The sequence below is a fragment of the Xanthomonas sp. Leaf148 genome (genome assembly GCF_001423585.1).
GTDB lineage: Bacteria > Pseudomonadota > Gammaproteobacteria > Xanthomonadales > Xanthomonadaceae > Xanthomonas.
In genome coordinates, this window is record NZ_LMOP01000012.1 from 115,344 (window position 1) to 230,686 (window position 115,343).

The window sequence follows — 115,343 nt, forward strand, 5'->3', positions numbered from 1 at the left end:
ACATGCTGCAGACCGCCACCGGCAGCTCGCTGCAGCTGCTGCGCATCGTCGACGACATCCTCGACTACTCCAAGCTCGAAGCGAACAAGCTCGAACTGGAGATCACCACCTTCAACCTGCGCGAGTTGCTCGACGGTGTGGTGCAGCTGCTGCAACGCACCGCCGAAAGCCGCCAGCTGCGCCTGGGCCTGGACATCGAACCGTCGGTACGCCTGCTGGTGCGCGGCGACCCGATCCGCCTGCGTCAGGTGCTGGGCAACCTGATCGGCAATGCGATCAAGTTCACCGAGCGCGGCAGCATCGATATCCAGCTGCGCCGCCTGGGCGAAACCCGCGCGCAGCACCTGCTGCGTTTCCAGGTGCGCGACACCGGCATCGGCATCGCACCGGATCAGCAGGCCCGCCTGTTCCGCTCCTTCGCCCAGGCCGACGCCTCCACCACCCGCCTGTACGGCGGCACCGGGCTGGGCCTGGCGATCTGCAAGCGCATCATCGACCTGATGGGCGGGCGCATCGGCGTGGAATCCGAACCCGGCCGCGGTGCCACGTTCTGGTTCGAGATCCCGCTGCTCAAGGTGATCGGCGACCTGCAGCAGAGCACCGGCGCCGATGCGGCACGCGTCATGGTGATCAGCTCCGACGCACGCCTGACGCAACGGCTCAAGCGCCTGCTCGACGGCTGGGGCGTGTCGCACGTGCTGATGGAAACCACCCAGGAAGCGCTGGAACGCGTGCGCCGCCACAGCGATGGGGAAGGCTTCCGCTGCGTCATCGCCGACCACGACACGCTGCGCTACAGCGCGCGCGCCGTCCATCGCGCACTGGCTCGCCCGGAAGACATCAGCGGCTCGAAGCTGATCTGGCTCTACGGCGACGAGCCGGTGCCGGTCGAACTGCAGGACAACGCCACCCTGGTGCCGCGCCAGAGCCCGGACGAGATCCTGCGGACGCTGGTGCTGCCGCAGGACGCCAAGCCCGTGCATGCGCTGGCCTCGTCGATGATCCCCGAGCCGCTGCCGCCACCGATGGCCAACGCGCGCGAAGTGCGCATCCTGCTGGTCGAGGACAACCCGGTGAACCTGCTGGTCGCGCAGAAGCTGCTGGGGGTGCTGGGCTTCGAAGCCGACACCGCCACCGACGGCGAGGCCGCGCTGAGCAGCATGGAATCCACGCGCTACGACATGGTCTTCATGGATTGCCAGATGCCGGTGCTGGACGGCTACGCCGCCACCCGCCGCTGGCGCGCGATGGAAACCGAAAGCGGTGGCCGCCCGATCCCGATCGTGGCGATGACGGCCAACGCCATGGCTGGCGATCGCGAACGCTGCCTGGCCGCCGGCATGGACGACTACCTTTCCAAGCCGGTCGCCCGCGAACAACTCGATGCCTGCCTGCAGCGCTGGCTGCCGCGTCAACCGGTGTTACCCAGCCAGACCAACGGCGCAGCCCCGGCCGATCCGGAAAGCGCAAGCGCGGGCGCCCAGGCACGTGCGCTGCCGATCCTGGATAGCAGCGTGATCGACGAGCTGTACGAAGTGGCCGGCGCGGACACCATCACCATCCTGCAGCTGTTCCTGGACGATGCCCCAGGCATCATCGAACAGCTGGAAGCAGCTGCCGCCAACCGCGACAGCATGCAGCTGCGCGACCTGGCCCACACGCTTAAATCGTCCAGCGCCAACGTCGGCGCCCAGGCCGTGTCCAACGCCGCACGGCGCATCGAACTGGCCGCCCGCACCGGCACCATCGAACGCCCCTCGGTGATGGTCGCCCTGGTGATCGCCGAGTACGCCCGCGCCCGCCTGGCCCTGCTAGGCCAGGTCGCCCGCCTGCAAGCCGCAACCCGCGCAGCCGGCTAAGCCGCGCAGCTCGTGAGCCGGTGACAAGAACCGGCCAGGCACTGCAGTCGAAGCAATCCCGCAGCGAAAGAACGGTCGCGTCCCTCTCCCCTCGCGAGAGGAGTTGGGGTGTGGGTACGGATCACCCGATCCAAGACGCCCGATCGCGTGCCAGGGCGGCATAGCCATACCTGCATCTCAACCGCAAGGCTGACCGGTCATCGGCGTCGAGCGTTGCGCTCCATCTGCAGCGGTACTTGAGCAGCGCTGGAGCATTACCTGAGCAGCACTGGACAGGCTGAAGTTCCGCAGAGGCGCTGATCCACTCACAACGCAGCGGCGGCAAACCTTCGCTCGACGCACACTCACGCGATGCGCGAGGGAATCAAATAAAGCCCCTCGCCCGCCGGGGCGAGCAGGCACGGGTCGCGCGCGACTGGCGCGTGTGCCTTGGAGCGCCCGCGTCGCAAACGCGGGCTGGGGCGCGGAGCGCGGGGTTGGAGTGAGCGTGCGCGCGATGCCACAGGCAGCCAAGCAGCTACAGCACAACACACACGCATCGCCCGCAGCGCTTGCATGCTCCCCAGCATTGCACGCGCTCACTAGCCACCATCTGCGCTGCTCTCAACACAACGCAGACCAGCACCGCCCTGAGCGCGCGCTCAGTCGTCCAACTTGGTCAGCAGGTAATTCGGCTCGCCGATTCGCGCCACCAGGTCCAGCTGGGTTTCCAGCCAGTCGATGTGCTCTTCTTCCGACTCCAGGATGTCCACCAGCAACTGGCGGCTCACGTAGTCGTTGACGGTTTCCGCATACGCCACTGCTTCGCGCAACACCGCGACCGCTTCGCGCTCCAGCGTCAGGTCGCAGCGGAACATTTCGGTCGGGTTTTCGCCGATGCGTAACTTGCCGAGCGCCTGAAAATTAGGCAGCCCTTCGAGAAACAGAATGCGGTCGGACAACTTGTCCGCATGCTTCATCTCGTCGATGGATTCTTTGTACTCATGCTCGGCCAGTTCTTTCAGGCCCCAGTTTTTCAGCATCTTGGCGTGCAGAAAGTACTGGTTGATCGCAGTGAGTTCGTTGTAGAGCACCTTATTGAGGTACTCGATGACTTTGGTATCGCCCTTCATGCGATGTCTCCGAGACAGTGAGCCGGCCGCACTTTAACGCGTTGGCGCGGCGCATGAAGGAACGCGAATCGTGATCAGTTGCGTGATGCCGACCGGGCGGCTACAGCCCCACGCAAGCCGCATGGAAAGCGACTGGGGGACGCGGGAGAGCCTTTCGACTAAGCGTGCACCGCGTGGGACAGGATTTGCATACCAACCGCTGATCGAGGCGCCAACCCAGCCAGATCCGCGTCACATGCTGGAAGCAGACCAAGCGCGCCCCACACCACTCAGGCAGCGCTTGCCAGACCCAGCAACGGAAGCGGCAGCGCGCGGGTCGCGTGCGCCTGCCTCAACAGGTCGGCCGCCATGTCCAGGCACGAGCCGCAATTGGATCCGCAACCGGTGCGCATGGTCAGCTCGGCAAGGCTGGCGCAGCCGTTCTCGGCCGCTTCACGGATCTGGTGGTCGGTGACCCCATTACAGATGCAGATGTACACGGTATCGGTCGGGTGCTGGCGATCCGGAGAGGACCGGTAGTGATTGCACCGCAAACGAGAATAGGTGTCAATTCCAAACGTTAATCATTATTAATCCGCACCTGCCGAGGCCCGCCACGCTTGCGTGGACGCTTGCGCGGACTGTCGTGGCCGGCCGCGCTGCTACCGGGCAACCAGGCTTCCAGCGCACGCTCGGGCATCACACCGACCGCCGCAGGGCCTGCCAGCGTCTGTGCAAGCGGCGCCAAATGTCGCAGCGCACGCGCATAGACGCCACGCTTGAAGATCACCACGTGCTCGACCGGGTACCAGAAGTCCACCCAGCGCCAATGGTCGAACTCGGGGGTATCGGTGTGGTCGAGCTTGAGATGGGATTCGTCGCCAGTGAACTGCAGCAGGAACCACACCTGCTTCTGGCCGATACACACCTGTCGCTCATTGCGGCGCACCGCCCGGCTCGGCAGGCGATAGCGTAGCCAGCCAGGCGTGGCGCCGAGCAATTCCACATGCTCGGGCAACAACCCGGTTTCTTCGCGCAACTCGCGGTACATGGCTTCAACGGGCGTCTCATCGGTGTTCATGCCACCTTGCGGGAACTGCCAGCCGTCCCTGCGCACACGTCGTGCCCAGAACACCTGACCGTCCTTCCGCATCAGCACGATACCAACGTTTGGCCGGAAGCCGTCCGGATCGATCACGATGCGGACTCCTGAAAATCTACTGTGACCGACTCTGCCACGGCGACGCCCGGCTCACAAGCTGAAAACGAAATACTTGACAACACCCAGGCGCATCGCGAGAATTGCCGGCTCCCTAGGCTATGTAGCTCAGCCGGTTAGAGCACAGCACTCATAATGCTGGGGTCGGTGGTTCGAGTCCACCCATAGCCACCACGGTATTCAAGCCTGCACAGGCATGCGATACTCTGGGACAACATGTTTTTATTGCCCCGTCGCCAAGCGGTAAGGCACCTGACTCTGACTCAGGCATCGGTGGTTCGAATCCATCCGGGGCAGCCAAACACAGAAGGTCCGATCGAAAGATCGGGCCTTTTTTGTTGCCTGCGCCTCATGCAGATGATCCTAATCTCTACACAGCCTTTGACCCACCTGCGGATGCAGCGCCCTGCATCCGGCCACTGCCTACCCCGGAACTACGCAACTCCCCAAACCTTCGACATCTCAGCGAAATAGAGCAACTGCCGCGCACTGGAATCCACGAGTAGCGCAGCCTAGTCGCGCGAGACCGTCACCGACCGTTCTCCGTGCGCGCGCACGGACGTGGACATACACCAGGTGACAGGTACCAACTCACGATCCCGCCACACCAAAACACAGATCCCGCGCCAGCCACTGACCTCGGCGCGCCGGGAGCCGCCATCAGAGCCGTCGTCTTGCCGCGCACACCAACAAGGATTCCGGCCAGCACCACTGCAAAACGACAAAAGCCCGGCAATGCCGGGCTTTTGAAGCAGTCGTCCCAGCAAGCCGGGACGCAGCAAACGCGATGGATCAGCGCTTGGAGAACTGGGTCGCGCGACGGGCCTTGTGCAGACCGACCTTCTTACGCTCGACTTCACGGGCGTCGCGGGTCATGAAGCCAGCCTTGCGCAGCTCGGACTTCAGGGTTTCGTCGTACTCGACCAGCGCACGGGAGATGCCCAGACGGATCGCACCGGCCTGACCGGTGGTGCCGCCGCCGGAGGCGGTGACCAGGATGTCGAAGCTTTCCGTGTTCTTGGTCAGCTCAAGCGGCTGACGCACGATCATGCGCGCCGTCTCACGGCCGAAGAACTCATCCAGCGGACGGTCGTTGACGGTGATCTTGCCGGTACCCTTGCGCAGGAACACGCGAGCGGTGGAGGACTTGCGGCGGCCAGTGCCGTAGTTTTGCGTGATAGCCATGATTAGATATCCAGAACTTGCGGCTGCTGGGCGGCGTGCGGATGCTCGGCACCCGAATACACCTTGAGCTTGCGGTACATGGTGCGGCCCAGGGGGCCCTTCGGCAACATGCCCTTGACGGCGATTTCGATCACGCGCTCCGGGTGGCGCTGCAGCGCCTGCTCCAGGCTCTCGGTCTTCAAGTTACCGATGTAGCCGGTGAAGCGGTGATACTTCTTGTCTTTCAGCTTGTTGCCCGTGACCACGATCTTTTCGGCATTGATCACCACAAGGTAATCGCCAGTATCGACGTGAGGGGTATAGATCGGCTTGTGCTTACCGCGCAGGCGGCTAGCCAGTTCGGTGCAGAGACGGCCAAGCGTCTTGCCGGCGGCGTCAACGAGATACCAGTCGCGCTGGACGGTCTCGGACTTGGCGGTGAACGTAGTCATGAGGAAGCTCTTGAGTAGTCGGGCGGATTGCAGCGGCGATGACCGCTGGAACTTTGCCACGCGTTGTGAAGGCGAAACAGAAGAGGCGGGATTGTACGCGGCAGCCCGCAGCGGCGCAAGTCGCGCGTCCGTCAGGGTCAAGGCGGTTGGCAGCGGATCGGCCGGGCGCCAGAATCGACGCATGACCCAGACCTCCCCCAACCGACTGCAAAGCCCGCTCGATCGGCTGCTGGTCGAAGCCCAGCGCGCGCTGGAGACCGTCTTCGGCAACCCGCCCGCCGAGCGCCCCAACCCCGCTGCCGACACCCCCGATGTCGCGCTGCAACCAGACCAGCGTCGCCATGCTGCCGGGCTGATGCGCATCAACCATGTCGGCGAAGTGTGCGCGCAAGGCCTGTACTTCGGCCAGGCTGCGGTCGCCCGCGACGCGCACACCCAGCACCATCTGCTGGAAGCCGCGCAGGAAGAAACCGACCATCTGTCCTGGTGCGCGGATCGCCTGCACGAACTGGACAGCCGCCCCAGCCTGCTCAACCCGGTCTGGTATGCCGGCAGCTACGCGCTGGGCGCCCTGGCCGGGCTGCGCGGCGACGACTGGAGCCTGGGCTTCGTGGTCGAGACCGAGCGCCAGGTAGAAGCTCACCTGGACGAACATCTCGAAACCCTGCCGGAGATCGACCAACGCAGCCGCGCGATCCTGCGCGTGATGAAGATCGACGAAGCCCGCCACGCCGACCAGGCCGAACAAGCCGGCGCCCGCATCCTCCCGCCCCCCATCCCCACCGCCATGGCTTTGGCCTCCAAGCTGATGAAGACCGTCGCTTACCGCTTCTAGGATGGGTGACTAGTGATTGGGATTTCCGGTTGCCGGTTGCCGGTTGCCGGTTGGCAGTTGGCAGTTGGCAGTTGGCGGGCAGGTTCCGGCCCGCAGTGACGTACACACTGCAGAGTAAGAAACACCGCTGCAATGCTGGCCGAAAGTGACTGCGAAAACGCAGCCTGCCGTCAACACAACCACTTCGAAAGCAGTGCCCACTCAGCACAACATGGCTGCGCCCAACCAGCAGCAAGAAGCAGCGACGCATTCGAAATCCCCAGCAGCAATCGCAGGGAAAGCAGGCCATAAAGCGCAACGCACAACTCGTCTCCGGCTCAAATAGCGCATCACGCCCCGCGATACCCAATCTGGAGCAGAGCCCCCTTTGTTAATGGGGCGCGCTGAGAAGCGCGGGGATAGGTAGCCACGAAGTCGGGGCCCAAGATTTGCGAAGCAAACCTTGGGGGGTCAGGCCCGCGTAGCGGGGCTGACTAACCGACCAACTTCAAGCCGATCACACCGGCAACGATCAGCCCAATGCAGGCCAGACGCGACCACGATGCGCTGTCGCCAAACAAGGCGATGCCGGCAATGGTTACGCCCAATGCGCCGATACCTGTCCAGATCGCGTAGCCGGTGCCGACCGGAATGGTCTTCAGTGCCTGGGTCAAAAACCACAGGCTGATGCCGGCCAAGCTGATCGTCAGCACGGTTGGCCACAGTCGCGTAAAGCCGTCGCTGTATTTCAGGCCCAGGGCGAAGCCGATTTCGAACAGGCCGGCCAGTACGAGATAAATCCAGGGCATTGCAGTACTCCTCAACAGAAAAAAACGGACAAAAAAAAAGCGACCCAGTGTCTGCACACTGGGCCGCCGTCGGCTGTGGAACGCGAGGTCATCGCGTGGCGGGCCGTCCCGCCTTGAGTCGTTGTCGCAGCTGCACACAGGCGCGCAAGCGGTCGTTCTTTACGATTACTCGCTCAGGTTGCGCCCGTGGAACAGCTCTTCGATCTCGCGCTTGAGCAGCGTTTCGATCTTCATGCGCTCCTTGAACGACAGGTTCTTGGCACGCTCTTCGAACAGGTACTGATCGAGATCGAAATCCTTCAGGTGCATCTTCGTGTGGAAGATATTTTCCTGATAGACGTTGACGTCGAACATCTCGTAACGCGACTTCACATTCTTGGCAAGAAAGTGCTGGATCGAGTTGATCTTGTGATCGATGTAGTGCTTTTTACCCTTCACGTCACGCGTAAAGCCGCGCACGCGGTAATCCATGATCACGATGTCCGATTCCAGACTCTCGATCAGGTAGTTCAGCGCCTTCAGCGGCGAGATGACGCCACAGGTGGCAACGTCGATGTCGGCGCGGAACGTGGCGATGCCTTCCTGCGGATGCGTCTCCGGGTATGTGTGCACAGTGATATGGCTCTTGTCCATATGAGCAACCACAGCGTCGGAGATGAGCTCCTTGCCGGCCTGCTTCTTGTCGATCACCGGCTCTTCGGAAATCAGGATCGTCACCGATGCGCCCTGCGGATCGTAGTCCTGACGTGCGATATTGAGGATGTTGGCGCCAATGATCTCGGCCACATCGGTCAGGATCTGCGTCAGACGATCGGCGTCGTACTGCTCATCGATGTACTCGATGTAGCGCTGACGCTCCTCTTCAGTACGCGCGTAACAGACGTCGTAGATGTTGAAGCTCAACGCCTTGGTGAGGTTGTTGAACCCCTGTAGCCTCAGGCGAGGCAACGGCTTGACCACGTCGGTCTGTCCTTATGGAAGGCGGGAAAGGAAACAATTATGAGCCAAAGATCCCAGCAACGAAATGCCGATGTTAAGAATGGTTTACCTTGCATGACTCATGCCGTTAAGCTTCAGGAATTACACGCGGAACTACCATGAGCCCAGGAAACACGACGGTTGTCACTACGACGGTACGTAACGCTTCCCCTTCGCTGGCGCTGGACGCAGGCACCATTGAGCGTTTTCTTGCGCACAGCCACCGCAGGCGCTATCCGACCCGGACCGATGTGTTCCGGCCAGGAGACCCGGCCGGCACCCTCTACTACGTCATCAGCGGCTCGGTAAGCATCATTGCCGAGGAAGATGACGATCGTGAGTTGGTGCTGGGCTACTTCGGTAACGGCGAGTTCGTTGGCGAGATGGGATTGTTCATCGAATCCGATACGCGCGAGGTGATCCTGCGCACCCGCACCCAGTGCGAGTTGGCGGAGATCAGCTACGAGCGCCTGCAGCAGCTGTTTCAGACCAGTTTGTCGCCGGATGCCCCCCGCATCCTCTACGCGCTGGGCGTTCAGCTTTCAAAACGACTGCTCGACACCACAAGGAAAGCCAGCCGCCTGGCGTTCCTGGATGTGACCGACCGCATCGTGCGCACCTTGCACGATCTGTCCAAGGAGCCGGAAGCGATGAGCCATCCGCAGGGCACGCAGCTGCGTGTCTCGCGACAGGAGCTGGCACGCCTGGTCGGTTGCTCGCGCGAGATGGCCGGACGTGTGCTCAAGAAGCTGCAGGCCGATGGCCTGCTGCATGCACGCGGCAAGACTGTCGTGCTGTACGGCACGCGCTAAGCGCACGATGCAGCCAGTGCCCAGTGCACTGGCTGCATGCCGAGACGGCAGAATCTAGGCAATGTTCCTGTGTTCTTGGGCTCGCTTGGCGCGCCGCAACACTGCAGTTTTGCGCGATACCTCTTATACGAGTGTTTTCAACCGATCAGACCGCACGGTCTGCATCGCGACTGCATCACAGTCCTGACGATCCGTTGATTGCAGCGACCTCATGTACGTGCGGCCTAAGTACCCGCGATGCGGGCGGCCGATAGCCGGACTGGGCGATGTCTTTGTCAGTTGCACACAGTCCGCCACATAGAGGCTTGCGCCTGTCTCAGAGCGCCTTGCCACCACGGTCGCGGCAACCCCAATTGAGGATCGGCGTGCCGGCAGGCAGCACCTGACGGAACAGGTCTTCGCGATTGGCCTTGGGATTGACCACCACCGGCGCGCGTGCAGCCTTCAACAGCGGCAAGTCTGCGGTGCTGTCCGAATACGCGATGGCGATGTCTGCGTAGCCGCGTTCGCGCAGCATGCGCATCTTTTCTTCGTTGTGGCAGTGACGCCGCGCAGTGACCGCGCCCAGCCGTGGCCCGACCAGGCTGCCGATCACCGGCACGTCCTGATGGGCGACGAACCCGAGAATCGCGCGCGCAAGCTCGGGCGGCGCGCCGGTGGCGACCACCACGCGATCGCCGGCGGCCCGGTGGTCGGTGAAGACTTTCAATGCATGCGGAAGCAGACGCTGCCGGATCTGCGCTTCATGCTTGAGCACGTAAGCATCGATGAAGCGATTGAACTCGCGCGTACGGTGCAGGCCGAACGTGGCGATCCAGACGTAGCCGGACACCCCGCGGCGGCGGGTGGGCAGCATCGCCACCATGGGGCCGAGAATCGGCGAGGCCAATACCGCGACCAGCAGACGCAACGGATTGCGCTTGATCAACCAGGCAAACAGATGGCTGCCGGAATCGCCGTCGTACAAGGTGTGGTCGAAGTCGAAGACCACCAACGGCGCATCGTCGCGCGGTGCGGGAAACGACTCAGTCATGCGCAAAGAATAGCTGACGCAGCGACTCGCCGGGTTCGGGCGCGCGCATGAAGGTCTCGCCGACCAGAAACGCGTTCACACCATGGCCGCGCATCAGCTGGACATCGGCATGGGTGACGATGCCGCTTTCGGTGACCAGGATGCGGTCGCGCGGCACCGCGGCGCGCATATCCAGCGTGACCTGCAGCGACACCTCGAAGGTGCGCAGATTGCGATTGTTGATGCCGATCAGCGGCACCGGCACCTGCACCGCGCGCTCGAGCTCGTCGATGTCGTGCACTTCCACCAGCACGTCCAGACCCAGCTGCATCGCCAATCCGGACAGATCGACCAGCTGCGCGTCTTCCAGCGCCGAGACGATCAACAGAATGCAGTCGGCACCCAACACGCGCGCTTCGTAGACCTGATAAGGGTCGACGGTGAAATCCTTGCGTAAGACCGGCAGCGTGCAGGCGTCGCGCGCTTGGCGCAGGTAGGCATCGGCGCCCTGGAAGAAATCCACGTCGGTCAGCACCGACAGGCAACTGGCGCCGCCGAATTCGTAGCTGACCGCGATGTCGGCGGGGTGGAAATCGGGGCGAATCACGCCCTTGGATGGGCTGGCCTTCTTCACTTCGGCGATCACGGCCGGGTCGCCGGCAGAGATGCTGGCCTGCATGGCCGCGGCGAAACCGCGCGTGAGCGGCAGGTCTGCGCTGCGCGCGATCAGCTCGGCCAGCGGCACGCGCGCACTGCGCTCGGCGACTTCGTCGGCCTTGCGGGCAAGGATGGTGTTGAGGATATCGCTCATCGTATCGGGTCCTGGCGGGCGGGCATTATCGGTCAAGACGGCCGCAATGGGCCGCGGCTGCACGCCAACCTGCGCAGCATGCCTGGGGAAGGGTGAAGATGCCGCCGCATGATTGCCGAAGCGTTGCAGCGCCAGGCATGGTCAGGGCGATGCGCCGACCTGGCGCGTAAAGGCGACATACGCGTCCAATTTGGCGCGCGCCGAGCCATCGGCCAGCACGGCGCGGGCGCACACGATGCCTTCAGCGATGCTGTCGGCAACGCCGGCGACGTACAGCGCAGCGCCAGCGTTGAGCGCAACGATATCCAGCGCCGGGCCGGGCACGTTCTCCAGCACCTGCAGCAGCATCGCGCGCGACTCGGCGGCGTCTGCCACCTTGAGGTTGCGGCTGGCCGACATGGCAATACCGAAATCTTCCGGATGCACTTCGTATTCGCGCACCTGACCGTCGCGCAGTTCGCCAACCAGGGTGCCGGCACCGAGCGAGAGTTCGTCCATGCCGTCGCGCCCCCACACCACCAAGGCGCGTTCGGCGCCCAGCTCTTGCAACACGCGCGCCTGGATGCCGACCAGATCCGGATGGAACACGCCCATCAGGATGTTGGGCGAACCGGCCGGATTGGTCAGCGGGCCCAGGATGTTGAAGATGGTGCGCACGCCCATTTCGCGACGCACCGGCGCCACCACCTTCATGGCCGGGTGATGCACCGGCGCATACATGAAACCGATGCCGGTCTGCGCCAGCGATGCAGCGACCTGCTCGGGCTGCAATTCGATCACCGCGCCGAGGGCTTCCAGTGCATCGGCGCTGCCGGATTTGGATGAGACGCTGCGGTTGCCGTGCTTGGCCACCCTGGCACCGCCGGCGGCGGCCACAAACATTGCGCAGGTAGAGATGTTGAACGTATGCGACCCATCGCCGCCGGTGCCGACGATGTCGACCATGTGCTGGCGATCGCTCACCTCTACGCGGCGCGAGAACTCGCGCATGACGGTAGCGGCGCCGGCAATCTCGCCGATGGTTTCCTTCTTGACCCGCAGCCCGGTGAGGATGGCGGCGACCATCATGTCGGAGACTTCGCCGCGCATGATCTGCCGCATCAATTCGACCATTTCGTCATGGAAGATTTCGCGATGTTCGATGGTGCGCTGCAGGGCTTCTTGGGGCGTGATGGGCATGGGAGCGGCCATAGACAGAAGGAAAACGGCTGCAAGCGAGGGCCTGCAGTGTGTCGCGCAGGGATCACCGCGCAGTGCTGCTACAGGCAGCCAGGTGCGCAGGACCGAATCGATGTGGTCAGTCGGTCATTGGCCGGGCCGACGCATCTGGAAGCGCGCCTGCGGCTGCACTTCGAAATAATCAGCCGGGCCACCGGCACGCAAAATGGTCTGCACCTTGGCCGGATCGTAGACGCCGTTATCGAGCGCGGCGTGCGCAAGATGCACGCCCACCACTTCGCCAAGCACCAGCCAGGTTTCTACGGCCTGACCGCTTGCACTGTGCAGCTGCACCAGTTGACTCAACCGACATTCGAAACTGACCGGGCTTGCCGCCACACGCGGCGCATCGATCAAACGCGACGGCGCCATCTGCAAGCCGGCAAGCGCGAACTCGTCGACCTCCGACGGCACCATCGCCGCGCTGGCGTTCATTGCTTCAGCGAGCGGACGCGTGGCCAGATTCCAGGTGAACTGACCGGTCGCTTCGATATTGCGCAAGCTGTCCTTGCGCCCGATGCTGGCAAACCCGACGATCGGCGGGGTGTAGTTGAAGGCGTTGAAGAAGCTATACGGCGCCAGATTGGCGATGCCCTCGGCGCTGCGCGAGCCGATCCAGCCGATCGGACGCGGGCCGACGATGGCATTGAACGGGTCGTGTGGCAGCCCGTGGCCGTGCGCCGGTTCGTAGAAATGCATGCTGTCGTTGGACGTGTTCATCGTGATGTGACCCTGGCGAATTGCGCAGCGTGCAGGCCTTGCTCGGCACCGGCTTCGCTATCTGTGTGCTGCAGACAAACCGTCAGCAACCCACTGCGTATTGCGCCGTAGGCAAGCATGCCGGCGCGGGAGTGCCACGCGGATGTCTCGCGGCCCAGACAAGCTGCACCGCCAGCGGCAACATGTGTAGCGCCCATCGCGATCACCGCTCCAGAAAGTTTTTCAGCAGGGCATGCCCGTGCTGGGTCAGGATCGACTCGGGATGGAATTGCACGCCTTCCACCGGGAACTGACGGTGGCGCAGGCCCATGATCTCTTCCACCGAGCCATCCGGATTCTCGGTCCAGGCGGTGACTTCCAGCGCATCCGGCAGGGTGGTCTTGTCCACCACCAGCGAGTGATAGCGCGTGGCCTGGTAACTGTCCGGCAGGCCGGCGAACACCCCCTTGCCCTCATGGCGGATCGGCGAGGTCTTGCCATGCATGATGTTGCCGGCGCGGATCACATCGCCGCCATACACCTGGCCGATGCTCTGGTGACCCAGGCACACGCCAAGGATGGGCGTGGTCTGGCCGAGCTGCTCGATCAATTGCAGTGAGATACCCGCTTCGTTGGGCGTACATGGGCCGGGCGAGATCACGATGCGCTCGGGCTTGAGCGCAGCGATCTGATCGACGCTCATCGCATCGTTGCGCACCACCGTGACCTCGGCGCCCAGTGCCTGCAGGTACTGCACGAGGTTGTAGGTGAAGCTGTCGTAGTTATCGAGCATCAGCAGCATGGCAAGGGACTCATTGCGCGATCAGGAAGACCGCATAGATGTTTTCGGAAATCGTGAGCGAACCCGCCTCCAGCGAATCAACGGTAGCTCCAGCGTCGGCAGCTGGTGCTGGAGGCAACGGCGGCCCGGACACTAGCGATACCTGGACCGGCCAATCGCCAGCTTCGACTCCATAGGAAAATTTCGGCGCGACATCGGAAATCGTATAAAGGCCACGAAGACTGACTCCATACGCCTTCGCGAGTTCGGCGGCAGAAGCACGCGATTGTTCGGCAGCTTGGCGCTTGAGTTGCGCTCGCAGCTGATCCTCCTTGCTGTAAGAGGTCTTGATACCAGACAGTTCCATCTCGCTACTGGTTTTTATTTCGCTCAGGAATTGGCGAACATCCTCCAGCGACTGAAAGCTGCCACCGATACCGCGCTTGACCTCAGTTCCCTCGAAATCACGTCCGCCTTGCTGCGAGTATTTATAGGTAGGCTGGATCTGCAGCGATGAGGCTTCGATGCTGTCCTTAAGCACGTGATGCCTCTTCAGCGCGGTCAAGATGTGCTCTGCAGATGCCTGGACACGCTTTCTGGCAGCTTCCGGCTGCAAATCGACCGCGCGCAGGTTGACGCTCAGCGAGAACCGATCGGGCATCACCTCGCGCTTGGCCTCTCCCTTCACCAGTAGGTGTGGTTGCGACGGTAGCGTATTGATCTGGGCGGCTGCCACGAACGGCAGGGCGAGAAGGCTTGCGAAAATCCAACTGGTCACTCGCTTCATCGTTCTCATCGTTTCATCCTTGAGAGTGGTAAGGCAGTTGCACCGGGAGTGGCAGAAGCGCAGCAACATCCGCACACAACCGATCGACTGCATCGGCCGTGGTCGCCCATGAGGTCACGAATCGAATGACCAGCCGTCCATCGCCGCGCGTTTCCCAGCGTTCGAAGTCGTAGCGCTGCGCGAGTTGCTCGGCCTGCTGCGCGGTGACGGCGATGAATTGCTGATTGGTTGGCGAGTCGCTGGTGAATTCCGCGCCCGCTGCCAGCAGGCCGGCGCGTAGACGCTGCGCCATGGCGTTGGCATGCGCGGCCAGTGCGAAGAACAAGCCATCTTCGAACAAGGTGGCGAACTGCGCACCGAGCACCATGCCCTTGGCCAGCAATGCGCCGCGTTGCTTGATCAGATAGCGCAGATCGGCCTGCAAGGCAGGGTTGATCACGACCAAGGCTTCGCCGAGCAGCGCACCGTTCTTGGTGCCGCCGATATAGAACGCATCGGTGAGCGCGGCAATCGTCGGCAGATCCAGATCGTTGCCGTTGGCGGTGAGTGCTGCACCTAGCCGCGCGCCGTCGAGGTACAGCAGCAGATCGTGTGCGCGACAGAAGCGCGATAGCGCGTCGAGTTCGGCGCGCGTATAGATGGTGCCGCTTTCGGTGCTGTTGGAGAGATAGACCAGCCGCGGCTGCACCATGTGCTCGTTACTGTGCACCTCTAGCACTGGCGCGATCAATGCCGGCGTCAGCTTGTCGTGCAGCGCCGGCACCGTGAGTACCTTATGCCCGGTCGCTTCGATGGCGCCGGTTTCGTGCGTGGCGATATGCGCTGCTTCGACCGCAATCACCGCCTGATGCGGGCGCAAGAACGCACTGATCGCAATCAGGTTGGTCTGCGTGCCGCCCACCAGCAACTGCACGGCAGCCTGCGGTTGCGCGATGGCAGTGCGAATCAATGCCGCAGCACGTTCGCTATGCCGATCGGTGCCATAGCCGCCGTTCTGCTCGGCACTGGTTTGCACCAACGCCTGCAAGACGCGTGGATGCGCACCTTCGCTGTAATCGTTGCGGAAGCTGATGCGCACGGCGCTGCCCTGCCCGTCCATCACAGCCCCTTTGCGGCCTGGGCGACGGCGCGAAACAGCGCGCGCCCCTTGTTCATCGTCTCCTGCCATTCCAGGTCGGGGTCGGAGTCGTAGACCACGCCGCCGCCGGCCTGCACATACAAATAGCCGTCCTGGATGACCGCGGTGCGGATGGCGATGGCGGTGTCGGCATCGCCGTGCCAGCCGATGTAGCCGACTGCACCGGAGTAGACGTTGCGCTTGACAGGCTCCAGCTCGCGAATGATTTCCAGCGCACGAATTTTCGGCGCGCCGCTGACGGTACCTGCGGGGAACGTGGCGCGCAGCACGTCGCTGTAATTGAGGCCGGCCTTGAGCGTGCCGGTAACCTCGCTGACGATGTGCATGACATGGCTATAGCGTTCGATGACGAACTGCTCACCCACCTTGACCGTGCCCGGTTCGGCAACGCGGCCGACATCATTGCGACCCAGATCGATCAGCATCACGTGCTCGGCGCGCTCTTTCGGGTCGGCCAGCAATTCTTCTTCCAGCGCCTTGTCCAACTCCGGCGTTGCGCCACGCGGGCGGGTGCCGGCGATCGGGCGCACGGTGACCACGCCATCGCGCAGCCGCGCCAGGATTTCTGGCGACGAGCCGACGACTTGGGTGCCGCCGACATCCAGAAAATACATGTACGGCGAGGGATTGAGCGCACGCAGCGCGCGATACACATCCACCGGGCGCGCACGGAACGGTACACGCAACCGCTGCGATGGCACCACCTGGAAGATATCGCCGGCGCGCACGTATTCCTGCGCCTTGCGCACCACTGCGTGGTACTCCTCGCGGGTGAACGAGGAATGGAAATCCGATTCGTCGATGGCATCGGAAATCTGCGCCTGCGGATACCCGGCGCCGCCCTGACGCAGGCGATGCGCCAGCTCGTCCAGTCGGCGGTTTGCGCGCACATACGCCTGCGGCTGACGCGGGTCGGCATGCACGATCAAATACAGCCGGCCCTTGAGATTGTCGAACACCGCCAGCTCTTCGGAGAGCATCAGCAGGATGTCGGGCGTGCCCAGTTCGTCGGGCTTGTCGCCACTGCCCAGACGCGGCTCGATATACTGGATGCATTCGAAGCCGAACCAGCCCACCAGCCCGCCGGTGAAGCCGGGCAAGCCATCGAGTTGCGGCACCGAATGCTCGGCGCGCAGCGCGTCGACTTCGGCCAACGGGTCGGCGACGTCGCGGGTATCGATGACTTCGCCGTGTTCGCTGACTTCCAGCGTGTGGCCGCGGAAGCTGTACACGCGCCGCGCCGGCAGGCCGATGATGGAATAGCGACCGAAGCGCTCACCGCCTTCGACCGATTCGAACAGATAGGTGTAAGCGCCGTCGGCGAGCTTCAGATAGACCGAGAGTGGCGTGTCCAGGTCGGACAGCACTTCGCGGACAACGGGGATACGGGTGTGACCTTCAGCGGCTTGGCGCTGGAACTGCTCTGCAGTGATCAAGACGACTTTCCTTCCGGGACTCTGTGGCGGGGCGGACGACGGCAACGGGCCACCATCGCCACCAGCGGCGAGCGGAAGAGAAGGAGCGTGGGGTCGTCAGGCGGGACACGTGGCTACTGTAGCGCAAGTGCCGCTTCAGGGCAGCAGGTGCGCGGGCGAATGCGGTGCGAATTGCGAAGGCGCGTTGGGTAGTGTTGGGTGGGGGTTGGATGTTGTAGTCAGCGCATCTCGACGCGGATGGGTATCAAGTCCGGGCAACGCGAGCCTGTCGTTGCGCGCCTGTTGCACTGTTGGCAGCCACTGCCCTGGGCAGTCGAAGGGCGAGGTATCTCTAGTGTCGGCATCGGTGTCGGCGCAGGGACCCTCACCCCAACCCCTCTCCCGGGGGGGAGAGGGGCTCTGAGCGGCGCGCACTGCAGGTCGTTGTGCGCCTGTTGCGCTGTTGGCAGCCACTGCCCTGAGCCGTCGCAGGGCGAGGTGCCTCTAGTAGTGTCGGCATCGGTGTCGGCGCAGGGACCCTCACCCCAACCCCTCTCCCGGGGGGAGAGGGGCTCTGAGCGGCGCGCACTGCAGGATCAGGTTTTCCAAATCCCACATTCGACTTCCCAATCCCCAATCCCGACTCCCGACTCCCCAATCACCGCGCTCACGCACTCAGCAACGGGCAATCCACCGGCAAATGCATCCTCAGCCGCGCCGGGACGCAGTCGATATGGAAATGCAGCGAGGTTTCCGGTTCGCCATCCAGGTTCAACGTGAGCGGTTGATGCGAGACGATTTCCAGCCATGGCAGGCGCGCGCGCACGGCGACGCGTTCCAACGCCGCCTGCTTGCCGCTGGTGACCAGGGTCCCGAGCGTGGCGGCCACCTCGCCATTGAGCGCGGGCACGATGGTGACGTCGAGCAGGCCATCGTCGATCACCGCTTCCGGGCACAGCGCCTGGCCGCCGCCGGCCTGGCGGCCGTTGCCCAGACCGAGTGCGATGAACTCGCCTTCCCAACTGAAATCCGGACCTGAAAAGCGGGCACTGATTGGGTCGATCCGGCCCAGCCGCGACATGCCGGTAATCAGGTAGGCCAGGCCACCGAGCATTTTTTTGAGACCGTCGTCGGTTTCCACGGTGACCTGGGTGCCGAAGCCGCCGCTGGCAACATTTGCGCACCAGTGCGGGCCGTGTGGGGTGTCCAGGCGCAGCAGATCGATCGCTTGGGCGGGGCGCTCGGCAATCAGGCTCAGCGCATCGAGCGGCTCGATCGGGATGTTGGCGGCCGTGGCGAAATCATTGGCGGTGCCCAACGGGACCAAGCCCAGCGATGGCAGGCTGGCGGCATCGCCGTCGTGGTGCGCGAGCGCGGCGGCCACCTCGCTCAAGGTGCCATCGCCGCCGGCCGCCACCACCGTGTGCACGCCATCGGCGACCGCTTCGGCGACATAGCGCTCGGCGTCGCCCTCTTCCCAGGTAACGCGTACCTCGAGCCGGACGCCGCGTTTGCGCAACTCCCCCACCGCCTCACGCAGGTCCAGATTATCGGTGGACTTGCCGTTGAGGATCAGACGCCAGTGGGACGGGGCCATGCGCGCTGCCGATGCTGTGAGAGTGGTGCATGCAGGCTAGCAGCGCGCCAATGGGTGGATCGTGAATACGTAATGCCACCGGGCTGTCATTGGCATGTCATCGATGACCCGGAGAGTAGAAGTCCATAGCAGGGACGACGGGCGGAGGCAGGATCAGCCTCCAATTTTCTTGAAGGCCGCTCCGGGTGGAGCGGCCTTCCTTTTGTGTGCGATGCCGGGCCTGGAGCGGCCAAGCAAGACGACTGCGCTCAGCGTCAGGCGGACGTGGCATTGCGCGGAACGGCACCGACCACGCGCACATTCCGGCTCTGAATGCGCCGTCCACCTCCAGCTGTCGACTGCTCGCGACAATCTGTCAGCCGCTCTTAACCGCCTGCGGCAAATGCGGCCAGGCGCTCGCCATCGAGCCGGTATACCGTCCAGCCGTCCATCGGGCGGGCGCCGACGGCTTGGTAGAAGTCGATGGCCGGTTGATTCCAGTCCAGCACCGACCATTCGAAGCGCCCGCAGCCGCGCTGCACCGCCAGCTGCGCCAGATGCCGCAGCAGCGCCAGACCGGCGCCCTTGCCGCGCGCTTCCGGGCGCACGAACAGGTCTTCCAGATACAGGCCGTTGCGGCCCAGCCAGGTCGAGTAATTGAAGAAATACACCGCAAATCCCAGTGCCTGGCCATCGTGCTCGCAGATCAGCGCATGTGCGGTGGCGCCCTCGGCGAACAGGCTGGCACGCAGATCGTCGGGGCTGGCCTTGACCGCATCGGGCTCGCGCTCATAGACCGCAAGTGCGGTGATCAACGCATGCAGCAGCGGTACGTCATCGGGCGTGGCGCTGCGAATCTGCAGCGTGGTCGCACTCATCGCACCGCATCCACCGCTGCGCGCATCTGCGCGATCACATCGGCATAGTCGGGCGCGTTGAAGATCGCCGAGCCGGCCACGAAGGTATCGGCGCCGGCGGCGGCAATCGCGCCGATATTGTCGGCCTTGACCCCGCCATCGATTTCCAGGCGGATCGGCTTGCCCAGCGCGTCGATCTTGCTGCGGATGGCGCGCAATTTATCCAGTGCCGACGGAATGAATGCCTGCCCGCCGAAGCCGGGGTTGACCGACATCACCAGCACCAAGTCCAGCTCCGGCAGCACCCAATCGAGAATATCCACCGGGGTGGCCGGATTGAGCACCAGCCCGGCCCGGCAGCCGTGCGATTTGATCAGCTGGATGGTGCGGTGCACGTGGCGGCTGGCTTCGGGATGGAAGCTGATGGTGGTGGCGCCGGCCTCGGCGAAGTCCGGCACGATGCGATCCACCGGCTCGACCATCAGGTGCACGTCGATCGGCGCGGTGATGCCGTGCTTGCGCAGCGCCTGGCACACCATCGGGCCGATGGTCAGATTGGGCACGTAATGGTTGTCCATCACGTCGAAGTGCACCCAGTCGGCGCCAGCCTTGAGGACGTTGTTCACTTCTTCGCCAAGACGGGCGAAATCGGCGGACAGGATGGACGGGGCGATCGCCGTCGATTGCATGGGCAGCTCGTAGGAAGACGGAAACCCCATTGTCGCAACCCCTGCCCGACGAGGAAAGGCGTGCATCCGTGGCGGGCCCAGCTGCGTATGCACTTGACCGGCGCAATGCGCCCGATTTGAGGAGACTCCATGAAAACCACCCCGCTCGCCTCCGCCGCCATCGTGTTGCTGGCCCTCGCTCCGTCCGCCTGGGCGCAAACCGGCCCGGCCGACTGGTCCGGCTTCTCCATTGGCGCCAATGTGGGCGGTGCCGATCCTGCCGGCGTGTCCGGCGGCCGTTTCGGCTTCGATACCAACCTGGATGGCCGCGACGGCGACCAGGTCAGCACCGCCACCGGCGCCGATGCGTTCTCGCCGGGCTTCTGCGGCGGCGCGGCGGCCGGGCGCACGCCGGCCAGCGGCTGCAGCAAGGACAAGGGCGGCGCCGAATACGGTGCGCGGCTGGGCTACGACTGGCAGGCCGGCAACTGGGTCTACGGCGTGGTGGCCGAGTACACCCGCAACGACATCCGCGACAGCGTCAGCGCCTTCAGCACCACGCCTGCGCTGTACACCTTCACCCGCCAGCTCAACCGCACCGCCGCGCTGCGCGGCCGGATCGGCTATGCATTCGGCGCGCAGGGCGATTACCTGGCGTACTTCACCGCCGGCGTGGCGCGCGGCGAGTTCGACCACAGCTTTGCCAGCAGCAACACCGCCAACAGCTTCACCGGCAGCGGCGGCGATAGCGCCGATGGCTACCAGGCTGGCGTGGGCCTGCAGCGTCGTTTGAGCGACTATGTCTCGGTGGGCGTGGAATATCTGTTCACCCGCCTGCAGGACGAAGACACCCGCGTGCGCGTCGGGCCAGGCACCGCGCCTGCCACCAACCCGTTCCTGCGGGTCAATCCGGCCGGTACCGACCTGCGTCGCACCGACACCGACTTTTCGACCAATGCAGTGCGGCTAACGGCGACATATCGCTTCTGATACAGGGCTGACGGCAGCGCCACCTGGGCTCGGCCTGGGTGGCGCTGTTTCTATTTGGGATGGGCAGCGGCCCTGCTTGCTACGACCTGTTGAACGCGCAATGCGTTCACCTCTGCCACTCAGCGCTTGCGCAGCCGCTGGATCCGGTCGTACGCGGCGTTGATCTGACTGGCTTTTTTCTCTGCCTGGCGGCGCGCCTCCGGCTCGGCGTTGATGACCTTGTCCGGGTGATAGCGCGACATCAGCCGGCGATAGGCCAGATCGATCTCGGCCGTGGTCGCGTCCGGCTCCAGTCCCAGGGCTTCATACGGGTTTTCCGCGCGCCGCTTGAACCAGCCGGCATCCACCGCGTGCCCGATGGCCAGGCCGATCATCAGCCCCACGAATGGCGCGCCGCGGAACAGCAAGGCGCCGGCCAATGCGCCGAGCAATTTTCCGTACCAGGACATGAGCAATCGGGGGTGGCAAGGCGGGCTGGCGATCTTACCCGAACGCCCGCCCGGCCTGGCTGACGGGCCGTCCACAACCGGTGCACGGCAGCCGCCAATAAATCCAGCGGGGCGCGCCGAAGCGCCGTACACTACGCGGCCCGCTGCCCACCCGCGGGCCCGCCGGGTCCCGGGGACAGCGTCATAGCGACGTCCTTAGGAGTGCCTGTGTCGACCACGCTGTTGCAATCCGATCTGCCCGGCCTGCCGTTGCGTCATCGTGGCAAGGTCCGCGATGTCTTCGATATTCCCCGCGACCGCCTGCCCGCCAACGCGCCGCCCGGCGACTATCTGTTGATGGTGGCCACCGACCGCCTGTCCGCGTTCGATGTGGTGTTGCCGGACCCGATTCCCGGCAAGGGCGAGATGCTGTGCCAGGTCTCCAATTTCTGGTTCCACAAGACCGAACACCTGATGCCCAACCACCTGGTCAACATCGCGGTGGAGCAGGTGCTGCCCGAGGGCGTGGACCCGGCGCTGTACGCCAAACGTGCGGTGGTCACGCGCAAGCTCAAGCCGGTGCCGGTGGAAGCGATCGCCCGCGGCTATCTGATCGGTAGCGGCTGGAAGGACTATCAGCGCACCGGCAAGGTCAGCGGCATCGAATTGCCCGACGGCCTGCGCCAGGCCGAGAAACTGCCCGAGCCGATCTTTACCCCGTCGACCAAGGCCGCCGTGGGCGACCATGACGAAAACATCGACTTCGATGCGATGGTCAAGACCGTCGGCGCCGAACTGGCCGAACGCGTCCGCGATGCCACCTTGCGCATCTACCGCTTTGCCGCGGATTTTGCCGCCGAACGCGGTATTTTGCTGGCCGACACCAAGTTCGAATTCGGCACCGACGCCGATGGCCGCCTGTACATCATGGACGAGATGCTGACCCCGGATTCGTCGCGCTACTGGCCGGCCGATCAGTACGAAGTGGGCACCAGCCCGCCAAGCTACGACAAGCAGTTCGTGCGCGATTATCTGGAGACGCTGGACTGGGGTAAGACCGCACCGGGCCCGAGCCTGCCGGCCGACGTCATCGACCGCACACGCGCCAAATACGCCGAAGCGCTGCAGCGGCTGGCCAATATTTCGGTTGATTGATGAGTTAAAGCCCCAAGTGCGGGGCTTTAGTCTTTGCGGTCGCCGATCATCGGTGTCGGCACTGGAGATACCGGTAACGCGTCGATCGATAATGCGCGCATGAAACAGGGCAATGCGCGCATTTGATGATGTGCGAGACTTCTCCCAGCGAACTGTTTCAGCCGTGTTCAAACCCAGCAGCCAGGTTTTGACGATGTCGCGTTCTTCAACTAATCGCCTCACGCCATTGTCTCGAGTCATGCTGCCTGCGCTGTTGTTCGCAGCGATGGCATGCAGCGCTGGCGAGCCGATTGCTACGCAGGCCGCAGAACGCGCCTTTCCTGCAGCACCTGCAGCGGTTACTGCTGTCGGTCAGCCATTCGCAGCGATGATCAAGGCAAGCGGCGTAACGTGTGCCAATCCACTCTCAGGCACAGGCTGTACGGCAGGCAATATCGATGCAGGCGATTTTTACGATGTGGAGCTGCTACCGGAGTGCGGTGACACAGGATTCTTCGCAGGCGTCGCGCGTGCAACGGGCGCCGACATACTTGATGCCGTGCCAGCCACGGGCAGCACTGCAACCACCACTGCTCGCCTGGCACAAGGTCAACTCGTCTGCGTGCAAGGCATCGCCCGCACCGGGCAGAATCCGCGCTATTACTACGTGATCGCAATCCCGGCGAGCAGTGTCGCTGCGTGCAAGAACGCGACGCTGTGTGAAACGTATGGCGACAGGCCGATCAAACGTTTGAAGCCAACGGGCGGCGCGGCCTGTCGGCCCGCTGCGCAGGGCCGCTATGTCGGCGACTGTGCACAGGGCTGGGTGGATGCAGATGCGCTGGACGTTTTCTCGAACGGGATTTAGGGCGGTTTATAAAACGTAGCGAGTCGTCGTCAGGCGGGTGTGGACGGCGCGCTCAAAACCGGAATATGCGCGTGGTACACGCTGCACTGAGCACCGGCCACGCTCGCCTGGCGATAAGCGCAGGAGTTTTGTCAGCCGCTCTAAGTTACGTTCCGCACATCGGGGATGCTAAGAGGAGCGCAATGCGCATGTGCGCCGACAGATATGTCCCGGGGACACACTGATTCGATCAGCGGAGCCTGCGTGCCGTATCGGAACGGCCGCATTCCTCGAAACCACGGCTGCGTGCTCGCGGCGTTGCGCAGCCTCTTCACTAGCGCCGACGCTCCGACTGCAGGATCTTCACACACTACAACCGGGCCGCCGATAGAATCTCGCCGCGCGCATGCTGCCCCGACACGATCAGGAGGATCCCATTGGCTAGTTACCGTACTACCCTGACCGTCCTGGTATTGAGCTTGGCGCTTGCGGCCTGCTCCGCACAGGCGCCACCGGCAGCCTCAGGCTCGCCGACAGCCGCCACGCCCGCGACCACCGTCTCAGCCACCGCGCCGGCACCGGCAGCGAGTTGCCCGGATACCGACTTCTCCGCGTTCTTGAAGCGCTTCAGTGCAGAGATCGCTGTGCAGGAGAAGGCTACCGCCGATCCGCTCACCATGGTCCAGCTAGACCCGGAGGCGCAGCCCGAGCCGGCACCGGTGACGCGCGAGGTCCCGCTTGCCAAGGTCGAGTGGCCGGTCATCCCCAACCTGGACGCTGTCCGCAACGGCGGCCGCGAAGTCGCCGTCTCCGAGGACGCTGGCGGTCGCCAGGTACTGGTCCGCACACCGAACACCGGCGACCAGCAGGTCTACCATTTCGCTCAGCGTCCGTGCTGGACGTTGGTCAAGGTGGACGACCAGTCGCTGTAACTCGGCAGCCGGTAGAGCCCACGCGGCGGACGTTACAGACGGACGCGTTAATGCAGCTTTCGACGCTACGTAAGCCGCCGGCAGGCGTTCCGATGGATCGGGCACAGGGGCGAGATACTTTGATGAGACCTCCAAGGAGGCCAACCAATGCGACGTGACACGTTTCTGTTACCTGTGCTCGCTGCGACGCTGTGCTTGTCCGCCTGCGGCGACAAACCGATGTCCGCAACGAGTGCCCCAAGCGCGCCGGCGGCGGCGGCGGCGCCCACTCCCCAACCTGCTGTTTCAGCGGAAGCGGTCCGACCAGGACAAAACGACATGATCAAGGAATGCCGCGGCATGCGTCTGCAATTGAGCGCACTGCCTTCACAAGACGCAACTTCCACCAGGACGCGGGTGGACATGGAGCGCGAGGGCCAACGCCAGACCTTGCCGGCACCTGCCGAGATGGCGGAGTACACGCCCGTCGGGATTGGCTGTGCGGAAGATGGCAAGGGGACCGCCTACGCTGTCGTCCAGTATGGCGAGCTGCCCTATGGTTGCGAATTCTGCGAGTGGTTCTTCCTCTACGACCCCACAGGGAAACTGCTCAATCACGCGACCCCGCCGCTTCTCGAGCAGGACGGCCAGCAGAGCCCGAACAACGACGACTACGAACACATGCTTGAACAGCTGGGGTTGAAGCACCCCGAGCTATTGCCGTTCCAGTCTTGACTGGAACAAGAGATGCGCATGCACCGTCACGGATTTGGTGCATGGCGAATGAAGTACGCAGTACGCAGTACATGGAGCAACACCCCCGACACGGAAGAATCTGTCTCATAGAAAGGAACGCACATCATGACCGACGATACGATCTACACCGACATGGTCCAGCCCCGCGGCGCTGGATACAGCAGCGACAGAATCAAAGCCTGGAGCCATTATCGCGAGCCCATCGACAGCACCGATGGCCGGCTGCACGGCGAGTCCCGGCGCTGGGGCGATGCCAGTCCACAGACCCAATCCAGAGTGATCGACAGCCTGATCGATTCCTCGCGGGATGCCGGGCTTTCCGCGCGCGAGACCGCTTACGTTCTTGCCATCGCCCGCGTTGAATCAGGCTTCAATCCCGATGCCGCTGCGGGCACGACGTCTGCCTCGGGCCTGGGTCAGTTCATTGACCGCACTGGCGCGCATTACGGGGTCAACGCGTCCAACCGCTTCGACTTGCAAACGCAGTCGCAGGCGTTGGTGCAACATTTTGTCGATAACCGTGACCTTGCGCGCAGCCGCGGCCAGGGTGAGGATTACATCTACAAGTATCACCACGATGGCCCTAGCAAGGATTATGGTGGCCTTGCGCTGTCGCGGCGCGAGATTGCCCCTCATTTGGACAACTACACCCAGTTTGTCGAACAGCGTCTTGCCCAGACCCAGGGCAATACCGTGGACCGGCCGGCACCGGCACCAGCGATGCACCAGGCCGAACCCAGCCATGACGCTCGCAGCAATTTTCAGCAAACGATGGAACGCATGCTGCCTGGTCAAGGCCGTACCGATCCGCATATCACTGGTCATTATGGAGAGCACCGCGGTAGCCACGGGCCGCACGGCGGCACCGACTTCAACTACCAGGGTGGCCAAACAGGCCGCAATTTGCAGCATCCGACCGTGCATGCGCCGATCTCCGGGACCGTCACCTTCGCAGGCGGCAACTACGGCACCGTCAAGATTCGCGATGCGCAGGGTAACTCGCACGAGATCCTGCACCTGGACGCACTTAAGGTGAAAGAAGGTCAGACGCTGTCCGCGGGCGATGCCATCGGCACGATGGGTGGACGCGGCCCTGACGGTAAGAGCCAGTACGCGCAGCATGTGCATTACCAACTGCGCGATGCCAACGGCAAGCTGACCAGTCCTGAGACGTTCTGGAATCAGGGCCATCAGCAGGAGTCCGGCGCTCGCCAATCACAGCCCGCCACACCGGCCGGCAATGGCACGCTGCGTCACGGCGAGCAGAGCGGCGATGTCGGCAAGCTGCAGCAGGACCTCAACCGCCTCGGCGTGCGCGATGCGCAGGGCAATCGGCTTGCCGAGGATGGACGCTTTGGCGACAACACGCGTGAGGCGGTGATGGCGTTCCAGAAGCAGCATGGGCTGCAGCAGGACGGTGTCGTCGGTCGCGATACGCGGACGGCGTTGTCGGCGCCTGCGGCGCAGATTGCGGCCAAAGCGGCCGACGCCCCGGTTGCGGCGCCGAAGGGTCCGTCGCTCAACGATGCATCGCATCCGGACCATGCGTTGCACACCGCGATTCGCACCAAGCTGCCGAGCATGATCTCCAACGAGACCGCGGCCAACGTCACTTTGCAGGCCAAGCAGAACGGCATCGACAGCGCAGACAAACTGCAAAGCGTGACGGTGCAGGACGGCAAGGCGTTCGTGATGGGGACCACGCCGGGCTTCCGTGCGGCGGTGGATCTGAACCAGCCTGCCCCGCCGTTGGAGCAGACCAGCGCACAGTTGCTGGCCGGCCAGTCGCAGCAGCAACAGGCGCACGAAGAGCAGCAAAAGGTCGCCATCGGCGGCCGCTGAGTTCTCGATACACGAAAAAGCCGGCCGGCCTGTATGGCCGGCTTTTTTGTATCTGCCTTTTCCCTGCACAGCGGTTTATGCACTCGGGTAGAAGTGAGATCTCACGCCTTTGACTGCTGACTTCATGCAGCCGCGTCATTCACCGTGATCGTCTGCTGCACGACCCGCATGTCGGCGCATCAATCCACGCAATCTGCCGAGCACGATAGAGAGGTTGCGCGGACGCAAGGTTGCGGGAGCTCTGCGCGCAATGGGACAGGTACATCTCTGCGATGCGGTCCGCAGCGCAAAGTGGCCGGGCGCACAGAACGCGATACATCCGTAATTTTTACTACTGTCCAGTTCGGGACTGTGCAAGCGTAGCTGCCGGCACCCGAGGTGCCATCGGCGACCGGCTGTCGGGGGGTACCGCCGGTCTTTGCATTGCACGTTTTCTGGAGAGAGTCGTCATGCAATTCCATGTACTGGGCGCGGCAATCTGCTGCGCGCTATCGTTTTCTGCTGTCGCTACGGCTGCTGATTTATCCACCACTGCGGCGGTATCGCGTGCGCAGTCCCTGCTGGGGAACAACGCTGCAGCGCTGGCCAATCGTGCGCCGGCCGATACCTTTATCGCACGCGACAGCATCGTCGATGCCGATGGCACCGAGCATGTGCGCTTCGATCGTACCTATCAGGGCTTGCCGGTCATCGGCGGCGATGTGGTGGTGCATTCGCGGCGCGGGGTGATGCGGCAGTTGAGTCAAACCATGGACACCAATTTACGTCCCAGCCTTCTGCCGGGCATCGATGCAGCCACCGCATTGCGCGTAGCTGGCGCGCAGTTCGATGTGCCGCAGGCTGCCGCGCCACGCGCCAGCCTTGCGCTGTACGCGCGCCAAGGCGCACCGCGATTGGTGTATGAGGTGATCTATAGCGGTATCAAACCCGATCAGACGCCGACCGAAATGCATTACATCGTCGATGCGGCCGATCAACGCATCCTCGAATCCTGGGACACGGTGCATACCGCATGCGCAGGCGGTACCAGTGCGGCCGGTACCGGGCGCTCGCTGTATGCGGGCAGCGTGGCGCTGTCGACCACGCGATGCAGCAGCGGATATGAGCTGACCGATCTGAGCCGCGGTGGCGGCGCCACTTACAACCTGCGCAATGCCACCTCCGGCAACGGTACCTTGATCACCGATGCCGACAACACCTGGGGCAACGGTGCCACCAGCGATGCAGTGACGGTGGCTGCCGACGCACACTTCGGCGTGGCGCTGACCTGGGATTACTTCAAGAACACCCACGCGCGCACCGGGATCGCCAACGACGGCAAAGGCGCGCGCAGCCGCGTGCATTATGGAAGCCGCTACAACAATGCATTCTGGTCGGACGACTGCTTCTGCATGACTTTCGGCGATGGCGACGGCAGCAGCCTGACGCCGCTGGTGTCGGTGGATGTGGCAGGCCACGAGATGACACACGGCGTGACCAGCCGCTCGGCACGGCTGGTGTATTCCGGCGAATCGGGCGGATTGAACGAGGCCACCTCCGACATCATGGGCAGCATGGTGGAGTACTACGCCAACAATCCGGCCGAGCCGGGGAATTACCTGATCGGCGAAAAAATCATCCCCGGCAACAGCAGCGGGACGCTGGCGTTGCGCTACATGTTCAAGCCGAGCCTGGATGGCGATTCGCCGGACTGCTACCGCAGCGGCATCGGCTCGCTCAACGTGCATTACAGCTCCGGTGTGGCCAACCACTTCTACTACTTGTTGGCCGAAGGCGCGGTAGTGCCGAGTGGTTTCGGTGCGGGCACCAGCTACAACGTGACCCCGGCCGGGCTGGTCTGCAACGGTAATACCGCATTGACGGCGATCGGCCGGGCCGCGGCCAGCCGTATCTGGTATCGCGCACTCACCGTCTACATGACGTCCTCCACCAATTACGCGGCAGCCCGTCGAGCGACGTTGAGCGCGGCCACCGATCTGTATGGCGGCACCTCCACGCAGTACCGCGCGGTTGCAGCCGCCTGGAGTGCGGTGTCGGTCAACTGATGCTGTCCGGGCCTCCCCACGCCATTGAGGCGTGGTGGGGCCCGGTTGCCGGCAGAGCGCCACTGCGGCCGTTCGCACGCGTATGCTTGGAGTCATTCCTGGGAGGGAACATGACCGAACGCACCGCGACCGCGCGACCGATCGAACGCTATTTCGCCAGCTATTCCAATGATCACCGCAACGACACCAATCAACTGATCCATGTGGTGGCCGTGCCGGCAATCCTGTGGTCGGTGGTGGGGCTGCTGTGGTGCATTCCGGTGGGCGGCACCTGGTTCAGCAGCGGCGTGTGGGCGGCGTTGTCGATGTTTGCAGCGTGGTCGTACTACAACCGGCTGTCGCGCCCGCTCGGGCTGGGCATGCTGGGCATCTTCTTTTTCTTCGGCTGCCTGTGCCGGTTGATCGAAGGCCGGATCGGGCTGACTGGATTGTTCGCCACCGCGCTATCGGTGTTCGTGCTGGCGTGGATTGCGCAATTTGTCGGCCACAAGATCGAAGGCCGCAAGCCGAGCTTTTTGACCGATCTGACCTATCTGCTGATCGGGCCGATCTGGGTGCTGGCCAAGGTGTATCGGCAGTTGGGTTGGCGCTACTGAGTCCGGCGCAGGCCCGACAGATGCAAGGCCACGCAGCTGTCATCCCGTTTAAAGCGGCTAACAAAACGACTGAGCTCCCCGCCAGGCGGGTGCGGCCGGTGTTCGATGCTCGATGCAGCATATGCCACGCGCACCTTCCGGTTCTGAGTGCGCCGTCCGTACCCACCTGACGACTGTTCGCTACGGTTTATTAGCCGCTTTTAGTCGCGCGTGAGCACTGCGACTGTCGGCGCGTCGAACCCGTTATGCGCTGCTCAACACTGCGACCGGACGCGCGCAATCGCTTACTCGCCAATACCGAGCTCTTCGGGCAGCGGGCGGAACGCGCGCGGGGCATAGCCGAAATCGCGACGTGCCGGCTCCAGGTCGAACACCAGATCGTCGCGCATGCGTTGCAGCGCCGCCGCGTTCATGCCACGCAGGCGGCCCAGGCGTTGCGCTGCAGTCAGCGCCAACCCGAACAGGCTTGGTGGCACCTGATAGAGCCGCGCCGGCCGCGGCAGCGCCTCCAGCACCCGCTCCACCATCTGCGTGTAGGCCAGCACTTCGCCGCCGCCCACCGCGTAGCTGCGTTGCTGGGTCGCCGCTTGTCCGATCACCGCCAGCGCCGCGCTGGCCAGATCGTCCACATGCACTGGCTGACGCAAACCGGTGGCATTGGCGGGCAGCACGAAGGCGCCGGTGCGCTGCGCCAGACCGGCAATCTGGGTGAGCGTCTTGTCGCGTCCGGCACCGTAGACCAGGGTCGGGCGCAGTACGGTGGCGGTGGCGCCGCGCGCCATGGCCGCAGAAAACAACGCCTGTTCGGCATGCGCCAACCGTTGCGCCACGTCGCGCTCGGCCGCATCGATCGAATGCTCCTTGACCTCCACGCTGGTCGAACCGAACGCCACGATGCGCGGCGCGGCGACCGGGTTTTCGGCATACCAGCGGGCGAAGTGGTCCAGCGGTCCGCAGCTGAAGATCACCTCGAACGCCTCGCCCGCGGCGGCCGGCACGGCCAGATCGCCTTGCCGCCAGATCAACCCGGAGCGTGCTGCGCGCGGCTGCCGCGACCATGCCGTTACCTGCCAGCCGCGGCTCAACAGCCGGGTCAACAGGCGCTCACCAATCTGCCCGCTGCCGCCGAACACCAGGGCGCGCGGCGCAGACACAGCGGTGGATGGAGCGGGATGGGCAGCGGTCACTGGAAAACTACGCGGTGTTGAATGACAGCAGCATACCGAGTCCCTCACGCCGATGCGCCTGCCGTTTGGCGGGTAAGTCCTCGTATGCACGCCACCGGCGTTGACACGGGCGTCAGTCAACGTTTTGTTAAACTCTCTGGCCTGCTCGCGAATCTTGTGTTCCCTGCATGCCTTTTCCGCTGGAAATTCTGCTGGCGCTGCCCTTCGTGATGGCCGCCGCCGCTGCGCTGTTCGCGCGCGCGCCACGTTCGCTCACTGCGTGGTTAGCCGCGGCCGCGCCGTTGGCCGGCTTGCTGGTGCTTGCCAGCTTGACCCCGGCAGTGCTGCGCGGCGAGGTGATCCGCAGCGAGCATGCGTGGTTGCCGCAGATCGGGTTGATGTTCTCGCTGCGGCTCGATGGGCTGGCCTGGATGTTCGCGTTGCTGGTGCTGGGCATCGGCGCGCTGGTGGTGATGTATGCGCACTACTACCTGAGCGCACGCGATAGCGCGTCGCGCTTCTTCGCCTATCTATTGCTGTTTATGGGCGCGATGCTCGGCATGGTGCTGTCGGGCAATCTGCTGTTGCTGATGGTGTTCTGGGAACTCACCAGCATCAGTTCGTTCCTGCTGATCGGGTTCTGGTCGCACCGCAAGGATGCGCGCGAGGGCGCGCGCATGGCGTTCGTGCTGACCGCCGGCGGTGGGCTCGCACTGCTGGGCGGTGTACTGATGCTCGGCCGCATCGTCGGCAGTTTTCAGCTGGATGCGGTGCTGGCCGCAGGCGACGTGATCCGCGCCAGCCCGCTGTATCCGTATGCGTTGGGATTGGTACTGCTGGGCATCTTTACCAAGAGCGCGCAGTTTCCGTTCCACTTCTGGTTGCCGCATGCGATGGCCGCGCCCACCCCGGTGTCGGCGTATCTGCATTCGGCCACGATGGTGAAGGCCGGGGTATTTTTGCTGGCGCGCCTACACCCTGCGCTGGCCGGCACCGATCTGTTTTTTTACACCGTCACCAGCATCGGCGCGATCACGCTCTTGCTGGGTGCGTGGTACGCGATTTTCCAGCACGACCTCAAAGGCGTGCTGGCGTACTCCACCATCTCGCATCTTGGTCTGATCACGATGCTATTCGGCCTGTCGACACCGATGGCGGTAGTGGCGGGCGTGTTCCACATCCTCAACCACGCCGTCTTCAAGGCGTCGTTGTTCATGGCCGCGGGCATCATCGACCATGAAACCGGTACGCGCGACATGCGCAGGTTGGGCAATCTGCGCCGCTTGATGCCGTTCACCAGTGCGTTGGCGATCATCGCATCGCTGGCGATGGCCGGCATTCCGCTGCTCAACGGCTTCCTGTCCAAGGAAATGTTCTTTGCGGTGGCGCTGGACACGCAAGCGCCGCAGCTGATGCGCATTCTGGCGAGTATCGCAGCGTTGCTGGCCGGCCTGCTCGGCGTGGCTTACAGCCTGCGGTTCGTGCACGACACGTTCTTCGGCGACGGCCCACGCGCGCTGGAGACCACGCCGCACGAGCCGCCGCGCTGGATGAAGATCCCGGTGGAAGTGCTGGTGCTGATCTGCCTGGCGGTCGGCATCGTGCCGGCGTGGACGGTGGCGCCGGTGCTGCGCGCCGGTGCCAGTGCGATTCTTGGCGACCGCTTGCCCGATTACAGCCTGGCGCTGTGGCATGGCTTCAACTGGCCGCTGGCCATGAGCATCGCCGGCATGATTGGCGGCACGCTGTTGTACATGGCGATCCGCCGCATGCTGGATCTGTATGCGGTGCAGAACCGCTCGCCAGGCAAGGCGGTGTTTCACTGGAACCTGCGTGCGCTGTTTGCCGCCACCGCCCGCATGACCGATGCGGTCACCAACGGCAATTTGCAGCGCATGCTGATGTTGCTGGTGCTGAGCGCGGTGGTGGTGGCGCTGGTGCCGTTCCTGCAGGGCGGCACACTGCCGGCCTGGCCGGCGCCCACGCCGATGCCGTTGCTGGGGTGGACGGTGTGGCTGCTGTTGATCGCCTGTGCGCTGGGCAGCCTGTTCCTGTACAAGCAGCGCCTGCTGGCAGTGCTGGTGCTGGGCGGGACCGGGCTGGCGGTCAGCCTGACTTTCGTCTTCCTGTCCGCGCCGGATCTGGCACTGACGCAGTTGCTGGTGGAGATGGTGACGCTGGTGCTGATGCTGCTGGCGATGAACTACCTGCCCGAACGCTCGCTGCCCGAGCGCGCGCGGCTGCGCAAGATCCGCGATGTCTGCATCGCGATCGTGGGCGGCGCCGGTCTGGCCGCGTTGTCGTACACCTTGATGACGCAATCCAGCCACACGGTTGCCGGCGAACTGCTGCAACGCGCAGTGCCCGAGGCGTATGGCCGCAACGTGGTCAACGTGATCCTGGTGGATTTCCGCGGTTTCGACACCTTTGGCGAGATCACCGTGTTCGCGATTGCCGGGTTGGTGGTGCATGCGCTGTTGCGACGCTCGCGCATGGCACCGGAACGCAACATGCCGGGGCCGGCGACCCGCTTGCCGGTGCCGGCGGATCTGGCGCAGATCATGTTCCCGCTGACCTTGACGGTGTCGCTGTTTCTGTTCCTGCGCGGGCACAACGCACCCGGCGGCGGCTTTATCGCCGGGTTGGTGCTGGCGGTGCCTTTGCTGATGCAGTACGTGATTCAGGGCGCCGCATCGGTGGAGTCGCGCTTCGGCTTCGACTACATCCGGCTGATCGGCATCGGCTTGTTGTGCGCATTGCTCAGCGGTGCCGGGTCGCTGCTCTTCGGCTTGCCGTTCTTGAGCAGCGGGCACGTCAACATACCCTTGCCGCTGTTGGGCGAGCTGGAACTTGCCAGCGCGCTGGGCTTCGATATCGGTGTGTATCTGGTGGTGTTTGGTGCGGCGATGTTGATGCTGTCGATGATGGGCACGATCAAACCGTCGCGTACGCGCAGTTCGCAGCGCGGCGAGATCGACCCCACCCAACGTTCGACACGCACCGCGGAGCAGCATTGATGGAATTGGCAATGGCAAGCGCGATCGGCGTCCTCACCGCATTGGCGATCTATCTGCTGCTGCGCGCGCGCAGCTTCGATGTGATCCTGGGGATGACCTTCCTGTCGTATGCGACCAATCTGCTGATCTTCGCCGGTGGGCGGCTGCGCAGCGGCCAGCCGCCGGTCTTGCGCGACGGCGTGCCGGTGGACCTGCAGCACTACACCGACCCGTTGCCGCAAGCGTTGGTGCTGACCGCGATCGTGATCGCGTTTGCGATGACGGCCGTGAGCCTGGTGCTGGCGATCCGTAGCCGCAGCGATAACGGCAGCGACCATGTGGATGCGCATGAAGATGCCGCCACCGGCATGGACACGCGGCAGGCGCGGCGATGAATCATCTGCTGATCCTGCCGATCCTGATTCCGATGCTGGGTGCATCCGCATCGCTGTTCGTCGAGCACCGCCGCTATGGGCCGCGGGTGCAGCGCAGCGTGGCATGGGTGAGCATGGCGTTGCTGGCGGCTGCGGTGATCGCGTTGTTTGCACGTGCCGCCGATGGCGGCGTGCTGGTCTATCTGCTCGGCGACTGGCCGGCGCGGCTCGGCATCGTGCTGATGGGCGACCGGCTGTCTGCCTGGATGCTGTTGACGACATTGATCCTGGGCGCGGCGTGCCTGCTGCATGCCTGCGCCGGCTGGGACCGGCGCGCGCCGCACTTCCATGCCTTGTTCCAGTTCCAGCTGATGGGCTTGAACGGCGCGTTTCTGACCGGCGACATCTTCAATCTATTCGTGTTTTTCGAAGTGATGCTGATCGCGTCCTATGGGCTGCTGCTCAGTGGCGGGCGCGGCCTGCAGATGCGCGTCGGCCTGCACTACGTGGTGTTCAACGTGTGTGCGTCGACGCTGTTTCTGATTGCGCTGGGCTTGGTGTTTGGCGTGTTCGGCACGCTCAACATGGCCGAACTGTCGCAGCGCATTGCCGACCTGCCGGCGCAGGATGTGCCGCTGGCCAAGGCCGCATTGGGATTATTGCTGCTGGTGTTCTGCAGCAAGGCCGCCTTGTTGCCGCTGTACCTGTGGCTGCCGGAAACCTACTCGCGCGCGCCGGCCGCGGTAGCCGCGCTGTTCGCAATCATGACCAAGGTCGGGCTGTACGCAACGCTGCGCGTGTCGTCGCTGTGGTTCGGCGCCGGTGCCGGTGCGCTGCATGGCTTTGGCCGGCATGCGCTGCTGTGGCTGGGCATTGCCACGCTGCTGATGGCCGCCTTCGGGGTGATGGCCGCATCGCGACTGCGGGTGATGGTGTCGTATCTGGTGGTGTTTTCGGCAGCGACCTTGTTCATCGCCTTCTCGCTCGACGATGCGGGCGCACTGGGCGCGGGCCTGTATTACCTGCCGCACAGCAGCTTTGTGGCCGCGGCCTTGTTCATGGTGTCGGACCTGATCCGGCGCCGCCGCGGCACTGCCAGCGACCGCAAGGAAGTGGTGGCGCCGCTGCCGGGGCGGGCGATTCCCGGCACGATGTTCCTGATCGCCGCGATTGCGGTGGCCGGCCTGCCGCCGTTGTCCGGATTTCTCGCCAAGGCCGCCTTGTTGCAGCATGTGCCCGAAGGCCTGGTCGGGCCGGTCTGGGGCGCGGTTCTCGGCAGCAGCCTGCTGGTGGTGATCGGTTTGACCCGGGCTGGCGTGCGGCTGTTCTGGCGCGTGCCGGAGGCAGTGGAAGACACGCCCGCGCTGCAACCGCAGCGCCGCGGCCGCATGCGGCCAGTGGAGACCGCCGCCACGGTCTTGCTGCTGACCGGGCTGGTGGCGATGACGGTCGGTGCCGCGCCGCTGATGCGCTACACCGATGCCGCCGCCGCGCAGCTGCACGACCCCGGCGCCTATGTGGATCAAGTGCGCGCCACCACGCCGCAACGGAGGCAGCCATGAACGCGCGCGTCTCGTGGCGACAGCGCGTCTTTCCATCGGCGCCATTGAGCGTGACGGTCTTCGTGTTCTGGCTGTTGCTCAGCGACAGCTTCGGGCCGCAGCAGTGGGTGCTGGGCGCGCTGCTGGGCGTGGTGGTGCCGATCTTCGCCGCAAGGCTGGACCGCGAATTCGCCCGCATCGGCTCGTTGCGCTCGGTACCGCGCATGTTGCTGGTGGTCGCCGCCGACATCGTGCGTTCCAACATCAAGGTGGCCATCCAGGTGCTGGGCCCGGAATCGCGCATCCATCCCGGGTTTATCTGGGTGCCGCTGGATATCGCCAATATCCATGGCATTGCCGCGTTGACCAGCATGATCACGCTCACGCCGGGCACGGTGTCGGCGGCGTTGTCGGACGACCGCAAATATCTGCTGGTGCACGTGCTGCATCTGGACGACCCGGACGCGTTGATCGCCGAGATCAAGACCCGCTACGAAAAGCCTCTGATGGAGATCTTTCCATGACCGGTCACATGTTCATCGAATCGACCATCGTCATCTGCATGCACACGGTGGGCCTGGCCATCCTGATGGCGCTATGGCGGCTGCTACGTGGGCCGACGGTGCCCGACCGCATTTTGGCGCTGGATACGCTGTCCATCACCGCCATCGCCGAACTGATGCTGCTGGGCATGTATCTGGATTCGCCGATCTATTTCGAGGCCGCGCTGGTGATTGCGATGCTGGGCTTCGGCAGCACTGTGGTGCTGAGCAAGTACGTATTGCGCCGGGATATCGTCGAATGATCGCACTCACCGAATATCTGCTGAGCGCGCTGCTGCTGGTCGGCACCTTCTTCATCCTGATCGGCGCATTCGGGCTGGTCAAACTGTCGGATTTCTTCAAGCGGCTGCATGCGCCGACCAAGGCCAGCACGCTGGGCGTGGGCTGCGTGCTGCTGGGCTCGGTGGGCTATCACCTGTTCCTGGGCGTGGACCCGCAACCGCGCGAGCTGCTGATCACCGTGTTTTTGTTCATCACCGCGCCAATCAGCGCGCACATGATGGCCAAGGCCGCGTTGTCGTTGATGATGGAAGACCGCCCGGAAGTACCCAATCACGGCGACATGGAAAAAGAAGGCCTGCCAACGCCGGCCACCGAAGGCGATGTCGGCGAGAATGCAGAGACCGCCAAGCAGCATGAGCGGCCAGCGTCGGAGCGCTGATCTCGCGCGGCACCGGTAACGCGGGTGCGCGACGTGGCTTGGTTACACGCCGCGCATTGCCACAGTGACGCTGCTGCGGGCGCGATGGATGCCACGTGACTTCAGGGGTCGCGATGCGGCATCTGTGCGAATTGCAGAAAGCCGTACGCCGACGTCTGTGTTGCTAGCACTCCGGTAGACCTCGACCACTGCCCGTTGCATCGTGCATCCGCCACGCCCGTCGGCGGCTGAGCCAGCAAAGCATGGCCGATCCATTCGCCATATCGCTGCAGCGACGCCGACGCCGGCAGCGCCAGCGTGATCCATCCACCGTGCGCTGCTGCGCATGCGTATGCGTATGCGTATGCGTATGCGTATGCGGCGACAGGCCCACACCGACATGCGACGTGACGCGGAGCTCAGCCGCAGCCTTCCACATAATCGACTTGCGGCGCCTGCCCTACCCGCCAGCTGCTGACCGTGCCGCCGGCATCGGTCTCGAAGACCAGCGCAGACTGCGTCGCGGCATCGGCATGGCGCAGCGTCTGCGCACCGGGCAGGTATTTGTGCGGTTGTGCGTCCAAGCCATCGGGATACAGCGCGCGCAGCTGCGCCACCGTCATGCCGACCTTGCCGCCGCCGGGCGCGATTTCCTTCGGCTCGTTGGTCTGGTAACGCACCAGGTGATCGCCCTCGAACATGAAACCGAATCGACGCGCGTCATCGGCCCACTGCGGGCGCAGCAAGTAACACCCGCCATCGCTGGCGGCATCGCCGCGCAATTCGCCACCCCAGGCCGCGCGCGCCTGCGCAGCGTCCATGCCTAACCGCAGGTCGCCATAGCCATCCAGCCGTGCAAGCGTGGTGGGTTCCTGGCGCAGATGCGGCGGAAACGTGCCGGGCGGGGCGGTTGCCGGCGGCACCGCGTCTGCGGGCTGATCGTTGGCAGACGCGACCGCTGCATGCGCGGTATCGGCCGGCGCTTGCGCAGCCGGCGCATCGTCGCCGCGATGACAGCCAGCCACCATCAGCACCATACCTATCCAACCAAGCAGTCTGCGTGTCATCGATGCGCTCCGTTATGCGTTGGCCCAGCCTACACAGCCGGCATCGCGGCGATGTGCAGGGCACGGCAACCTGCCGTCGCACTGATGTCATCGGCGCTTCATTGGCAGCGGTCACGCTGTCGGCTTCGCAGGACTGCCGCCATGACCCCACGCAAGACCGAACTCGCCCTGACGGCACTGCAATCGCACCGCAGCCCACTGACGTTACTGCAGCGCCGTGCGCTGATCCTGGCCGATGGGCAGCGCAATCTGGCGACACTGGCGCTGTTGCTGGGCGACAGCGGAGCCGCGTTGGTGCAGACGCTGTGCGCGCTGGGGTATCTGACACAGGTTGAAGATGCGCCAGCCAGTGCATCGCGCTCGACCGCTCCGATGGTCGCGGTGATGCCGATTGCGGCGCTGTCTGCAGCGGTCCAGGCGCCGCCCGTTACTGCGCCCACCGAGGAAGATCTGCAACGCCTGCGCCGTCGCGCTGCCACCAACGCGCGCCTGTACCTGCTCGATATCCTGCAGTTGCAGCGCAACCCGGTGGCGATGGTGTTGCACCGGCAGTTGCAGGCCGCACGCGCGGAAGAGGAGATCGGCATCGCCATCAATACGGCGCTGCGTGAGCTTCCGCAGTTCACGTCCGCCTCGTATTCGCAACGCGTGCGCACCCGGGTCGAAGAGCTACTGCCGGATGCGTTGCAGGTCGCGTAATGCCGGCCGGCACGCGGATTCGATTCTGGAGCGCAGCACGCGGATGTCGGTGATGAACTCCAAGCGCTCGGTCATTTCCTGGCGATCGCCGAGACCGACGCTGCCTGCTGTTGTCGCAGTCCGTCGCAGCGGCGATGCGAAACCAATGGCGAAGAGCACGCCAGCACCCGCGTTGCGCTGAATGCACGTGGGCGTGCAATGGATGCCGGTGACGCGACGGCCGGCAGTGTCCGCGTTGGAAACGTTGGCCCCGATTGCACGCCATTGGAGGCGGCGCAAACCGGTTTGATCGGCACGCTTAGAGCGGCTATGGAGACTTAGCGTGCAGTCGCCGGGCCTATGTGGAAGCCGCACTCAGAACCGGAGTGCACGCGTGGTCCATGCCGCACCGAGCAACGGCCGCGTCCGCTTGGTGGTGAGCACAGTCATTTTGCTAGCCGCGCTTAGTCTGCCGGGCCAGACGTCGGCGCCTTGAACCCTGCACGCAAGCCGGACCAGCATTGCTGGTAGTCGCCTTGTCGATGGGTAGCCTGTAGCGCCTGCTGGGTGGGGCGCAATACCGCACGGGTTTCGAACATGAAAGCCATGGTCTCGGCGATGACATCCGGGCGCGACAGATCCGCCTGCGAGGCCTTGTCGAAGGTTGTCGCATCCGGGCCGTGCCCACTCATGCAGTTGTGCAGCGACGCACCGCCGGGTGCGAAGCCTTCGGCCTTGGCGTCGTAGACGCCATGCACCAATCCCATGAACTCACTGGCCACATTGCGGTGGAACCACGGTGGGCGGAAGGTATGCTGCGCCACCAGCCAGCGCGGCGGGAAGATCGCAAAATCCATATTGGCCGTGCCGTGCGTGTCGCTGGGCGAGGTCAGCACGGTGAAGATGCTGGGATCGGGGTGATCGAAACTGATCGAGCCGATGGTGTTGAAGCGGCGCAGATCGTAGCGATACGGCGCGTAATTGCCGTGCCAGGCCACCACGTCGAGCGGCGAATGGCCGATGTCCGCACGCCACAAATGGCCCTGGAATTTGGCGACCAGTTCGAATGCGCCTTCGCGCTGCTCGAAGGCGGCGTGCGGGGTCTCGAAGTCGCGCGGGTTGGCCAGGCCATTGCTGCCGATCGGGCCCAGGTCGGGCAGGCGCAACAAGCCACCGAAGTTTTCGCAGACATAGCCGCGCGCGGTGTCGTCGCGCAGCTCGACACGGAAGCGCACGCCGCGCGGAATCACGCCGATCTGCTGCGGCTCCAGTTCCAGCACGCCAAGCTCGGTGTGCACCCTCAGCCGGCCCAGCTGCGGCACCAGCAACAACTCGCCATCGGCGTCATAGAAAAAGCGATCATGCATGGAGGCGTTGGCCGCATACAGGTGCACGGCCACCCCGGTCATCGCCTCGGGGCCGCCATTGCCGGCCATGGTGTAGAGGCCATCGATGAAATCTGTCGGCGTGGATGGCAGCGGCAACGGACTCCAACGCAGTTGATCCGGCGGCACCGGCCCGCTGCCGAACGCGTTGTGGAGCTGCGACTGCTCGATCAAGGAGAAGCTGCCATGCACGGCCGCCGGGCGAATGCGGTACAGCCAACTGCGCCGATTTTGGCCGCGCGGTGCGGTGAACGCGGTGCCCGACAACTGCTCGGCATACAGCCCGTGCGCCACGCGCTGCGGCGAGTTCTGCCCGACCGGCAGGCTGCCCGGCACCGCTTCGGTAGCGAACTCGTTGCCGAAGCCGGTCATGTAGTGCTGCTGGTTGTGCATGGTGGCGCGTCCGGATGTTGCCCCCCCTCCTCGACCGCAGAAGGCTGGGCTTGGGGTGAATCAAGCCCCTCTCCCACCGGGAGAGGGGTTGGGGTGAGGGTACGGTGTAGCGGCCATCTTGAAGATTGTCTCGACCACCGCATCCAGCGAAAGCAATACATCGTTGTTCCAGAAGCGCAGCACTGTCCATCCCTTCGATTGAAGCCACCGCGTCCTTGCCTGATCGCTGAATGCCTGGTGCTGCGATCCATCCAACTCAATAATCAACCTGACTTCCACACAACAGAAATCCGCGATGTACGGTGGAACTGGATGCTGACGTCTGAACTTGAGGCCTTGCAGCTGATTGCTGCGGAGACAGCGCCAAAGCTCACGTTCTGCGTCCGTCAACTCTTTGCGTAATGCGCGCGCATGGGTGCGTGTGACAGTGGGTAATGGCGGTTTGATTTTCATCGCTCCACCGTACCCTCACCCCAACCCCTCTCCCGCAGGGAGAGGGGCTTTAACCACGTGCGTCTTCGTTGCCCTGTGTTGTCAGAAAAACACCTTGCCTGGGCGTACTGGATTGCTGCCACTTGCCTAACGCGTCGTCTCATCCGTACCGGAACTACATCCGACGTGACGAACAGACAAGCGTGACACCGCAACAATCTGCACCACTCCAAACTCGCGCCGACGCAGCTAATGGCAACAAGCACAAATCCCGAACGGCGAATCACCCATCCCTGCCCTCAAAGCACCCCGCGCTTGATCTGGTCGCGCTCGATGCTCTCGAACAGCGCCTGAAAATTACCTTCGCCGAAGCCTTCATTGCCCTTGCGCTGGATGATCTCGAAGAAGATCGGGCCGATGCTGTTGGTGGTGAAGATCTGCAGCAACTTGCGCTGCTTGGTGTCCACGTCCGCATCGATCAGGATCTTGTTGCGGCGCAGGCGCGCGACGTCTTCGCCGTGATCGGGGATGCGCAGGTCCACCACGTCGAAATAGGTGTCCGGCGTATCCAGAAAACTCACGCCGGCCTCGTGCATCTTTTCCACGCTGGCGTAGATGTCGTCGGTGAAGCAGGCGATGTGCTGGATGCCTTCGCCTTGATAAGCGTCCAGATACTCGTTGATCTGGCTCTTGGGGTCGGACGATTCGTTGAGCGGAATGCGCACGATGCCATCGGGTGCGGTCATCGCCTTGGACACCAGGCCGGTCTTGGCGCCCTTGATGTCGAAGTAGCGGATCTCGCGGAAGTTGAACAAGCGTTCGTAGTAATCCGACCAACGCTGCATGTTGCCGAAATACAGGTTGTGGGTGAGGTGGTCGATGAAGGTCAGGCCGAAGCCGACCGGGTGTTGGTCGGCGCCCTCGATGGGCTCGAAGTCGGCGTCGTAGATGCTGCCGGCATCGCCATAGCGATCCACCAGATACAGCATGCAATCGCCGATGCCCTTGACCACCGGTGCCGGCACCGCGCGCGTCTCTGGCTTGTTCTGCACCGCTTCGCCGCCGTTGCCCAGCACCGTCTGCAGCACGGTGTCGGCCGGGGTGCGGAAGCGGATGGCAAAGCCGCAGGCGCAGGGGCCATGCGCGGCCGCAAAATCGGCGGCAAACGAATCGGGGTCTTCGTTGAGCAGAAAATTGACCCCGCCCTGGCGATAGACGGTAATGGCGCGGCTGCGGTGCCGCAGCACCGCACTGAAGCCCATCTTGCGGAAATAGTCATGCAGTTGCGCGGCCTGGCCGGCCGGTGCGGCGAATTCGACGAATTCGAACCCGTCGATTCCCATCGGATTGTCGAAGGTGGTGACCTGCATCCCCGGATCAGGGCGGGCTACAGTGGTGTTCGGTTGTGCGCTCATCGTCGTTTCTCCACGCTAGGCGGCCCGCAGGGCTATGCGGGGTGGCAGAAGACCCGCGAGAATGCGCAGGCCACCCCTCGTTTGTAGTTGCAAATGAAACCAAAATCAAGACACAGTGCAACATGAGCGATCACGACACCTCCAACCCGCCGCAACATCCCGTGCTGCTCAACCTTGAGCAGTTCCTGCCATATCGCCTCAGCGTGCTGTCCAACCGCATCAGCGCCAACATCGCCAAGGTCTACGGCGACCGCTACGGCATGGCCATTCCCGAGTGGCGGGTGATCACCATCCTGGCGCTGTATCCGGGCTCGTCGGCCAGCGAGGTCTCCGACCGCACCGCGATGGACAAGGTTGCAGTGAGTCGCGCGGTGGCGCGGCTGCTGGAACGGGGCTTCATCCGCCGCGAGACCCACGGCGACGACCGCCGCCGCTCGATGCTGGCACTGTCGCCGGCCGGGCGCCAGGTGTACGAAACCGTCGCACCGCTGGTCAACGAAATGGAACAACGGCTGATGTCGGTGTTCAGCGACGAAGAACAGCAGTTGCTGGAACGCCTGATCGACCGGCTGGCCAAGGATGGGCTACCGCGCATGGCGGGCAAGGACTGAGCTTCGCTTTGCAGTACGGCAGCTGGCGTTCGTGCAGCGCTGCGATGATCGGGTTGGGCTCGGATACGGCCGCGCTGCCAGGCACGCGGCTGACGCCGATGTCGTTAGTGTGTTGCGCGATCGCTGCGGGCACTGCGTTATTGCAGGCAGCGATGCCCAACCTGCTCGCGTCATCGGGCATCGCATGCAACGGTCCATGCACATCCGCGTGGTCTTCGGACATTGCGCTCGACAGGTACCCACAAAAAACCCCGCAGCAGTGCGGGGTTTTTTGTGTGACGCATTCGCAGGGAATCAGGCTTCCGGCGGTGCCCACTGCTTGAGGAATTCGAACAGCTTCTTGCGATCGAAACCCTCGCCCTTGCGCAGCTCCGGGCTGGTCTGGGTGGTCAACAGCTTGCCGTCGTTGTCCAGCACCAGCAGCGACGGATAGTCGTTGAGTTGGGCAAACTGCGACAGGAACGCGGCGTTTTCGTTGGCCGCATCGCGATTGACCTTGACCACCACAAAGTGGGCATCGCGGAAGCTGCGCAGCTCGGCATCGCCGCCCATCAGCTCGTCCAGCGTCTTGCACGGCTCGCAGGCGGCGTTGCCCACGTTGAGCACGATGCGCTTGCCGCCGCGCTTGGCCTCGACCTTGGCCGTTTCCAGATCGGCGGCCGGATCGCGCGATGGGTCGTACTGCGCATTGAGCGCGGCCGCCGCCGCGATGTCGGCCGCGGTGGGCGTGTTGCCCGAGGACACCGGCTGGCTGGGGTCGGCACTGGGTGGCTTCTGCATCGACGTATCCAGCGGCCGTGGCGCTTCCTGTTGCTCGGCATGCTGCCCGCAGGCGCTTAACAGACCGGCCAGCAGCAGGCCACAGACAATGGGTTTGATCGGCATCGCTTTTCTCCTCACTTCACACCATGCATCAGTTTGTTGATCAGCGGCGCGATCAGGAACAGCAGCGCGCCGGCGCCCACCAGCGCCCAGAACCCGAAGGTATACCCGCCCAGCGCCGACGACACGCTCATGCCTTCGCTTCCGCTGACATGGCCGGCAAAGATACCCGAGAGGTTGTTACCGATGCCGGTGGACAAAAACCAGCCACCCATGCCGAAACCGACCAGGCGCACTGGTGCCAGCTTGGTCACCATCGACAAACCGATCGGCGACAGGCACAGCTCACCCACCGACTGGATGACGTAGACCATGAACAGGGTCCAGAACGGGATCTTGCCGGCATCGTTGACCAGGCTGGACAACGCAAACATCAGCAGCAGGAAGGCCAGGCCGTTGAACAGCAGGCCCAGGCCGAACTTGCGCGGAATCGACGGATTGAAGCGGCCGGACTTGACCCAGATCCACGCGATGACCGGCGCCAGCGCAATGATGGCGATCGAGTTGACCGACTGGAACCACGCCGTCGGGAAGGTCCACGCGCCGAAGTTGCGGTTGACGATGTTGTCGGCCAGGAAGGTGAACGAGCTGCCGGCCTGTTCGAAGAACATCCAGAACAGCACGTTGAAGGCGAAGACGATCAGCATCGCGATCACCTTGTCGCGCTGCACCTTGCCCTCGCGGATGCCTTCGACCAGCAGCATCACCGACAGGCCGATAAACAGCACCGTCAGCACGATCTGCAGCACATCGGCGCCGACGGCCAGCAAGAAGTACACCACCGGAATCGCCAGCACGCAGCCGGCCAGCACCATCAGTACGCGGCCGATGCCCTGCGCGTCTGGTGCGGGTGCACCAATGCCCTTGAGCTGCGCGCGGCCGATCCAGAACCACACCAGGCTGATCAACATGCCCACGCCGGACGCCATGAACACCATTTTGTAAGCCGGCATGGCCTCGGTGCCGAACACCTTTTCGGCCAGCAGCTGGGTCAACACCGGCGAGATCATCGCGCCCAGGTTGATGCCCATGTAAAAAATGGTGAAGCCGCTGTCGCGACGCGGATCGGCCACCGAATACAGCTTGCCGACCATGGTGGAGATATTCGGCTTGAACAGCCCGTTGCCGACCACCACGGTCGCCAGGCCGATCTCGAACATGGTGTGGTCGGGGATGGCGATCAGGAACAGGCCGGTCGCCATCACCGCAGCGCCGACCAGGATCGAGCGCTGGTAACCGAGCACACGGTCGGCCACATAACCGCCGAAGATCGCCGCTGCATACACCAGCGCCAGATACGCGCCGTAGGTGCGCCCCGCCGGCGCCTGGCCGGTGGCATCGCCGCCAAAGAACTGCGCCACGATGTACAGCACCAGCGCCCAGCGAATGCCGTAGAACGCAAAGCGTTCCCAGAACTCGGTCATGAACAGCATCCACAGCGGCCGGGGGTGGCCAAGCAGTGTGGGGAACTCGGGAGGCGCAGGCGGCTGCGGCGGGGTGGAAGCGGATGTCGGCGCAGTTGCGTCAACGCTCATGTGGTGTCCCTTGCGTATTCAGTAATGGCTGGGTGCCCCAGGGCGGAACCCTGGGCGACGCGCGAGGATCACTTAGACGTCATGTACGCGTCAAATTCGCCGGAGTCGGCGGCGTGATGGGGATGGGTGGAGTGGCCGGGTGTTGTTGGGTTTGCTGCGTATCCTCCGCCAGCGTGCGCGACACCATTTCCACATCTGTGATGTTCTTTTGGCGGCCCTTTGGGTGATCAGTGGGTTGGTCGGTAAGGCGACCAAGGCGCTGCCGGTCAGCGGTAACCAACGCCCGCATCTCCCACCGCCGCATGCCCGCGTCCCCTTCTCCCGCCGGGAGAAGGTGCCCGTAGGGCGGATGAGGGTGCGATGTCGCTGGGTGGTGCCGATCGCCGAAAATAAGAGCATCAGCAAGCGGCTGATCCCGGGGATGAGGCCCGTACCCGTACCCGTACCCTCACCCCAACCCCTCTCCCGACGGGAGAGGGGCTTCAAGCGACTGCTTTCCCGAGTAAGTGCTCTCCCGAGTTTCAGCGCGCGCGCCCCTGCGTTGCTAAGCTTTTTGCCTCGCTCAGCGCTTCCCAGCGTCCGCATCACCCACCGGCGCCCGGCTTTCCACACCCACCGAGGTGCGGACGTCGAACAGTTCCGGGAAGAACGTCAGCGCCAGCGCCTGCTGCAAAAATCCCACGCCGCTGGAGCCGCCAGTGCCGCGCTTGAAGCCGATCACCCGCATCACCGTGCGCATGTGGCGGAAGCGCCAGAGCTGGAACTGGGTTTCCACATCCACCAGGTCCTCGCACAGCGCATATTCGCGCCAGTAGCGGTCGGTGTTTTCGTAGATGCGCTCGAACACCGGGCGCAGGGCGTCGTCCGCCACATGCGCGGCGGTCCAGTCGCGGGTTTGGTACTGCTGCGGAATCGCATGGCCGAAGCGGGCCAGATAACGCAGGAATTCTTCGTACAGACTGGGCGCTTCGAGCACTTCGCGCAGGCGCTCCTGGCCCTGCCGGTCGTACGCGAACACCTGCAGCATCTGCGGGTTTTTGTTGCCCAGCAGAAACTCGATATAGCGGTATTGCAGCGACTGGAACCCTGACGAGGGGCCGAGCACATCGCGAAATCCCATGTATTCGCTGGGCGTCAGCGTCTCCAGCACCGACCATTGCTCGGTGAGCTGGCGCAGCACCTGCTTGCTGCGCGCCAGCACCTTGCGGCACTGCCAGACCTCGTCGCGCTGCAGATGCACGATGGCCGCGCGCAACTCGTGCGCCAGCAGCTTCAACCAGAGCTCGGAGGTCTGGTGCTGGATGATGAACAGCATCTCGTCGTGGTGCGCCGGCTCGGATAGCGGCTGCTGCGCGGACAACAGCTGATCCAGCCGCAGATAGCCGCCGTAGGTCAGCCGCCCCTCCAGATCGGTGTGGATGCCGGGTTCCAGGTCACGCAGGTTCTTGTCGACGGGCATGGCAGTGCTGATGGATCGGGCCGGTCAGGGTAGCTCAGCGGTGGGGAGTGGGGAGTGGGGAGTGGGAATCGGGAATCGGGAATCGGGAATCGGGTCAGGGTCAGCGGTTGGCTTTGCTGTTGCGGGTTGAGAGTGGAATGCGCGTCGCCGCCGAGGTGGAACCGGACAACCGCGCGTGCTGTCGAGGTCGAAGGCGATTCGAAGCGTCGGGCCAGTGAGGCCGCGTCCCTGGCGACCGGGATGGATGAAAGTTGATAGTGGAATGCGCGTCGCCGCCGAGGTGGAACCGGAAAGCCGCGCGTGCAGTCGAGGTCGACGGCGATTCGAGGCGTCGGGCCATCGAGGCCGCGTCCCTGCTGACCGGGATGGATGAAAGTTGATAGTGGAATGCACGTCGCCGCCGAGGTGGAACCGGAAAACCGCGCGTGCAGTCGAGGTCGACGGTGACTCGAGGCGTCGGGCCAGCGAGGCCGTGTCCCTGGCGACCGGGATGGATGAAAGTTGATCGTGGAATGCGCGTCGCCGCCGAGGTGGAACCGGACAACCGCGCGTGCTGTCGAGGTCGAAGGCGATTCGAAGCCTCGGGCCAGAGAGGCCGCGTCCCTGGCGACCGGGATGGATGAAAGTTGATCGTGGAATGCGCGTCGCCGCCGAGGTGGAACTGAAAATCCGCGCGTGCAGTCGAGGTCGACGGTGATTCGAGGCGTCGGGCCAGTGAGCCCGCGTCCCTGCAGACCGGGATGGATGAAAGTTGATAGTTGAATGCACGTCGCCGCCGAGGTGGAACCGGAAAGCCGCGCGTGCTGTCGAGGTCGACGGCGATTCGAGGCATCGGGCCAGTGAGGCCGCGTCCCTGCTGACCGGGATGGATGAAAGTTGATAGTGGAATGCGCGTCGCCGCCGAGGTGGAACCGGAAAACCGCGCGTGCAGTCGAGTTCGACGGTGATTCGAGGCGTCGGGCCAGTGAGGCCGCGTCCCTGGCGACAGGGGTAGATGAAACGGGCGTCCGTTGCTTGCAAGCATCTCGGTGCGACTCGGCGCAGATGGCTGCGGCCTTTTGTTGCGCCCGGTTCGGGGATGGGCGGGCACAGTCCGAGTTGCCTGGTTGCCTGGTTGCCTGGTTGCTTGGTTGCTTGGTCGCCAGGCTGCTTGCAGCGCTGGAGAACCGTGCACGGGCCAGCCGGTGCCTGCACCGGATGCCGCGCGACCCGGCGACACATCAAACGCCACACGTCCAGGCGTGTTCGACGCCGGCACTTATTTCGCTTCTGAACCACCCGGCCAGCCGCCAGTGCAGTCTCAGCCAGTGCACCGCTGTCACAGTATCGTCAACCAAGGTCTGCAAATTCATGCAGAATCGAACGGCGCTGCCGGCCAGGGACGTGGCCGGACCAGGGGAGCGTTTCACGTCTCAAGGATCAGGGGACTCTCATCTCATGCATGTGTTGCAGCGTCGTGCAGCCGTATTTCTCTGTGCGCTGGCAGTTGCCGGCCACGCCCATGCCCAGGTCGTCATCAGCCAGGTCTATGGCGGTGGCGGCAATAGCGGCGCCACCCTCCGCAGCGATTTCATCGAGCTGCACAACATCGGCAGTACCACGGTCAGCCTCGACGGCTGGTCGGTGCAGTACGCCTCGGCCGCCGGCAGCAGCTGGCAGGCCACCCCGTTGGCAGGCAGCGTGCCGGCCGGCGGGTATTACCTGGTCAAGCAGGCCGATGGCAGCGGCGGCAGCGTAGCGCTGCCGCCGCCCGATGCCACCGGCACCCTGGCCCTGAGCGGTACCGCCGGCAAGGTAGCGCTGAGCACCACCGCGTCGGCACTGAGCGGCGCCTGCCCCACCGGCAACGCCGATCTGGTCGGCTATGGCAGCAATGCCAGCTGCGCCGAAGGCAATGCGCCCACGCCGGCCCCCAGCAACACGCTGGCGGTGCTGCGCGGTGGCGATGGCTGCACCGATACCGACAACAACGCGGCCGATTTCGCTACCAGCGCGCCCACGCCGCGCAATAGCGCCAGCGCTGCGCGCCTGTGCAGCGGCGGCGGCCAGCCGATCGCCACGCTGGCCGATGTCAGCCAGGCCGAAGGCAATAGCGGCAGCCGCAGCGTCGTATTCACGCTGAGCCTAAGCCAGCCGGCCGGTGCGGGCGGGGTGAGCTTCACCGCCGCCACGCGCGATGGCACCGCCACCGCCGGCAGCGACTACATCGCCCTGCCCGCGACCACCGTGCGCATTGCCGCAGGCGACCGCACGGCTACCATTTCGGTGGATGTGCTCGGCGACACCCTCTCTGAGCCGGACGAGCGCTTCAGCCTGCAGATCAGCGGCCTGACTGGCGCGTTGCCGGCCACGCTCAGTGCCACTGGCACCATCGTCAACGACGACTTCAATCTGTTGCCGATCCACAGTATCCAGGGCAAGAGCACACGCTCGCCGCTGGACGGCCAGGTGGTGGCCACCTCCGGCATCGTGACCGCACGCCGCAGCGCCGGTTTCTTCCTGCAGGCACCGGATACCGAGGGCGACGCCGACCCGGCCACCTCCGAAGGCGTCTACGTCTATACCGGCAGTGCCCCGCCGGAAGCGGCCGCCATCGGCAACCGGGTGCGCGTGCAGGGCACGGTGATCGAATACGTGCCCACCGCCGACCCGACCCAGCCGCCACTGACCGAAATCGGCGGCAGCGTCACCGTGCTGGCCGATTCCACCGGCAACCCGCTGCCGTCGCCGGTGCTGTTGCGTGCGGACTTCCCCAACCCCAACGGCGCCTTCGATCAGCTCGAAGCGCTGGAAGGCATGCGCGTGACCGCGCCCAGCCTCACCGTCAATGCGCCCACCGGCGGCAGCGTCAACGAGACCAACGCCACGGCCACCAGCAATGGCGTGTTCCATGCGGTGGTCACCGGCGTGCCGCGCGCCTTCCGCGAACCCGGCGTGCAAATGCCCGACCCGCTGCCGGCCGCCGCGCCTGTCGGCGTGCCGCGCTGGAACACCAATCCGGAAGTGATCGCCGTCGGCAGTGCCGGCGTCGGCGCCGAGCGGCTGGATCTGGCCGCTGGCTGCCAGGTGCTCAATGTGGTCGGCCCTCTGGATTACAGCTTCCGCCGCTACACGCTGTACCCCGAGCGCACCCCGCAGGTGAGCTGCAACGATGCGGATAAACCGCGTCCGGCACCGATGCCGCAGGCCGACGATGTGTCCGTGGCCACCTACAACATGGAACGTTTCTTCGACGACCAGAACGACCCGGCCATCGGCGAACCGGTGCTCACCCCGGCCGCGTTCCAGGCGCGCCTCAACAAGGCTTCGCTGGCGATCCGCCGTTATCTGCATCTGCCCGACATCCTGGGTACGGTGGAAGTGGAAAACCTCAGCGTGTTGCAGGCATTGGCGGCACGCATCAATGCCGATACGGCAGGCTCCGGCCAACCGAATCCGCAATACGTGGCCTACCTGCAGGAAGGCAACGACGTCGGCGGCATCGACGTCGGCTTCCTGGTCAAGACCGCCGACGTTGCCGCCGGCGTGCCACGCGTGGAAGTGCTTTCCATCGCGCAGGAAGGCAAAACCACCACCTGGACGGAGCCGGCCGGCGCTGTCAGCCTGCTCAACGACCGCCCGCCGCTGGTGCTCACGGCCAACGTGCATCAGGCCGACGGCCGCGTGCTGCCGCTGTCCGCCATCGTGGTGCATCAGCGCTCGCTCAATGGCGCCGAGACCGACGACGCAGCCGGCACCCGCATCCGCGCCAAGCGCCAGGCCCAGGCCGACTATCTGGCGCGCCTGCTGCAGACGCGTCAGCAACTCAATCCGGCGGAAAACGTGCTGGTGATGGGCGACTTCAACGCCTTCGAGTTCAACGACGGCTATGTGGATGCGATGGGCACCGTCACCGGCAAACCGGCGCCGGATGTGCAGACCGTGGTGGGCGGCGATGGCGTGGATCTGGTCGACCCGGACTACACCGATCTGACCTGGTTCAACACGCCCGACCAGAGCTACTCGTACGCCTTCGATGGCAACGTGCAGTCACTGGATCACATCCTGGCCAACGCGGCGCTGATGCGCGCACCCAACATCGCCTCGCTGTCGGTGGGCCATGCCCGCATCAATGCCGATTTCCCCGGCACCGCGCGCAACGATGCCAACACGCCAACACGTCTTTCGGATCACGATCCCACCGTGGTGCTGTTGCGCATGACCAAGCAGGTGAACGCGGACTTGCGAGTGGCTGTCACCGCCGCGCGCGACCAGGTGGTCGAAGGCGAGCGCATCGACTACACCGTCGATGTCGAGAACCGTGGGCCGGATCGTGCACCGTTCACCGCGCTGGCGTTGGTGTTCGACCTGCCGGCACGGGCGCGTCTCACTGCCCCGACAGGCTGGATCTGCCAGAACCAGACCAACGCCACGCAGACCACGTTCACCTGCAATATCCCCCTGCTTGCGGCGGGATCTGCGCAGAGCTTTGCAGTGCAGCTGGATGCCAGCCCGGACCTGGCCGGACGCACCCTCACCCTGGCCGCCTCGGTGGCCTCGCAATCGCCCGACCCGCAGCCGGACAACAACACCGACACCGCGGCCGTCGTGGTGCAGGCACGGCCGAAGCCGCGTAGCGACCTTGCGGTGCGCTTCGATGGCCCGGCCAGTCTGCCGACCACCGCGTTCAACGCCAGCTACCGCGTGCTGCTGGACAACGTCGGTGCCGCGCCGGCGCAGCGTCCCGGTCTGGTGATCGAAGGCAATACGGTGTCTGCGTTGTCGCAGCTGGTCCCGCCGCAAGGCTGGCGCTGCGACAAGCAGGTGCAATCGCTGCGCAGTGCCCGCTTCGTGTGCAGCAGTGCGGCAGTGGTGCTGCCGGGCGCGCAGCTGGCCTTCCAGCTGACCGTGGCGGCCAAGCCGATCCCGGCCGACGGCGCCGTGCGGGTGCAGGCAAGTGCCACGTCGGCATCGCCGGATGCCAACCCGGCCAACGATTCGGCGCTGATCGTCACCCCGATCGGAGGAGGCGCCGGCCGCCGCTGATCGCAGTGCACCACGTCGCAGTTTCTTACTGCGACAAAGGGCGCGGCCTGGTCCGCGCCCTTTTTTTTGTGCATGCCAGCATCATTATGTGTTGCGGTGCAGGACAGCGTTTTGCTTCGCCGTCCTTAACATGGCAACTCATATCATTTGAAACTTCTTGATGAAGGTGTCGCCGCAATGAGCGTAGCCGCGCAGTTCCAGATCGACTATCTGCAATACATGGACGCGGACGGCAACTTCGTCCGCGACGACCTGCCGGCCGACGCCGCCAACCCGCAAACCCTGCTCGCCCTGTTCAAGCGCATGCTGTTCGTGCGCACCTTCGACAGCAAGTCGGTGGCCCTGCAGCGCACCGGCAAGCTCGGCACCTACGCCGCTAGCTTGGGCCACGAGGCCACGCATGTGGGCATCGGTGCATCGATGCGCAGCGGCGACGTGTTTGCGCCCAGCTACCGCGAGTACGGCACCATGTTCGAGCGCGGCGTACGTCCGCGCGATGTGCTGCTGTACTGGGGCGGCGACGAGCGCGGCAGCGATTATCCGCGCGATGCCGATGCGGCCATCGACTTCCCGATCTGCGTGCCGATTTCCACCCAGTGCCTGCATGCGGCCGGCTCGGCGCTGTCGTTCAAACTGCAGAACAAGCCGCAGGTGGCGGTAGCCTGCTGCGGCGATGGCGGCAGCTCCAAGACCGACTTCTATGCCGCACTCAATTCGGCCGGCGCCTACAAGCTGCCGCTGATCCTGTGCGTGATCAACAACGGCTGGGCGATCTCGGTGCCGCGTTCGGCGCAGACCGGTGCGCAGACGCTGGCGCAAAAGGGCTTGGCCGGCGGCCTGCATTGCCTGCAGGTGGACGGCAACGATCTGATCGCGGTGCTCGAAGCGATGCGTCAGGCGCGCGTGCGTGCGCTGGCCGGCGACGGCGGCACGGTGATCGAGTTCATGACCTATCGCCTCACCGACCACACCACCGCCGACGATGCGCGCCGCTATCGCGGCGAAGACGAGGTCAAACAGGCCTGGACGCGCGAACCGCTGCTGCGTCTGCGGACCTATCTCACCGCGCAAGGTCTGTGGGACCAGGCGCAGGAAGACGCGTGGAAGACCGAATGCGGCGCGCGTATCGACGAAGAGGTCAACGCCTATCTCAATACCCCGGTGCAGCCGGTGGAAGCCATGTTCGATTACCTCTATGGCGACCCGCCGGCGCAGTTGCTGGCGCAGCGCGCCGAAGTGATGGCCCTGGAGGCGCGTCATGGATGAGCTCAAGCAGGTGCATGCGGAAACCTCGCACCACGCCAGTGCCCCCTACAACGCCGCAGCCACGCGCGGAGACAGTGCCATGAGTTCGCCCATCACCTTGATCGAAGCCATCACCCAGGCGCTGGCCTGGGAGCTGGAGCACGACCCCGCAGTGCTGGTGCTGGGCGAGGACGTGGGCGTCAACGGCGGCGTGTTCCGCGCCACCGCCGGCCTGCAGCAGCGCTTCGGCAGCGAGCGCGTGCTCGATACCCCGCTGGATGAAACCACCATCGCCGGCCTCAGCGTCGGCCTGGCCGCACAAGGCATGAAGCCAGTGGCCGAAGCGCAGTTCGACGGCTTCGTGTATCCCATGGTCGATCACCTGATCTGCCACGCCGCACGCCTGCGCAACCGCACCCGTGGCCGCCTGCATTGCCCGATGGTGCTGCGCGTGCCGTGGGGCGGCGGCATCCGTGCGCCGGAACATCACAGCGAAGCCAACGAAGCCATCTTCACCAACGTGCCCGGTTTGCGCGTGGTGCTGCCGTCCTCGCCGCAGCGCGCGTACGGCCTGTTGCTGGCCGCGATCCGCGACCCGGATCCGGTGATCTACATGGAGCCCAAGCGCATCTATCGGCAGTACAAGGAAGTGGTCGCCAACGATGGCGAAGCCTTGCCGCTGGATGTGTGCTTCGTGCTGCGCGACGGCACCGACGTCACCCTGGTCACCTGGGGCGCGCAGGTCAAAGAAGCGCTGGAAGCGGCCGACAAACTCGCTGGCGAAGGCATCAGCGCCGAAGTCATCGACGTGGCCACGCTACGCCCGCTGGACTTCGACACCATTGCCGAATCGGTGGCCAAGACCGGCCGCTGCGTGATCGTGCAGGAGGCGCCGCGCACCGCCGGCTTCGGTGCCGAGATCGCCGCACAGCTCGCCGAAAAATCGATGTACGACCTGCTTGCGCCGGTTGAACGCGTCACCGGTTACGACACGCATATTCCGCTGTTCCGGCTGGAAATGAAGTATCTGCCGAGCGTGGAGCGCATCGTCACGGCAGCGCGCCGTGCGGTGGCTGCCGGCTGACATGCGCGCCCGTCTGCTCTGCGATCACCGCGCCAGAGTCGCCAATCCGATCCGCTTCCGTGCCGGCCAGCAGGTCGGCATCGGCGTACGCGATGAAGAATGGCCGGCGTTTGCCTGGGTCAACACTGGCGAAGGCCATGCCGGCTGGGCGCCGGTGGCGTGGCTGCGCCCGCTGGGCGATGGCCGGGCCGAAGCCTTGCGCGATTACGACGCACGCGAACTCGATGCCCGCCAGGGCGAGGACGTGTTGCTGCACTACGAACACGGTGGTTGGTGGTGGTCCGAGCGTGCCGATGGCGCGCAGGGCTGGCTGCCGGCAGCCGACCTGGAACTCCTCGACGACACCACGCCGCAGCTGTCTGCGGTGCAAGAGAATCTGCCATGAGCGAAAGCAAGAATTTTCATCTGCCCGATCTGGGCGAAGGCCTGCCCGATGCCACCATCGTCGAGTGGTTCGTCAAGGAGGGCGACACGGTGCGCCTGGACGACCCGCTGGTGTCGATGGAAACCGCCAAGGCGGTGGTCGAGGTGCCGTCGCCGTTTTCCGGCACCGTGGTCAAGCTGGCCGGTGCGGCCGGCGATGTGATCGTGACCGGCTCCATGCTGGCGCAGTTCGCACTGGATGCCTCGCAGCCGCAACGCGCCGATGGCCAGGACACCGGTCACGGGCATGGTCACGGCGGCAGCGCGCAGGCGGCCACGCCGAGCACCGGACAGAGCGCGGCGGGCCCCACCGAACGCGTGGTCGCCTCCGACAACGGTGGCGAAATTGCCGATGCCGACGCAAATGCAGCTTCCGATGCAGCAGGCGAGCGCGATGACGCAGGTACCGTGGTTGGTGCGATGCAGAGCTCCAACACCGTGCAAAGCGAACAGGCCATTGCAGTCGGCGGCGTCCGCGCCATGCCGGTGGTGCGCGCGCTCGCGCGCAAGCTGCGCGTGGATCTGACGCAGGTCCGCGCCACCGGCCCGGACGGCACGGTGACGCTGGCCGACGTGAAGCAGGCTGCCGCGGCCGGGACCGCGCAGCCCTCACCCGGTGCGCAGGGCGCGCCGACCTCTCCCGCCAGCGGGAGAGGGGCTTCGTTCGCTGGTGGTTCGATCGCTGAAGGCGGCAGAGCCAATGGGATCGCTGACCAAGGCAGCGATCGACCGGCAACGGCGACCCTTCTCCCGTCTGCGGGAGAAGGTGCCCGCAGGGCGGATGAGGGCCAGCACCGCTCCGCACTCTCCACCAGCGGCAAACCCATGCGCACCCAGCCGCCAGGCGTGGTCGCCAAGGGCCAGCCCGAACAGCTCAAGGGCGTGCGGCGCAACATGGCGCGCGTGATGGCCGATGCGCACAGCAAGGTGGTGCCGACCACGCTCAACGACGACGCCGACCTGCACGCCTGGCAGCCCGGCAACGATGTCACCGTGCGTCTGGTGCGCGCCATCGTGCGTGCCTGCCAGGCCGTGCCCGCGCTCAACGCCTGGTTCGACGGCGATGCGCTTAGCCGCACCCTGCACAACCAAGTCGATATCGGCATTGCGGTGGATACCGAAGAAGGCCTGTTCGTGCCGGCGCTGCGCAATGCCGACATGCTGGATGCGTACGGCATCCGCGAAGGCGTCAACCGGCTGCGCCAGCAGGTGGAAACCCGCAGCATCGCCGCCTCCGAATTGAGCGGTTACACCATCTCGCTGTCCAACTTCGGCATGTTCGCCGGCCGCTACGCCACTCCGGTGGTGGTGCCGCCGTGTGTGGCCATCGTCGCTGCCGGCCGCGCGCGCTACCAGCTCACCCCGGTGATGGGCGGAGTGGAAACGCACAAGGTGATGCCGCTGTCGCTGACCTTCGATCACCGCGCCGCCACCGGCGGTGAGGCCGCACGCTTCCTGCGCGCCATGCTGGACGATCTGGCACTGGCGCAGTAATCGCCCTGGCCCATCCACCGGCGGCGTTGCGCCTGCAACGCTGCCGGTGAAGCGAAAGCCGCAATGGGCACGCGATGGCTGCACAGCACACAAAGCCGCCCGAGATGGGCGGCTTTTTTGTGAGCATGCAGGTGGACTGACGCCATCATGTTGGGGCAATGTCCGCATCAACGTGACGAGGGCTTACAGCGTTGCAGTGAGCTGTATGCAACGCGATTTTGTGCACGGCGCTTCCGAGCGCACCGCGTGCAGTGTCTTCGGGTCACGCGGGTTGGTTCGCGGATCGGCCGCGACGCCGATCGCGCGCCCAGTCCAATGCGCAGCCCGCAGCGCGCACGCGCCATCGCCAATCCTGGATAATCGGCGGCATGTCATTTGCCCATCTCTCGCTGTCGCCGCAGCTGCAGCCGTTCTTCGATACCGCGCTGAGCAAGGCCGGTCATCGCACGCCCACGCCGATCCAGCAGCAGGCGATCCCGCCGATGCTGGCCGGGCGCGACCTGATTGCGATGGCACAGACCGGCTCGGGCAAGACGCTGGCCTATGCGTTGCCGCTGCTGCAGCAGCGCTGCCTGGCCCCGGACACCGCGCCGCGCGTGCTCGGTGCGCTGGTACTGGTGCCCACGCGCGAACTCGCCGCACAGGTGGACGACACGCTACGTCAGCTGGCCGCGCATCTGCCGCGCCGCTTGAAGACGGTGGTCGCCACCGGCGGCAGTTCGATCAACCCGCAGCTATTGGCGCTGCGCGGCGGTGCCGACATCGTGGTGGCCACGCCCGGCCGGTTGCTGGATCTGGTCGATCACAACGCGCTGCGCCTGGGCGAGGTGGCCACGCTGGTGCTGGACGAGGCCGACCGCCTGCTGGAGCTGGGCTTCGGCGCCGAGCTTGATCGCATCCTGGCGTTGCTGCCGGCGCAACGGCAGAGCGTGCTGTTTTCTGCCACCTACCCGCCGGCCATCGCCGCGCTGGCCAAACGCCGGCTGCGCGACCCGCTGCGCATCACCATCGAAGCCACGCCCGAGCAGGCCCCGGCGATCGAACAGCGCGCCATCGCGGTGGATGCCGGCCAACGCACGCAACTGCTGCGGCACCTACTGACCGAGCACGGCTGGTCGCATGTGCTGGTGTTCGTGGCCAGCCGCCACACCGCCGACAAGGTCGCCGAAAAACTCACCAAGACCGGCATCAACGCCCAGCCGCTGCACGGCGAATTGAGTCAGGGCCGCCGCGAGCGCACCTTGCAAGCATTCAAACAGCACGAGGTACAGGTGCTGGTGGCCACCGATCTGGCCGGGCGCGGCATCGATATCGACGCCTTGCCGGCAGTGCTCAACTACGACTTGCCCCGCTCCACCGTGGACTACACCCACCGCATCGGCCGCACTGCGCGCGCCGGCGCCAGTGGCCTGGCGATCAGCTTCATCACTGCCGACAACGCGCAGCAATGGCGCCTGATCGAAAAACGTCAGGGCCTGCGCGTACCGACCAGCGTGGTCGAAGGCTTCGAGCCGACCCCGGCCGATGCAGCTGCCGGCAACGTGCACGGCACAACGGTGCGTGCACCGGATGACAACGGCGGCATCAAGGGCAAGCGGCCCAGCAAGAAGGACAAACTACGCGCCGCGTCGCAGGCGCAGTCCGACAAGCCAGGCTGAGAGCGGCCGACAGGCCGCAGCGAGCAGTTGTCACCGGATGTGCGTGGCCACTCCACTGGCTAATAGTGGCTAATAAACGTAGCGAGCAGTCGTCAGCTGGGTGTGGACGGCGCGCTCGAAACCCTCGTATACGAGTCCGATTCCGAGCACCGGCCGCGCACGCCTGGCGGTGAGCACAGTCGTTTTGTTAGCCGCTCTCAGCGCGAGCGGCAGATGCCGCTACTTATCGCCAGCAGGCGAGGCCATCGTCCGTCAGCCAGCCGAAAGCGCTTGCTGGAGCACTGCAACCGTCGTGTGAGCCATGCCACTGGCATCCGGAAGACGAGACGCGCAATCCATTCGGTCCGACGCCGGTCATAACGCGACAGGGATCGGTCGTCCCGCAGCGGTGCGCCGCCACGGGAGGAGAGCGAAGACATCAGTCCTGCTCGAAATCCAGCTCGCCACCGGCCAGCGCATCGCCATCGGCACGCGGAACGCGCTTGCCCGGCTTGCGCAGGATTTCCACAAAGAACTGGTCGCCGCCTTCGCCGGTCAGCGCATTAATCGCACGGATCAACTCGGCCGGCGGCAGCGGCGCGGCGCTGGCCTCGTCCACCCCGAAGCGCATGTCGAAGTCCCAGTAGTCCGCGCCTTCGGGCAGGTCCTTGCGGCGCTCGCGGCGGATGTATTTGCGGATATCGTTCTTGCTGGCTTCCAGCAGACGGTCGCGGTTCTTGCCTTCGAGGTTGAGCTGGTAGGTCTTGCGCATGGGGACATCGTTCCGGAACTGGCCGTCTATTGTGAGGCCACGCGGGCGTTGTGGGTGAATCGGCGGCTGTCCGGGCGGGATTCGGGCCTGCACTGCGACCGAAGCCAGGAACCTCCTCCCAACGCGTACCGGTCCTGGCCTTCGGGCGGAAGCTCGGCCAATCCGTTGAGACACCGCGCCGCTGCAACGCTGCAATGGAAGTGGAGTGGGAATCGAGCGAGCGACACTGCCACGCGATCTCTGCGACGGGGCTCTGGTCACCGTCGCAGACCCACCTCATGCGTCCTTGGTAGGCGTCGGTGCGCCGCTGTTCTCCGGGCGGATCTTGAACCAGATCGAATACATCGCCGGCAGGAACACCAAGGTCAGGATGGTGCCGGCCAGGGTGCCGCCGATCAGCGTGTACGCCAGCGTGCCCCAGAACACCGAATGGGTCAGCGGGATGAAGGCCAGAATCGCGGCCAGTGCGGTCAGGATCACCGGGCGCGCACGTTGCACGGTGGCTTCCACCAGCGCGTGGAACGGGTCCAGCCCTTCGGCTTCGTTGTGATGGATCTGCCCGATCAGGATCAGCGTGTTGCGCATCAGGATGCCCGACAACGCGATCAACCCCACCAACGCATTGATGCCGAATGGTTGCTGGAACACGATCAACGTCGGCACCACACCGATCAAGCCGAGCGGGCTGGTCAGAAACACCATCACCATCGCCGAGATCGAACGCACCTGCAGGATGATGATCAGCAAGGTGGCGGCCAGCATGATCGGGAACAGCGGCAGCATCGCGGCGGTGGCCTTGCCGGATTCTTCGATGGAACCGGCTTCGATGATGCGATAGCCGCTCGGTAGCTTTTCGATGATTGGCTGCAACTGTTTGGTGATCGCGGCCGAGACATCCGGCGGCTGCAACTTGTCGTCGACGTCGCCGCCGACGGTGATCGTCGGCACGCGATCGCGGCGGCGCATGATCGGCTCTTCCATGCGCACATCCACCTTGCCCACCTGCGACAGCGGCACGCGCTGGCCGTTGGCGCCTGCCAGGGTGAAATCGGCAATGCGTGCGGGATCAAAGCGCGTGTCGCCGGCCGAACGGGCCACCACCTGCACGCTGCGGATATCCTCGCGCACCAGCGTGATCGGCACGCCACTGAGCAGGAACTGCAACTGTTGCGCGACGGCGGTGGAGGTCAGCCCCACTGCCTGCAGACGGTCCTGGTCCAGACTGAAATGCAGCGTAGGTGTGCGCGTGCCCCAGTCGCTGTTGACGGTCCGCAGCATCGGGCTGTCCTGCATGACCTGCTTGACCTGCGCGGCGATGCCACGCAGCACCTGCGGGTCGGCACCGCTGACCCGGTAGGCCACCGGAAATTGCGAGTACGGGCCGAAAGTGAGTTGGGTCACGCGCACACGCGCTTCCGGCGCCAGCCCTTCTGCGACGGCCTGACGTAAGCGCAGCTTCAATGCATCGCGTTGTTGCTGGTCGTCGGTGCGGATCACGATCTTGGCGAAGGACGGGTCCGGCAGTTCAGGGCCCATCGCCAGGTAGAAGCGCGGCGCGCCCTGGCCGATGTACGCGGTGACAATCTTCGCCTCGTCCTGCTTGGCCAGCCAGGCTTCCACTTTGGCCGCCGCGGCGCTGGTCTGGTTGATCGAGGTGCCGTACGGCAGCTGCACTTCGACCAGCACTTCTGGGCGATCGGAGATCGGGAAGAACTGCTTCTTGACGATGCCCATGCCCAGGATCGCCACCACGAACAGCCCCACCACCGCGCCGGCCACCAGCCACTTGCGCGCAATCACGCGTGACAGCGCGGCACGGAAGCGGTTGTAGCGCGGTGTGTCGTACATCGCGGCGTGGCCGCCTTCGACCTTCTTCAGGTCCGGCAGCATCTTGACGCCCAGGTAAGGCGTAAACACCACCGCCACCACCCACGACACGATCAACGCGATGCCCACGATCCAGAACATGTTGCTGGTGTATTCGCCGGCGGTGGAGGCAGCAAACCCGTTGGGCATGAAGCCGACCGCGGTCACCAGGGTGCCGGACAACATCGGCGCGGCGGTGTGGCTCCACGCATACGCCGAGGCGGCGACGCGGCTATAGCCTTCCTCCATTTTCACCACCATCATTTCGATCGCGATGATGGCGTCGTCCACCAACAACCCCAGCGCCAGGATCAACGAGCCCAGCGTGATGCGGTCGAAGTTCTTGCCGGTGGCCAGCATCACCACGAACACCGCAGCCAGCGTCAGCGGCACCGCTGCCGCCACCACGATACCCACGCGCCAGCCCATGCTGACGAAGCACACCAGCATCACCACCAGCAGCGCGACAAAGAACTTGGTCATGAATTCGCCCACCGACGCGTCGATGTTGACCGCCTGGTCGGTGACCTTGCTCAGGCGCATGCCCAGGGGCAATTCGGTATTGATTGCGCTCACTTCGCTGTCCAGCGATTTACCCAGATCCAGGCCGTTCCAGCCGTCGCGCATGATGATGCCGAGCAGCAACGCTTGCTCGCCGCCGCTGCGGATGATGAAGGTGGACGGATCTTCGTAACCGCGTTTGACCGTGGCGATATCCGACAGCTTCAGGGTGCGGCCCTGCACCACCAACGGGGTATCGCGAATCTTCTGCAGGTTATCCAGCGCGCCATCCAGGCGGATGAACACCTGCGGGCCGCGCGTTTCCACCGAGCCGGCCGCATTCAACGCGTTCTGGGTGTTGAGCGCGGCAAACACGTCCTGCGGGCTGACGCCCAAGGTGGCCAGACGCTCGTGCGAGAACTCGACAAAGATACGTTCGGGCTGCTCGCCGATGATGTTGACCTTCTTGACGCCCGGCACATGCAGGATGCGCTGGCGCAGCGTTTCCGCATCGCGTGCAAGCAACCGTTGCGGCTCGCCCTTTGCCTTGAGCGCGAACAGCGCAAAGGTGACGTCGGCATATTCGTCGTTGATCATCGGCCCGATCACCCCGGCCGGCAGATTGCCCACTTCATCGCCGGCTTTCTTGCGCGCCTGATAGAACTGCTCCTGCACCTGGCCGGGCGGTGTGCTGTCCAGCAAGGTCAAGGTGGTGAATGCAAGACCGGGGCGGGTGTAGGTTTCGGTGCGGTCGTACCAGCGCAGTTCCTGCATGCGCTTTTCGAGTTTTTCGGCAACCTGGTCCTGCATTTCCTGCGGCGTGGCGCCGGGCCAGGCGGTGATGATCGTCATCACCTTGACGGTGAATGCCGGGTCTTCCGCACGACCGAGTTTGAGAAACGCGACCAGGCCGGCCAGCGAAATCAGCACGAGCAGAAACAGCGTGATCGAGCGCTCGCGGACGGCTAGCGCAGAGAGATTGAATCGGCCCTCGCTCACGGCTGCGCTCCTGCCGCGGTGGCGGTCTTGGACGCAGTCGTTGCGGTGGTGCCGGCGGCGTTGGCGCCGGCAATGCGTACCTGCTCGCCTTCGCGCAACAGGTGCGCGCCCAGCGCCACGATGCGCTCGCCACGTGCCAGCGTGCCGGCGACGTTGGCGTGGTCGTCGTCCAGCCCCAGCACCGTCACCGGCCGCCAACTCAACTTGGCCGGTTGACCGGCAATCACCCACACGCCCGGCCCCTTTCCGGCATCGAACACCGCGGCCAGCGGCACCTGCAGGCCGGTTTGTGTGCCGGTGGCCGCGCCATCGGCAATGCGGATGCTGACCGTGGTGCCCAACGGCGCCTGCGCAAGCGCGCCGTCGAGCACGTAACGCGCCTCGAAGGTGCGGGTGAGCCGGTCGGCGCTTTCGGACAGCTGACGCAAGGTGGCGGGAACGCTCACGGCGGCATTGCCGAACAAGGTGGCCTGCGCGACGGAACCGACCTGCGGGCGCAGCGTTTCCGGCAACTGGATCACCGCTTCGCGGGGGCCGGCATGCGCCAGGCGCACCACCGGCTGCCCGGCGGCGACCACCTGGCCGGGCTCGACCAGCGTCTCCATCACCACGCCGTCGGCATCGGCCAGCAGATCGGTGTAGCGGTTGGCGTTGCGTGCCACATCGGCCTGGGCCTGGGCGGCGCTCAGCTGCGCCTTGGCGGCGTCGGCGGCGGCCTTGATCTGGTCGTACGCAGAAGCTGAGATGGCGCCGGTGCCGCGCAGATCGCGGTAACGCGCTTCATCGTCGGCGGTCTGCTGGGCACGGGCCCTGGCGGCGGCCACCGCGTCCTGCTGCGCCTTTGCAGCCAGTTGCAGGTCGATCGGGTCGATCCGCAGCAGCGGTTGCCCGCGCTTGACGCGCTGGCCGGCATCGACAAGCCGCTCGGACACCTTGCCGGCAACCCGAAAGCCCAGATCGCTCTGGACCCGGGCCGCGACGGTGCCGGAGAAACTGCGCGCCGCGCTGCTGGCGTCGGCCACCGTGGCCGCCCGGACCAGCGGCGTGGCGGTGCGTGGATCGGGCTGCGCCTTGCCACCGCACGCAATCAGTGCCAGCGGCAGGACACACAGGACGGTAGAGGTAACAAGGCGGCGCCGAAGCATGGGAATCCCGAAGCAAGCTGATGAAGGCTCGCATCCTGGGACTTGTGACTATTTCAGTCAATAGTCACAACCAAATTTATGGAGCCAGGCTCCTGAGCACCAGCGCCGACAGCAGCGCCGGCACCTCGCTAACGTGCTCCAGGCTGTGTTGCAGCAGCACCGGGCTGATATACGGCCGCATCACCAGATAGACCGCCTGCACCATCTCGTCCAATGGCGTCTTGCGCTCGAAATCCCCGTTCTGCCGCCCCTGCAACAGGATCTCCTGCAGCAGCGCCTGGACATGCGTTTCATAGGCGATCACCGGCGGCCAGCGCTCGGTCGCCGCGGAGGTGGCAATCTCATACAACTTACGATCGCGCGAGTACAACCGCAGGCTGGCCTCGATAATCACCTTGAAAAGACTGCGTAATTTCTCCGGCGGCGACGCAGCGGCAGCCACCGCCGCCAGCACTTCGGTCTCGATCTCGCGCAGGCAGTGGCCGCAGATCATCTCGCCGATGGCCTGCTTGGACTCGAAGAACTTGTAGATATACGCCTTGGAAAAACCAACGGCCTTGGCCAGGTCGGACACGGCGGTCTTCTCGTAGCCATAGCGGCTGAAATGCTCGGTGGCGGCGATCACGATCTGGTCGCGCACCTCGTGATCGGCCGGACCGCGGCCCGAAACGGGGTAACTGGATGCTTTGCTCATGTCGACAGCTTAGCGCCGCCGCCCGCGACTTACAAAAGTGACCATTTCGTATTACAGTCACTCATCGTTGCCACTCTGGTTCTGTCATGCCCTCACTCCGCCTGCTTGCCGTGCTCATTGTCATTGCCACCAGCCTTGCCGCGGGTTGCGCGGTGGGCCCCAACTACGCCCGTCCGGATGCACCGTTGCCCGACCATTATCTCGGTCAGGCTGCGCTGACTGATCGCCAGGCCACCACGCAGGCGGAGCTGGCCAACTGGTGGGCGGGCTTCAACGACCCGGACCTGAGCCGCTACGTCGGCGCCGCGCTGGCGCAGAACCTGGATCTGGCCCAGGCCACCGCGCGGGTCACCCAGGCCCGCGCCGGGCTGACCGCCGCCACCGCTGCGCTGCTGCCGTCCGGCAACGTCAGCGGCAGTGCCACCCGCGCCTACCAATCGCTGGAGACCCCACTGGGGCAGGTCCTCAACAGCACCCCCGACTTCGACCGCTACGCCAGCGTCTACGAGGCCAATCTGGGCGCCAGCTGGGAGCTGGATCTATTCGGCGGGCTGCGCCGTGGGCGCCAGGCCGCAGTGGCCGACTACCAGGCCAGCGAAGCCGGCGCCGCGGCCACCCGGCTGGCGGTGGCCGCGCAGACCGCCGACATCTACATCAGCATCCGCGGCCTGCAGGCGCGGCTGGACGTGGCGCAGCGCCAGGTCGCGGCCCAGCAAGGGCTGGTGGCGATGGTGACGCTATTGCACGACAAGGGCCTGGCTGCCGAACTGCAATTGCAGCAGGCCCAGGGCGCGCTGTCCCAGGCACAGGCGACCGTGCCCGGCCTGGAAGCGGGCCTGTTCGCGGCAATGAACGCACTGGACGTGATGCTGGGCGCAGCGCCCGGCACCCACCGGGCCGAGCTGGCCGCCAGCAAACCCATCCCGCTGGCGCCGCAGATCGCCGACAGCGGCTCGCCAGCCGACCTGTTGCGGCGCCGGCCCGACCTGATCGCCGCCGAGCGCCGGCTGGCCGCCTCCAATGCGCGTATCGGCATGGCAATGGCCGAGTACTACCCCAAGTTCTCGCTGAGCGGCCTGCTGGGCAGCGCCACCGCCCTCTCCGGCGCCAACCTGTTTACCGGCGATGCCGCGCAGGCGTCCGGCGTGCTGGGGCTGCGCTGGCGGCTATTCGACTTCGGACGCATCAATGCGCAGATCGCGCAGGCCAGGGGGCAGGAAGAAGAGCAGTTGGCCGCCTACCGCCTGGCGGTATTGCGCGCCACCGAAGATGTCGAAAATGCCTTCACCGCGCTGGTCAAACGCGAGCAACAAGCTGCCGTACTGACGCAAGGCGTGGACGCGTTGGGCAAGGCGCGCGGCGCATCGGCGCTGGCGTATGAAAAAGGCACCGTCAGCCTGATCGAAGTGCTCAATGCCGACGACAGCCTGCTGCGTGCCTCCGATGCGCAGGTACAGGCGCGCACCGAAGCCGCACGCAGCGCGGTGGCCACCTTCAAAGCGCTGGGCGGCGGCTGGCAACGCGGCGATACCGCAGCGGTGGCGGTGCAGCAGCGATAGCTGCTGGGGAACAACGATGACGCCTGCTGCACCCGCAGCTGCAGGTGACCTACAGCGATCGGGATCAGACGCCGCTTCCACACCTGACCGGGCGGTCGCGCCGGAATCTGCTCGGCGCGTGTCGCAATGAGGCAGTGGCAGGGCTTCGCGGCTCCATTCGGCATCCGATGCCATGCGAGGATCCGCGCGATGCCACTGTCGGCGTGGCATCGCGCCCTGCAAACAACGCCTTTAGAGCGGCTAACAAAACGTCGCGAGCAGTCGTCAGCTGGGTGTGGACGGCGCGGAGGAGCCAGAGTGTACGAACGGTCCATGCCGCATCGAGCACCGGCCGCGCCCGCCTGGCGGCGAGCATAGTCGGTTTGTTGGCTGCTCTTAATCGGCGTGGAAACGGATGCCCTGGTCGAGCGTGCACTGATACGCCAACAGTGGGCCGCGCTGCTGCAGGCTCGGCAAATCGTACATATACGTGGTCAGCCGCACGCGATTGTCCGGGCTCACCTGGTAGCGCTGAAACTGCTGAAACGGCCGGCCATCGCTGCTGGCGGCAATGAACTGCGTATCGGAAAACGAAAGCGTTCCATCGTCGGTCAGACGGTAGGCACCGAGACGCACCCCGCCGCGGCTGCGGCTGGCCGCAGTGCCCGCCTCCGGCGTACAGCGCGACAGGTCGACCGACACTGCAACGTCATGGCCGGACTCCAGCGTGGCGATCAGATTGGCTGACGAGGTGATGCTCTGCTTGGCGAATGCCGGTGAGATCGTCGCAGATATAGCGACAACGGCAACGGCAAAAACTGCAAGACGACGCGTCGACATGATGGTTCTCCTTGCCAAGCGCACATGCGTGTAACCGTCGGCATGTGCGCGCGGGATGACGGGTTGGCGGTGTGTTCAACGCATGCGCTGCAAACCCCGCACGGCTGGCACAACCGTGTTGCACAGGTGCAGCTGCATGACGCTGGCGCTGTACTGGCCCAAGCTGGCCAGGCGACACATCGCACGCGTCATGCAGCTGCGCAATCGTTTTTGTCAGTGACTCTCAATCGGCGTGGAAGCGGATGCCCTGATTGATCGTGCACAGATACGCCAGCATCGGCCCGCGCTGTTGCAGCGCCGGCAGGTCGTACATGTAGGTGGTGAAGCGCACACTGCCATCCGGACGTAGCTGATAGCGCATGAACTGCTGGATCGGCTTGCCATCGTTGGCCACGGTGAAATGCGAACCCGAAAACGCTGCGGTGCCATCTTCGGTGATGCGGTAGGCATCGATATGGCGGCCACCGCGGGTGCGGCTGACCGGGGTGCCCTCTTCGGGGGTGCAACGACTAAGATCGCTGGACAGGCTGACGTCGTAACCGGCATCCAACGCAGCGATGACATCGGCACGCGTATTGAGCGTTTCGCTGGCGACGGCAGGTAGCGCGGACGCACACAGCACAGCGGCGAGAGCAATGGGAGCAAGACGGGGCATGGCAAACTCCAGGCAGACAAGGGAATGCAGCGCCCTGGGCTGTAGCAAGCCCAGGGTGCACAACATGACCCACTCCCGTCCGCGAGAGCATCCTGCGCTACGCATCGCGCTGCATGTTTGCGCTGTTCGGTGCAGCGCGTGCGCATGTGCACAGTTTTGAGCAATGCCTGCACGCGCAGAGATTGGTTGAAACGCGTCGGTAGAACCGCGATAGAACGAGCGTCGCATCACGATCCAACTGCGCAGCTGCGCGCACGACGCAACAACTCACCCACTACGCAAACACCAAATTCTCGCAGTTCCAACGAGGCCAGCCTGAGATCAAGACAGATCCCGTTTCCCGCTGCGAGAAGGCTTGGGACGAGGGTATGAAGCAAAGCGACGCCTCCACTCAAACCGAACGCAGCAAGCACACTCTCTCCGCACACCACCTCGATCCCGAGAGAAACACATCAAGCGCCCAAGCAACCTCTGAATAACTCATGGCCCAGCGAGAGAGAGTTGCAATCCAGCCTAATCACGACAATCGCCGGCGCTTAAAATCAAACACTTGCGCGTGCTTTAGTCTATCCAAGGCATCGATCGGAAGCCTATGAAAGAGTTTTCCAGAGCTTCCCTAATGCAAACAGCCCATCAGATATTCCATCTACAAACGCGCATTGACCTCGCGCGATACCGGCTCACGCTCCGGCTGTAACGCCGGCGTCGCGCCCAGCAGCAAGCGCTCTGCCAACGCACGTGTCGCCACGCGCAATTCGGGCACTGCGGTGATTTCCCAGTACCGGCCGCGTAGCAGCGGCCCCACGCAATACAACCCCTGCACGATCTGTCCGGCGCCGTCGCGCACGCGCAGTTGCGCATCTGTATCCACACCCAAGCCCAGCGGATCGGCGCGCAACAAGCCGGCTTCGCGCATGCCGGCAATCAGCGGGTCGCTGGTGCGGTCGATATCGGTATCCAGGCCAGTAGCGCGGATCACCGCATCGAAGCGATGCGTCTGCGCATCGGCGGCGGCACGCGGACGAATCACCGCTTCCACGCCATCGGGCACCCAGCGCGCACGCAGCAGCCGCGCTGCGACGATGTTCAACTGGCCGGACGCCTGCAACTGCTGCAAGTGCTCCGCCGCACCCGGCGCGACGCGATGCCGCGCCACTTCCCAGTACGGGCGCAGATGGCGCAGGAAACGCGCACGCTGCGCAAGCGTGAGCCGCTGCCACAGCGGCTGCAGATGCGGGCGCAATGCGTCCACCACACGGCGCCAATCGTCCACCACCGCGCTGAGCTGACGGACACCGCGCAGCAGGCCGCGCAGATCGGCATCCTTGAGCGCGCGTTGCAGATGCGGCGGCAGGTCCAGCGGCGCACCGGGCTGACGCAGATGTGCCTGCGGGGCCAATCCGCGCCTCGAAATCGCCAGCATGCGGCCGCGGTGTCCGCGCGCGTGCAGGGTCAACGCCACATCCACCATGGTCAGCCCGGTGCCGACGATCAGCACGTCATCGTCGGGCGCCAGCCGCGACAATGCATCGCCCTGCCACGGCCAGCCGATGTAGCGCGCATGCACGCTCAACCGCGGGCCGATGCCGGCCAGCGCCTGCGGCTGCAGCGCACCGACCGCCAGCACCACACGGTCGCTATGGAAGGCATCGCCGTTGGCAAGAAACACGCGGAAACCGCGACGCGCACGCTCCACCGCCACCGCCTCCTGCGACAGCCGCATCACCGATGCCTGCGCACCGCTCACCGCCGCATCCAGCTCGCTGCGCAAGTAATCGCCGTAGGCCAACCGCGGCAGGAACTCCAGCCGCCCGCTTTCGCCCAGATGCAAGGTATCGGCGAAGGCGCCGGGCGCCTGCGCATCGATGCCCAGATCCTTGGCACGCACGTTGAGCAAATGCTCCGGTCGCGCCGCGCCGTATGCGATGCCGCTACCGAACGTCTCGGCCACGCCGACCAGGGTGATACGCACCTGCGCATCGGCCGTCTGCGCCAGCGCACGGACCAGCGCGGTGCCGCAAAAGCCGGCACCGATGACGGTGATATGGGTTTCCATGTGCAACTCCCACTGAATGACTCGCACGTTGTGCCCGCAGCGCCGCGTGGTTGTGTAAACAAATGGTTAGCGGCGAGCAACCCGAAAGGCATGAGCTGATCGCCAGCCGTGATGAGGCTTATGGCGCAGGCTGTGCGTGTTGCAGATGGCAGTGAGATGACAGCGGCCGCCACTGCAATGGGTGCTGCCGATGCGGGGTGCGTGTGGTGGGTTTGGCTTGCGCTGCGCAATGCACGCCGGGTCGCCTCCGGGGCTGACGAAGTGCCTTGTCGAGGTGCAGCTGCGTCGAGCTTCGAGATTTGGTGTTGATGTTGATGTTGGTGTTGGTGTGATTTTGGAGATGGTGGCGACTCTGTGCCGGCGCTGATGTCGCGCTGGCGACCGCGTTTTATGGCGGGGCGTCTGTATCCGAACGAAGAGCGGCTGACAAAACGTAGCGAGCAGTCGTCAGGTGGGTGCGGACGGCGCATAAGAACCGGAGTGGACGAGTGGCCCATGCAGCACCGAGCACCGGCCGCGCCAGCCTGGCGGGCATCCAATCCTTCTGTTAGCTGCTCTAAGCGCAGCATCAGGTGTTGTCGCACGACTCTCTAATCGACATGGGCAGCGCTGTGCAGACTGTTGCTGCGCTTTATGCGATGACGCCTTACGCCTGGACAGCACAACGGCCAGCGCACGCATCGGCCACGTCGGCACCAAGCTGTTCGATAATGCGGGTTTTCCGCAATGAGTAACGCCATGCCTCTTTCTGCACACCGTACACAACGCGTGCTGATCGCCGGGGGTAGCCGCGGCATCGGCCTGGCGATCGCAGAGGCGTTTGTGCGTAGCGGCGCTCACGTATCGATCTGCGCGCGCAGTGCAGACGGCCTGACCCAGGCGGCGCAGACGCTGGAAGCCTACGGCACGCCGGTACATACCCTGCCCTGCGATCTTGCCGATGCAGCGCAGATCGAAGCATACGTGCAGGCCGCGGCGCAGGCGCTGGGCGGCCTGGACGTGGTGATCAACAATGCCTCCGGCTACGGTCATGGCAACGACGACGCCAGTTGGCAGGCAGGGCTGGATGTTGACCTGATGGCGGCAGTGCGCTGCAACCGCGCCGCGCTGGCGCATCTGCGCACCAGCGACGCAGCGGTGATCCTCAACATCAGCTCCATCAACGCCCAGCGCCCCACACCGCGCGCGATCGCCTATTCCACCGCCAAGGCCGCGCTCAATTACTACACCACCACACTCGCTGCAGAACTTGCGCGCGACCGCATCCGCGTTAATGCGATCGCACCGGGCTCCATCGAGTTCCCGGATGGACTCTGGGACAAGCGCAGTCGCGACGAACCGGAACTCTACGCACGCATCCGCGACAGCATTCCGTTTGGCGGCTTCGGGCAGGTGCAGCACATCGCCGATGCAGCGATGTTCCTCGCATCGCCGCAGGCGCGTTGGATCACCGGGCAGGTGCTGGCGGTGGATGGCGGGCAGTCGTTGGGGGTGTGATCAGCGCGTGCGTTGATGGAAGACTGCCAGTGCGCAACGCTTGGTAGGAACGTGTTGTTTTGTGCAATGAGGCCATCTCGGTACACGACGTCGCGCGCAGGCACGCTCCTACGCAGGCAGCTGTTGCGCCCTGCGTTGTCATGAAGCTGTCTCCATGCAGCGATACGTGCATGCATCACTGCATGGCGGTGGCAGTATTTAGCGTGGCTCACACAACATAGCGAGCAGTCGTCAGGTGGGTGTGGACGGCGCGCTCAGAACCGGAGTGTACGAGTGGTCCATGCCGTACCGAGCACCGTCCGCGTCCGCGCCCGCCTGGCAGTGAGCACAGTCGTTTTGTTAGCTGCTCTTAGCCAGCCAGTTCCGCCGCCTCGACACTATGCTCGCCACGTGCCGGCGATAGCGCGGCGGTGACCATCGCGGCGGCAATGCGCTCGGCTGGATTGATGCGGAAGCGCCGTGGCAGGATCGGGCCGAGTGCACCAAGCACCAGGCTGCCGAGGTGTTCGCCGGTGCGGCGTTCTTCGCGTTCGCCGCCGATCAGCCCAGGGCGTACGAAGGTCAGCGAGGGGAAGCCGATCGTGCGCAGATCGCGTTCCAGTTCGCCCTTGACGCGGTTGTAGAAGATGCGCGATTGCGCATCTGCTCCGGCCGCCGAGTTCAGCACGAACACCGAGGTGCCCTGCGCGCAGGCAGCGCGCGCCAGGGCCAGCGGGTAATCGTGGTCGATGCGATAGAACGCGTCGCGCGAACCAGCCTGTTTCATGGTGCTGCCCAACGTGCAGATGGCCGATTCCATACGCGGTGCGGTCCAGTGGTCCAGGCGCTCGAAATCGATCACCTGGTTGCGCAGTTTGGGATGGATCTGCGTCAGCGGGCGACGCGTCAGCGCCACCACGCCCGTGCAGCGCGCATCGGCGAGCAGCTGCTGCAACACCTGTTTCCCGACCAGACCGGTCGCCCCTGCCAACAACACATCCATCAGGCCACTCCGCTCATCAACGCCCACCTTCGGAGACGATGCGCGCACTGCTGATCACGCGGTCGCGCTCCACTGCCAGCAAGGTGAGCGAGTGCGCGGGCGCCTTCCACTCGCTGCCGCCGGCCACCACGCGGCCGCCATGACGTGCGGTGTCGACCAGCACGCGCCAGTGTTCGTCGTGCATGGCCGGCAGCGTGAACGACACAGTGGTGGAGGCGGCATTGATCAGCATCAGCAAGGTGACGTTGGCGGCGATCTCGCGCAGGCCGGTAGTCGGCGAGCGGCCATCCAGGCGCAGCATCAGCGCGCGCGCTTCCGGGTCGTGCCAACCGGCTTCGTCCATCTCGGTGCCGTTGGGCGCCAGCCAGGTGAGATCCCGCAAGCCCAGCGCTTCGTCGAACTTGCCGTCGAAGAAGCGTGCGCGATGCAGCAACGGGTAACGCTGACGGATGCGGATCAAGCGGCGCACGAACGCGGCCTGATCGGCAGCGGCAGCCTTGGTAGCGGCCGTCCAGTCGATCCAGCTCAGCTCGTTGTCCTGGCAATACGCGTTGTTGTTGCCGTTCTGGCTATGGCCGAATTCATCGCCGGCCAACAGCATCGGCGTGCCTTGCGAAAGCAGCAAGGTGGCGAGCAGATTGCGCATTTGTTGACGGCGCAGCTGCTTGATCGCCGCGTCGTTGGTCTCGCCTTCAACGCCGTAATTGGCGGAGATATTGTGGTCGCTGCCGTCCCTGCCGTCTTCGCCGTTGGCGAGGTTGTGCTTGCCCTCATAACTGACCAGATCGCGCAGGGTGAACCCGTCGTGCGCGGTGACGAAATTGACCGACGCGGTCGGCCGGCGGCCGCTGTGATCGAACAGATCGGCAGAGCCGGTCAGACGCGTGGCCAACTCGGCCAGTTGCCCGCCATCGCCGCGCCAGAACGCGCGCACGTTGTCGCGGAACTTGTCGTTCCACTCCACCCAACCCGGCGGGAAATTGCCGACCTGGTAGCCACCGGGGCCGATATCCCACGGCTCGGCGATCAACTTGGTCTGGCTCAACACCGGGTCCTGCCGCACCGCATCCAGAAAGCTGCCCGACGGATCGAAACCGTAGCGCTCGCGGCCCAGGATGCTGGCCAGATCGAAGCGGAAGCCGTCCACGTGCATTTCCTGCACCCAGTAACGCAGCGAATCCATCACCATGCGCAGCGCGCCGACGTTGGTCAGGTCGAAGGTGTTGCCGGTGCCGGTGTCGTTGATATAGAAGCGGCGATCGTCGGCCAGGCGGTAGTAACTGGCGTTGTCGATGCCCTTGAACGACAGCGTCGGCCCCAGCTCGTTGCCTTCGGCGGTGTGGTTGTAGACCACGTCCAGCAGCACTTCCAGGCCAGCGTGGTGCAGCCGCGCCACCATCTGCTTGAACTCGGCCACGGTGCGCGTGGACATGTAGCGGCCCTGTGGCGCAAAGAACCCGAGCGTGTTGTAGCCCCAGTAATTGCGCAGGCCTTTTTCCAGCAGGTATTGGTCGTCGACGAACGCGTGAACAGGGAGCAGTTCCACCGCAGTAACGCCGAGTGAGCTGATGTGGTCGATCAGCTCGTCGGTCTTCAGCGCCGAGAACGTGCCGCGTTCTTCCGGCGGCACCGCCGGGTGCAGCATGCTCAACCCGCGCACGTGCGCTTCGTAGATCACCGTGCGGTTCCAGGGCGTCTGCGGCGGGCGGTCCTGGCCCCAGGTGAAGGCCGGGTCGATCACCGCGGATTTAGGCATGAATGCCGCACTGTCGCGGCGATCGAAACTCAGGTCCTTGTCGCGGTGACCAATGGTGTACCCGAACAGATGCGGCGCCCATTTGAGTTCGCCGACAATCTGCTTGGCATACGGGTCCAGCAGCAGTTTGTTGTGGTTGAAGCGATGCCCGGCCTCGGGGGCGTAGGGCCCATGCACGCGGTAGCCGTACAGCTGACCGGGGCGGGCGTCGGGCAAATAGCCGTGCCAGACCTCATCGGTGTATTCGGGCAGCGCGATGCGCTCCTGCTCGCGGCCACGCTCGTCGAACAGGCACAACTCCACGCGCGTGGCATTGCGCGAATACAGCGCAAAATTGACGCCCAAACCGTCCCAGGTGGCGCCGAGGGGGTTGGGACGGCCTTCGCGGATGCGCGAGCGCTGAGTGAACTTGCGAGTGGCCATCGGTAACTCCTTAAAACGGTGAACTCAAGACAATGCGCGGTGTGCGGCTGCGGCGGGCTGTGCACGCTTGCAGGGACGCGCGGCACAACCCACGCAAGGTGGCAGACACCGCGTTACTGGCGCGCAGTGATCGGCGTGGCCGCGTGCTCGGCGGACTGCTCAGCCGCGCGTTCTTCGGCATCCACCAGCCGCTCGGCCATCGCCCAGTGGCGGTGCGCATGCCCGTCCGGGCGGCCTTCAGCCTCCCAGATCTCCTGTGCCAACTGGCGAAGCCGCGCTTGCCGTTCCGTGTCATTCATTGCGTACATTTCCCTCAAGGTCGATTACGGGGTCAACAACACTGCCACCGGCGCACGTGCAAACACCGTGGATAGCGCCACGCGGCCGCGCTGCGGCTGCAGCGTGCTGCCGTCGAGCACATTACGGTATGTGGCTTCCGGCAATGCCAACGACGCCTGACCCCAACTGGCCGGCGGCACCAGCAACGGCAGATCGCCTTCGCTGTGCGCACCGGCACCCAGCCGGGTGATCGCTACCACCAACGACTGGCCCCGGTACTGACGACGGAACGCCAGCACCTGCGCAGCGCCGCTGGCCGCGACGTTCAATGGCTGGTAGTCGCCCTTCGCAAACAGCGCCGGATGTTCGCTGCGCAGCTGCAGCAGTACAGCGGTGAGACGCGCCTTGACTGCGCCATCGCGCCAGCCGCGCAGCAGCGTATTGAAATCGCGCGCCTGCCGCAGCCACTGCTGCCGCTGCGTGTAATCCACCGGGCGGCGGTTGTCCGGGTCCACCAGCGAAAGATCCCAGCCTTCGGTGCCCTGATACAGGTCGGGCACACCGGGCACGGTCAGGCGCAAGGTGGTTTGCACCAGCGAATTACGCGCACCGGCCGCGGCGATGTGGTTGCTGGCGCGTAACAGCGCGCGGCGTAGTGGCAACCCGGCACGACTGCTCAGCACCTGCTCCACGGTGGCCTGCACGGCCTGTTCGTACTCGGCAGAGCCATCGGTCCAGCTGGTATGCAGCTTGGCTTCGCGCACCGCCTTGAGCAGCCACTGCGCCACGCGCTCGGCATAGGCGGCGAGCGGCTCGGCCTGATCGGCGCCAAGCCCGATGGGCCAGGCCGCCACCAGCGTCTGCCACAGCATTTGCTGGTCGCCACCAGCCAGCGCCGGCGATTCCAGCGTCTGGGCCAGGGCATCGAATTGGGCGCTCTGCTCGACCCACCACTTCGGCTGCTCGGACAGCACCGCCAGCCGCATGCGCAGGTCTTCGCCGCGCTTGTGATCGTGGGTGGCAGTGGCCAGCAGCGCGCGCGGGTAGTGCTTGGCGCGCTGCTGATTCTGCGCGTGGAACTCGGCGGCCTCGTTGGCGAAGTGGGTCGGATGGCTGCCGACCTCGTTGCGCGACAACAGCACGCCGTGCCGGTAAAACGCGGTGTCTTCCACCGACTTGGCATTGAGCGGTGCGGACAGCTGCTCCACGCGGCGACGCAGGATGCGCCGCAAGGCGATCTGCGCGCGGTCGGCACCGGCATCGTCCAGCAACCAGCGCTCGATGGCGTCGACCGCTGCAACGATCGACTCCGGCATGCCGTCGCGGGCACGCGCAGCGGTGCTGCGCAGCCGCTCTGCCTCGCTGCCGGTGACGCCCTTGGCACCGGCATAGGTGCGATACACCGGGAACCAGCGCAGCAGCACACACAGACCGCGTGCGAGCATCTGCGGGCTGAACTCGCGTGTTGGAGGGTCCAGGCGTGCCAGCGCCGACAACGCACCCACGGCGCGATTGAATTCGGTCTGCAGCGGGCCACGCAGGATTTCATCGCGGGCCGCGCGTTCTTCCTGCGCGAAGTCGCCACTGCGTCCGCTCACGCGTTGCCAGGCACGCGCCAACGGCTTGAAGCCGGCCGCGTCGTGCAACACGCCGCCGACCTGGTCCATGAAGTCGTAACCGGTAGTGCCATCGCAGGGCCAGTCGGCCGGCAGATGCTCGCCGGGGGCGAGGATCTTTTCCAGATACAGGCCCAGCGTGCCGGGCTTGAGCCCGCGCGTGCGCCCGGCCGCATCCAGCCGGCTGCGCAGCTTGCGCACGTAACTGGTGGGGTCGGTGAGCCCGTCCACATGGTCGATGCGCAGGCCGTCCAGGTGCCCTTCGGCCACCAGCCGCAGCGGCAGCGCATGCACCGCATCGAACACCGCCGGCAGCTCGACCCGCAACGCCACCAGCGAGGTGATGTCGAAGAAACGGCGGTAGTTGAGCATGTCGTTGCCCACCCGCCACCAGTTCAATCGATACGGCTGGCGTTCGATCACCTTGTGCAGGCGGCCATCGCCACGCTTGGCACCGTCGTTGTAGTCGCGCAGCCACTGCGCCCGTACGGATGGTTCCGGAATGTCCAGCGTCTGCGGACGAATCGGATAACGCTGGTCGTAATGCGCCAGTGCGGCACTGCCGTCGTCCTGGATCACCAGCGTGATCAGGCCGTCGGCCAGCGCGGTGGCGTACGGGCGGTCCAGCACTGCCAGCCACAACTTTCCATCGCGACCCGGCGCACGCCAGTCGATATCGAACCAGTCGGCATGCTTGGCGCTGCGGCCGTTGCGCAACACATCCCACCACCAGGCGTTCTGCGCGTGGGTGGCCATGTGGTTGGGCACGATGTCGGCGATCAGACCCATGCCGTGTTCGCGCGCAGCCTGCGACAACGCGATCAACGCCGCTTCGCCACCGAGTTCCGGGTTGACAACGGACGGGTCGATATTGTCGTAGCCGTGCGTCGAGCCCGGCACCGCAGTGCCGATCGGCGACAGATACAGATGGCTGATGCCAAGGCCGGCGTAGTACGGCACCTGCGCAAGCGCATCGTGCAAGGTGAAGCCGGCATGCAGCTGCAGGCGGGCGGTGGCGCGAAGATCGATCATGACTGTGGTTCCGAAACGGCCGCGACGCGACGCGCCTCGGCAAAGCCCTGCAGCGCCGTGGTCAGGCGCGCATGCGGCAAGGGATCGGGCAGGCGTCGACGCCAGTTGGGATGGACTTCGACGGTGCCCGGCAGATTGGGTTGTTCGTCCAGCGCCAGTGCGTCTTCGGCCGGCAGCAAGGCCAGCGGCGACACGCTGCTGGCGGTAAACCGCAGCGCGCCCAGCAGCGCATCGTCGCTGGACAGGCCGACGTGTTCCACCGCCGCATCCAGCCGCGCGACATCCTTGGCACGGTGGTTTGCGTCGTCGCTGGCTTGCTCAGGCTTGATCAGCGCGAGCTTGCGACGCCAGTCGATATCACGGCCAGCGCGCCAGCCGGTAAGCGTGGGCAGATCATGGGTGGTGGTGGTGGCTACCGCATCCGGGCGCCACAAGCCGGGCGCGATGAATGCACCATCTTCGTCGCGGGTGAACATCAGCACATCGATGCCCATCACGCCGCGGCGCGAGAGTTCTTCGCGGATGCCCGGCGGCACCACGCCCAGATCTTCGCCGATCACAATGGCGCGGTGACGCCACGATTCCAGCGCCAGCAGATTGAGCAAATCGTGCAGCGGGTATGCCAGATAGGCGCCTGCGTTGGAGCCGGCACCCTCGGGCACCACCCACAACCGCAACAGGCCAAGAATGTGATCGATGCGGATCCCGCCGCGATCGCGCAGCACCGCGCGTAGCAGCGCGATGTACGGCGCAAACCCGCTGCGTCGCAAGGCGGTGGGCGAATACGCACCGATGCCCCAATGCTGGCCATCGGCATTGAAGGCATCCGGCGGCGCGCCCAACACCAGGCCACGCAACACCGTGTCGGCGGCCGCAGCGGCTTCGGCACCGTTGGGGTCGAAGCCCACCGCCAGATCGGCGATCAGGCCGATTTTCATGCCGCGCTCGTGCGCTTCGCGCTGCGCATCGGACCAACTGCGCGCTGCCAGCCATTGGGTGAACACATGCAGCTGCGGATCGTTGTCGCCAAAATCCTGCGCGGCGAAGCGTGCGAATCCGTCCAGCGCTGCACCGCCTGCAGTGCGGAAGGCGAGCAGATCGGCATGATCCGGCGCCACGCGCGCATGCAGATGGCGCAACAGCTCCCACTTGGCCTGCGCCGAGGCGGGCCAGTCGATCAATGCATTGGTGTGCAGCGTATCGAAGCGCTGGCGCAGGCCTGCGATCTCGTCGATCGCCTCCAGCGCCAGTTCGCCCAATACGCGAACCGGTGCGGCATGCAAGGGATCGAAAAAGCGTCGGTCACTCGGCGAATACGGGCTGTAACCACCGGTGATCGGGCGCGAGGCATGCACCGGGCTCAGTGCCAGCGCATCGGCGCCAGCCAGCGCCGCGTGCCGCAGCCAATCGACAGCGCCGGCAGCATCGCCGATGCCACCATCATCGAGGCTGCAGGCCGAATACACCTGCAGCGCCATGCCCCAGGCACGCGGCGACGGCTGGCCGCAGGCATCGGCCACGCTGAAACAGCGGTGCGGCGCGACTGCCACCTGCTGGGTCAGCGCACCGATCTGTAGCGTCCAATAACCAAAACGCTGCGGTGCAAGCAATTGCCCCTGCGCATCCGCACGTGCTTCTTCGGTGCTGCCGTTGTCATCGGTCCAGCGGCCACCCGCATTGGCGGCAACGCGCAACGGCAACGCCGCGCCCACCTGCACGGTGAGCAGCACTGCCGGCTCATCTGCCTGCGCCTTGCAGCGTCGCAGGCTGTCTTCGCGTTGTGCGGCAGTGGCCGATGGCAATTCGAGGGCGGTCAATACCGCCTGCACCGATTGCTCGGAGACCTGCCGCGGTTGGTCGCTGGCGTCCACCCACTCCACCATCACCCCGGCCGCGGCGGCCAGGGTGTGCAAGGTGTTCGTGCTCATGTGCGGTCCTCATGCCAGGCAATGAAACTGTCGACCGACAACTGCTGCGCGGAGATATCCACGTTTTCGGCAAACGCCACGCGCCCACGTAGTGGCGGCAACGGCACGGCCGCGCTGCCGACGTTGAAGGCGATATGCCACAGCCCGTCCGGCAGCTCCCAGGTGGCCGTGAGCGCGCCATCGGCCAGCACGCTGGCACGCACCGCGCGCGCGTCCGCAAGGCCGGGCACCAACCACTGCCGACGCGCGGCGAGCAGCGCAGTGAACCACGCTGCCCACTGCGCGCCGTCGCCGTGCGCTGCATCGCCGATCGGCGAGCGCGAGGCGGCGAAGGTGGCATGGCTGTTGGGGTCGGGAATGGTGGCGCGCTGCGCTTCATCCGCGAACGCGGCAAAGTGCGCGAACTCGCGACGCCGCCCTTCGCGCACCGCCTCATCCAGCGGCGGCCCGAAGTCGGTAAAGAACAGGAACGGCTGCGTCGCGCCCCAGGGCTCGCCCATGAAAAACAGCGGAATCATCGGCGTCAATGCGGTCAACGCCAACGCTGCGCGCAAGCGCGGCTGCGCGACCAGCACGGTCAGCCGCTCGCCACGCGCACGGTTGCCGATCTGGTCGTGATTCTGCGCAAACACCACAAACTTGTACGGCGGCAGCGCACCACTGGGCTCGCCACGCACGTGGCCACGCGGGTCCGGCTCGCCCTGATACGCAAAGCCTTCGCTGAGCACGCGCGCCAGATGCTCGGTGGGCTTGTCGGCGAAGGCGGCGTAATAGCCTTCGGCCTCCCCGGTCAGCAATACATGCAAGGCGTTGTGGAAATCGTCGTCCCACTGCGCGGTGTAGCCGCGTTGCAATTGCGAGGCCTGGTTGGCCTCGTTTTCCAGCACCAGATGCACGTGGCGGCCAGACGGCAGGCTGGTCTCCACGGTCTCGCGCAAGGTGTCCAGAAATGCATTGGGCGTGATCGCGTGCACCGCATCCAGGCGCAAGCCGTCGAAGCGGTATTCGTGCAACCACATCAATGCGTTATCGAGAAAATAGCGCTGCACCGGCGGCTTGTGGAAGTCGATCGCCGCGCCCCACGGGGTGGGCTTGTCTGCATTGAAGAACGCGCCGGCATAGCTGTGCAGGTAATTGCCGTCCGGGCCGAAGTGGTTGTAGACCACGTCCAGCAAGACCATCAGGCCGTGGCCGTGCGCAGCATCGATCAACGCCTTGAGTGCGTCGGGCGTGCCATAGGCGTCGGCCGGCGCATACGGCAGCACGCCGTCGTAGCCCCAGTTGTGCGCACCGGGGAAGGCGCTCAACGGCATCAGCTCGATGGCGGTGATGCCCATCGCGGCCAGCTGCGGCAACTGCGCCTGCACGCCGGCATAGCCGCCGCAGGTGCCCACGTGCAGCTCATAGATCACCGCCTCGTCCCACGGACGGCCCTGCCACTGCGTGTTGCTCCAGCGGTAGCCGTCGGTGGGCTGCACGGCGCTGGCGCCGTGCACGCCATCAGGCTGCCAGCGCGAGGCCGGGTCCGGCACCGGCGCGCCGCCATCCACGCTGTAGCGATAGCGCGCGGTTGCCGCGCAGGCCAGGGTGGCGGTGAAGAACCCGTCCTGCCCGGCCTGCAGCGCGCTACGCGTGCCGTCGTCGAAGACCACTTCCACGCGCGTTGCGTCGGGTGCCCAGAGCGCGAAGCGCACCTGTCCCTCACCCGCTGGCCATGCGCCCCAGGCCGGGATGATGTCGTTGCGCTGGTTCATTGTTATTTCTCCGCTTGCAGGTAGATCGTGGCCAGCGGCGGCAGAGTCAGGCGCAGACGTTGCGTATGCCCATGCATGCCCATCGGCTCGGTCGCAAGACGACCGCTGTTGCCGAGGTTGCTGCCGCCGTAACGGGCACTGTCGGTATTGAGGATTTCGCGCCAGATGCCGGCGCGCGGCACTCCCACGCGGTAGTCGTGCTGCGGTTGCGGGGTGAGGTTGCTCACCGCCAGCAAGGGCGGCGCACCGCCTTCGGGATCGTGACGAATGAAGGCCAGCACGCTATTGCGCGCGTCGTCGGCCACGCTCCAGTCGAAGCCGTCGGCGCGATGCGTGCTGCGATACAGCGCCGGCACGCGGCGCAAGGTGGCATTGAGATCGCCCACCAGTTGCTGCACGCCGCGATGCGGCGCGCCGTCGAGCAGATGCCAGTCCAGCGACTGGTCGTGATTCCAATCGCTCCACTGGCCGAATTCGGCGCCCATGAACACCAGTTTGTCGCCCGGATGCGCCCACATCAGCGCCAGATACGCGCGCAGGTTGGCGAAGCGGCGCCAGTCGTCACCCGGCATCTGCCCAAGCAGGCCGCCGGTGCGATGCACAACTTCGTCGTGCGACAGCGGCAACACGAAGCGTTCGGAGAACGCGTACACCAGGCCGAAGGTGAGCTGGCTGTGGTGTTGCGCGCGCTCGGCAGGATCGCGCTGCATATAGCTCAGCGTGTCGTGCATCCAACCCATGTTCCACTTGTGCGTAAAGCCCAGCCCGCCGTCGCTGATCGGCGCGGTCACGCCGGGCCAGGCGGTGGATTCTTCGGCAATGGTCAGCACGCCCGGATGGCGCGCGGCAATCTCGCGGTTGAGCTGGCGCAAGAACGCCACCGCCTCCAGATTCTCGCGGCCACCGTGCGCGTTGGGCACCCATTCGCCTTCGGCACGGCCGTAATCGCGGTACAGCATCGAGGCCACCGCATCCACGCGCAGGCCGTCGAGGTGGTAATGGTCGATCCACTCCAGCGCGCTGCCCAACAGGTAGGCGGTCACTTCCGGACGGCCGTAGTTGTAGATCAGCGTATTCCAGTCGCGATGCATGCCTTCGCGCGGGTCGGCATGCTCGTACAGCGCGGCGCCATCGAACTGCGCCAGGCCGTGCGCATCATCGGGAAAGTGCGCGCTGACCCAATCCAGGATCACGCCGATACCGGCACGGTGGCAGGCATCGACGAACTGCGCAAAGCCATCCGGGCTACCGTGACGGGCAGTCGGCGCATACAGGCCCAGCGGCTGGTAGCCCCACGAGCCGCCGAACGGGTGCTCGGTGATCGGCAGCAACTCAAGATGGGTGAAACCCAGTTCCTGCACATACGGGATCAGTTGCCTGGCCAGACTGGGCCAGTCCAGCGGCTGGTTGTGGCCATCGCGGCGCCACGAAGCAGCGTGCACCTCGTAGATGGACATCGGCGCCGGCAATGCCTGCACCGCACGCTTGCCCATCCACTCGGCATCGGTCCACGCAAACGCGGCGCCACCGGGCACGACCGAGGCGGTGGCCGGCGGCAGCTCGCTCTGGCGCGCGACCGGATCGGCCTTGAGCAGCACACGGCCATCGGCGGCGGTGATCGCGTATTTGTAGCGGGCGCCGGCTTCCACACGCGGCAGAAACAGCTCCCAGAAGCCGCCGAGACGCTGACGCATGGGATGGCGCCGCGCCTCCCAGCCATTGAAGTCGCCCACCACCGCCACGCGCTGCGCGTGTGGCGCCCAGACCGCAAAGCGTACGCCCGGCACATCGTCGCAGCGCAGATGCTGTGCGCCCAGCGTGCTGCGCAACGCCTGCCCATCGCCGGCGGCGATCTGCAGCAGCAGCGACTCGTCCAGGGTGGGGGCAAACGCGTACGGGTCTTCGATCTCCTGCACTACGTCCGGCCAGACGATGCGCAGCCGATACGGTCCATCGACCGCCAGCTCGCCTTCGAACACGCCATCGACTGCGCCGGCCTGCATGCGCGCCAGCAACTTGCCGCGTGGATCGATCAGGCCCATCGCCTCGGCGCCAGGTGCCAGCACCCGAATGCGGCGGCGGCCATCGGCCTGCAGATGCGGGCCCAGCACCGCGAACGCGTCGGTGGGCGCTCCGTCGGCCAGCGCCTGCAAGGCAAGCGCGCTATCAGACACTCCTTCCGTGGTCACAGCCTCGCCTTCCGTTCCCTGCCCTTGCACGCCCAACCGTTCGCTCATGACACCGTCGCAAGCGCAGGTGCGGTTGCGGCGGTGCGTTCGTAAAGGGACAGATACTTCTTGCCGGCCACATCCCAGCCGCTGGGACGCAGCATGGCCGCGCGGCGCATCGCCGACAGCAGGCTGGGCAGCCGGAAGGTGCGGAACGCGCGTTCCAGGCAGCGGCGCAAGGCCTCCACGCTGGCGTGCTGGAACAGGAAACCGGTGACGCCGTCGTCCACGGTATCGATCAGCCCACCGGTGGCGTGTGCGATCGGCAGGCAGCCGAAGCGCTGCGCGTACATCTGGCTCAGGCCGCAAGGCTCGAAGCGCGACGGCATCAGCAGGAAGTCCGCACCGGCGAACATGCGCCGCGCCAGGCCTTCCTCGAAGCCGATGAAGGCACCGACCTGGCCGGGATACCGGCGGGTCAACTCGGCCACCTGTTGTTCGATCTCCGGCTCGCCACCGCCGATCACGGCGATCTGGCCACCGGCCGCCACGATCTGCGGGGCAACCTCGCAGATCAGGTCCAGGCCCTTCTGATGCACCAACCGCGACACCACCGCAAACAACGGCCCGGTGCTGTCGCGCAGCCCGAAAGCCTTGCGCACCTGGCCAGCATTGGCCTGCCGGCCCTGCCACTGGTTCACGCTGAAGTGCGAATCCAGGTGGACGTCGGTGCGCGGGTCCCAGCTGGCGTCGATGCCGTTGACGATGCCGGTCAGCGCGCCCTTGGCAGCGCGGCCGGCCAGCAGCCGGTCCAGCCCACAGCCCTGCGCCGGGCCGGTGATCTGCTTGGCATAACTGATGCTGACGGTGTTGACGTGGTCGGCATTGACGATACCGCCACGCAGGAACGACATCTGCCCGTAGAACTCCAGCTCGGCCACCCGCTCGGCCGGGATGCCCAGTGCCGATGCCATCGAATACGGCACCAGGCCCTGGTAGGCCAGGTTATGGATGGTGAGCAGGCACGGGGTGGTGCCGCCGGACCAACGCACGTAGCCGGCCGCCAGCGCGCACGGCCAGTCGTTGAGATGCAGCAGGCGCGGCTTCCAGCCCAGGCCGGCATGACCGGCGGCAATCTGCGCGGCGGCATGCGACAAAGTGGCGAAGCGGATTGCATTGTCTTCGAACTCCGAACCGCTGGTGCTCACATACGGCGAGCCATCGCGTTCGAACAGTTCCTTGGACAACAGGATGTAGATCGGCAAGCCATCGGACTGCACGATGCGGCCGATATCGCAGGCCGGCAGCGCGGCATGCGCCAACACGCGGCCCACGATCTCCACCTTGCCGGCACGCTCGAGCACCGCGCGGTAGCCGGGGATCAACACACGCACGTCGTAGCGATGGCGCAGCGCGCGCGGCAGTGCCGCCGCGACATCGCCCAGACCGCCAGCCTTGATGAAGTCGGCCATCTCCGACACCACGAACAACGCACCGCGCGTATCGGCCAGCGACACCGGCAATCGCTCGTGATGGCGAATGAAACGCCCGCGTGCATCACGCGGCCGCCCGCTCTTCTTCAGCGTGGGGATCATCGTGCTGCGCTCTAAGCGTGCAGTGCTGGCGTGAAGCGGCATCGTGGCAACCATCTAAACGTCCGTCGTAAAGTGGGTGGAGACGGAAAACGGCGAAGCGAAAACCATCGTCTGCCGATGTGGCCAGACGACATGCTACGAATGAGGAGCAGGGACCACGCGCGTACTCCACGTTGTCCTTGGTGATGAATCTACACCCCGTACAAATAAAATATGCGTGAACATGTGCTGACTTTTCTGCGACAGCCCACATTCCTTTACGCACAGTTGCGCAGGTCTGCGGGCATAAGCGATGCATTGCAGTGCGATGACATCCCCGCATCGGTGCATAGGCACTGAGATGCACCGAATGCGGGAGAGTGCAGCTGTGGTCGTCGTCATCTGTGTAACTTGTTCATGCCGACGTTCGCGTCATGCATCGCATCGCAGCGTTGCGATTGGATGCATGCTGCGGACTGCGCCGTACGGTCCGGTCTGCTCAAGCGACTCGCATACGCGCCGATAACCAGCGATAGCACGTCGACCTTTCGAGACCTGGCATGACCGACCAGCCTGACCTTCCAAGCCGCCCGCGTGGCGGGCTGCGCCGTCTGTTGCCCTGGGGCGGCACGGACACCGCGCGGCCGGTCGCTGCGCTGCCGAGCGTGCGCGGCAGCGCGCATGCCGCGTCGGGGCTGGCGGCACATCAGCTGGTTCCCGCCAAGACCAAGTCCGGCGCGCACGATCCGGCGGCCGCCACGGCGATGCTCGTTCGTCTGTTTTCGCATGCCGCGCATCCCGAAGCACTGCTGCTGGCGTTCGCCGAAGGCATCGCCAGCCTGCATGGTGAGCTCGGCGACATGGGTGTGCGCCTTAGCGCGGCCTATGCGGCCGGCGACTGGCCAGGCTACGGCCGCACGCTGCGCCAGCTAATCGACAAATACATCCGCACCATCGATATCGGCGACTCCATCGCCGAAGGCCGCACCGAAGCCGAACAGTTACGCGACCTGCTGCGGCATGCGCTGGGCAATGCCCTGGCCACCCTGTTGCAACGCAGCCCCGAGCTGGCCGAAGAAGCCCAGACCCTGGCGTCGGCCCTGCGCCATTGGCGCCCGGGGCATGAGCTGATCACGCTGGAGCAGCGACTGCGCGAGCTCAGCCATCAGATCGGCCTGCGCGCCGAGGATGCCAGCGAACAACAGAACCTGTTGCTCGGCTTGTTCGACCTATTGTTGGAAAATGTCGGCGAACTCCTCGACGATCGCAGCTGGTTGCAGGGCCAGATCTCGGTGGTGCGGCAGCTGCTGGCCGGCCCGCTGGACGTGGAATCGATCGAACAGGCGCGCGGCACCCTGCGCGAGGTGATCTACAAGCAGGGCCTGCTCAAGCAGGGCATTGCCGATTCCAAGAGCGCCATGCGCGAAATGATGGTGTCCTTCGTCGACCGGCTCGACGGCATGGCCACCAGCACCGGCGAGTACCACGACCGCGTTGCCGGCTATTCGCAGGCGATCGGCGACGCTCGCAGCATTCCCGATCTCAACCGCCTGCTGCAGGACGTGCTGCAGGACACCGCCGGGGTCCAGGCCCAGGCGCTGGCCGCGCGCGACGAACTGCTGTCCGCACGCCGCCAGGTCGAAGACGCCGAACAACGCATCGCCTCGCTCGAACAGGAACTCAACGCAGTCGCCGGACTGGTGCGCGAAGACCAGCTGACCGGCGCGCTCAACCGGCGTGGATTTGAAGAACTGTTTCAGCGCGAAGCGGTGCGCACCCAACGCAGCGGCCAGCCGCTGTGCGTGGCGATGCTGGACCTGGACGACTTCCGCCGCCTCAACGAAGCCCACGGCCACGCCGGCGGCGACGCCGCGCTACGCCACACCGTCGATGTGGCCAAGGCGGTATTGCGTACCACCGATGCCATTGCCCGCTTCGGCGGCGAAGAATTCGTGCTGCTGCTGCCGGACTCGACCATCTTCGAGGCCAGCGCGGCGGTCATCCGCCTGCAACGTGCCATGGCGCAGCGCTCCTTGCTGCACGAAGACGTGCGCATCTTCATCAGCTTCAGCGCAGGCGTGGCGCTGCGCCATACCGACGAAACCCAGGACGAGCTGGTGCGCCGCGCCGACCGCGCCATGTACGACGCCAAAGCCGCGGGCAAGAACCGGGTGATCAGCGCAGATTAGAGCGGCTGACAAAACGACTTGCTCACCGCCAGGCGGACGCGGCAGGTGCTCGGTGCGGCATGGTCCACTCGTCCGCTCCGTATTCCTCCGCGCCGTCCACACCCACCTGCCGAATGCTCACTACGTTCTGGTAGCCGCTCTAGGACAAGATCAGTGCGCGGCCTTATTCCCGCGCAGCTTCTGGAACAACATCACGGCTCCCAGCACGACCGCACCGGCGACCACGCCGACCACCATGTTGCTCAGCGCCTCGACCAGCCAGCCCATGCTGCCGGCCGACTTGGCCAGATCCATGACGAGGTGATGCAGCGCGGGGATGTTGTGAACCAGGATGCCGCCGCCGACCAGAAACATCGCCAGCGTGCCGGCTACCGACAGGAACTTCATCAGCCATGGCGCGGCCACCAGAATGCCGCGGCCTAGCGCCGCCAGCGACGCGCCCTTCTGGGTCAGGTACAGGCCCAGATCGTCCAGCTTCACGATCGCCGCAACCAGGCCGTACACGCCGATGGTCATCGCCAGCGCGATCGCCACCAGCACTGCCACCTGCTGGCCGAACGACACACCGGCCACCACGCCCAGCGACAGCACGATGATCTCCGCCGACAGGATGAAGTCGGTGCGGATCGCGCCCTTGACCTTGTCCTTTTCCAGCGCCACCACATCGACCTGTTCGTCGGCCAGCGCGCGGGTGCGCTCGGCGTGCCGCTGCGCCTCTTCGTCCGCGTCGTGCAGGAACTTGTGCGCCAGCTTCTCCACGCCTTCGAAGCACAGGTACGCGCCGCCGATCATCATCAGCGGCATCACCAGCGGCACGTTGTAGCCGCGTCCGCGCAGCCAGGCTTCCAGCGCGCTGATCGCCAACGCCGCCGGCACCAGGATCACCTTGTTGACCAGCGAACCCTTGGCGACTGCCCAGACCACCGGCAACTCGCGGTCGGCGCTGACGCCGGTGACCTGCTGCGCGTTGAGTGCCAGATCGTCGCCCAGCACGCCGGCGGTTTTCTTGGCCGCAACCTTGGTCAGGATGGAAACGTCGTCCAGCAGGGTGGCGATGTCGTCGAGCAGGGTAAACAGGCTGGCACCGGCCATGCGGAGGTCCTTCGAGGGTGGTCGTGCGTGAGTAGGCGTGGATTCTCGCCGATCCTGCGCCCGCATGGGGTGATGGCAGGCCATTGTGCGGTCGTTGCGCGCCGTTGCCGGGCGGTTGCCGGCACTGCCAAACCCAGGCCGGACACGCGCCAGCACAGGCATCGGCAGCGCTCGCAACGCTGTCACGGCGCCCCCGGATTCACCGGCTGACGACCCCGCGCTGGCCACACTCGCTGCTCGCATGACGCCCCGGAGATGGCCTTGAGTCCGAATGACCCGCACCGCACACCGGCTCCGGCAACGCACCCGGCCGATCAGGCTGTGGTGGGCGGCATGAGCCGGCGTACGCAGATCCTGCGCTTGTTGCTGCGGTACCGCGGGTCGGGTGTGTTTGCCGGCATGAATCTGGATCCGGCCGCCATCAACGAGTACGAGGTGCCGGCCGAAGGCACGCCCGACCAGTTCGTCTCCGACCTGGAATCGCTAGGCCCCACCTTCGTCAAACTCGGTCAGATGTTGTCCACGCGCCCGGACATCGTGCCGCCGGAGTTCGCAACCGCGCTGGAGCGCATGCAGGAAAACACCAGCTCGGTGCCGGTGGAACGCATCCGCCAGATCATCGAAGAAGAACTCGGCGTGTCGGTCAACAAGGCGTTCTCGTTCTTCGACCCGGTGCCGCTGGGCTGCGCCTCGCTGGCGCAGGTGCATCGGGCCGCGTTGCGCGATGGCACACCGGTGGCGATCAAGGTGCAAAAGCCCGAAGTCGCCGCGCAAGTGCGCTCGGACCTGGATGTCCTCAAAAGTTTTGCCACTGCCGCCGACCGGCTCACCGGCATCGGCCGCCGCGTGCGCTTTGCCGACTGGCTGGGCGAATTCGGCAAGACCCTGCGCGCCGAGCTCAATTACGAAGACGAAGCCGAAACCCTGGTGCGCTTCGGCAAGCATCTCAAGCCGTTTCCGTTGTTGTGGATACCGCAACCGATCTGGGACCTGAGCAGCCGCAAGGTGCTGACCATGCAGCTGGCCGAAGGCGTGCGCGTGGACAAGATCTCCGGCCTGCGTCGCACCGAGCAGCCGATGGACAACCTGGCTGCGGAGCTGGTCAAGGGGTATCTGGATCAGATGTTCGTGCATGGCGAAATCCATGCCGACCCGCATCCGGGCAACCTGCGTGTGCTGCAGGACGGTCGGCTGGCCATCTTCGACCTGGGCATGGTGGCGCATGTACCGCCGCGCCTGCGCGAGCGTCTGCTCAAGCTGCTGTTTGCCGCCGTCGACGGGCGCGGCGAAGAAGTGGCCGAAGAGACCATTGCGCTCAGCACGCGCCTGGAGGATTACGACGAAGACCGCTACCAGCGCGAAACCGGGCAGATGATCGCCCGCTACGCCGCGCACGACACCACCTCCGAAGGCCGCGTGGTACTGGATCTGGTACGTATCGCCACCGCGAACGGCCTGCGCACGCCACCGGAGCTGAGCCTGCTTGGCAAGACCCTGCTGAATCTGGAAGGCGTGTGCCGCGCGTTGTCGCCCAACCTGGACACGCGTCGAATCGTCGAACGCCACCTGCAGCATGTAATGCGCGCACGGCTGAAAAAATCACTGTCCGCCGCCAACCTGGCCAGCGAAGCGATGGAACTGCAGCATCTGGTGCGCGAAGGACCGCGCCGCATGTCCGAGATCCTGTCGCTGGCCGCGGAAAACCGCCTGCAGATGCGTGTCACCGGGCTGGAAGAATCGCATCTGATGGAAAGCCTGCAAAAGATTGCCAACCGCGTTGCAGCCGGCATCGTCACCGCTGCGCTGATCATGGCCTCGGCGCAGATGATGCGCATCGAAACCGGCCTGAAACTGTGGGGCTATCCAGCCATTGCGATGGTGCTGTTTCTGCTCGGCGTCGTGCTGGGCCTTGGCATTGTGCTCAGCGCACTGCTATTCGACCGCCGCGTACGTGCCCGCGAAGAGCGTGGGCACAGATAGCGGCCGCCGAGTCAGCGCGCTCCCATTCGACAAAGCCCCTCTCCCACCGGGAGAGGGGTTGGGGTGAGGGTACGGGGCAATGCCGCTCATCGAGCCCACGCATCAAGCCTCGACGGCGTGACGCAAACCCCGCATCGCCCTCAACGACGCGCTGACGCAAACAGACGCAAACGCTCCCGCTAACGATATGACCGATTGCATCGATCAGTGAAGGCCGAACCTGGCGCAATCGCCCGATCTCGATCGCCCGTCGCCAGTCGCCAGTCGCCAGTCGTGACCACGCACAGCAGACACATCACGCACAGCGCATTGCCAAATCACCTTGCCAGCACTCAGTGCGACTGCCGTGAATCAACACCGCACACACCGCCCCACAGCACACCCAAACAACACTCCATACGCGTGGACACACCCGCATCGAACGACGCATTAAGAGCGGCTAACAAAATCACTGTGCTCACCGCCAGGCGGGCGCAGCCGGCGCTCGGTGGCGCATTTACCACCCTTACACTCCGGCTCCTCCGTGCCGTCCACACACACCTGACGACTGCTCGCTACGTGTTGTTTGCCGCTCTAAACCCACATCCAAACGCAACAAACATTTCAGTCAGCTTCAGCGCGGCATAGTCCGTCATCCGGGTGTCACATTGCAGGTGGCGCACAGGACATGGCGAGCAAGGCGTCCGGTACGCGCTCGCATCATTCCCCCACGGACGTTGCGCATGCATTGGATGTTGTTGTTCTCGTTGTTGCTATTGCTGTGGCTGTTGGTCGCCTCGCCGCGTCTGGCCTGGCTCAAGGCCGGCCTGCTGTCGCTGTTGCTGCTGCTGCTCAGCGCCTGGGGCTTGATCGACCGGCTCAGCGGCGACGGCGTCAATGCGGCCACGCTGTATCACCTGCGCGCAGACATGGACGGCGCGGGCGTCAGCGACTTTTCCGGCTACATCGCCGTGTTCATCGGCATGCTGCTGCTGTCATTAAGCCCGCTCATCCTGGTCAAGGTGCGCCGTTTCCGCCGCCCGCGCGGCGGCGGTGTGGTGTTCGGATCGTTCGTGGCGATGTTGTTGGTCAGCATCGTGGTGAGCCCGCTGTATCGCGATGGCAAACGGCTGTACTACCAGTTGCGCCCGGTCGATTACGCCACGGTGGTGCCGGAATATCAGGTGCCGCTGCAACCGCTGCAAAAGCGCAAGAACATCGTCTGGATCTACGGCGAGAGCCTGGAGCGCACCTACTTCGATGAGGCGGTGTTTCCGGGCCTGATGCCCAACCTGCGCGCGCTGGCCACCGAAGCGGTGGACGTGCGCAACCTCAGCTCCACCGAAGGCAGCGGGTGGACCATCGCCGGCATGGTGGCCTCGATGTGCGGCGTGCCGCTGACCACCGCACCGGGCGATGAAAACAGCATGGATCGCATGGGCATGTTCCTGCCCGAAGCGCGCTGCCTGGGCGACTATCTCAAGGATCAGGGCTACCGCAATCACTACGTGGGCGGTGCCGATGCCAGCTTTGCCGGCAAGGGCCGTTTCCTGTCCAGCCATGGCTTCGACGTGGTGGATGACGTGCAGCATTTCCGCGATAAAGGCGTGGCGCCCAAGCACTTCTCCGCATGGGGCGTGCACGACGACGTGTTGCTGGACGATGCCTGGGACAGCTTCCAGACGCTGTCGCGCGCCGGCCAACCGTTCATGCTGACCACGCTGACCATGGACACCCATCACCCGGCCGGCCACCTGCCGCTGGTGTGCAAGGGCCAGCACTACGACAGCGCGCTGGGCGACATCGGCCTGTTGCATGCGATCAAGTGCAGTGACCGCCTGATCGGCGAGCTGGTGGCACGCATCCGCAACAGTCGCTACGGCAACAACACCATCATCGTGATCGCGTCCGATCATCTGGCCATGCCGAACGATCTGAGCGATGTATTGGCCCATCAGAAACGCGAAAACCTGCTGTTGTTTCTCGGCAAGGGCATCGCGCCGCAACAGGTGCTCACGCGCGCAGGCAGCACGCTCGATTCCGGTGCCACGCTACTGCAATTGCTTGAGCCGGGCATGCGCACGCTGGGCTTCGGCCGCTCCCTGCTTGCCAGCGATGCACCGCCCAGCGCCAGCGTCGCCGCCAGCCGCGACAGCGGCAAGGATTACCCGCGCTATCTCGCCTTTGCGCGCACGCTGTGGACCGGGCAAAGCACCCGCATGCTGCGCGTCAATGGCAATGGCGATGTGGTGGTGGGCGTGCAACAGGTGCGTCCGCCGGTGCTGCTCGAATACGACGAAGACACCCATCTGAAAACGGTGTATCTGGAAAACACCTCGCGCCAATTCGACCGCACCCACAGCAAGGGCACGCTGGCCTACGTGGACCGCTGCACCGCATTCGAGGACGGCTCGGCCGATGGCGACTGGTGCGCGCTGGTCGTTGATCGCCAGCAAAACATGAAGCTCTACCGCGACCCGGACCTGACCCGCGGCATCGCCGTCGATGCGCCCCTGGATGCCACCCAGCAAGGCCCGCGCCCGCGCGTGCGTCAGCCGATCATGCTCACCCAATCCGCGCGCAAGACTGCTGCAGGCAGCTACATGCTCGAGCTCTACGCCAAGCGTCGCCCTGCCCGCGCGTTTTGGGTGGAAGCGGTGTCGTCCGAGCGCAAGGTGGTGCTGGCCCAGCAATGGGTGGTGCCCGATGCCGCCGGACGCATCCGCATGCCGGTGGGCCTGGAGCATGCGGTGGAGGACTTGGAAATTCGCGCCTGGCTCGACTACACCGAAGATGTCAGCGTCGACGATCTGGCACTGGTCAAGGACACCCCGGTGGCCGATCGCTCGTAAAGCAGCATTGCTGCTCGCTCGTAAAGCAGCATTGCTGCCAAACGCATTCGCCTCGCAGGAGCGCGCTAGCGCGCGATGCAGCGTTACCGGCGATGTCCAACACATGCCGGCACACGTCTACGTCACGCACGTTAGGCGGGGGGCACACGCCGCATCACTGCGGCGCTGACGACGCGTCCTCGCCACCGTCGCGTGCCACCGCCACCCCGGCACGACTGAAGCGGATTTCCTGCGGCGACTGCAGCGCAATCCCTACCGTTTCCATCCGCTGCAACAACGCAAAGAACAGCTCGCTGCGCACGCCATATGAATCGCGCGGGCTGCGCACGTAGGCGAACGAATTGAAGTTGACATGGCCGCCGGCCAGCGAGTCGATGAATACCGACGGCGCCGGCTCGGCCAGCACCTTGGCATGCTCGGCGAACAGTTCCAGCAGCATGTCGCGCACCTTCGCCACTTCGGTTTCCAGCGGTACCGAGAACTGCAGTTGCACCCGCCCCATCGGATTGGACAGGGTCATGTTGCGCACGCTTTTGGTGATCAATTCCGAATTCGGCACGATCAGGGTGGAGCGATCGCCGACCTGGATTTCGGTCGCACGCACACTGATCTTGCGCACATCGCCCTCCTGGTCGCCGATACGCACCCAATCGCCGATTTTCACCGGCCGCTCGGCCAACAGGATCAACCCCGACACGAAGTTCTGCGTGATCGCCTGCAAACCGAAACCGATACCCACTGACAATGCGCTCAACACCAGCGCCAGCCGCTTCAGATCCAGGCCCAACGCGGTCAGACCCCACACCACCACGATCAACCAGCCCAGATAGCGCGCCACCGTGCTGATCGAGTTGCGCGCCCCGTCATCGAGCTCGGTCTTGGGCAAATAGGTATTGAGCAGCCACTGCTGCACCACTTGCACCAGTCCCATGCCAAGCAGGAACACGCACAGCGCCCGGAACACATCGCCGGGAGTGATCACCAGTTCCTTGCCGATGGGGATGCCGTGCGCGATGTTCTCCGCCCAGTCGGTGACCACGTTGATGTTGGCGCCATAGGGCGTCAACAGCACCGCAATGCCCAACAGCACCAGCAACACCCGCGCCGCCGCCGAGATCAGCAAGCCCAGCTGTACCAGGCGTCCGCTCCCGATGCTGAGCGCGTGCGACAGCGCGCGGCTGAAGCGCCCATCCGGCTTGAACAACCAGGTCATCAGATCGTCGGCAAAGATCACCAGCAAGCCGAGCAGGCTGCACACCAGGGTGATCCAGATGATCTGCCGCTCTACGAACAAGGCCAGATTGAGATAGCCGAACAAGGCCGCGATCAACGCGAAGATCACCGCCAGGTGGCCCAACAGACGGATCAGCACGATGAAACCGCCACCGCGCGACACCACCGGCGGCGGCGCATCGCTGTCGGGATCGGCCACGCCTGCATTGGCCGCATGCGCGCGCAACGACAGGCTCAAGCCAGCCAGTGCCGACAGGATCAAGCCGGCGTACAGCAGGGCGGCCAGCGCGTCGGTGGCGGTGAGCAGCGCGCCGCTGCTGCCGGCCACCTCGTTGGTCTTCATCGCCATACCGCTGAACCAGATCACTGCCGCAGTGGCAAGACAATGCAGGCGCAGGCGATCGACGGTGGCATCGTCCAGCGGAAACAGGCGCCAGCTGGGCTGGTGTTTCATCAGCAGGCTGGCACTGAGCGAACCGACGAAGGCTGCCACCACACTGATGGCGACAAACCCGGTCAGCCATTGATCGAAATCCTCTGGCAGCTCGCTCAACCCGCGAATGCTTTCAGCCAGCACGAACGCCGCCACCCCCAGGCTCAGGGTGCCGACCAACAGGAACCATAGCGCCAGCCCGGAGCGCCGCAGACGTCCGCCGGGCGCACGCGAGGCCGCGTAACGGCGCCCAAGGTGGCGCAGGAAAATACGCAGCGGGAGTGCCAGAAACAACGCGACCAAGGCCCCGGTGATCAACCCACCCACGCCGTTGGCTGCGGTTCCCGCCTGCACCACCTGCACCGCCTTGCCGGACAGCGCCTGCAGGCGGCCACGATCGTCGGGCCATTGCTGTGCGATCTGGCCCCACAACGCAGGCGACAGCGGCGAGGCGACCCGCGTGGAGAGCTTGACGCTGAAGCGCTGCACCCGCTCGCGTTCGAGCCGATCGGCCAGGTCCTTGGCGTTGGAGACCAGCAGCGTGGCCTGGATGAACTCGGCATTTAACTGATCGCGCTCTTTGATCAACGCTTTGCGCTGTTTGACCAGATCGGCCGGCTCGTTTGGCTGCGCGATGCCGAGCCCCTCCAACCGTGCGTTGAGATCTTTGAGCGGCTGCTCCAACGTGCGTACCAGCTCCTGCGCCTTCCGCTGGGTGCCAGTGACGTCATCGGTCAGCTTGACGAGTTGCTCGGTATCGGCCTTGTCCATGCTCGCGTCGGCCTTGGTCACCACCTGCTGCATGCTGTCCAGCTGGGTCTTCGTACTCTCCAGCTGCTTGTCCTCGTCCTGCGCCGCCGCCGCGCCCACGCAGACCGTCCACAGCACGGCCAGCAACAGCAGACGCCGCACCACACCCCACGGAGCACTTCGAACAACTCGGAATTCGGACACAGGCAGGCATCGGACAGGCGCGGACCACCGCGGTGCCGGCATCTTAAGCCACTGCCTACAGCGCAGCCGATCGCCACTGCCACCCGGGTTCAGGCTGGCAGAGCTCGCCAGTGTGCAATGGCAAGACGCAATGGGCGGCTCGTCAGCGAAGGCAGCTATCACGCCAGCAGCCGCATGTGACGTGGCATCCCCGCATCCAAACCTGCGCATGAACGTTGTGCGGCTTGTCACCTCGCGGCAACAGTGCGCTGTCGCAGAATCAGGTCACCGCTGCGGCAGACGCAGCGCATGACCGCGAAGGAGAACTCCATGCAGATTCAGATCCAGACCGACAAGCACGTGCCGCATGACCCGTCCGTCGTGCAGCATGTCGAGAAGACCTGCACCGCCCAGCTGGCGCATTTCGCCAACGACATCACCCGCGTCGAAGTGCATTTGCGCGACGAGAACGGCCAACGCGGCGGCGCAGCGGATCGAACCTGCAGTATCGAAGCGCACGTCGCCGGCTTGCCGCCGATCGCTGCCACCAATAGCGCCGAAACCACCGCCTCCGCCGTCACCGGCGCGGCCCGCAAGTTGCGCACCGCCATCGAACATGCGCGCGGCAAGCAGCACGCCAGGGCCACCGCACCGGCACCGGACAGCCTCTGATTCGCATCAAAGGCGGGGCGTACGCGCCCTGCCTTTGAGTGACCCCAACGTCTGAGTGAGTCCAGCGTCGAGGCCTGTTCGGCGCACCACGTTCTTCAACACTTGGCGTGGAAGCGATTCGCCGCAGGCTTGAGCGCAGTCCGCAATGGACGCCTCGCATGGCGCTCACCGGCGCACTAAGCGAAGGCCATCAGCGCTCATACACGATGACATCGGCCCACACTGACGCTGCGACGTAAACGTCCGGCTTCGCAGCGGTGCATCCGCGCTGCCGGGACAGAACATCACAAACTTCGACACCAGCGCTGGCGACATGCAGCGTCACTTGCGACGCAAAGACGCTTAGAAACCGTAAAACCTGACCCCAGAAACGACTTCGGCCCGCTGCAATGGAATGCCACTGCAGCGGGCCGAACGATGCGATCTGGTGCGCCCGGAGGGATTCGAACCCCCGACCAATGGCTTCGGAAGCCACTACTCTATCCGGCTGAGCTACGAGCGCCTGGCCGCGCATTATGCCAGAACCCGTGCCACCCGCGTGATGCCTTGGGCGGCAGGCGTCCGCAGGCCGCCCGGCGGGAGCTGTCCAATGTGCTCCGCAGACTCCCCCATGCGAAGCGCGCGCTTGCCGGAGCAGCCGACACACGACGCAGCCACCGAGCCCCATGCACGCGTTGCTTCGCCAAGTTCCGACCGCAGACGCATGTCCGCGTGTCGACCGGAGTTCTTGCAGCCAGCACGTGCATGGCCGCACCCGGATGGCCGCATCCAGGGCGCGCTGCTACCCTTTGCAGCATGAGCAAGCATGGTTTCGAACAGGTACCCGCAGCGCCCGCGCTGACGTGGTCCGAGCGGCTGGGGCAATACTGGAAACTGGTGCGTGGCGACCGCCCGATCGGCAGCTTGCTGCTGCTCTGGCCCACCTGGTGGGCACTGTGGCTGGCCGCCGACGGCATGCCACCGCTATGGACGCTGTTTGTGTTCACCGCAGGGGTCTGGCTGACCCGCTCGGCCGGCTGCGTGATCAACGACTACGCCGACCGCTGGCTGGACCCGCATGTAGAGCGCACCAAGTCGCGCCCGCTCGCCACCGGCGCGGTGTCCGGGCGCGAAGCGCTGTGGGTATTCGTGGTGCTGATGCTGGTGGCGTTCGCATTGGTGCTCAGCCTCAACTGGCTGACCGTGGCACTGAGCGTGCCCGGCGTGTTCCTGGCCGCGAGTTACCCCTATTTGAAGCGCCACACCCACCTGCCGCAGGTCTATCTGGGCATGGCGTTCGGCTGGGGCATCCCGATGGGCTTTGCGGCGGTACAAGGCAGCGTGCCGTTGCTGGGCTGGCTGTTGTATGCGGCCAATATCCTGTGGGCGACCGCGTACGACACCTGGTACGCCATGGTCGACCGCGACGACGACATCCGCATGGGCAGCAAGTCCACCGCCATCCTGTTCGGCAAGTACGACCTGCTGGCGCAAGGTGCGCTCTATGCGTTGATGTTTGCGACCCTGGCAGCCGTCGGACTGCGCGCCGGCCTGGATGCAGCCTACTGGGCGGGCCTGGGCGCGGCGGCAGCGCTGGTGCTCTACGAATTCCGCATCGCCCGCCACCGCGAACGCGGCCCCTGCTTTCGCGCCTTCCTGCATAACAACTGGGTGGGTCTGGCGATCTTTGTCGGGATCGCGGTGGCGGTGCGTTAGGAGCGGGGATTGGGGATTCGTAGTTTGGGATTCGTAATTCAGGGTGTGGGCTGTGGGCTATGAGAGATGCTAAGGAACCCTTGAATAACTCATGGCCCAGCGAGAGAGAGTTGCAATCCAGCCTAATCACGACAATCGCCGGCGCTTAAAATCAAGCACTTGCGCGTGATTTAGTCTGTCCAAGGCATTGATCGGAAGCCTATGAAAGAGTTGTTCAGAGCTCCCCTAAAGGCTGTGCGCCAGGCTTTCCGAGCAGGCGATCTCTTTCCACAACCGCGCTGATAGAACCCGCACCGACCTCTCCAGATAACGCCCAGAGTGCTGAGGGCCATTCCGCAGGCGACAAGCCCCTCTCCTGCGGGAGAGGGGTTGGGGTGAGGGTACGGGCCGATGCAACAAGCCCGCACTCGCATCAGCATCTGCTTTTGGCTCCGGCTCACTTCGCCCGTGTTTTAAGCGTTTTAAGCGTTTTAAGCGCGACAGCAGCTCACCGACACTCGCGTCTACGCCTGTGATCGCGCTCACCGAGTGAAAAGAACGCCTGTCTGCTACCCGAGAACCCAGTGCAGCGTCGCGCTAAAAGAACAGCACCCACCTGACCACCGCACCCGAAGCGAAAAACGCGTAACGCGCTCACCCGCCGCACAGAGCGGCAAAGCGCCCGCCGGCCCGACCCCGTCGTCGTTGACCTAGCTTGCCACCACCTACCGCAGCCTCGCTTCAGCCCCGGCCATCTCAACCACAGACCGCTCCCAGCCACACCATCACGGCACCCGCGCGCACACCCAGGCATCGACCCGCTGCACGCCCGCGCGTCGTAAGGCCAGCGCTGCGGCGTGCAGCGTGGCGCCGGTGGTCATCACGTCGTCCACCAGCGCCACATGTGCGGGCAAGGCGCCGCGTGCGACGAAGGCGTCGCGTAGATTGCGTTGGCGCTCGACGGCATCCAGCTCGGATTGTGGCGCCGTCGCACGCACGCGGCGCAGCAACGGCAAACACGGCAACCGCAGCGCGCGGCCCAGCGGTTTGGCCAGCTCAAGCGCTTGGTCGTAACCGCGCTGACGCAGGCGCTGCCGATGCAGGCTCACCGGCACCAGGGCCTGCGGCCGCGGCAACCGTGCGCAGCGCCTGGCCATCAATTCGCTGAGCAGGCGCCCTGCCGCCAGGTCTTGATGGAACTTGAAGCGCCGCAGCAACCCGTCCACCGGCCAACGATAGGTGAAGCACGCATGCACGCGCTGCAGCGGCGGGATCTGCTGCAGGCACTGCCCGCACAGTGCCACCCCATCGGAGGCGAACAGCTGGGTGGCGCAGCACAGACAGGCATGGCCGTGCTCCGGCAATGCGGCCCGGCACGATGGACACAGATCGCAATCGGCCATGCCCGCTTCCGCGCAGACCAGGCACAGGCTTGGCAACAGCAGGCGCAACACCCGTTGCGGCCACCTGTAAACCGACCCCACCTCTTCAAAGTTGACAGCCTCTTCCATGCTCACCAGACTGCCTGGCTTCCAAGCCGCTGACTGTCAGGAAACTCCGATGTCTGTTGTCGTACGCCATGACTGGGATCGCAAAGAGCTGCAGGCGTTGTTCGATCTGCCGTTCCCCGAGTTGCTGCATCACGCGGCTAGCGTGCACCGCGCACATTTCGATCCGGCGCAGGTGCAGGTCTCCACGCTGCTGTCGGTCAAGACCGGCGGTTGCCCGGAAGATTGCGCGTACTGCCCGCAGGCGCAGCGCTACGACACCGGCGTGACCGCGCAAAAGCTGATGGAAACCGAAGAAGTGGTCGCCAAGGCGCGCCAGGCCAAGGCCGCCGGCGCCTCGCGGTTCTGCATGGGCGCGGCGTGGCGCTCGCCGAAGGAGCGCGACATCCCCAAGGTGGCCGCGATGATCCGCGAGGTCAAAGCCATGGGCCTGGAAACCTGCGCCACGCTCGGCATGCTCGACGCCGGCCAGGCACGTGCGCTCAAGGACGCCGGGCTGGATTACTACAACCACAATCTGGACACCGCGCCGGATTACTACGATTCCATCATCCACACCCGCCAGTACCAGGACCGCCTGAACACCCTGGAGCACGTGCGCGATGTGGGCCTGAAGACTTGCTGCGGCGGCATCGTCGGCATGGGCGAGACCCGCGAGCACCGCATCGGCCTGCTGCTGGCGCTGGCCACCTTGCCGGCGCACCCGGACTCGGTGCCGATCAACCAGTTGGTGCAGGTCCCCGGCACGCCGCTGCACGGCACCCAGCAACTGGACCCGTTCGAGTTCGTGCGCATGATCGCGGTGGCCCGCATCGTCATGCCCAAGTCGATGGTGCGCCTGTCCGCCGGCCGCGAAGCGATGAGCGACGAGCTGCAGGCGCTGTGCTTCCTGGCCGGCGCCAACTCGATCTTCTACGGCGAAAAACTGCTGACCACCGGCAACCCGGACACCGAGCGCGACCAGGCCCTGTTCCAGCGCCTGGGCCTGCGCCCGATGCAGATCACCGTCGACGCCGCCGACCACGATCACCCCGGCACGGTGCATGCGGACATCACCAGCGGCGCGGCGTGCGAGCACGCAGCGTAACGACAGCGCACGCCATCCAAGGATGAGCCTGCACTGCGCCCGGCCCTGCTGACCGCAGCAGGGCCAGGCGCGGCAGTAAACCGTCATGACTGGCAGCCCAAGCTCACCGGGTAGCCAACCCGCCCCACCGGCCGTCGGTGCCGGCTGGGCGATGTGGCCGCGGCACGCTACGCTAGCGGCCCTTATCTGTTGTCGAACTCCCTCATGGCTCGCCCCGATCTGCACGAACGGATTTCGTCGCTGCGCAAGTTGCGCGTCGCCCAGGAACGGGTGCGGGTGCGCCGCCAGGTCGGCCGCCGCGATGGCGTGCGGCTGGAGATCGACGGCCGCTGGCTGACCGGTTTCTGTTCCAACGACTATCTGGGCCTGTCGCAACAGTTCGAAGTGGTTGCCGCCCTGCAGGACGCCGCCGCGCGCGATGGCGCCGGTGCGACCGCCTCGCATCTGATCTGCGGCCACCACACCGCTCACGAAACGCTCGAGCGCGAAATCGCCGAGTGGCTGGGCTACCCGTCGGCGCTGCTGTTTGGGAGCGGCTTCATCGCCAATCTGGCCGTGCAGCAAGCCTTGCTCAGCGAAGAAGACGATGTCTGCGTGCAGGACCGGCTCAATCACGCCAGCCTGCTCGACGCCACGCGTCTGGCCGGCTGCCGGCTGCGGCGGTATCCACATCTGGATGTAGAAGGCGCGATGCGCCAGCTCAAGGGCGCCCCCGAGGGCGCGGCGATGCTGGCCAGCGACGGCGTTTTCAGCATGGATGGCGATGTGGCGCCGCTGCGTGCCTTGAGCCTGGTGGCGCGCATGCAGGAGGCCTTGTTCTATGTCGACGATGCGCACGGCGTGGGCGTGCTGGGCCCGCAGGGGCGCGGCTGCGTCGCCGATGCCGGCCTGGGCGTTGCCGAAGTGCCGCTGCAGTTGGTGACGTTGGGCAAAGCGCTCGGCGGCTACGGCGCGGTCGTGGTCGGCGAAGAAGCGCTGATCCGCCATCTGGCCGAAACCGCACGCCCGTACATCTACACCACCGCCCTGCCGCCAGCCCAGGTGGCCGCCACCCTGGCTGCGGTACGGCTGGCGCGTCGCGACGATTGGCGGCGTGCGCGCTTGGTCGAACTGATCGGCAACTTCCGCGATGGCGCGCGCCGGCATGGGTTCGAACTGATGGCCTCCGACACGCCGATCCAGCCACTGCTATGCGGCGAGGAAGCCACGGTGATGGCGATGTCGGCCGCACTCGAACAGGCCGGTTTCATGGTGGGCGCGATCCGCCCGCCTACCGTGCCCGAAGGCAAGGCGCGCCTGCGCGTGACCTTGTCGGCGCTGCACACGCCGCAGCAGGTGCAGGCATTGATCGAGGCGATCGTGCAGGCGCGCGATGTGGTCAGCCGGCAGCCGCTGCGCGCGTCCGCTTAAGAGCGGCTAACACAACGTCGCGAGCAGTCGTCAGCTGGGTGCGAACGGCGCGGAGGAACCGGAGTGTACGAGTGGACCATGCCGCATCGAGCGCCGCCCACGCCCGCCTGGCGGTGAGCACAGTCGTTTTGTTCGCTGCCCTAAACCGTTGCCGGCAGCGCGCTCGTGCACAACGCCGGACCGGCGCGGCCGGCGCCCGGACGCTCGATGTAGCACGCGAATGGTTCGATGCGTGCGCACTGTCCAAGCGCACGTGCCGACTGCATGCAACCCTGCGTTGGCGGCATTGGGCGCACGGCACCTCACCGCACCCCCCGTCATACGCGAACACAACAACCGCACGCCTGATCCACCCACTGCGGCAGCGCTTCGACTCGAACGCAGCCACCCGTGTGTCGGCAGCTCCTCGCCGATACCGCAGCGTCCACGCCGGCAGTCACTCGGAACAAGTCCGCTGACATGGCAATGACCGCGCCCGAGACGCAAACCGCCACGCCGGCGCAACGCCGCGTCTGGGAGGCGCTGTCGCTGCTGTATCTGGACAGCGCGTGCGATGGCGACCACGCGCGCATTGCCCAGATCCTGGCCGCCTCGCCGTTTACGTTGCCGCAACTGCGCACGATGCTGCTGCACGAGGTGCACCCGGTGCTGATCGGCAATCTGCGCAGCGTGGCCGGAGTGTGGGAAGGCTTCAATCACGACTGGCTGGCGACGACGATCGCCACGCAGCGCGCGCGTCGCTGGCGTTGGCCGGATCGTTGGTGCTGGCGCCGGTATGCGCGCCAGCAGTGGGCAGTGCTCGCGCCTGCGATCAGCGCAGTGCGCACACACGCTACACGCTGAGCGCGCGCCAATCGGCGACAATCCACGCATGCATATCGATGTCATCGGCCACGGGCCTGCGCTGGTTCTTCTGCACGGTTGGGCGTTGCACGGCGGCGTGTTCGCACCGCTGGTGGAGCGACTGTCGTCGCACTACCAACTGCATCTGGTCGATCTGCCCGGGCACGGTTTCAGTCGCGACGACACCACGCCGTTGGCGTTGCCGTACGTGGTCGCCGCGATTGCCGCGGCCACGCCGCCGGCAGTGTGGGTGGGCTGGTCGCTGGGCGGCCTGTTTGCCTTGCATGCCGCCGCCACCCAACCGCAGGTACGTGGGCTGGCGATGATCGCGGCAACGCCGCGCTTTGTGCGGGGTGCCGACTGGGCCGATGCGGTCGAGCGCGACGTGTTCGTGCAATTCGGCCAAGACCTGGCGCGCGATTACCGCGGCACCCTGGAGCGTTTTCTGGCGTTGGATACCTTGGGCTCGGCGCATGCGCGCGCCGAACTGCGCAGCCTGCGCGAAACGCTCACCGCACGCGGCGAGCCGGCGGCCGACGCCCTGCAACACGGCTTGCGCCTGCTCGAACGTACCGACCTGCGCCGCGCATTGCCGCAGCTGGCGCGACCCAGTCTGTGGATTGCCGGGCAACGCGATCGGCTGGTGCCGGCCGCCGGCATGCACGCCGCCGCCGCGCTCGCGCCACACGCGCAGGCGCTCACCATCGCCGGCGGCGGCCACGCACCGTTTCTCGGCCATGCCGATCAGGTGGCCGAGGCGTTGCAACGCTTCGTTGCGTCCGTGCCGTGAGCAGATCGCCGATCATGCGACTTCGCTGATCGAGGACACATCGCATGGATCTGGGAATCGCCGGGCGCTGGGCACTGGTCTGCGCTGCCAGCAAAGGGTTGGGCCTGGGCTGCGCCCGCGCGTTGGCGCGCGAAGGCGTCAACGTGGTGATCGCCGCACGCGGCCGCGCTGCACTGGACGCGGCCGCCGATGCGTTACGCGCACTACCCGGCGGCGGAGACGTGCGCAGTGTCGTGGCCGATATCGCAACACCGGAAGGACGCGCCGCCGCGCTCGCAGCCTGCCCGCAGGTCGACATCCTGATCAATAACGCAGGCGGCCCGCCGCCGGGCGATTTCCGGCAATGGGAACGCGAGGACTGGCTGCGCGCGCTGGACGCCAACATGCTGGCGCCGATCGAACTGATCCGCGCCACCGTCGATGCCATGCGTGCGCGCCGCTTCGGCCGCATCGTCAACATCACCTCCAGTGCGGTGAAGGCGCCGATCGACATCCTGGGCCTGTCCAACGGCGCACGTGCCGGCCTCACCGGCTTCGTTGCCGGGCTGGCGCGCAGCACGGTGGTCGACAACGTCACGCTCAACAATCTGCTGCCCGGCCAGTTCGCCACCGACCGCCTGCGCGGCAACTTCGCCGCCATCGCGCAACAGCAAGGCAGTACCGCCGAGGCGGTCGCCGCGCGCAAGCAGGCCGCCATCCCGGCCGGGCGCTTCGGCGAGCCGGACGAATTCGGCGCGGCTTGCGCGTTTCTGTGCAGCGCGCAGGCCGGCTATATCACCGGGCAAAACCTGCTGATCGACGGCGGCAGCTACCCGGGCACGTTCTAGCGCACCGGCCATGCGGAGCTTGTGGCAACCGCGGACGACGTCGCGGTTGTGTTCGGCCACGACTCGGCTTGTCGAAACACATTGCTAGTTCATTGCGGTCGCCACGCAGTCGCTGGCAGAGCGACCGCTCGCAGAGTTCTCCAGGCCGATTGCCACGCCACACCACGCATCGATTCCCTCCGCCGCGCCCACGGGCGACAATAGCGTCGTCATGAACAGCACTTTCGATCCCCGCCACGTCCGCCGCGCCTTCGCGCGGGCCGCCAACAGTTATGCCGCCGCCGCCGCGTTGCAGCGCGAAGTGGAAACGCGCCTGCTCGAATCGCTCGATTACCTGGGCGAGCAGGTGCCCAAGGTGGTGCTGGATGTCGGCGCCGGCCCCGGCCACGCCAGCGGCGCGATCAAGAAACGCTGGCCCAAGGCGCAGGTGATCGCGCTCGACCAGGCCATGCCGATGCTGCGCCAGGCGCGCAAGGCCGCCGGTTGGTGGAAGCCGTTCGCGCAGGTCTGCGCCGATGCGCGCGCGCTGCCGGTGGCCGACGGCAGCGTGGATGTGATCTTCAGCAACCTGTGCCTGCAGTGGGTGGAAGACCTGCCGGCAGTGTTCGCCGGGTTCCGCCGTGCGCTGCGGCCGGGCGGGCTGTTGTTGTGCTCCACCTTCGGGCCGGAAACCTTGATCGAGTTGCGCGACGCCTTCGCCCAGGCCGACACCGCCCCGCACGTCAGCCGCTTCCCGCCGATCGCGCAATTCGGCGATGCCTTGCTGATGTCCGGCTTCCGCGACCCGGTGCTGGACCGCGACCTGTTCACGCTCACCTATAACGACCTGCCCGCGCTGATGCGCGAGTTGCGTGCGATGGGCGCCACCAATGCGCTCAGCAACCGACGCGCCACGCTGACCGGCCGTGGCCGCTTTGCCGCTGCCAGCGCCGCCTACGAACCGTTACGGCGGCCAGATGGCACCCTGCCCAGTTCCTGGGAAGTGATCTACGCGCACGCCTGGGCCCCGGCACCGGGCGCGCCCATCCGCGAGCGCGGCCAGGACATCGCCAGCGTGCCGGTGTCCTCTATCCCGATCCGCCGCCGCATCGACTGACCGCGCTGCGGTGCACATCGCCCGCCGCAGCGCGCCTGTGCTGGTGATACACAGCATTGCGCCGACGCCGATGCTGCGCCGGCGGGCTTTGTAGTGACTGCCGGTAGAATTCATTAATAAAGTGCCGCGATCCTGTGCTGGCCTACCCGCTTCTGGCCCCCCGCCCCAAGCGACCCCCGCCCCCAAACGGTTTCCCCCATGTTGAAGTGGCTTCTCATCGCGCTGTTCATCGCGTCGGCGCTGTACATCCATTACCGCGGTCGCGTGCGGCACCGGCTCAGCCGGCAGCTGCTCGACCATTCCACCTTCATGGCGCCGATCAACACGCTGATGTATCTGTGTTCGCGCGTGCCGACCACGCCGTTTATCGACCCGGGCAAGGAATTCCCCGAGCTGGCGCCGCTGCGCGCCAACTGGCCGGTGATCCGCGATGAAGCGGTGGCGTTGCAGCAGATGCAGAAGATCCGCGCCGCCGACGGCTATACCGATATCGGCTTCAACTCGTTTTTCCGCCGCGGCTGGAAGCGCTTCTATCTGAAGTGGTACGGCACCGCGCACCCGTCGGCGGCCGAGTTGTGCCCGCAGACCACCGCGTTGCTCAAGTCCATCCCCACCGTGAAAGCGGCGATGTTCGCCGAGCTGCCGCCGGGGAGCGAGCTGCGCCCGCACCGCGACCCGTTCGCCGGCTCGATGCGCCTGCACCTGGGCCTGGCCACGCCCAACGACGACCGCTGCTTCATCGACGTCGATGGCCAGCGCCACAGTTGGCGCGACGGCGAGTGGACCATGTTCGACGAGACCTATATCCATCACGCGCGCAATGACACCGACCAGGACCGCATCATCCTGTTCTGCGATATCGAACGCCCGATGCGTTGGCGCTGGGCGTCGGCGCTGAATCGCTTCGTCGGCCGCAGCCTGCTGTCGGCCGGCGCCTCGCCCAATCAGGACGGCGACAAGACCGGCGGCATCAACCGCGTGTTCCGGTATTTCTACGCGGCGCGCCTGAAAGCCAAGGCGCTGAAAGAGCGCAACAACCCGCTGTACCAGGTGCTCAAGTGGAGCATCTTCATCCTGGTGGTGGTCGGCATCGTGCGGCTGTAACGCCCAACCACCCACGCAGGAGCGCACCTGGGCGCGAAGGCATTCCCCAGAACGCATCATCGCGCGCAGACACGCGCGAACACCCGCCCAGCCGCTCCTGCCATGCCGCCGACCGAACATGCAGCATTGCTACAACGCCAGACCACCCGCGTAGGAGCGCACCCGGGCGCGACAAGATATTCCCGGTAACGCTTCATCGCGCCCGGGCGCGCCCCTACACAGGTCTAGCGCATGCCAATCGACGCTCTCAGCGCGACACCTGCGCGATCCATTCCTGCAGGTTGTAGTAGTTGGTGACGCGGGTGATCGCGCCGTCCTGCACATCGAAGAACGCACCGCCCGGCAGCACATAGGTCTGGCCGTTGGCATCGGGCAGACCTTCGTCGGTGGTGTGGTAAACCCCGTGCACCACGTATTCGGCCCCCACCCGTGTGCCGTCGTCGTTGGCGGTGATCACGATGTCGCGCAACTGCTCGCGGTAGCTGTCGTTCATGCGCTGCAGGAAGGCCGCGAATTCCGCACGGCCGATCTCGCGCGCGCCTTGATTGAGGTCGTGCGCCACATCCTCGGCCAGGAACGCCAGCATGGCGTCCCAATCTCCGCGATTGAAGGCGTCGTAATAGGCCTGGACCAGGCCGATGGCGTGTTGCCGATTGCTCTCGCTCATGCTCGAACCTGCCGCTGGGAAAGCCGCATCATAGAGCGGGTTTTGCGTGCGCGCTGAGACGCGGTCAGCGTCCGACTGCATCGCAGGCGTTCCCCTACCTCGACGGCCGCGCCGTTACGCGCAGCGCACACCACCACACCATGCACCGCTGACGCCCGGTGCCGATCCATCGCGGCGAGGCGCTCGTGCAACCGCGACGCGCCATCGCGCCGACTGGCTGAATCGCCAGCTCGATGCCGCCGGATGCCACGCAGCCGTTTCAGGGGCCCTGCACCACCAGATCGCGGTGGAAGAAGTAAACCTCCTGCAGCAGAAAGCGCCAGCTGGTGTGGAAACTGCGAAAGCGCGTACTCGGTGTGGACGAGGCCAGCGCATCCACCCCCAGCTCCTGGCTCAGCCGCAGCGCGCGCGCCATGTGCAGCGGGTCGCTGACGATGATCGCCCGGTGCATGCCATGACGGGCCATCAAGATGCGCGCCTGCTCCAGGTTCTGCCGGGTGGTCCGCGAGACCGTCTCGATCACGATCGCTTCCGGCGGCACCCCGTGGCGCAGCGCGTAGCGCCGTGCCACCTGCGACTCGGAAAACCGCGCGCCATTGCCGAAGCCGCCAGTGAACAACAGCCGCGGCGCATAGCCCTGGTCGTACAGATCCAGCGCATGCCGGATCCGTTCTTCGAAGACGGGCGACGGGCGCGCGTCGTAAGCCGCCGCGCCCAGCACGATGATCACGTCCGCCGGCGCCGCCTGATCGCGGTCGCCCACCCAGACGATCCAGCCAGCCACCGCCACCAGCCAGATCAGCGCCAGCATGCATAACCGCCAGCCCCAGCCCCACAGGCCGAGTCCGCGCGCACGCCTGCTCACGCCGCGGCCCACGGCAGTGCGTCCAGATCGACATTGCCGCCGGACAGGATCAGCCCGACCCTGCGCCCGGCAAACCGCGCCGGCTCGGCCAGCACCGCCGCCAGCGTGATGGCCGAAGACGGCTCCACCACCTGCTTGAGCAGCTGCCAGATCAGCCGCATCGCCTGCACCACGGCCGCATCGTCCACCGTGATCACCTGCGCGCCGGCCGCCTGCAGCAACGTAAAGTTCGGCGCGCCCAGGGTGCCGCGCAGACCATCGCAGACGGTGTCGGGCACGAAGTCGACCAGGCGCTGCCCAGCCGCCAGCGAACGCGCGGTGTCGGCCGCCCCGCTCGGCTCGGCCAGCACCAGCGCACAGCCCGGCGCAGACCGCAGCGCCAACGCCGCACCGGCCGCCAGCCCGCCGCCGCCGACCGGCGCCAGCAGCACATCCAGCCCGCCGCTCTGATGCAGCAACTCCAAGGTGGCCGTGCCCTGGCCGGCGATCACGGCCGGATCGGTATACGGATGCACCAGGGTCGCGCCACTGGTGGCCTGGACCTGGGCACACAGCTGCTCGCGTGCTGCGATGGTCGGCGCGCAACGCCACAGCGTGGCGCCATGCCGGGAAATATTGGCCAGCTTGGCGGCAACCGCACCTTCGGGCACCACGACATGACAGCCGATACCGCGCGTACGAGCGGCCAGCGCCAACGCCGCGCCATGATTACCGGACGAGTGGGTGACCACGCCGCGCGGTGCCACGTCGTCAGGCAGCGACCACACCGCATTGCAGGCGCCGCGGAACTTGAACGCGCCGCTACGCTGCAGGTGCTCGGCCTTGAAGAACAGCTGCGCACCGCACAGTGCGTCCAGGCGGTGCGAGGTCAGCAACGGTGTCGTCGCGCAGTGCGGCGCAATGCGCGCGGCGGCTTGCAGGACATCTGAATGGGCAAGAGGGACCGTGTCGATCATGCCTGCAAGATTAACGTATCGCCTCACTCTTCACGGCTCGCACGCACACCGCCTGCGCATGCTGGATCGATGAAAAAGCGCCACATTGCGGCACAGTTAAGGACCGATTCAATGCAGCGGTTCGAAAGTGAGATCATGGTTGCAGGAGGGCACCATCCATGAAATTCCGTCTGATCTTCGCCGCCGGGCTATTGGCCTTGGGCGGCTGCGCAACTTACGACTACACCGGAGGCGGGTCGGGCGGCTATTACCGTGGCGCGCCTGCTGTGCAGTATCGCTATCCGCCGGGATACTCGCCCTATAACTACGGCGGCCTCTACGGCGCCCCGTATGGTGCCGGTGCGATCGGGCTGTACGACTACCCGGTGTATCCGGTCTACCGTGGTGGCGGCTATTACTACCGGCAGAACGATCGCCGCCCGCAGTACCGCCCGCCGCGTCCGAACGGATCGTTCAACAACGGCCCGCGCCCGAATGGCCCACGTCCGCAGCGTCCCAATTCGCCACCTGCGACGGGTGCACCGCCCGCGCGGCCACCGGCACGGATCGGCGCGCCGCCGCGTGTGATTCGCGAGATCCAGCGCCAGACAGCGCCACGCAACAGTCGCCAGCAAATCCCATGACACGCTGACTGCGACGTGCCCCACAAATGGCGACATTGGGGGCTTGCGTTCAGTCGGCACTTGGTCGCAAGCTAGGTGCTCTGTGTGACCCGCCACGTCATGTTATGACCCGGCCCGCCCCACTGACCGACTTATGTCGATGTCCGACAGGGAAATCTGGATCCCCCCTGTTCCGGCCCTGCCGGATATCGGCGCCTCCAATGCATAAAGCCCCGGCATGCCGGGGCTTTATGCATTTTTAGATCGAGGATCGCAGGCGCATCAGACGCCCAGCGCCTGCAGCCGCGCAATGATCGAGAAAGCGTGCAGGTGTTGCCGGAATCGCAAAAAAAAATAAGGGTCGGCAGTCCCCCGACTACCGACCCTTACGCTACCCCATCGCGCGCGCGGCTGGCCCCTGTTCCAATTCCAGCCTTTGCGCCCATGTCGCAATGCCACGATAGGTGCAGTAGGGATATCCGCACGGAACGTGCCAACTTGAGGGTCACTATCTTGAAATGTGACTTACGTCACATATTTAACGATTTAGTGACCATCGCGGCGCTTCAGTCGATACTTCTGCGGCCGTTTTCCTTCTCTCTGCTGATCAGTCCACGCCCATGTCCGACTCTTTCTATCGCTTCGACGTCATCGTGATTGGCGGCGGCCATGCCGGCACCGAGGCCGCGCTGGCGTCTGCGCGCGCAGGTGCCCGCACCTTGCTGCTGACTCACAACATCGAGACGGTGGGCGCGATGAGCTGCAATCCAGCCATCGGCGGGATCGGCAAGGGCCACCTGGTCAAGGAGATCGACGCGCTGGGTGGGGCGATGGCGCAGGCGGCGGATCTGGCCGGCATCCAGTGGCGCACCCTCAATGCCTCCAAGGGCCCGGCGGTGCGTGCTACCCGCTGCCAGGCCGACCGCAACCTCTATCGCAACGCCATCCGTTGCATCGTCGAGGCACAGCCCAACCTGACCGTGTTCCAGGCGGCGGTGGATGATCTGATCATCCACAACGGCGCCGCCGAAGGCGACAGCGTGCGCGGAGTCATCACCCAGACCGGGCTGCGCTTCGAGGCGCCGGCGGTGGTGCTGACCGCCGGCACCTTCCTGGCCGGCAAGATCCATGTCGGCGAAACCCAATACGCGGCCGGGCGCATGGGCGACCCGCCGGCCACCACGCTGGCCGCGCGTCTGCGCGAGCGGCCGTTCGCGATCGACCGCCTCAAGACCGGCACCCCGCCGCGCATCGACGGGCGCACGCTCGACTACAGCGTCATGGCCGAACAACCCGGCGACGACCCGCTGCCGGTGATGTCGTTCATGGGCCAGGTCAGCGACCACCCACGCCAGGTCAGCTGCTGGATCACCCACACCACCGAGCAGACCCACGACATCATCCGCGGCGCACTGCACCGCTCGCCGCTGTATTCCGGGCAGATCGAAGGCATCGGCCCACGCTACTGCCCGTCGATCGAAGACAAGGTGGTGCGCTTCGCCGAAAAGACCAGCCACCAGATCTTCGTCGAACCCGAGGGCCTGGAGGTGACCGAGATCTATCCCAACGGCATTTCCACCTCGCTGCCGTTCGATGTGCAGCTGGCGCTGGTGCGCTCGATCCACGGTTTTGCGCAGGCGCATATCACCCGCCCCGGCTACGCGATCGAATACGACTTCTTCGACCCGCGCGGGCTCAAGGCCTCGCTGGAAACCAAGGCGGTCGGCGGGCTGTTCTTTGCCGGGCAGATCAACGGCACCACCGGTTACGAAGAGGCCGCCGCGCAAGGCCTGCTGGCCGGCCTCAATGCCGCCCGCCATGTGCAGGGGCTGCCGGCCTGGTCGCCGCGTCGCGACGAAGCCTACCTGGGCGTGCTGGTGGACGATTTGATCACCCACGGCACCACCGAGCCGTATCGCATGTTCACCAGCCGCGCCGAATACCGGCTGCAGCTGCGCGAAGACAATGCCGATGCACGCCTGACCGGGGTGGGCCGCGCGATGGGTCTGGTCGATGAGGCGCGCTGGGCGCGCTTTTCGGCCAAGCAGGAAGCGGTGCAACGCGAGACCGCACGCCTGTCGGCGCTGTGGGCGACGCCGGGCAATGCGCTGGGTCGCGAAGTGGCGCAAACGCTGAACGTGTCGCTCAGCCGCGAAACCAATGTGCTGGACCTGATCAAACGCCCGGAACTCAACTACGCCACGCTGATGCGCGTGCCGGCACTGGGGCCGGGCGTGGACGATACGCAGGTGGCCGAACAGGTCGAAATCAGCGTCAAGTACGCCGGTTATCTGGATCGCCAGCGCGACGATATCGCACGCCAGCAACGCCAGGAAAATACGCCGATCCCGGAAGACTTCGACTACGCCCGCGTGCGCGGCCTGTCGATCGAAGTACAGCAGAAACTCGAACGCGTGCGCCCGCAACACATCGGCCAGGCACAACGCATTCCCGGCATGACCCCGGCAGCGATCTCGCTGCTGCTGGTGCATCTGGAGCGCGCGCGGCGTAGCAAGGTGGCATGATCTTTCCGTGTGCCAGGCTGCATCTGCGTGAGCTGGTTATGATTGGGGCACGTCATGCACAAGGACAGCGACCCCATGGACATCCATCCCATCGCAGCGGACAAACGCGAGGCAGTGCTGGCGGCGTTGCGCGAGATCGAGCAGCAACATGAGGTCCGCATTCTGCTGGCGTGCGAATCGGGCAGCCGCGGCTGGGGATTTTCGTCGCCCGACAGCGATTACGACGCACGCTTTGTCTACGTCCATCGGCGCGACTGGTATCTGACCGTCAACGAAAGCACCGGTCCCGGCGAGCCGCAGCGCGACGTGATCGAGCTGCCGATCTCCGACGATCTGGATGTCAGCGGCTGGGACCTGCGCAAGGCACTGCGGTTGGTCTCCAAGTCCAATCCGACGCTGCTGGAATGGCTGCATTCGCCGGTGGTGTATCGGCAAGATCCGGTTGCTGTCGAGCAGTTGCGGGCGATCGCCACGCACTTCTATTCACCGCTTGGCACTTGGTGGCATTACTTCAACATGGCCAAGAGCAACTATCGCGGCTACCTGCGCGGTGAGCGGATTCGCACCAAGAAATATCTGTACGTCTTGCGCCCGATTCTGGCCTGTCAGTGGATCGAGCGCCGCCAGGACATGCCGCCGATGGCATTTGAATTGCTGCTGGACGAACTGCTGCCGAGTGGAGACCTCCGCGAGGAAATCGAGCGTTTGCTGGCGCTCAAGCGCATCTCCACAGAAGTGGAAGATGGACCACGGATTGCGGTGATCAGCGATTTTCTCGAAGCAGAACTCGACCGCATGGGCACGGCGCAGCCACAGCTGCCGGCCGGCAGCGGGCGTTCGGATGCCCTGGACACCTTGTTTCGGCAGATGCTCTCCAGCGACACTGCATCGCCCTGAGGCATTGGGATGCGCTGTCGGTCTGATTATCGACCGCCGGTCACTGCAGCGCAGGGCTGCCGATGTCGGCGTATCGGCCTGGTCTCACAGAAGGCAAACACAGACATGTCACGTAGCCCCAGGTCTGCACACCTTGCAAGAGAATGCACTGAAGCGATGGCGTATCCCGATTAGCGAAGCCCCAGCCGAACAGAGGCGTTACGGGTGGACCAGACGGTCGATGGAAACGCGATAGATGTTGCTATGATTTGCCAACGCCGACACATTTCACTAAATGAACGCATTTGGCACGCTACGGACCGCAACGTTTCGCATCGCCGGTCCTGTTCTGTTTTTACTGCTGGGAAGTATCTCTACGGCCCATGCCAATACCGAAGAAGATGGCCGATATTGGTTGAGTATCTACGCCCAGGGCAAATTGCCGGTCGAGAACCTTTACTGGAGCATGGATATTCATCCGCGCTGGCGCGAGGAAGGTGAGCAGTTCGATCAATTGATCCTGCGCCCTGCGGTGTTTTACCGGCTCAACCCCAAGGCCAGCGTCTGGATGGGGTATGACACCATCATCAGCCATCCGGCCGGTCAGCCGTCCAACCGCGAAAATCGCTGGTGGGGACAGTTTCAGTATCAGTTCGACCCGATCGCCGAGATCAGCATCACCAGCCGCACCCGTCTGGAGCAGCGCCACCGCGAAGACTTCAGCGACGAGGGCTACCGCGTGCGGCAAATGATCCGCGCCACCCGCCCGAGCGGATTCAGTCCGCAACTGTCCTGGGTGCTGTTCAACGAGCTGTTCGTCAATCTCGATCAGACGCAATGGGGTGCGCGCCGCGGCATCGACCAGAACCGCGTCTTTGTCGGCATCAACTGGAAATTCAACGCCATCTCCAATATGGACGTCGGTTATCTCAACCAGTTCGTCAATACGCGTGCAGTGGACCGTGAAAACCACGTATTGATGACGACGTTGCGCTTCAACTTCTAAACGCCGCGGTAGCGCACCGGCACCGAGTGCCGGATCGCGCCGGAGTTTCTTCGCGTGGACCGAAGCGGCAGCGCGTTTGCATCCGCACCGTGCGTCAACCCGCCACGATGCTGCGCGTATTGCCGACACCTCGGCAATACGCCGGATTACACCGGCAACAGCCGCTGTCGCAGCATTTCGGCAAACAGGTCCACGGTCTTGTCGGCTGCCTGGATGATGCTGGCCATATGGATGAAGCCGTGCACCATGCCGGGAAAGGTGTGCACGCTGACCTCGACACCGGCTGCGCGCAGGCGCTCGGCGTAGCGCAGGCCTTCGTCGTGCAGAACGTCGCGCTCGGCCAGCACGACCAGCGCCGGCGCAACGCCGCTCAGATCCGGAGCAAGCAGCGGCGAGACGCGCCAATCCAGGGCGATGGCAGGATCCTTGATGAAATGCTGGTTGAAAAACTGCGTGGCCTGCCGGGTCAGCGGTGGAATGTCGGCATTGGTCGTGCGGGACGGATACTCGCCGCTGTCTTCGCGTGCGTCTGTCAGCGGGTACAGCAACAGCTGACAGCGCAGCGCAATGCCGGCATCGCGTGCGGCCACTGCAGCGGCGGCAGCCATCGCGCCGCCGATGCTGTCGCCGGCCACCGCCAACCGCTGTGGATCTGCGCCGACCTGCCCGGGATGCGCGGCCAGCCACTGCACCGTGGCGATGACGTCCTCCACGCCGGCCGGCGCGGGGTGCTCGGGAGCCAGCCGGTAATCGACGGCCAGCACCTGGCAACCGGCGCGTGCGGCGAGCTGTCGGCACACATCGTCATGCGACTCCAGATCGCCCACCACGCCGCCGCCACCGTGCACAAACACGCAGGTTGGCGCGGGCGCATCGCTCAGGCCCGGCGGCCGATACAACCGGAGCGGCACGTTGCCAACAGCGGTGTCGGCCTGCACGGCGCGCACCTGCGCCATCTCCAGCACCGGAAAGCCGAGCTGCGCCCCCAGCCCACGCATCATTGCGCGTGCGTCTGCCAGGGGCAGCGTTTCCATCGGCGGCTGGGCGGCCTGCTGGAGAACAGCGAACAGGCGAACGACATCGGGATCGAACATGGCGGTCTCGTTGGCAGTGGAGGACTACCGAGTTTGCCTGATACTTATTTTAAATAACCATTAAATGAAATAACTATCTGGCCGGATGACGCGCGATCGCTTGGGCAGGCCGGTGCTGGCTTGATACAGCAGGGTTCTGACCTGCAACGCGTTACATCTTGCAGACATGCGTGCGACCACCTGCAACGCCGATTGCTGCGTTGCATCACGTGGATGCGCAACCGCATGCCGCGTGCGCAGACCGTGCGGGGCATGAAGCGGCAACGTGCCTCATCGCAGTGCCGTCTTCTAGACGCACCCTAGCTCGCGTCGCTTCAATCCCATCAATGCGCGCGCGTCTGGACAGGTGCCGCGCGTGCCACAGCAGGCCCCGTGCCGCCGGCCGCCGGGCAAGGCAATGCGCCGTGTGGCGCACGCAGCGATCAGTCGTCGTCTTCGGCGGCGGCTTCGCGGCCTTGCTGGCGGATCAGGTTTTCCTGCCGCGCGTCTTCAATGGAGGCGCGGATGGCGCGCACGTCGGCGCGCTTGGTGTCGAACTTGAAGCGGCCGGTGAGCACGCTGTCCGGGCGCAACTCACCCTTTTCGTAAAGCGCCCACATTTCTTCGCCGTAGTGGGTGTCCAGCAGGTCCGGAGCGAAGCGGCCCAGGCAGTCGCGCAAATTGTGCACATCGCGCAGCAGCATGTCGCGCGCGGCATTGTTGCCGGCGGCACTGACCACCTGCGGGAAATCGATCACCACCGGGCCGTCGGGCGAGACCAGCACGTTGTATTCGGACAGATCGCCGTGCACCAGACCCAGCGACAGCATCTTGACCACATCGCCGATCAGGCTGACATGGAATGCGTGCGCCTGCTCCGGCTCCAGTTCCACTTCGCCCAGCCGTGGTGCGCTGTGACCAGCGGCGTCGGTAACCAGATCCATCAGCAGCACGCCATGGAAATAGCCGCGCGGCTTGGGCACGTGCACGCCGGCATCCACCAGTTGGTAGAGCGCGTCGGCTTCGGTGTTCTTCCATGCGGTCTCGGCTTCGCGGCGGCCGAACTTGGTGGCCTTGCCCATCGCGCGCGCCTGGCGGCTGCCGCGCACCTTGCGGCCTTCCTGATATTGCACGCGCGCCTGGAAGCTGCGCTGCGCCATGTCCTTGTAGACCTTGGCACACAGGATGTCGGCGCCGGCGCTGACCACGTAGACGGAGGCTTCCTTGCCGCTCTTCAGTGGT

The 115,343-nt window shown here is 65.2% G+C and carries 94 protein-coding genes, 3 tRNA genes and 9 other RNA genes (2 of these 106 cut by a window edge); 49 read left to right on the forward strand and 57 right to left on the reverse strand.

Translation table 11 applies throughout. From position 1 onward, the window contains the following. On the forward strand, window positions 1-1,859 hold the 3' portion of the coding sequence (locus tag ASF90_RS17575; RefSeq protein ID WP_055853220.1) for an ATP-binding protein. The gene continues 439 nt to the left of window position 1, outside the view; only the last 1,859 of its 2,298 coding nucleotides appear in the window; the start codon falls outside the window, past its left edge; its stop codon occupies window positions 1,857-1,859. A gap of 641 nt (window positions 1,860-2,500) precedes the next feature. Here the strand turns inward: ASF90_RS17575 and bfr are convergent. The 3 genes from bfr to ASF90_RS17590 form a co-directional block, all read right to left on the reverse strand. Beyond that, window positions 2,501-2,971, reverse strand: coding sequence for a bacterioferritin (bfr, locus tag ASF90_RS17580; RefSeq protein WP_055853222.1), 471 nt, complete (start codon window positions 2,969-2,971; stop codon window positions 2,501-2,503). 269 nt (window positions 2,972-3,240) lie between these two features. Further along, entirely contained in the window at window positions 3,241-3,450 is a 210-nt protein-coding gene (locus tag ASF90_RS17585) for a (2Fe-2S)-binding protein (RefSeq protein ID WP_055853224.1), read from the reverse strand. Window positions 3,451-3,530: 80 nt separating this feature from the next. Then, the gene (locus tag ASF90_RS17590) at window positions 3,531-4,148 is read right to left on the reverse strand and encodes an RNA pyrophosphohydrolase (protein ID WP_055853227.1); all 618 of its coding nucleotides are present in this window, start codon (window positions 4,146-4,148) and stop codon (window positions 3,531-3,533) included. Window positions 4,149-4,266: 118 nt separating this feature from the next. Between ASF90_RS17590 and ASF90_RS17595 the strand changes: the two genes are divergently transcribed. Next, window positions 4,267-4,343 (forward strand) — tRNA-Met (locus ASF90_RS17595). Window positions 4,344-4,395: 52 nt separating this feature from the next. Next, a tRNA-Gln gene (locus ASF90_RS17600) sits at window positions 4,396-4,469 on the forward strand. 492 nt (window positions 4,470-4,961) lie between these two features. Here the strand turns inward: ASF90_RS17600 and rpsI are convergent. After that, window positions 4,962-5,354 (reverse strand): 30S ribosomal protein S9, encoded by a 393-nt coding sequence (gene rpsI, locus ASF90_RS17605; protein WP_055853228.1) that lies wholly within the window; start codon window positions 5,352-5,354, stop codon window positions 4,962-4,964. A gap of 2 nt (window positions 5,355-5,356) precedes the next feature. After that, window positions 5,357-5,785, reverse strand: a complete 429-nt coding sequence (gene rplM, locus ASF90_RS17610) for a 50S ribosomal protein L13 (RefSeq protein ID WP_006451009.1) — start codon at window positions 5,783-5,785, stop codon at window positions 5,357-5,359. A gap of 181 nt (window positions 5,786-5,966) precedes the next feature. Between rplM and coq7 the strand changes: the two genes are divergently transcribed. Beyond that, window positions 5,967-6,620 carry a 2-polyprenyl-3-methyl-6-methoxy-1,4-benzoquinone monooxygenase gene (gene coq7 / locus ASF90_RS17615; RefSeq protein WP_055853230.1) on the forward strand — a complete coding sequence of 218 codons (654 nt, stop codon included), beginning with the start codon at window positions 5,967-5,969 and terminating at the stop codon, window positions 6,618-6,620. A 473-nt stretch (window positions 6,621-7,093) separates the two neighbouring features. Here the strand turns inward: coq7 and ASF90_RS17620 are convergent, their stop codons facing one another. Then, a complete protein-coding gene (locus ASF90_RS17620; protein ID WP_055853233.1) occupies window positions 7,094-7,408 on the reverse strand; it encodes a multidrug efflux SMR transporter in 315 nt (104 codons plus the stop codon). 165 nt (window positions 7,409-7,573) lie between these two features. Beyond that, window positions 7,574-8,368 carry an adenosylmethionine decarboxylase gene (gene speD, locus ASF90_RS17625; RefSeq protein WP_005990692.1) on the reverse strand — a complete coding sequence of 265 codons (795 nt, stop codon included), beginning with the start codon at window positions 8,366-8,368 and terminating at the stop codon, window positions 7,574-7,576. A 137-nt stretch (window positions 8,369-8,505) separates the two neighbouring features. Between speD and crp the strand changes: the two genes are divergently transcribed. Next, window positions 8,506-9,198, forward strand: a complete 693-nt coding sequence (gene crp / locus ASF90_RS17630; protein ID WP_055853235.1) for a cAMP-activated global transcriptional regulator CRP — start codon at window positions 8,506-8,508, stop codon at window positions 9,196-9,198. A gap of 316 nt (window positions 9,199-9,514) precedes the next feature. Here crp and ASF90_RS17635 read toward each other — a convergent pair whose 3' ends face one another. From ASF90_RS17635 to yegS, 9 genes are all read right to left on the reverse strand, one after another. Then, window positions 9,515-10,231 carry a haloacid dehalogenase-like hydrolase gene (locus ASF90_RS17635; RefSeq protein ID WP_055853237.1) on the reverse strand — a complete coding sequence of 239 codons (717 nt, stop codon included), beginning with the start codon at window positions 10,229-10,231 and terminating at the stop codon, window positions 9,515-9,517. Then, on the reverse strand, window positions 10,224-11,021 hold the full coding sequence (gene trpC / locus ASF90_RS17640) for an indole-3-glycerol phosphate synthase TrpC (protein ID WP_055853239.1): 798 nt from the start codon (window positions 11,019-11,021) through the stop codon (window positions 10,224-10,226). The genes ASF90_RS17635 and trpC overlap by 8 nt, the downstream gene beginning before the upstream one ends. A gap of 141 nt (window positions 11,022-11,162) precedes the next feature. After that, the gene (gene trpD / locus ASF90_RS17645; RefSeq protein WP_055853241.1) at window positions 11,163-12,200 is read right to left on the reverse strand and encodes an anthranilate phosphoribosyltransferase; all 1,038 of its coding nucleotides are present in this window, start codon (window positions 12,198-12,200) and stop codon (window positions 11,163-11,165) included. 126 nt (window positions 12,201-12,326) lie between these two features. After that, window positions 12,327-12,959: a flavin reductase family protein gene (locus ASF90_RS17650; RefSeq protein WP_055853242.1), complete on the reverse strand. Its 633-nt coding sequence runs from the start codon at window positions 12,957-12,959 to the stop codon at window positions 12,327-12,329. Window positions 12,960-13,161: 202 nt separating this feature from the next. After that, a complete protein-coding gene (locus tag ASF90_RS17655; protein WP_055853244.1) occupies window positions 13,162-13,740 on the reverse strand; it encodes an aminodeoxychorismate/anthranilate synthase component II in 579 nt (192 codons plus the stop codon). A 10-nt stretch (window positions 13,741-13,750) separates the two neighbouring features. Further along, window positions 13,751-14,506 carry an SIMPL domain-containing protein gene (locus ASF90_RS17660; RefSeq protein WP_055853921.1) on the reverse strand — a complete coding sequence of 252 codons (756 nt, stop codon included), beginning with the start codon at window positions 14,504-14,506 and terminating at the stop codon, window positions 13,751-13,753. Window positions 14,507-14,519: 13 nt separating this feature from the next. Beyond that, entirely contained in the window at window positions 14,520-15,605 is a 1,086-nt protein-coding gene (locus tag ASF90_RS17665; protein ID WP_055853246.1) for an aminotransferase class I/II-fold pyridoxal phosphate-dependent enzyme, read from the reverse strand. Further along, a complete protein-coding gene (gene trpE, locus ASF90_RS17670) occupies window positions 15,605-17,080 on the reverse strand; it encodes an anthranilate synthase component I (RefSeq protein WP_055853247.1) in 1,476 nt (491 codons plus the stop codon). The genes ASF90_RS17665 and trpE overlap by 1 nt, the downstream gene beginning before the upstream one ends. A 646-nt stretch (window positions 17,081-17,726) precedes the next feature. Beyond that, the gene (gene yegS, locus ASF90_RS17675; protein ID WP_055853249.1) at window positions 17,727-18,656 is read right to left on the reverse strand and encodes a lipid kinase YegS; all 930 of its coding nucleotides are present in this window, start codon (window positions 18,654-18,656) and stop codon (window positions 17,727-17,729) included. A gap of 288 nt (window positions 18,657-18,944) precedes the next feature. Between yegS and ASF90_RS22825 the strand changes: the two genes are divergently transcribed. Continuing rightward, a non-coding RNA gene (locus tag ASF90_RS22825) (sX9 sRNA) lies at window positions 18,945-19,017 on the forward strand. Between the two features lie 4 nt (window positions 19,018-19,021). Here the strand turns inward: ASF90_RS22825 and ASF90_RS17680 are convergent. Both ASF90_RS17680 and rpe read right to left on the reverse strand, forming a co-directional pair. After that, the gene (locus tag ASF90_RS17680) at window positions 19,022-19,513 is read right to left on the reverse strand and encodes a GNAT family N-acetyltransferase (RefSeq protein ID WP_055853250.1); all 492 of its coding nucleotides are present in this window, start codon (window positions 19,511-19,513) and stop codon (window positions 19,022-19,024) included. Then, on the reverse strand, window positions 19,510-20,181 hold the full coding sequence (gene rpe / locus ASF90_RS17685; RefSeq protein ID WP_055853923.1) for a ribulose-phosphate 3-epimerase: 672 nt from the start codon (window positions 20,179-20,181) through the stop codon (window positions 19,510-19,512). Before rpe ends, ASF90_RS17680 begins: the two co-directional genes overlap by 4 nt. A gap of 129 nt (window positions 20,182-20,310) precedes the next feature. Here rpe and ASF90_RS17690 point away from each other — a divergent pair, with 129 nt between their 5' ends. Further along, window positions 20,311-21,150, forward strand: coding sequence for an outer membrane beta-barrel protein (locus ASF90_RS17690; RefSeq protein ID WP_055853252.1), 840 nt, complete (start codon window positions 20,311-20,313; stop codon window positions 21,148-21,150). A gap of 119 nt (window positions 21,151-21,269) precedes the next feature. On the opposite strand, the gene ASF90_RS17695 is transcribed toward ASF90_RS17690, so the two are convergent. Further along, window positions 21,270-21,599, reverse strand: coding sequence for a DnaJ domain-containing protein (locus ASF90_RS17695; protein ID WP_055853254.1), 330 nt, complete (start codon window positions 21,597-21,599; stop codon window positions 21,270-21,272). Between the two features lie 207 nt (window positions 21,600-21,806). On the opposite strand from ASF90_RS17695, the gene ASF90_RS17700 reads away from it, so the two are divergent. Both ASF90_RS17700 and ASF90_RS22830 read left to right on the forward strand, forming a co-directional pair. Next, the gene (locus tag ASF90_RS17700; RefSeq protein WP_055853256.1) at window positions 21,807-22,733 is read left to right on the forward strand and encodes a phosphoribosylaminoimidazolesuccinocarboxamide synthase; all 927 of its coding nucleotides are present in this window, start codon (window positions 21,807-21,809) and stop codon (window positions 22,731-22,733) included. A gap of 193 nt (window positions 22,734-22,926) precedes the next feature. Further along, entirely contained in the window at window positions 22,927-23,580 is a 654-nt protein-coding gene (locus ASF90_RS22830) for a hypothetical protein (protein WP_082473608.1), read from the forward strand. 3 nt (window positions 23,581-23,583) lie between these two features. Here the strand turns inward: ASF90_RS22830 and ASF90_RS22835 are convergent. Further along, window positions 23,584-23,660, reverse strand: a non-coding RNA gene (locus tag ASF90_RS22835) — sX9 sRNA. Between the two features lie 336 nt (window positions 23,661-23,996). On the opposite strand from ASF90_RS22835, the gene ASF90_RS22840 reads away from it, so the two are divergent. The 6 genes from ASF90_RS22840 to ASF90_RS22845 all read left to right on the forward strand — a co-directional run bounded on the left by ASF90_RS22840 (window position 23,997) and on the right by ASF90_RS22845 (window position 29,905). Next, entirely contained in the window at window positions 23,997-24,491 is a 495-nt protein-coding gene (locus tag ASF90_RS22840) for a hypothetical protein (protein ID WP_082473609.1), read from the forward strand. Between the two features lie 147 nt (window positions 24,492-24,638). Continuing rightward, on the forward strand, window positions 24,639-25,205 hold the full coding sequence (locus ASF90_RS17715; RefSeq protein WP_236699305.1) for a hypothetical protein: 567 nt from the start codon (window positions 24,639-24,641) through the stop codon (window positions 25,203-25,205). A 126-nt stretch (window positions 25,206-25,331) separates the two neighbouring features. Continuing rightward, the gene (locus ASF90_RS17720; RefSeq protein WP_055853259.1) at window positions 25,332-27,068 is read left to right on the forward strand and encodes a peptidoglycan-binding protein; all 1,737 of its coding nucleotides are present in this window, start codon (window positions 25,332-25,334) and stop codon (window positions 27,066-27,068) included. Window positions 27,069-27,517: 449 nt separating this feature from the next. Then, window positions 27,518-29,113, forward strand: a complete 1,596-nt coding sequence (locus ASF90_RS17725) for a M4 family metallopeptidase (protein ID WP_055853261.1) — start codon at window positions 27,518-27,520, stop codon at window positions 29,111-29,113. A 110-nt stretch (window positions 29,114-29,223) separates the two neighbouring features. Beyond that, window positions 29,224-29,709: an Mpo1-like protein gene (locus ASF90_RS17730; RefSeq protein ID WP_055853263.1), complete on the forward strand. Its 486-nt coding sequence runs from the start codon at window positions 29,224-29,226 to the stop codon at window positions 29,707-29,709. Window positions 29,710-29,828: 119 nt separating this feature from the next. Continuing rightward, window positions 29,829-29,905: non-coding RNA, sX9 sRNA (locus ASF90_RS22845), on the forward strand. Between the two features lie 88 nt (window positions 29,906-29,993). Here ASF90_RS22845 and ASF90_RS17735 read toward each other — a convergent pair. Continuing rightward, window positions 29,994-30,896, reverse strand: a complete 903-nt coding sequence (locus tag ASF90_RS17735; protein WP_055853265.1) for an NAD-dependent epimerase/dehydratase family protein — start codon at window positions 30,894-30,896, stop codon at window positions 29,994-29,996. 167 nt (window positions 30,897-31,063) lie between these two features. Between ASF90_RS17735 and ASF90_RS17740 the strand changes: the two genes are divergently transcribed. The 6 genes from ASF90_RS17740 to ASF90_RS17765 are packed head-to-tail and all read left to right on the forward strand — an operon-like array spanning window position 31,064 to window position 37,010. Then, window positions 31,064-33,892 (forward strand): monovalent cation/H+ antiporter subunit A, encoded by a 2,829-nt coding sequence (locus ASF90_RS17740; RefSeq protein ID WP_055853266.1) that lies wholly within the window; start codon window positions 31,064-31,066, stop codon window positions 33,890-33,892. After that, window positions 33,892-34,266: a Na+/H+ antiporter subunit C gene (locus ASF90_RS17745; RefSeq protein WP_055853268.1), complete on the forward strand. Its 375-nt coding sequence runs from the start codon at window positions 33,892-33,894 to the stop codon at window positions 34,264-34,266. Before ASF90_RS17740 ends, ASF90_RS17745 begins: the two co-directional genes overlap by 1 nt. Continuing rightward, a complete protein-coding gene (locus ASF90_RS17750) occupies window positions 34,263-35,807 on the forward strand; it encodes a monovalent cation/H+ antiporter subunit D (protein WP_055853270.1) in 1,545 nt (514 codons plus the stop codon). Before ASF90_RS17745 ends, ASF90_RS17750 begins: the two co-directional genes overlap by 4 nt. After that, window positions 35,804-36,310, forward strand: coding sequence for a Na+/H+ antiporter subunit E (locus ASF90_RS17755; protein WP_055853271.1), 507 nt, complete (start codon window positions 35,804-35,806; stop codon window positions 36,308-36,310). The genes ASF90_RS17750 and ASF90_RS17755 overlap by 4 nt, the downstream gene beginning before the upstream one ends. After that, window positions 36,307-36,591 carry a K+/H+ antiporter subunit F gene (locus ASF90_RS17760; protein WP_055853273.1) on the forward strand — a complete coding sequence of 95 codons (285 nt, stop codon included), beginning with the start codon at window positions 36,307-36,309 and terminating at the stop codon, window positions 36,589-36,591. The genes ASF90_RS17755 and ASF90_RS17760 overlap by 4 nt, the downstream gene beginning before the upstream one ends. Beyond that, on the forward strand, window positions 36,588-37,010 hold the full coding sequence (locus ASF90_RS17765) for a Na+/H+ antiporter subunit G (protein WP_055853274.1): 423 nt from the start codon (window positions 36,588-36,590) through the stop codon (window positions 37,008-37,010). Before ASF90_RS17760 ends, ASF90_RS17765 begins: the two co-directional genes overlap by 4 nt. Before the next feature lie 398 nt (window positions 37,011-37,408). Here ASF90_RS17765 and ASF90_RS17770 read toward each other — a convergent pair whose 3' ends face one another. Continuing rightward, window positions 37,409-38,032 carry a lectin gene (locus ASF90_RS17770; protein WP_162847463.1) on the reverse strand — a complete coding sequence of 208 codons (624 nt, stop codon included), beginning with the start codon at window positions 38,030-38,032 and terminating at the stop codon, window positions 37,409-37,411. Window positions 38,033-38,197: 165 nt separating this feature from the next. Between ASF90_RS17770 and ASF90_RS17775 the strand changes: the two genes are divergently transcribed. Beyond that, window positions 38,198-38,755 (forward strand): hypothetical protein, encoded by a 558-nt coding sequence (locus tag ASF90_RS17775; RefSeq protein ID WP_055853278.1) that lies wholly within the window; start codon window positions 38,198-38,200, stop codon window positions 38,753-38,755. On the opposite strand, the gene ASF90_RS17780 is transcribed toward ASF90_RS17775, so the two are convergent. The 4 genes from ASF90_RS17780 to hppD form a co-directional block, all read right to left on the reverse strand. Then, on the reverse strand, window positions 38,726-39,034 hold the full coding sequence (locus ASF90_RS17780; protein ID WP_055853280.1) for a hypothetical protein: 309 nt from the start codon (window positions 39,032-39,034) through the stop codon (window positions 38,726-38,728). The genes ASF90_RS17775 and ASF90_RS17780 overlap by 30 nt on opposite strands. Before the next feature lie 164 nt (window positions 39,035-39,198). Next, entirely contained in the window at window positions 39,199-40,512 is a 1,314-nt protein-coding gene (hmgA, locus tag ASF90_RS17785) for a homogentisate 1,2-dioxygenase (RefSeq protein WP_055853282.1), read from the reverse strand. Window positions 40,513-40,572: 60 nt separating this feature from the next. Then, window positions 40,573-40,965 carry a DUF559 domain-containing protein gene (locus ASF90_RS22850; protein WP_082473610.1) on the reverse strand — a complete coding sequence of 131 codons (393 nt, stop codon included), beginning with the start codon at window positions 40,963-40,965 and terminating at the stop codon, window positions 40,573-40,575. A 278-nt stretch (window positions 40,966-41,243) separates the two neighbouring features. Next, window positions 41,244-42,359, reverse strand: coding sequence for a 4-hydroxyphenylpyruvate dioxygenase (hppD, locus tag ASF90_RS17790; protein ID WP_055853284.1), 1,116 nt, complete (start codon window positions 42,357-42,359; stop codon window positions 41,244-41,246). Window positions 42,360-42,481: 122 nt separating this feature from the next. On the opposite strand from hppD, the gene ASF90_RS17795 reads away from it, so the two are divergent. Continuing rightward, window positions 42,482-42,970, forward strand: coding sequence for a MarR family winged helix-turn-helix transcriptional regulator (locus tag ASF90_RS17795; RefSeq protein WP_055853286.1), 489 nt, complete (start codon window positions 42,482-42,484; stop codon window positions 42,968-42,970). 294 nt (window positions 42,971-43,264) lie between these two features. On the opposite strand, the gene ASF90_RS17800 is transcribed toward ASF90_RS17795, so the two are convergent. From ASF90_RS17800 to ASF90_RS17810, 3 genes are all read right to left on the reverse strand, one after another. Further along, window positions 43,265-43,855, reverse strand: coding sequence for a thioredoxin family protein (locus ASF90_RS17800; RefSeq protein WP_055853288.1), 591 nt, complete (start codon window positions 43,853-43,855; stop codon window positions 43,265-43,267). 11 nt (window positions 43,856-43,866) lie between these two features. After that, window positions 43,867-45,387, reverse strand: a complete 1,521-nt coding sequence (locus tag ASF90_RS17805; protein WP_055853290.1) for an oligopeptide:H+ symporter — start codon at window positions 45,385-45,387, stop codon at window positions 43,867-43,869. Between the two features lie 562 nt (window positions 45,388-45,949). Next, the gene (locus tag ASF90_RS17810) at window positions 45,950-46,846 is read right to left on the reverse strand and encodes a tryptophan 2,3-dioxygenase family protein (RefSeq protein ID WP_055853292.1); all 897 of its coding nucleotides are present in this window, start codon (window positions 46,844-46,846) and stop codon (window positions 45,950-45,952) included. A gap of 1,437 nt (window positions 46,847-48,283) precedes the next feature. On the opposite strand from ASF90_RS17810, the gene ASF90_RS17815 reads away from it, so the two are divergent. The 6 genes from ASF90_RS17815 (at window position 48,284) to ASF90_RS17840 (ending at window position 57,775) form a co-directional block, all read left to right on the forward strand. Next, complete coding sequence (locus tag ASF90_RS17815) at window positions 48,284-51,871, forward strand: lamin tail domain-containing protein (protein ID WP_055853293.1); 3,588 nt, start codon at window positions 48,284-48,286, stop codon at window positions 51,869-51,871. 177 nt (window positions 51,872-52,048) lie between these two features. Beyond that, a complete protein-coding gene (gene pdhA, locus ASF90_RS17820) occupies window positions 52,049-53,137 on the forward strand; it encodes a pyruvate dehydrogenase (acetyl-transferring) E1 component subunit alpha (protein WP_055853295.1) in 1,089 nt (362 codons plus the stop codon). Next, window positions 53,130-54,200, forward strand: a complete 1,071-nt coding sequence (locus ASF90_RS17825; RefSeq protein ID WP_055853297.1) for an alpha-ketoacid dehydrogenase subunit beta — start codon at window positions 53,130-53,132, stop codon at window positions 54,198-54,200. The genes pdhA and ASF90_RS17825 overlap by 8 nt, the downstream gene beginning before the upstream one ends. A 1-nt stretch (window position 54,201) precedes the next feature. After that, a complete protein-coding gene (locus tag ASF90_RS17830; RefSeq protein ID WP_055853298.1) occupies window positions 54,202-54,585 on the forward strand; it encodes an SH3 domain-containing protein in 384 nt (127 codons plus the stop codon). After that, window positions 54,582-56,117: a dihydrolipoamide acetyltransferase family protein gene (locus tag ASF90_RS17835; protein ID WP_055853301.1), complete on the forward strand. Its 1,536-nt coding sequence runs from the start codon at window positions 54,582-54,584 to the stop codon at window positions 56,115-56,117. Before ASF90_RS17830 ends, ASF90_RS17835 begins: the two co-directional genes overlap by 4 nt. A gap of 368 nt (window positions 56,118-56,485) precedes the next feature. Continuing rightward, window positions 56,486-57,775, forward strand: a complete 1,290-nt coding sequence (locus ASF90_RS17840; RefSeq protein WP_055853303.1) for a DEAD/DEAH box helicase — start codon at window positions 56,486-56,488, stop codon at window positions 57,773-57,775. 418 nt (window positions 57,776-58,193) lie between these two features. Here the strand turns inward: ASF90_RS17840 and ASF90_RS17845 are convergent, their stop codons facing one another. From ASF90_RS17845 to ASF90_RS17860, 4 genes are all read right to left on the reverse strand, one after another. Continuing rightward, on the reverse strand, window positions 58,194-58,526 hold the full coding sequence (locus tag ASF90_RS17845) for a DUF6172 family protein (protein ID WP_055853305.1): 333 nt from the start codon (window positions 58,524-58,526) through the stop codon (window positions 58,194-58,196). Between the two features lie 276 nt (window positions 58,527-58,802). Continuing rightward, window positions 58,803-61,892 (reverse strand): efflux RND transporter permease subunit, encoded by a 3,090-nt coding sequence (locus ASF90_RS17850; protein WP_055853307.1) that lies wholly within the window; start codon window positions 61,890-61,892, stop codon window positions 58,803-58,805. Next, window positions 61,889-63,037 (reverse strand): efflux RND transporter periplasmic adaptor subunit, encoded by a 1,149-nt coding sequence (locus ASF90_RS17855; RefSeq protein WP_055853309.1) that lies wholly within the window; start codon window positions 63,035-63,037, stop codon window positions 61,889-61,891. The genes ASF90_RS17850 and ASF90_RS17855 overlap by 4 nt, the downstream gene beginning before the upstream one ends. A gap of 76 nt (window positions 63,038-63,113) precedes the next feature. Beyond that, window positions 63,114-63,731, reverse strand: a complete 618-nt coding sequence (locus ASF90_RS17860; RefSeq protein ID WP_055853310.1) for a TetR/AcrR family transcriptional regulator — start codon at window positions 63,729-63,731, stop codon at window positions 63,114-63,116. A gap of 86 nt (window positions 63,732-63,817) precedes the next feature. Here ASF90_RS17860 and ASF90_RS17865 point away from each other — a divergent pair, with 86 nt between their 5' ends. Beyond that, window positions 63,818-65,290 carry an efflux transporter outer membrane subunit gene (locus tag ASF90_RS17865; protein ID WP_055853311.1) on the forward strand — a complete coding sequence of 491 codons (1,473 nt, stop codon included), beginning with the start codon at window positions 63,818-63,820 and terminating at the stop codon, window positions 65,288-65,290. A 238-nt stretch (window positions 65,291-65,528) separates the two neighbouring features. Here the strand turns inward: ASF90_RS17865 and ASF90_RS22855 are convergent. The 5 genes from ASF90_RS22855 to ASF90_RS22860 all read right to left on the reverse strand — a co-directional run bounded on the left by ASF90_RS22855 (window position 65,529) and on the right by ASF90_RS22860 (window position 69,317). Continuing rightward, window positions 65,529-65,604, reverse strand: a non-coding RNA gene (locus ASF90_RS22855) — sX9 sRNA. A gap of 61 nt (window positions 65,605-65,665) precedes the next feature. Then, window positions 65,666-66,109 (reverse strand): VirK family protein, encoded by a 444-nt coding sequence (locus ASF90_RS17870; protein ID WP_082473611.1) that lies wholly within the window; start codon window positions 66,107-66,109, stop codon window positions 65,666-65,668. Window positions 66,110-66,332: 223 nt separating this feature from the next. Next, window positions 66,333-66,764 (reverse strand): VirK family protein, encoded by a 432-nt coding sequence (locus ASF90_RS17875; RefSeq protein WP_055853312.1) that lies wholly within the window; start codon window positions 66,762-66,764, stop codon window positions 66,333-66,335. Window positions 66,765-67,410: 646 nt separating this feature from the next. After that, window positions 67,411-68,820 carry an FAD/NAD(P)-binding protein gene (locus tag ASF90_RS17880; protein WP_055853314.1) on the reverse strand — a complete coding sequence of 470 codons (1,410 nt, stop codon included), beginning with the start codon at window positions 68,818-68,820 and terminating at the stop codon, window positions 67,411-67,413. 421 nt (window positions 68,821-69,241) lie between these two features. Further along, window positions 69,242-69,317, reverse strand: a non-coding RNA gene (locus ASF90_RS22860) — sX9 sRNA. Between the two features lie 241 nt (window positions 69,318-69,558). Here ASF90_RS22860 and ASF90_RS17885 point away from each other — a divergent pair. Continuing rightward, entirely contained in the window at window positions 69,559-70,317 is a 759-nt protein-coding gene (locus ASF90_RS17885; RefSeq protein ID WP_055853316.1) for an SDR family NAD(P)-dependent oxidoreductase, read from the forward strand. Between the two features lie 205 nt (window positions 70,318-70,522). Here the strand turns inward: ASF90_RS17885 and ASF90_RS22865 are convergent. The 9 genes from ASF90_RS22865 to glgA form a co-directional block, all read right to left on the reverse strand. After that, window positions 70,523-70,599: non-coding RNA, sX9 sRNA (locus ASF90_RS22865), on the reverse strand. A gap of 67 nt (window positions 70,600-70,666) precedes the next feature. Beyond that, window positions 70,667-71,299: an NAD(P)H-binding protein gene (locus ASF90_RS17890; RefSeq protein ID WP_055853935.1), complete on the reverse strand. Its 633-nt coding sequence runs from the start codon at window positions 71,297-71,299 to the stop codon at window positions 70,667-70,669. A 16-nt stretch (window positions 71,300-71,315) separates the two neighbouring features. Beyond that, the gene (glgX, locus tag ASF90_RS17895) at window positions 71,316-73,478 is read right to left on the reverse strand and encodes a glycogen debranching protein GlgX (RefSeq protein ID WP_055853318.1); all 2,163 of its coding nucleotides are present in this window, start codon (window positions 73,476-73,478) and stop codon (window positions 71,316-71,318) included. 113 nt (window positions 73,479-73,591) lie between these two features. Then, window positions 73,592-73,777, reverse strand: a complete 186-nt coding sequence (locus ASF90_RS17900) for a DUF2934 domain-containing protein (protein WP_055853319.1) — start codon at window positions 73,775-73,777, stop codon at window positions 73,592-73,594. Window positions 73,778-73,801: 24 nt separating this feature from the next. Then, window positions 73,802-76,405, reverse strand: coding sequence for a malto-oligosyltrehalose synthase (gene treY, locus ASF90_RS17905; protein WP_055853321.1), 2,604 nt, complete (start codon window positions 76,403-76,405; stop codon window positions 73,802-73,804). Beyond that, window positions 76,402-78,333 carry a 4-alpha-glucanotransferase gene (locus ASF90_RS17910; protein WP_055853324.1) on the reverse strand — a complete coding sequence of 644 codons (1,932 nt, stop codon included), beginning with the start codon at window positions 78,331-78,333 and terminating at the stop codon, window positions 76,402-76,404. The genes treY and ASF90_RS17910 overlap by 4 nt, the downstream gene beginning before the upstream one ends. Further along, on the reverse strand, window positions 78,330-80,087 hold the full coding sequence (treZ, locus tag ASF90_RS17915; RefSeq protein WP_055853326.1) for a malto-oligosyltrehalose trehalohydrolase: 1,758 nt from the start codon (window positions 80,085-80,087) through the stop codon (window positions 78,330-78,332). Before treZ ends, ASF90_RS17910 begins: the two co-directional genes overlap by 4 nt. Before the next feature lie 2 nt (window positions 80,088-80,089). Further along, complete coding sequence (locus ASF90_RS17920; RefSeq protein ID WP_055853328.1) at window positions 80,090-82,324, reverse strand: 1,4-alpha-glucan branching enzyme; 2,235 nt, start codon at window positions 82,322-82,324, stop codon at window positions 80,090-80,092. Then, window positions 82,321-83,904, reverse strand: a complete 1,584-nt coding sequence (glgA, locus tag ASF90_RS17925) for a glycogen synthase GlgA (RefSeq protein WP_055853330.1) — start codon at window positions 83,902-83,904, stop codon at window positions 82,321-82,323. Before glgA ends, ASF90_RS17920 begins: the two co-directional genes overlap by 4 nt. A 485-nt stretch (window positions 83,905-84,389) precedes the next feature. Here glgA and ASF90_RS17930 point away from each other — a divergent pair, with 485 nt between their 5' ends. Both ASF90_RS17930 and ASF90_RS22870 read left to right on the forward strand, forming a co-directional pair. Beyond that, on the forward strand, window positions 84,390-86,018 hold the full coding sequence (locus ASF90_RS17930; protein ID WP_055853332.1) for a GGDEF domain-containing protein: 1,629 nt from the start codon (window positions 84,390-84,392) through the stop codon (window positions 86,016-86,018). Between the two features lie 59 nt (window positions 86,019-86,077). Further along, a non-coding RNA gene (locus ASF90_RS22870) (sX9 sRNA) lies at window positions 86,078-86,154 on the forward strand. A gap of 14 nt (window positions 86,155-86,168) precedes the next feature. Here the strand turns inward: ASF90_RS22870 and ASF90_RS17935 are convergent. Beyond that, entirely contained in the window at window positions 86,169-87,110 is a 942-nt protein-coding gene (locus tag ASF90_RS17935) for a DUF808 domain-containing protein (protein WP_055853334.1), read from the reverse strand. A gap of 255 nt (window positions 87,111-87,365) precedes the next feature. Between ASF90_RS17935 and ASF90_RS17940 the strand changes: the two genes are divergently transcribed. From ASF90_RS17940 to ASF90_RS17945, 3 genes are all read left to right on the forward strand, one after another. Continuing rightward, window positions 87,366-89,090, forward strand: a complete 1,725-nt coding sequence (locus ASF90_RS17940) for an AarF/UbiB family protein (protein WP_055853336.1) — start codon at window positions 87,366-87,368, stop codon at window positions 89,088-89,090. 494 nt (window positions 89,091-89,584) lie between these two features. Next, a non-coding RNA gene (locus ASF90_RS22875) (sX9 sRNA) lies at window positions 89,585-89,660 on the forward strand. Between the two features lie 152 nt (window positions 89,661-89,812). Continuing rightward, entirely contained in the window at window positions 89,813-91,921 is a 2,109-nt protein-coding gene (locus ASF90_RS17945; protein WP_055853338.1) for a phosphoglycerol transferase I, read from the forward strand. A gap of 154 nt (window positions 91,922-92,075) precedes the next feature. On the opposite strand, the gene ASF90_RS17950 is transcribed toward ASF90_RS17945, so the two are convergent. Continuing rightward, window positions 92,076-94,499: a DUF3772 domain-containing protein gene (locus ASF90_RS17950; RefSeq protein ID WP_055853938.1), complete on the reverse strand. Its 2,424-nt coding sequence runs from the start codon at window positions 94,497-94,499 to the stop codon at window positions 92,076-92,078. Window positions 94,500-94,850: 351 nt separating this feature from the next. Here ASF90_RS17950 and ASF90_RS17955 point away from each other — a divergent pair, with 351 nt between their 5' ends. Then, window positions 94,851-95,192 carry an HPF/RaiA family ribosome-associated protein gene (locus ASF90_RS17955; RefSeq protein WP_055853941.1) on the forward strand — a complete coding sequence of 114 codons (342 nt, stop codon included), beginning with the start codon at window positions 94,851-94,853 and terminating at the stop codon, window positions 95,190-95,192. Window positions 95,193-95,617: 425 nt separating this feature from the next. On the opposite strand, the gene ASF90_RS17960 is transcribed toward ASF90_RS17955, so the two are convergent. Then, a tRNA-Arg gene (locus ASF90_RS17960) sits at window positions 95,618-95,694 on the reverse strand. A gap of 293 nt (window positions 95,695-95,987) precedes the next feature. On the opposite strand from ASF90_RS17960, the gene ubiA reads away from it, so the two are divergent. Next, a complete protein-coding gene (ubiA, locus tag ASF90_RS17965; protein WP_055853339.1) occupies window positions 95,988-96,887 on the forward strand; it encodes a 4-hydroxybenzoate octaprenyltransferase in 900 nt (299 codons plus the stop codon). A 764-nt stretch (window positions 96,888-97,651) separates the two neighbouring features. Here the strand turns inward: ubiA and ASF90_RS17970 are convergent. Then, window positions 97,652-98,377, reverse strand: a complete 726-nt coding sequence (locus ASF90_RS17970; protein ID WP_193552553.1) for a ComF family protein — start codon at window positions 98,375-98,377, stop codon at window positions 97,652-97,654. 49 nt (window positions 98,378-98,426) lie between these two features. On the opposite strand from ASF90_RS17970, the gene bioB reads away from it, so the two are divergent. Continuing rightward, window positions 98,427-99,461, forward strand: coding sequence for a biotin synthase BioB (bioB, locus tag ASF90_RS17975; protein WP_055853342.1), 1,035 nt, complete (start codon window positions 98,427-98,429; stop codon window positions 99,459-99,461). A gap of 204 nt (window positions 99,462-99,665) precedes the next feature. Beyond that, window positions 99,666-100,871: an 8-amino-7-oxononanoate synthase gene (gene bioF, locus ASF90_RS17980; protein WP_055853344.1), complete on the forward strand. Its 1,206-nt coding sequence runs from the start codon at window positions 99,666-99,668 to the stop codon at window positions 100,869-100,871. 4 nt (window positions 100,872-100,875) lie between these two features. Here the strand turns inward: bioF and ASF90_RS22880 are convergent. Further along, window positions 100,876-100,951: non-coding RNA, sX9 sRNA (locus ASF90_RS22880), on the reverse strand. A 379-nt stretch (window positions 100,952-101,330) separates the two neighbouring features. On the opposite strand from ASF90_RS22880, the gene ASF90_RS17985 reads away from it, so the two are divergent. The 5 genes from ASF90_RS17985 to lpxO all read left to right on the forward strand — a co-directional run bounded on the left by ASF90_RS17985 (window position 101,331) and on the right by lpxO (window position 105,531). After that, window positions 101,331-101,714 (forward strand): hypothetical protein, encoded by a 384-nt coding sequence (locus tag ASF90_RS17985; protein WP_055853346.1) that lies wholly within the window; start codon window positions 101,331-101,333, stop codon window positions 101,712-101,714. 28 nt (window positions 101,715-101,742) lie between these two features. Further along, on the forward strand, window positions 101,743-102,504 hold the full coding sequence (gene bioH, locus ASF90_RS17990; protein ID WP_055853348.1) for a pimeloyl-ACP methyl ester esterase BioH: 762 nt from the start codon (window positions 101,743-101,745) through the stop codon (window positions 102,502-102,504). Window positions 102,505-102,548: 44 nt separating this feature from the next. Continuing rightward, on the forward strand, window positions 102,549-103,331 hold the full coding sequence (locus ASF90_RS17995) for an SDR family oxidoreductase (protein WP_055853350.1): 783 nt from the start codon (window positions 102,549-102,551) through the stop codon (window positions 103,329-103,331). Between the two features lie 211 nt (window positions 103,332-103,542). Further along, complete coding sequence (gene bioC, locus ASF90_RS18000) at window positions 103,543-104,427, forward strand: malonyl-ACP O-methyltransferase BioC (RefSeq protein WP_055853352.1); 885 nt, start codon at window positions 103,543-103,545, stop codon at window positions 104,425-104,427. A gap of 198 nt (window positions 104,428-104,625) precedes the next feature. Further along, window positions 104,626-105,531 carry a lipid A hydroxylase LpxO gene (gene lpxO / locus ASF90_RS18005; RefSeq protein ID WP_055853354.1) on the forward strand — a complete coding sequence of 302 codons (906 nt, stop codon included), beginning with the start codon at window positions 104,626-104,628 and terminating at the stop codon, window positions 105,529-105,531. A 247-nt stretch (window positions 105,532-105,778) separates the two neighbouring features. On the opposite strand, the gene ASF90_RS18010 is transcribed toward lpxO, so the two are convergent. The 3 genes from ASF90_RS18010 to ASF90_RS18020 all read right to left on the reverse strand — a co-directional run bounded on the left by ASF90_RS18010 (window position 105,779) and on the right by ASF90_RS18020 (window position 108,019). Then, on the reverse strand, window positions 105,779-106,198 hold the full coding sequence (locus tag ASF90_RS18010) for a nuclear transport factor 2 family protein (RefSeq protein ID WP_055853356.1): 420 nt from the start codon (window positions 106,196-106,198) through the stop codon (window positions 105,779-105,781). A gap of 259 nt (window positions 106,199-106,457) precedes the next feature. After that, window positions 106,458-107,075 (reverse strand): YdcF family protein, encoded by a 618-nt coding sequence (locus tag ASF90_RS18015; protein ID WP_055853359.1) that lies wholly within the window; start codon window positions 107,073-107,075, stop codon window positions 106,458-106,460. Then, a complete protein-coding gene (locus ASF90_RS18020) occupies window positions 107,060-108,019 on the reverse strand; it encodes a pyridoxal-phosphate dependent enzyme (protein ID WP_055853361.1) in 960 nt (319 codons plus the stop codon). The genes ASF90_RS18015 and ASF90_RS18020 overlap by 16 nt, the downstream gene beginning before the upstream one ends. Window positions 108,020-108,177: 158 nt before the next feature. Here ASF90_RS18020 and ASF90_RS18025 point away from each other — a divergent pair, with 158 nt between their 5' ends. The 4 genes from ASF90_RS18025 (at window position 108,178) to ASF90_RS18040 (ending at window position 113,028) form a co-directional block, all read left to right on the forward strand. After that, window positions 108,178-108,642 (forward strand): hypothetical protein, encoded by a 465-nt coding sequence (locus ASF90_RS18025; RefSeq protein WP_055853363.1) that lies wholly within the window; start codon window positions 108,178-108,180, stop codon window positions 108,640-108,642. A 599-nt stretch (window positions 108,643-109,241) separates the two neighbouring features. Continuing rightward, window positions 109,242-111,146, forward strand: coding sequence for a tRNA uridine-5-carboxymethylaminomethyl(34) synthesis enzyme MnmG (mnmG, locus tag ASF90_RS18030; RefSeq protein WP_055853365.1), 1,905 nt, complete (start codon window positions 109,242-109,244; stop codon window positions 111,144-111,146). Between the two features lie 75 nt (window positions 111,147-111,221). Next, entirely contained in the window at window positions 111,222-112,043 is an 822-nt protein-coding gene (locus ASF90_RS18035) for a nucleotidyltransferase domain-containing protein (RefSeq protein ID WP_055853944.1), read from the forward strand. A 274-nt stretch (window positions 112,044-112,317) separates the two neighbouring features. Continuing rightward, window positions 112,318-113,028, forward strand: coding sequence for a DUF2490 domain-containing protein (locus ASF90_RS18040; RefSeq protein WP_055853367.1), 711 nt, complete (start codon window positions 112,318-112,320; stop codon window positions 113,026-113,028). A 146-nt stretch (window positions 113,029-113,174) separates the two neighbouring features. On the opposite strand, the gene ASF90_RS18045 is transcribed toward ASF90_RS18040, so the two are convergent. Both ASF90_RS18045 and ASF90_RS18050 read right to left on the reverse strand, forming a co-directional pair. Next, on the reverse strand, window positions 113,175-114,122 hold the full coding sequence (locus ASF90_RS18045) for an alpha/beta hydrolase (RefSeq protein ID WP_055853370.1): 948 nt from the start codon (window positions 114,120-114,122) through the stop codon (window positions 113,175-113,177). 422 nt (window positions 114,123-114,544) lie between these two features. Beyond that, window positions 114,545-115,343, reverse strand: the 3' portion of a protein-coding gene (locus ASF90_RS18050) for a PA4780 family RIO1-like protein kinase (protein ID WP_055853372.1). It continues 62 nt past the right edge of the window; only the last 799 of its 861 coding nucleotides appear in the window; its start codon lies beyond the right edge, outside the window; its stop codon occupies window positions 114,545-114,547.

What these genes read in the sequence shown, in the direction of transcription:
- yegS (WP_055853249.1), bottom strand. Translation starts at nt 18,656, where the DNA reads ATGGCCCCGTCCCACTGGCGTCTGATCCTCAACGGCAAGTCCACCGAT.
- ASF90_RS17845 (WP_055853305.1), bottom strand. Translation starts at nt 58,526, where the DNA reads ATGCGCAAGACCTACCAGCTCAACCTCGAAGGCAAGAACCGCGACCGT.
- ASF90_RS17680 (WP_055853250.1), bottom strand. Translation starts at nt 19,513, where the DNA reads ATGAGTGCGACCACGCTGCAGATTCGCAGCGCCACGCCCGATGACGTA.
- ASF90_RS17955 (WP_055853941.1), top strand. Translation starts at nt 94,851, where the DNA reads ATGCAGATTCAGATCCAGACCGACAAGCACGTGCCGCATGACCCGTCC.
- hmgA (WP_055853282.1), bottom strand. Translation starts at nt 40,512, where the DNA reads ATGCACAACCAGCAGCACTACATGACCGGCTTCGGCAACGAGTTCGCT.
- ASF90_RS17815 (WP_055853293.1), top strand. Translation starts at nt 48,284, where the DNA reads ATGCATGTGTTGCAGCGTCGTGCAGCCGTATTTCTCTGTGCGCTGGCA.
- ASF90_RS17655 (WP_055853244.1), bottom strand. Translation starts at nt 13,740, where the DNA reads ATGCTGCTGATGCTCGATAACTACGACAGCTTCACCTACAACCTCGTG.
- ASF90_RS17620 (WP_055853233.1), bottom strand. Translation starts at nt 7,408, where the DNA reads ATGCCCTGGATTTATCTCGTACTGGCCGGCCTGTTCGAAATCGGCTTC.
- bfr (WP_055853222.1), bottom strand. Translation starts at nt 2,971, where the DNA reads ATGAAGGGCGATACCAAAGTCATCGAGTACCTCAATAAGGTGCTCTAC.
- ASF90_RS17930 (WP_055853332.1), top strand. Translation starts at nt 84,390, where the DNA reads ATGACCGACCAGCCTGACCTTCCAAGCCGCCCGCGTGGCGGGCTGCGC.
- ASF90_RS17745 (WP_055853268.1), top strand. Translation starts at nt 33,892, where the DNA reads ATGGAATTGGCAATGGCAAGCGCGATCGGCGTCCTCACCGCATTGGCG.
- ASF90_RS17805 (WP_055853290.1), bottom strand. Translation starts at nt 45,387, where the DNA reads ATGAGCGTTGACGCAACTGCGCCGACATCCGCTTCCACCCCGCCGCAG.
- ASF90_RS17830 (WP_055853298.1), top strand. Translation starts at nt 54,202, where the DNA reads ATGCGCGCCCGTCTGCTCTGCGATCACCGCGCCAGAGTCGCCAATCCG.
- ASF90_RS17885 (WP_055853316.1), top strand. Translation starts at nt 69,559, where the DNA reads ATGCCTCTTTCTGCACACCGTACACAACGCGTGCTGATCGCCGGGGGT.
- ASF90_RS17660 (WP_055853921.1), bottom strand. Translation starts at nt 14,506, where the DNA reads ATGAAGCGAGTGACCAGTTGGATTTTCGCAAGCCTTCTCGCCCTGCCG.
- ASF90_RS18020 (WP_055853361.1), bottom strand. Translation starts at nt 108,019, where the DNA reads ATGATCGACACGGTCCCTCTTGCCCATTCAGATGTCCTGCAAGCCGCC.
- trpC (WP_055853239.1), bottom strand. Translation starts at nt 11,021, where the DNA reads ATGAGCGATATCCTCAACACCATCCTTGCCCGCAAGGCCGACGAAGTC.
- ASF90_RS17855 (WP_055853309.1), bottom strand. Translation starts at nt 63,037, where the DNA reads ATGCTTCGGCGCCGCCTTGTTACCTCTACCGTCCTGTGTGTCCTGCCG.
- ASF90_RS17810 (WP_055853292.1), bottom strand. Translation starts at nt 46,846, where the DNA reads ATGCCCGTCGACAAGAACCTGCGTGACCTGGAACCCGGCATCCACACC.
- ASF90_RS17650 (WP_055853242.1), bottom strand. Translation starts at nt 12,959, where the DNA reads ATGAACACGTCCAACGACAGCATGCATTTCTACGAACCGGCGCACGGC.
- ASF90_RS17835 (WP_055853301.1), top strand. Translation starts at nt 54,582, where the DNA reads ATGAGCGAAAGCAAGAATTTTCATCTGCCCGATCTGGGCGAAGGCCTG.
- mnmG (WP_055853365.1), top strand. Translation starts at nt 109,242, where the DNA reads ATGTCCGACTCTTTCTATCGCTTCGACGTCATCGTGATTGGCGGCGGC.
- treZ (WP_055853326.1), bottom strand. Translation starts at nt 80,087, where the DNA reads ATGAACCAGCGCAACGACATCATCCCGGCCTGGGGCGCATGGCCAGCG.
- hppD (WP_055853284.1), bottom strand. Translation starts at nt 42,359, where the DNA reads ATGAGCGCACAACCGAACACCACTGTAGCCCGCCCTGATCCGGGGATG.
- ASF90_RS17875 (WP_055853312.1), bottom strand. Translation starts at nt 66,764, where the DNA reads ATGCCCCGTCTTGCTCCCATTGCTCTCGCCGCTGTGCTGTGTGCGTCC.
- pdhA (WP_055853295.1), top strand. Translation starts at nt 52,049, where the DNA reads ATGAGCGTAGCCGCGCAGTTCCAGATCGACTATCTGCAATACATGGAC.
- glgA (WP_055853330.1), bottom strand. Translation starts at nt 83,904, where the DNA reads ATGGTTGCCACGATGCCGCTTCACGCCAGCACTGCACGCTTAGAGCGC.
- coq7 (WP_055853230.1), top strand. Translation starts at nt 5,967, where the DNA reads ATGACCCAGACCTCCCCCAACCGACTGCAAAGCCCGCTCGATCGGCTG.
- ASF90_RS17840 (WP_055853303.1), top strand. Translation starts at nt 56,486, where the DNA reads ATGTCATTTGCCCATCTCTCGCTGTCGCCGCAGCTGCAGCCGTTCTTC.
- rplM (WP_006451009.1), bottom strand. Translation starts at nt 5,785, where the DNA reads ATGACTACGTTCACCGCCAAGTCCGAGACCGTCCAGCGCGACTGGTAT.
- ASF90_RS17890 (WP_055853935.1), bottom strand. Translation starts at nt 71,299, where the DNA reads ATGGATGTGTTGTTGGCAGGGGCGACCGGTCTGGTCGGGAAACAGGTG.
- ASF90_RS17690 (WP_055853252.1), top strand. Translation starts at nt 20,311, where the DNA reads ATGAAAACCACCCCGCTCGCCTCCGCCGCCATCGTGTTGCTGGCCCTC.
- ASF90_RS17725 (WP_055853261.1), top strand. Translation starts at nt 27,518, where the DNA reads ATGCAATTCCATGTACTGGGCGCGGCAATCTGCTGCGCGCTATCGTTT.
- ASF90_RS17970 (WP_193552553.1), bottom strand. Translation starts at nt 98,377, where the DNA reads ATGGAAGAGGCTGTCAACTTTGAAGAGGTGGGGTCGGTTTACAGGTGG.
- ASF90_RS17765 (WP_055853274.1), top strand. Translation starts at nt 36,588, where the DNA reads ATGATCGCACTCACCGAATATCTGCTGAGCGCGCTGCTGCTGGTCGGC.
- glgX (WP_055853318.1), bottom strand. Translation starts at nt 73,478, where the DNA reads ATGGCCACTCGCAAGTTCACTCAGCGCTCGCGCATCCGCGAAGGCCGT.
- ASF90_RS17720 (WP_055853259.1), top strand. Translation starts at nt 25,332, where the DNA reads ATGACCGACGATACGATCTACACCGACATGGTCCAGCCCCGCGGCGCT.
- ASF90_RS18035 (WP_055853944.1), top strand. Translation starts at nt 111,222, where the DNA reads ATGGACATCCATCCCATCGCAGCGGACAAACGCGAGGCAGTGCTGGCG.
- ASF90_RS18010 (WP_055853356.1), bottom strand. Translation starts at nt 106,198, where the DNA reads ATGAGCGAGAGCAATCGGCAACACGCCATCGGCCTGGTCCAGGCCTAT.
- bioH (WP_055853348.1), top strand. Translation starts at nt 101,743, where the DNA reads ATGCATATCGATGTCATCGGCCACGGGCCTGCGCTGGTTCTTCTGCAC.
- ASF90_RS17760 (WP_055853273.1), top strand. Translation starts at nt 36,307, where the DNA reads ATGACCGGTCACATGTTCATCGAATCGACCATCGTCATCTGCATGCAC.
- ASF90_RS17880 (WP_055853314.1), bottom strand. Translation starts at nt 68,820, where the DNA reads ATGGAAACCCATATCACCGTCATCGGTGCCGGCTTTTGCGGCACCGCG.
- ASF90_RS17995 (WP_055853350.1), top strand. Translation starts at nt 102,549, where the DNA reads ATGGATCTGGGAATCGCCGGGCGCTGGGCACTGGTCTGCGCTGCCAGC.
- rpe (WP_055853923.1), bottom strand. Translation starts at nt 20,181, where the DNA reads ATGCAATCGACGGCGATCGCCCCGTCCATCCTGTCCGCCGATTTCGCC.
- ASF90_RS17920 (WP_055853328.1), bottom strand. Translation starts at nt 82,324, where the DNA reads ATGAGCGAACGGTTGGGCGTGCAAGGGCAGGGAACGGAAGGCGAGGCT.
- ASF90_RS22850 (WP_082473610.1), bottom strand. Translation starts at nt 40,965, where the DNA reads ATGAAAATCAAACCGCCATTACCCACTGTCACACGCACCCATGCGCGC.
- ASF90_RS17635 (WP_055853237.1), bottom strand. Translation starts at nt 10,231, where the DNA reads ATGACTGAGTCGTTTCCCGCACCGCGCGACGATGCGCCGTTGGTGGTC.
- ASF90_RS17795 (WP_055853286.1), top strand. Translation starts at nt 42,482, where the DNA reads ATGAGCGATCACGACACCTCCAACCCGCCGCAACATCCCGTGCTGCTC.
- lpxO (WP_055853354.1), top strand. Translation starts at nt 104,626, where the DNA reads ATGTTGAAGTGGCTTCTCATCGCGCTGTTCATCGCGTCGGCGCTGTAC.
- ASF90_RS17825 (WP_055853297.1), top strand. Translation starts at nt 53,130, where the DNA reads ATGGATGAGCTCAAGCAGGTGCATGCGGAAACCTCGCACCACGCCAGT.
- ASF90_RS17910 (WP_055853324.1), bottom strand. Translation starts at nt 78,333, where the DNA reads ATGAGCACGAACACCTTGCACACCCTGGCCGCCGCGGCCGGGGTGATG.
- ASF90_RS17740 (WP_055853266.1), top strand. Translation starts at nt 31,064, where the DNA reads ATGCCTTTTCCGCTGGAAATTCTGCTGGCGCTGCCCTTCGTGATGGCC.
- ASF90_RS17940 (WP_055853336.1), top strand. Translation starts at nt 87,366, where the DNA reads ATGGCCTTGAGTCCGAATGACCCGCACCGCACACCGGCTCCGGCAACG.
- ASF90_RS17750 (WP_055853270.1), top strand. Translation starts at nt 34,263, where the DNA reads ATGAATCATCTGCTGATCCTGCCGATCCTGATTCCGATGCTGGGTGCA.
- ASF90_RS17755 (WP_055853271.1), top strand. Translation starts at nt 35,804, where the DNA reads ATGAACGCGCGCGTCTCGTGGCGACAGCGCGTCTTTCCATCGGCGCCA.
- ASF90_RS17695 (WP_055853254.1), bottom strand. Translation starts at nt 21,599, where the DNA reads ATGTCCTGGTACGGAAAATTGCTCGGCGCATTGGCCGGCGCCTTGCTG.
- rpsI (WP_055853228.1), bottom strand. Translation starts at nt 5,354, where the DNA reads ATGGCTATCACGCAAAACTACGGCACTGGCCGCCGCAAGTCCTCCACC.
- ASF90_RS17985 (WP_055853346.1), top strand. Translation starts at nt 101,331, where the DNA reads ATGGCAATGACCGCGCCCGAGACGCAAACCGCCACGCCGGCGCAACGC.
- ASF90_RS17900 (WP_055853319.1), bottom strand. Translation starts at nt 73,777, where the DNA reads ATGAATGACACGGAACGGCAAGCGCGGCTTCGCCAGTTGGCACAGGAG.
- ASF90_RS18045 (WP_055853370.1), bottom strand. Translation starts at nt 114,122, where the DNA reads ATGTTCGATCCCGATGTCGTTCGCCTGTTCGCTGTTCTCCAGCAGGCC.
- ASF90_RS17775 (WP_055853278.1), top strand. Translation starts at nt 38,198, where the DNA reads ATGACCCCACGCAAGACCGAACTCGCCCTGACGGCACTGCAATCGCAC.
- ASF90_RS18040 (WP_055853367.1), top strand. Translation starts at nt 112,318, where the DNA reads ATGAACGCATTTGGCACGCTACGGACCGCAACGTTTCGCATCGCCGGT.
- ASF90_RS22830 (WP_082473608.1), top strand. Translation starts at nt 22,927, where the DNA reads ATGTCGCGTTCTTCAACTAATCGCCTCACGCCATTGTCTCGAGTCATG.
- ASF90_RS17860 (WP_055853310.1), bottom strand. Translation starts at nt 63,731, where the DNA reads ATGAGCAAAGCATCCAGTTACCCCGTTTCGGGCCGCGGTCCGGCCGAT.
- trpD (WP_055853241.1), bottom strand. Translation starts at nt 12,200, where the DNA reads ATGCCCATCACGCCCCAAGAAGCCCTGCAGCGCACCATCGAACATCGC.
- ASF90_RS17870 (WP_082473611.1), bottom strand. Translation starts at nt 66,109, where the DNA reads ATGTCGACGCGTCGTCTTGCAGTTTTTGCCGTTGCCGTTGTCGCTATA.
- ASF90_RS17665 (WP_055853246.1), bottom strand. Translation starts at nt 15,605, where the DNA reads ATGGACGGGCAGGGCAGCGCCGTGCGCATCAGCTTCCGCAACGATTAC.
- ASF90_RS18025 (WP_055853363.1), top strand. Translation starts at nt 108,178, where the DNA reads ATGAAATTCCGTCTGATCTTCGCCGCCGGGCTATTGGCCTTGGGCGGC.
- bioC (WP_055853352.1), top strand. Translation starts at nt 103,543, where the DNA reads ATGAACAGCACTTTCGATCCCCGCCACGTCCGCCGCGCCTTCGCGCGG.
- ubiA (WP_055853339.1), top strand. Translation starts at nt 95,988, where the DNA reads ATGAGCAAGCATGGTTTCGAACAGGTACCCGCAGCGCCCGCGCTGACG.
- crp (WP_055853235.1), top strand. Translation starts at nt 8,506, where the DNA reads ATGAGCCCAGGAAACACGACGGTTGTCACTACGACGGTACGTAACGCT.
- ASF90_RS17865 (WP_055853311.1), top strand. Translation starts at nt 63,818, where the DNA reads ATGCCCTCACTCCGCCTGCTTGCCGTGCTCATTGTCATTGCCACCAGC.
- treY (WP_055853321.1), bottom strand. Translation starts at nt 76,405, where the DNA reads ATGATCGATCTTCGCGCCACCGCCCGCCTGCAGCTGCATGCCGGCTTC.
- ASF90_RS17730 (WP_055853263.1), top strand. Translation starts at nt 29,224, where the DNA reads ATGACCGAACGCACCGCGACCGCGCGACCGATCGAACGCTATTTCGCC.
- ASF90_RS17935 (WP_055853334.1), bottom strand. Translation starts at nt 87,110, where the DNA reads ATGGCCGGTGCCAGCCTGTTTACCCTGCTCGACGACATCGCCACCCTG.
- bioF (WP_055853344.1), top strand. Translation starts at nt 99,666, where the DNA reads ATGGCTCGCCCCGATCTGCACGAACGGATTTCGTCGCTGCGCAAGTTG.
- ASF90_RS17715 (WP_236699305.1), top strand. Translation starts at nt 24,639, where the DNA reads ATGCGACGTGACACGTTTCTGTTACCTGTGCTCGCTGCGACGCTGTGC.
- ASF90_RS17800 (WP_055853288.1), bottom strand. Translation starts at nt 43,855, where the DNA reads ATGCCGATCAAACCCATTGTCTGTGGCCTGCTGCTGGCCGGTCTGTTA.
- ASF90_RS17945 (WP_055853338.1), top strand. Translation starts at nt 89,813, where the DNA reads ATGCATTGGATGTTGTTGTTCTCGTTGTTGCTATTGCTGTGGCTGTTG.
- bioB (WP_055853342.1), top strand. Translation starts at nt 98,427, where the DNA reads ATGTCTGTTGTCGTACGCCATGACTGGGATCGCAAAGAGCTGCAGGCG.